At 71.5% G+C, this 114,455-nt stretch carries 105 protein-coding genes and 1 riboswitch (2 of these 106 running past the window's edge); of the genes, 38 read left to right on the plus strand and 67 right to left on the minus strand.

Going from position 1 to position 114,455, the window contains the following annotated elements:
• Together ACZ5VD_RS24400 and ACZ5VD_RS24405 are read left to right on the plus strand one after the other, a co-directional pair.
• Nucleotides 1-879 carry the 3' portion of an acyl-CoA dehydrogenase family protein gene (locus ACZ5VD_RS24400; protein WP_468549481.1) on the plus strand. Its footprint begins 261 nt before the window's first position, so only the last 879 of its 1,140 coding nucleotides appear in the window; its start codon lies beyond the left edge, outside the window; its stop codon occupies nt 877-879.
• Nucleotides 879-1,904: an acyl-CoA dehydrogenase family protein gene (locus tag ACZ5VD_RS24405; protein ID WP_468683269.1), complete on the plus strand. Its 1,026-nt coding sequence runs from the start codon at nt 879-881 to the stop codon at nt 1,902-1,904. The genes ACZ5VD_RS24400 and ACZ5VD_RS24405 overlap by 1 nt, the downstream gene beginning before the upstream one ends.
• Here the strand turns inward: ACZ5VD_RS24405 and qcrB are convergent.
• The 6 genes from qcrB to ACZ5VD_RS24435 all read right to left on the minus strand — a co-directional run bounded on the left by qcrB (nt 1,879) and on the right by ACZ5VD_RS24435 (nt 12,190).
• The gene (gene qcrB, locus ACZ5VD_RS24410; protein ID WP_468683270.1) at nt 1,879-3,537 is read right to left on the minus strand and encodes a cytochrome bc1 complex cytochrome b subunit; all 1,659 of its coding nucleotides are present in this window, start codon (nt 3,535-3,537) and stop codon (nt 1,879-1,881) included. The two genes, ACZ5VD_RS24405 and qcrB, sit on opposite strands and share 26 nt — an antisense overlap.
• A 49-nt stretch (nt 3,538-3,586) precedes the next feature.
• Nucleotides 3,587-4,165 carry a HutD/Ves family protein gene (locus ACZ5VD_RS24415; RefSeq protein ID WP_468683272.1) on the minus strand — a complete coding sequence of 193 codons (579 nt, stop codon included), beginning with the start codon at nt 4,163-4,165 and terminating at the stop codon, nt 3,587-3,589.
• Complete coding sequence (locus ACZ5VD_RS24420) at nt 4,162-4,881, minus strand: vWA domain-containing protein (protein WP_468683273.1); 720 nt, start codon at nt 4,879-4,881, stop codon at nt 4,162-4,164. Before ACZ5VD_RS24420 ends, ACZ5VD_RS24415 begins: the two co-directional genes overlap by 4 nt.
• Before the next feature lie 154 nt (nt 4,882-5,035).
• Nucleotides 5,036-6,496, minus strand: a complete 1,461-nt coding sequence (locus tag ACZ5VD_RS24425) for a glutamate synthase subunit beta (RefSeq protein ID WP_468549476.1) — start codon at nt 6,494-6,496, stop codon at nt 5,036-5,038.
• Entirely contained in the window at nt 6,489-11,087 is a 4,599-nt protein-coding gene (gltB, locus tag ACZ5VD_RS24430) for a glutamate synthase large subunit (protein ID WP_468549475.1), read from the minus strand. Before gltB ends, ACZ5VD_RS24425 begins: the two co-directional genes overlap by 8 nt.
• 371 nt (nt 11,088-11,458) lie before the next feature.
• A complete protein-coding gene (locus ACZ5VD_RS24435; protein ID WP_468549474.1) occupies nt 11,459-12,190 on the minus strand; it encodes a VIT1/CCC1 transporter family protein in 732 nt (243 codons plus the stop codon).
• A gap of 259 nt (nt 12,191-12,449) precedes the next feature.
• On the opposite strand from ACZ5VD_RS24435, the gene ACZ5VD_RS24440 reads away from it, so the two are divergent.
• From ACZ5VD_RS24440 to ACZ5VD_RS24470, 7 genes are read left to right on the plus strand one after another with little or no spacing between them, the layout of a single operon-like run.
• Entirely contained in the window at nt 12,450-13,517 is a 1,068-nt protein-coding gene (locus ACZ5VD_RS24440; protein WP_468683275.1) for an ADP-ribosylglycohydrolase family protein, read from the plus strand.
• Nucleotides 13,514-14,905, plus strand: coding sequence for an ADP-ribosylglycohydrolase family protein (locus ACZ5VD_RS24445; protein ID WP_468683278.1), 1,392 nt, complete (start codon nt 13,514-13,516; stop codon nt 14,903-14,905). Before ACZ5VD_RS24440 ends, ACZ5VD_RS24445 begins: the two co-directional genes overlap by 4 nt.
• Before the next feature lie 8 nt (nt 14,906-14,913).
• On the plus strand, nt 14,914-16,089 hold the full coding sequence (locus tag ACZ5VD_RS24450; protein WP_468683279.1) for an ADP-ribosylglycohydrolase family protein: 1,176 nt from the start codon (nt 14,914-14,916) through the stop codon (nt 16,087-16,089).
• Entirely contained in the window at nt 16,077-17,543 is a 1,467-nt protein-coding gene (locus tag ACZ5VD_RS24455; protein ID WP_468683281.1) for an ADP-ribosylglycohydrolase family protein, read from the plus strand. The genes ACZ5VD_RS24450 and ACZ5VD_RS24455 overlap by 13 nt, the downstream gene beginning before the upstream one ends.
• Nucleotides 17,540-18,433 (plus strand): ribokinase, encoded by an 894-nt coding sequence (rbsK, locus tag ACZ5VD_RS24460; protein WP_468549469.1) that lies wholly within the window; start codon nt 17,540-17,542, stop codon nt 18,431-18,433. The genes ACZ5VD_RS24455 and rbsK overlap by 4 nt, the downstream gene beginning before the upstream one ends.
• Nucleotides 18,430-19,647 (plus strand): CaiB/BaiF CoA transferase family protein, encoded by a 1,218-nt coding sequence (locus ACZ5VD_RS24465; RefSeq protein ID WP_468683282.1) that lies wholly within the window; start codon nt 18,430-18,432, stop codon nt 19,645-19,647. Before rbsK ends, ACZ5VD_RS24465 begins: the two co-directional genes overlap by 4 nt.
• Entirely contained in the window at nt 19,644-20,483 is an 840-nt protein-coding gene (locus tag ACZ5VD_RS24470) for an HpcH/HpaI aldolase/citrate lyase family protein (RefSeq protein ID WP_468683284.1), read from the plus strand. The genes ACZ5VD_RS24465 and ACZ5VD_RS24470 overlap by 4 nt, the downstream gene beginning before the upstream one ends.
• 60 nt (nt 20,484-20,543) lie before the next feature.
• Here ACZ5VD_RS24470 and lgt read toward each other — a convergent pair whose 3' ends face one another.
• From lgt to hisI, 11 genes are all read right to left on the minus strand, one after another.
• Nucleotides 20,544-21,536 carry a prolipoprotein diacylglyceryl transferase gene (gene lgt / locus ACZ5VD_RS24475; protein WP_468683285.1) on the minus strand — a complete coding sequence of 331 codons (993 nt, stop codon included), beginning with the start codon at nt 21,534-21,536 and terminating at the stop codon, nt 20,544-20,546.
• A gap of 96 nt (nt 21,537-21,632) precedes the next feature.
• Nucleotides 21,633-22,409 (minus strand): DsbA family protein, encoded by a 777-nt coding sequence (locus ACZ5VD_RS24480; RefSeq protein WP_468549465.1) that lies wholly within the window; start codon nt 22,407-22,409, stop codon nt 21,633-21,635.
• A gap of 98 nt (nt 22,410-22,507) precedes the next feature.
• The gene (gene trpA, locus ACZ5VD_RS24485; RefSeq protein WP_468549464.1) at nt 22,508-23,326 is read right to left on the minus strand and encodes a tryptophan synthase subunit alpha; all 819 of its coding nucleotides are present in this window, start codon (nt 23,324-23,326) and stop codon (nt 22,508-22,510) included.
• A complete protein-coding gene (gene trpB, locus ACZ5VD_RS24490) occupies nt 23,323-24,606 on the minus strand; it encodes a tryptophan synthase subunit beta (RefSeq protein ID WP_468683287.1) in 1,284 nt (427 codons plus the stop codon). Before trpB ends, trpA begins: the two co-directional genes overlap by 4 nt.
• Before the next feature lie 107 nt (nt 24,607-24,713).
• Complete coding sequence (gene trpM / locus ACZ5VD_RS24495; protein ID WP_468549462.1) at nt 24,714-24,890, minus strand: tryptophan biosynthesis modulator TrpM; 177 nt, start codon at nt 24,888-24,890, stop codon at nt 24,714-24,716.
• A gap of 22 nt (nt 24,891-24,912) precedes the next feature.
• On the minus strand, nt 24,913-25,722 hold the full coding sequence (trpC, locus tag ACZ5VD_RS24500) for an indole-3-glycerol phosphate synthase TrpC (protein WP_468549461.1): 810 nt from the start codon (nt 25,720-25,722) through the stop codon (nt 24,913-24,915).
• A 165-nt stretch (nt 25,723-25,887) separates the two neighbouring features.
• A complete protein-coding gene (locus ACZ5VD_RS24505) occupies nt 25,888-26,337 on the minus strand; it encodes a DUF2752 domain-containing protein (RefSeq protein WP_468549460.1) in 450 nt (149 codons plus the stop codon).
• Nucleotides 26,338-26,429: 92 nt separating this feature from the next.
• Nucleotides 26,430-26,684, minus strand: coding sequence for an HGxxPAAW family protein (locus ACZ5VD_RS24510; protein ID WP_468683288.1), 255 nt, complete (start codon nt 26,682-26,684; stop codon nt 26,430-26,432).
• A gap of 133 nt (nt 26,685-26,817) precedes the next feature.
• A complete protein-coding gene (locus ACZ5VD_RS24515) occupies nt 26,818-27,459 on the minus strand; it encodes a TIGR02234 family membrane protein (RefSeq protein ID WP_468549458.1) in 642 nt (213 codons plus the stop codon).
• Between the two features lie 52 nt (nt 27,460-27,511).
• Entirely contained in the window at nt 27,512-28,999 is a 1,488-nt protein-coding gene (locus ACZ5VD_RS24520; RefSeq protein ID WP_468549457.1) for an anthranilate synthase component I, read from the minus strand.
• An 11-nt stretch (nt 29,000-29,010) separates the two neighbouring features.
• Nucleotides 29,011-29,415, minus strand: a complete 405-nt coding sequence (hisI, locus tag ACZ5VD_RS24525) for a phosphoribosyl-AMP cyclohydrolase (RefSeq protein WP_468549456.1) — start codon at nt 29,413-29,415, stop codon at nt 29,011-29,013.
• Between the two features lie 83 nt (nt 29,416-29,498).
• Here hisI and ACZ5VD_RS24530 point away from each other — a divergent pair, with 83 nt between their 5' ends.
• Nucleotides 29,499-30,134 carry a TIGR03085 family metal-binding protein gene (locus tag ACZ5VD_RS24530; protein WP_468549455.1) on the plus strand — a complete coding sequence of 212 codons (636 nt, stop codon included), beginning with the start codon at nt 29,499-29,501 and terminating at the stop codon, nt 30,132-30,134.
• Between the two features lie 109 nt (nt 30,135-30,243).
• Here ACZ5VD_RS24530 and ACZ5VD_RS24535 read toward each other — a convergent pair whose 3' ends face one another.
• The 10 genes from ACZ5VD_RS24535 to hisD all read right to left on the minus strand — a co-directional run bounded on the left by ACZ5VD_RS24535 (nt 30,244) and on the right by hisD (nt 37,954).
• Nucleotides 30,244-31,506: an MFS transporter gene (locus ACZ5VD_RS24535; protein ID WP_468549454.1), complete on the minus strand. Its 1,263-nt coding sequence runs from the start codon at nt 31,504-31,506 to the stop codon at nt 30,244-30,246.
• A gap of 13 nt (nt 31,507-31,519) precedes the next feature.
• Nucleotides 31,520-32,104 carry an ArsR/SmtB family transcription factor gene (locus ACZ5VD_RS24540; RefSeq protein WP_468683290.1) on the minus strand — a complete coding sequence of 195 codons (585 nt, stop codon included), beginning with the start codon at nt 32,102-32,104 and terminating at the stop codon, nt 31,520-31,522.
• Between the two features lie 103 nt (nt 32,105-32,207).
• On the minus strand, nt 32,208-32,963 hold the full coding sequence (gene hisF / locus ACZ5VD_RS24545) for an imidazole glycerol phosphate synthase subunit HisF (RefSeq protein ID WP_468683291.1): 756 nt from the start codon (nt 32,961-32,963) through the stop codon (nt 32,208-32,210).
• A complete protein-coding gene (locus ACZ5VD_RS24550; RefSeq protein ID WP_468683293.1) occupies nt 32,960-33,373 on the minus strand; it encodes a RidA family protein in 414 nt (137 codons plus the stop codon). Before ACZ5VD_RS24550 ends, hisF begins: the two co-directional genes overlap by 4 nt.
• A complete protein-coding gene (priA, locus tag ACZ5VD_RS24555; protein WP_468683294.1) occupies nt 33,370-34,125 on the minus strand; it encodes a bifunctional 1-(5-phosphoribosyl)-5-((5-phosphoribosylamino)methylideneamino)imidazole-4-carboxamide isomerase/phosphoribosylanthranilate isomerase PriA in 756 nt (251 codons plus the stop codon). The genes ACZ5VD_RS24550 and priA overlap by 4 nt, the downstream gene beginning before the upstream one ends.
• Complete coding sequence (hisH, locus tag ACZ5VD_RS24560) at nt 34,125-34,775, minus strand: imidazole glycerol phosphate synthase subunit HisH (protein WP_468683295.1); 651 nt, start codon at nt 34,773-34,775, stop codon at nt 34,125-34,127. The genes priA and hisH overlap by 1 nt, the downstream gene beginning before the upstream one ends.
• Nucleotides 34,766-34,930: a hypothetical protein gene (locus tag ACZ5VD_RS24565; protein WP_468549449.1), complete on the minus strand. Its 165-nt coding sequence runs from the start codon at nt 34,928-34,930 to the stop codon at nt 34,766-34,768. Before ACZ5VD_RS24565 ends, hisH begins: the two co-directional genes overlap by 10 nt.
• The gene (gene hisB / locus ACZ5VD_RS24570; protein WP_468549448.1) at nt 34,927-35,529 is read right to left on the minus strand and encodes an imidazoleglycerol-phosphate dehydratase HisB; all 603 of its coding nucleotides are present in this window, start codon (nt 35,527-35,529) and stop codon (nt 34,927-34,929) included. Before hisB ends, ACZ5VD_RS24565 begins: the two co-directional genes overlap by 4 nt.
• On the minus strand, nt 35,526-36,635 hold the full coding sequence (locus ACZ5VD_RS24575; RefSeq protein WP_468549447.1) for a histidinol-phosphate transaminase: 1,110 nt from the start codon (nt 36,633-36,635) through the stop codon (nt 35,526-35,528). Before ACZ5VD_RS24575 ends, hisB begins: the two co-directional genes overlap by 4 nt.
• Nucleotides 36,632-37,954 carry a histidinol dehydrogenase gene (gene hisD / locus ACZ5VD_RS24580; RefSeq protein WP_468549446.1) on the minus strand — a complete coding sequence of 441 codons (1,323 nt, stop codon included), beginning with the start codon at nt 37,952-37,954 and terminating at the stop codon, nt 36,632-36,634. The genes ACZ5VD_RS24575 and hisD overlap by 4 nt, the downstream gene beginning before the upstream one ends.
• A gap of 191 nt (nt 37,955-38,145) precedes the next feature.
• Here hisD and ACZ5VD_RS24585 point away from each other — a divergent pair, with 191 nt between their 5' ends.
• From ACZ5VD_RS24585 to ybaK, 4 genes are all read left to right on the plus strand, one after another.
• Nucleotides 38,146-39,723: an oxidoreductase gene (locus ACZ5VD_RS24585; RefSeq protein ID WP_468549445.1), complete on the plus strand. Its 1,578-nt coding sequence runs from the start codon at nt 38,146-38,148 to the stop codon at nt 39,721-39,723.
• A 133-nt stretch (nt 39,724-39,856) separates the two neighbouring features.
• Nucleotides 39,857-40,879 carry a hypothetical protein gene (locus ACZ5VD_RS24590; RefSeq protein WP_468683297.1) on the plus strand — a complete coding sequence of 341 codons (1,023 nt, stop codon included), beginning with the start codon at nt 39,857-39,859 and terminating at the stop codon, nt 40,877-40,879.
• Between the two features lie 11 nt (nt 40,880-40,890).
• Nucleotides 40,891-41,631 carry an LON peptidase substrate-binding domain-containing protein gene (locus ACZ5VD_RS24595; RefSeq protein ID WP_468549443.1) on the plus strand — a complete coding sequence of 247 codons (741 nt, stop codon included), beginning with the start codon at nt 40,891-40,893 and terminating at the stop codon, nt 41,629-41,631.
• Between the two features lie 37 nt (nt 41,632-41,668).
• Nucleotides 41,669-42,175: a Cys-tRNA(Pro) deacylase gene (ybaK, locus tag ACZ5VD_RS24600; protein WP_468549442.1), complete on the plus strand. Its 507-nt coding sequence runs from the start codon at nt 41,669-41,671 to the stop codon at nt 42,173-42,175.
• A gap of 150 nt (nt 42,176-42,325) precedes the next feature.
• Here the strand turns inward: ybaK and ACZ5VD_RS24605 are convergent, their stop codons facing one another.
• The 4 genes from ACZ5VD_RS24605 to ACZ5VD_RS24620 all read right to left on the minus strand — a co-directional run bounded on the left by ACZ5VD_RS24605 (nt 42,326) and on the right by ACZ5VD_RS24620 (nt 46,313).
• Complete coding sequence (locus ACZ5VD_RS24605; RefSeq protein ID WP_468683298.1) at nt 42,326-43,027, minus strand: AAA family ATPase; 702 nt, start codon at nt 43,025-43,027, stop codon at nt 42,326-42,328.
• Nucleotides 43,028-43,061: 34 nt separating this feature from the next.
• Entirely contained in the window at nt 43,062-43,883 is an 822-nt protein-coding gene (locus ACZ5VD_RS24610; RefSeq protein WP_468549440.1) for an ABC transporter permease, read from the minus strand.
• A gap of 115 nt (nt 43,884-43,998) precedes the next feature.
• Nucleotides 43,999-45,018 carry an ABC transporter ATP-binding protein gene (locus ACZ5VD_RS24615; RefSeq protein WP_468549439.1) on the minus strand — a complete coding sequence of 340 codons (1,020 nt, stop codon included), beginning with the start codon at nt 45,016-45,018 and terminating at the stop codon, nt 43,999-44,001.
• A 77-nt stretch (nt 45,019-45,095) separates the two neighbouring features.
• On the minus strand, nt 45,096-46,313 hold the full coding sequence (locus ACZ5VD_RS24620; protein ID WP_468549438.1) for an NYN domain-containing protein: 1,218 nt from the start codon (nt 46,311-46,313) through the stop codon (nt 45,096-45,098).
• Between the two features lie 224 nt (nt 46,314-46,537).
• Between ACZ5VD_RS24620 and ACZ5VD_RS24625 the strand changes: the two genes are divergently transcribed.
• Nucleotides 46,538-46,702, plus strand: a complete 165-nt coding sequence (locus ACZ5VD_RS24625; protein WP_468549437.1) for a hypothetical protein — start codon at nt 46,538-46,540, stop codon at nt 46,700-46,702.
• 81 nt (nt 46,703-46,783) lie between these two features.
• Here the strand turns inward: ACZ5VD_RS24625 and dnaE are convergent, their stop codons facing one another.
• Nucleotides 46,784-50,323: a DNA polymerase III subunit alpha gene (gene dnaE / locus ACZ5VD_RS24630; protein WP_468549436.1), complete on the minus strand. Its 3,540-nt coding sequence runs from the start codon at nt 50,321-50,323 to the stop codon at nt 46,784-46,786.
• Between the two features lie 256 nt (nt 50,324-50,579).
• Between dnaE and ACZ5VD_RS24635 the strand changes: the two genes are divergently transcribed.
• From ACZ5VD_RS24635 to ACZ5VD_RS24650, 4 genes are all read left to right on the plus strand, one after another.
• Nucleotides 50,580-51,938 (plus strand): DUF2252 domain-containing protein, encoded by a 1,359-nt coding sequence (locus ACZ5VD_RS24635; RefSeq protein WP_468549435.1) that lies wholly within the window; start codon nt 50,580-50,582, stop codon nt 51,936-51,938.
• 68 nt (nt 51,939-52,006) lie between these two features.
• Nucleotides 52,007-52,699 (plus strand): hypothetical protein, encoded by a 693-nt coding sequence (locus tag ACZ5VD_RS24640; RefSeq protein WP_468549434.1) that lies wholly within the window; start codon nt 52,007-52,009, stop codon nt 52,697-52,699.
• 67 nt (nt 52,700-52,766) lie between these two features.
• Nucleotides 52,767-53,579, plus strand: a complete 813-nt coding sequence (locus ACZ5VD_RS24645) for a thioredoxin domain-containing protein (protein WP_468549433.1) — start codon at nt 52,767-52,769, stop codon at nt 53,577-53,579.
• A 113-nt stretch (nt 53,580-53,692) separates the two neighbouring features.
• Nucleotides 53,693-55,354 (plus strand): alkaline phosphatase D family protein, encoded by a 1,662-nt coding sequence (locus ACZ5VD_RS24650; protein ID WP_468683299.1) that lies wholly within the window; start codon nt 53,693-53,695, stop codon nt 55,352-55,354.
• A 22-nt stretch (nt 55,355-55,376) separates the two neighbouring features.
• Here the strand turns inward: ACZ5VD_RS24650 and ACZ5VD_RS24655 are convergent, their stop codons facing one another.
• Nucleotides 55,377-55,946, minus strand: coding sequence for a dienelactone hydrolase family protein (locus ACZ5VD_RS24655; RefSeq protein WP_468549431.1), 570 nt, complete (start codon nt 55,944-55,946; stop codon nt 55,377-55,379).
• 132 nt (nt 55,947-56,078) lie between these two features.
• On the opposite strand from ACZ5VD_RS24655, the gene ACZ5VD_RS24660 reads away from it, so the two are divergent.
• Nucleotides 56,079-57,215 (plus strand): mechanosensitive ion channel family protein, encoded by a 1,137-nt coding sequence (locus ACZ5VD_RS24660; protein WP_468683301.1) that lies wholly within the window; start codon nt 56,079-56,081, stop codon nt 57,213-57,215.
• Between the two features lie 15 nt (nt 57,216-57,230).
• Here ACZ5VD_RS24660 and ACZ5VD_RS24665 read toward each other — a convergent pair whose 3' ends face one another.
• From ACZ5VD_RS24665 to ACZ5VD_RS24690, 6 genes are all read right to left on the minus strand, one after another.
• Nucleotides 57,231-57,971, minus strand: coding sequence for an SDR family NAD(P)-dependent oxidoreductase (locus ACZ5VD_RS24665; RefSeq protein ID WP_468683302.1), 741 nt, complete (start codon nt 57,969-57,971; stop codon nt 57,231-57,233).
• A 207-nt stretch (nt 57,972-58,178) separates the two neighbouring features.
• A complete protein-coding gene (locus ACZ5VD_RS24670; RefSeq protein WP_468549428.1) occupies nt 58,179-59,765 on the minus strand; it encodes a Na+/H+ antiporter in 1,587 nt (528 codons plus the stop codon).
• A gap of 101 nt (nt 59,766-59,866) precedes the next feature.
• Nucleotides 59,867-60,334, minus strand: coding sequence for a GNAT family N-acetyltransferase (locus ACZ5VD_RS24675; protein ID WP_468549427.1), 468 nt, complete (start codon nt 60,332-60,334; stop codon nt 59,867-59,869).
• Entirely contained in the window at nt 60,331-61,275 is a 945-nt protein-coding gene (locus ACZ5VD_RS24680; RefSeq protein ID WP_468549426.1) for an RluA family pseudouridine synthase, read from the minus strand. The genes ACZ5VD_RS24675 and ACZ5VD_RS24680 overlap by 4 nt, the downstream gene beginning before the upstream one ends.
• Nucleotides 61,276-61,349: 74 nt before the next feature.
• Nucleotides 61,350-61,952 (minus strand): signal peptidase II, encoded by a 603-nt coding sequence (gene lspA / locus ACZ5VD_RS24685; RefSeq protein ID WP_468549425.1) that lies wholly within the window; start codon nt 61,950-61,952, stop codon nt 61,350-61,352.
• A 67-nt stretch (nt 61,953-62,019) separates the two neighbouring features.
• Nucleotides 62,020-62,889, minus strand: a complete 870-nt coding sequence (locus tag ACZ5VD_RS24690) for a TraR/DksA family transcriptional regulator (protein ID WP_468683303.1) — start codon at nt 62,887-62,889, stop codon at nt 62,020-62,022.
• Nucleotides 62,890-63,492: 603 nt separating this feature from the next.
• Between ACZ5VD_RS24690 and ileS the strand changes: the two genes are divergently transcribed.
• Nucleotides 63,493-66,636, plus strand: a complete 3,144-nt coding sequence (gene ileS / locus ACZ5VD_RS24695; protein WP_468683304.1) for an isoleucine--tRNA ligase — start codon at nt 63,493-63,495, stop codon at nt 66,634-66,636.
• A gap of 221 nt (nt 66,637-66,857) precedes the next feature.
• Here the strand turns inward: ileS and ACZ5VD_RS24700 are convergent, their stop codons facing one another.
• From ACZ5VD_RS24700 to rsmH, 16 genes are all read right to left on the minus strand, one after another.
• Complete coding sequence (locus ACZ5VD_RS24700) at nt 66,858-68,072, minus strand: DivIVA domain-containing protein (protein WP_468549422.1); 1,215 nt, start codon at nt 68,070-68,072, stop codon at nt 66,858-66,860.
• 46 nt (nt 68,073-68,118) lie between these two features.
• Nucleotides 68,119-68,403 (minus strand): YggT family protein, encoded by a 285-nt coding sequence (locus ACZ5VD_RS24705; RefSeq protein ID WP_033318070.1) that lies wholly within the window; start codon nt 68,401-68,403, stop codon nt 68,119-68,121.
• A gap of 71 nt (nt 68,404-68,474) precedes the next feature.
• Nucleotides 68,475-69,134 (minus strand): cell division protein SepF, encoded by a 660-nt coding sequence (locus tag ACZ5VD_RS24710; protein ID WP_468549421.1) that lies wholly within the window; start codon nt 69,132-69,134, stop codon nt 68,475-68,477.
• 130 nt (nt 69,135-69,264) lie between these two features.
• The gene (locus tag ACZ5VD_RS24715; RefSeq protein ID WP_468549420.1) at nt 69,265-69,984 is read right to left on the minus strand and encodes a YggS family pyridoxal phosphate-dependent enzyme; all 720 of its coding nucleotides are present in this window, start codon (nt 69,982-69,984) and stop codon (nt 69,265-69,267) included.
• A 6-nt stretch (nt 69,985-69,990) separates the two neighbouring features.
• Nucleotides 69,991-70,722: a peptidoglycan editing factor PgeF gene (gene pgeF, locus ACZ5VD_RS24720; protein ID WP_468683306.1), complete on the minus strand. Its 732-nt coding sequence runs from the start codon at nt 70,720-70,722 to the stop codon at nt 69,991-69,993.
• On the minus strand, nt 70,719-71,921 hold the full coding sequence (ftsZ, locus tag ACZ5VD_RS24725) for a cell division protein FtsZ (protein WP_468549418.1): 1,203 nt from the start codon (nt 71,919-71,921) through the stop codon (nt 70,719-70,721). The genes pgeF and ftsZ overlap by 4 nt, the downstream gene beginning before the upstream one ends.
• Nucleotides 71,922-72,201: 280 nt before the next feature.
• A complete protein-coding gene (locus ACZ5VD_RS24730) occupies nt 72,202-72,996 on the minus strand; it encodes a cell division protein FtsQ/DivIB (protein WP_468683307.1) in 795 nt (264 codons plus the stop codon).
• 25 nt (nt 72,997-73,021) lie between these two features.
• Nucleotides 73,022-74,122: an undecaprenyldiphospho-muramoylpentapeptide beta-N-acetylglucosaminyltransferase gene (gene murG / locus ACZ5VD_RS24735; RefSeq protein ID WP_468549416.1), complete on the minus strand. Its 1,101-nt coding sequence runs from the start codon at nt 74,120-74,122 to the stop codon at nt 73,022-73,024.
• 6 nt (nt 74,123-74,128) lie between these two features.
• Nucleotides 74,129-75,484 carry a putative lipid II flippase FtsW gene (gene ftsW / locus ACZ5VD_RS24740; protein ID WP_468549415.1) on the minus strand — a complete coding sequence of 452 codons (1,356 nt, stop codon included), beginning with the start codon at nt 75,482-75,484 and terminating at the stop codon, nt 74,129-74,131.
• A 90-nt stretch (nt 75,485-75,574) separates the two neighbouring features.
• Complete coding sequence (murD, locus tag ACZ5VD_RS24745) at nt 75,575-77,008, minus strand: UDP-N-acetylmuramoyl-L-alanine--D-glutamate ligase (protein WP_468683309.1); 1,434 nt, start codon at nt 77,006-77,008, stop codon at nt 75,575-75,577.
• A complete protein-coding gene (mraY, locus tag ACZ5VD_RS24750; RefSeq protein WP_053749615.1) occupies nt 76,990-78,060 on the minus strand; it encodes a phospho-N-acetylmuramoyl-pentapeptide-transferase in 1,071 nt (356 codons plus the stop codon). Before mraY ends, murD begins: the two co-directional genes overlap by 19 nt.
• On the minus strand, nt 78,060-79,466 hold the full coding sequence (locus tag ACZ5VD_RS24755) for a UDP-N-acetylmuramoyl-tripeptide--D-alanyl-D-alanine ligase (protein WP_468549413.1): 1,407 nt from the start codon (nt 79,464-79,466) through the stop codon (nt 78,060-78,062). The genes mraY and ACZ5VD_RS24755 overlap by 1 nt, the downstream gene beginning before the upstream one ends.
• Before the next feature lie 4 nt (nt 79,467-79,470).
• Nucleotides 79,471-81,000 (minus strand): UDP-N-acetylmuramoyl-L-alanyl-D-glutamate--2,6-diaminopimelate ligase, encoded by a 1,530-nt coding sequence (locus tag ACZ5VD_RS24760; RefSeq protein WP_468549412.1) that lies wholly within the window; start codon nt 80,998-81,000, stop codon nt 79,471-79,473.
• A gap of 184 nt (nt 81,001-81,184) precedes the next feature.
• On the minus strand, nt 81,185-83,152 hold the full coding sequence (locus ACZ5VD_RS24765) for a peptidoglycan D,D-transpeptidase FtsI family protein (RefSeq protein WP_468549411.1): 1,968 nt from the start codon (nt 83,150-83,152) through the stop codon (nt 81,185-81,187).
• Between the two features lie 5 nt (nt 83,153-83,157).
• Nucleotides 83,158-83,754: a cell division protein FtsL gene (gene ftsL, locus ACZ5VD_RS24770; RefSeq protein ID WP_468549410.1), complete on the minus strand. Its 597-nt coding sequence runs from the start codon at nt 83,752-83,754 to the stop codon at nt 83,158-83,160.
• 55 nt (nt 83,755-83,809) lie between these two features.
• The gene (gene rsmH / locus ACZ5VD_RS24775; RefSeq protein WP_468549409.1) at nt 83,810-84,769 is read right to left on the minus strand and encodes a 16S rRNA (cytosine(1402)-N(4))-methyltransferase RsmH; all 960 of its coding nucleotides are present in this window, start codon (nt 84,767-84,769) and stop codon (nt 83,810-83,812) included.
• 420 nt (nt 84,770-85,189) lie between these two features.
• Between rsmH and ACZ5VD_RS24780 the strand changes: the two genes are divergently transcribed.
• The 4 genes from ACZ5VD_RS24780 to ACZ5VD_RS24795 all read left to right on the plus strand — a co-directional run bounded on the left by ACZ5VD_RS24780 (nt 85,190) and on the right by ACZ5VD_RS24795 (nt 90,778).
• Nucleotides 85,190-85,738, plus strand: a complete 549-nt coding sequence (locus ACZ5VD_RS24780) for a beta-class carbonic anhydrase (RefSeq protein WP_468549408.1) — start codon at nt 85,190-85,192, stop codon at nt 85,736-85,738.
• Nucleotides 85,739-85,986: 248 nt separating this feature from the next.
• A complete protein-coding gene (locus ACZ5VD_RS24785; protein WP_468549407.1) occupies nt 85,987-87,024 on the plus strand; it encodes an AAA family ATPase in 1,038 nt (345 codons plus the stop codon).
• Complete coding sequence (locus ACZ5VD_RS24790) at nt 87,024-88,388, plus strand: DUF58 domain-containing protein (protein ID WP_468549406.1); 1,365 nt, start codon at nt 87,024-87,026, stop codon at nt 88,386-88,388. The genes ACZ5VD_RS24785 and ACZ5VD_RS24790 overlap by 1 nt, the downstream gene beginning before the upstream one ends.
• A complete protein-coding gene (locus tag ACZ5VD_RS24795) occupies nt 88,385-90,778 on the plus strand; it encodes a transglutaminase TgpA family protein (protein ID WP_468683311.1) in 2,394 nt (797 codons plus the stop codon). The genes ACZ5VD_RS24790 and ACZ5VD_RS24795 overlap by 4 nt, the downstream gene beginning before the upstream one ends.
• A 271-nt stretch (nt 90,779-91,049) precedes the next feature.
• Here the strand turns inward: ACZ5VD_RS24795 and ACZ5VD_RS24800 are convergent, their stop codons facing one another.
• The 3 genes from ACZ5VD_RS24800 to ACZ5VD_RS24810 all read right to left on the minus strand — a co-directional run bounded on the left by ACZ5VD_RS24800 (nt 91,050) and on the right by ACZ5VD_RS24810 (nt 93,353).
• Complete coding sequence (locus ACZ5VD_RS24800) at nt 91,050-91,454, minus strand: DUF3040 domain-containing protein (RefSeq protein ID WP_468549404.1); 405 nt, start codon at nt 91,452-91,454, stop codon at nt 91,050-91,052.
• 277 nt (nt 91,455-91,731) lie between these two features.
• Entirely contained in the window at nt 91,732-92,502 is a 771-nt protein-coding gene (locus ACZ5VD_RS24805) for a methyltransferase (protein WP_468683313.1), read from the minus strand.
• A gap of 194 nt (nt 92,503-92,696) precedes the next feature.
• A complete protein-coding gene (locus ACZ5VD_RS24810; RefSeq protein ID WP_468549402.1) occupies nt 92,697-93,353 on the minus strand; it encodes an SAV_6107 family HEPN domain-containing protein in 657 nt (218 codons plus the stop codon).
• A 198-nt stretch (nt 93,354-93,551) separates the two neighbouring features.
• Between ACZ5VD_RS24810 and ACZ5VD_RS24815 the strand changes: the two genes are divergently transcribed.
• The 5 genes from ACZ5VD_RS24815 (at nt 93,552) to ACZ5VD_RS24835 (ending at nt 99,789) form a co-directional block, all read left to right on the plus strand.
• Nucleotides 93,552-94,334, plus strand: a complete 783-nt coding sequence (locus ACZ5VD_RS24815; RefSeq protein WP_468683314.1) for an ATP-binding cassette domain-containing protein — start codon at nt 93,552-93,554, stop codon at nt 94,332-94,334.
• The gene (locus ACZ5VD_RS24820) at nt 94,306-96,390 is read left to right on the plus strand and encodes a YhgE/Pip family protein (protein WP_468683315.1); all 2,085 of its coding nucleotides are present in this window, start codon (nt 94,306-94,308) and stop codon (nt 96,388-96,390) included. Before ACZ5VD_RS24815 ends, ACZ5VD_RS24820 begins: the two co-directional genes overlap by 29 nt.
• An 82-nt stretch (nt 96,391-96,472) precedes the next feature.
• Complete coding sequence (locus ACZ5VD_RS24825) at nt 96,473-97,102, plus strand: TetR/AcrR family transcriptional regulator (protein WP_468549399.1); 630 nt, start codon at nt 96,473-96,475, stop codon at nt 97,100-97,102.
• 455 nt (nt 97,103-97,557) lie between these two features.
• Nucleotides 97,558-98,172 carry a DUF4126 domain-containing protein gene (locus tag ACZ5VD_RS24830; protein ID WP_468549398.1) on the plus strand — a complete coding sequence of 205 codons (615 nt, stop codon included), beginning with the start codon at nt 97,558-97,560 and terminating at the stop codon, nt 98,170-98,172.
• Between the two features lie 105 nt (nt 98,173-98,277).
• Nucleotides 98,278-99,789: a phytoene desaturase family protein gene (locus ACZ5VD_RS24835; protein WP_468683316.1), complete on the plus strand. Its 1,512-nt coding sequence runs from the start codon at nt 98,278-98,280 to the stop codon at nt 99,787-99,789.
• 64 nt (nt 99,790-99,853) lie between these two features.
• On the opposite strand, the gene ACZ5VD_RS24840 is transcribed toward ACZ5VD_RS24835, so the two are convergent.
• From ACZ5VD_RS24840 to ACZ5VD_RS24865, 6 genes are all read right to left on the minus strand, one after another.
• On the minus strand, nt 99,854-100,858 hold the full coding sequence (locus tag ACZ5VD_RS24840) for an SCO2102 family sporulation regulator (protein WP_468549396.1): 1,005 nt from the start codon (nt 100,856-100,858) through the stop codon (nt 99,854-99,856).
• A 56-nt stretch (nt 100,859-100,914) separates the two neighbouring features.
• Nucleotides 100,915-101,838, minus strand: coding sequence for a methylenetetrahydrofolate reductase [NAD(P)H] (gene metF, locus ACZ5VD_RS24845; protein ID WP_468683317.1), 924 nt, complete (start codon nt 101,836-101,838; stop codon nt 100,915-100,917).
• A gap of 120 nt (nt 101,839-101,958) precedes the next feature.
• Entirely contained in the window at nt 101,959-102,636 is a 678-nt protein-coding gene (thiE, locus tag ACZ5VD_RS24850; protein WP_468683319.1) for a thiamine phosphate synthase, read from the minus strand.
• 174 nt (nt 102,637-102,810) lie between these two features.
• The gene (locus ACZ5VD_RS24855; RefSeq protein ID WP_468549393.1) at nt 102,811-103,182 is read right to left on the minus strand and encodes an Rv2175c family DNA-binding protein; all 372 of its coding nucleotides are present in this window, start codon (nt 103,180-103,182) and stop codon (nt 102,811-102,813) included.
• A 93-nt stretch (nt 103,183-103,275) separates the two neighbouring features.
• Nucleotides 103,276-104,529 carry an NAD(P)/FAD-dependent oxidoreductase gene (locus tag ACZ5VD_RS24860; RefSeq protein WP_468549392.1) on the minus strand — a complete coding sequence of 418 codons (1,254 nt, stop codon included), beginning with the start codon at nt 104,527-104,529 and terminating at the stop codon, nt 103,276-103,278.
• A gap of 32 nt (nt 104,530-104,561) precedes the next feature.
• A complete protein-coding gene (locus tag ACZ5VD_RS24865; protein WP_468549391.1) occupies nt 104,562-104,912 on the minus strand; it encodes an avidin-fold protein in 351 nt (116 codons plus the stop codon).
• A 92-nt stretch (nt 104,913-105,004) separates the two neighbouring features.
• Nucleotides 105,005-105,116, plus strand: a riboswitch (TPP riboswitch).
• Between ACZ5VD_RS24865 and thiO the strand changes: the two genes are divergently transcribed.
• The 5 genes from thiO (at nt 105,114) to ACZ5VD_RS24890 (ending at nt 110,276) form a co-directional block, all read left to right on the plus strand.
• Nucleotides 105,114-106,277, plus strand: coding sequence for a glycine oxidase ThiO (gene thiO, locus ACZ5VD_RS24870; protein WP_468549390.1), 1,164 nt, complete (start codon nt 105,114-105,116; stop codon nt 106,275-106,277). (Overlaps the previous riboswitch by 3 nt.)
• Entirely contained in the window at nt 106,274-106,474 is a 201-nt protein-coding gene (gene thiS, locus ACZ5VD_RS24875) for a sulfur carrier protein ThiS (RefSeq protein WP_468549389.1), read from the plus strand. The genes thiO and thiS overlap by 4 nt, the downstream gene beginning before the upstream one ends.
• Before the next feature lie 3 nt (nt 106,475-106,477).
• Nucleotides 106,478-107,272 carry a thiazole synthase gene (locus ACZ5VD_RS24880; RefSeq protein ID WP_468549388.1) on the plus strand — a complete coding sequence of 265 codons (795 nt, stop codon included), beginning with the start codon at nt 106,478-106,480 and terminating at the stop codon, nt 107,270-107,272.
• A gap of 150 nt (nt 107,273-107,422) precedes the next feature.
• A complete protein-coding gene (gene pknB / locus ACZ5VD_RS24885) occupies nt 107,423-109,354 on the plus strand; it encodes a Stk1 family PASTA domain-containing Ser/Thr kinase (RefSeq protein ID WP_468683320.1) in 1,932 nt (643 codons plus the stop codon).
• A gap of 43 nt (nt 109,355-109,397) precedes the next feature.
• Entirely contained in the window at nt 109,398-110,276 is an 879-nt protein-coding gene (locus ACZ5VD_RS24890; RefSeq protein ID WP_468549386.1) for a deoxyribonuclease IV, read from the plus strand.
• A gap of 16 nt (nt 110,277-110,292) precedes the next feature.
• Here ACZ5VD_RS24890 and ACZ5VD_RS24895 read toward each other — a convergent pair whose 3' ends face one another.
• Entirely contained in the window at nt 110,293-110,925 is a 633-nt protein-coding gene (locus ACZ5VD_RS24895) for a sulfite oxidase-like oxidoreductase (protein ID WP_468549385.1), read from the minus strand.
• 175 nt (nt 110,926-111,100) lie between these two features.
• Here ACZ5VD_RS24895 and bfr point away from each other — a divergent pair, with 175 nt between their 5' ends.
• Nucleotides 111,101-111,580, plus strand: coding sequence for a bacterioferritin (gene bfr / locus ACZ5VD_RS24900; RefSeq protein WP_468549384.1), 480 nt, complete (start codon nt 111,101-111,103; stop codon nt 111,578-111,580).
• A gap of 42 nt (nt 111,581-111,622) precedes the next feature.
• Here the strand turns inward: bfr and ACZ5VD_RS24905 are convergent, their stop codons facing one another.
• Together ACZ5VD_RS24905 and ACZ5VD_RS24910 are read right to left on the minus strand one after the other, a co-directional pair.
• The gene (locus tag ACZ5VD_RS24905) at nt 111,623-111,856 is read right to left on the minus strand and encodes a (2Fe-2S)-binding protein (RefSeq protein WP_468549383.1); all 234 of its coding nucleotides are present in this window, start codon (nt 111,854-111,856) and stop codon (nt 111,623-111,625) included.
• 151 nt (nt 111,857-112,007) lie between these two features.
• Nucleotides 112,008-113,360, minus strand: coding sequence for a class II 3-deoxy-7-phosphoheptulonate synthase (locus ACZ5VD_RS24910; protein ID WP_468549382.1), 1,353 nt, complete (start codon nt 113,358-113,360; stop codon nt 112,008-112,010).
• A 95-nt stretch (nt 113,361-113,455) separates the two neighbouring features.
• Between ACZ5VD_RS24910 and ACZ5VD_RS24915 the strand changes: the two genes are divergently transcribed.
• Both ACZ5VD_RS24915 and ACZ5VD_RS24920 read left to right on the plus strand, forming a co-directional pair.
• On the plus strand, nt 113,456-113,512 hold the full coding sequence (locus ACZ5VD_RS24915; protein ID WP_071528813.1) for a trp operon leader peptide: 57 nt from the start codon (nt 113,456-113,458) through the stop codon (nt 113,510-113,512).
• Nucleotides 113,513-113,622: 110 nt separating this feature from the next.
• On the plus strand, nt 113,623-114,455 hold the 5' portion of the coding sequence (locus ACZ5VD_RS24920) for an anthranilate synthase family protein (RefSeq protein WP_468549381.1). It continues 1,057 nt past the right edge of the window; 833 of the gene's 1,890 nt are visible here — the first part of the coding sequence; its start codon is at nt 113,623-113,625; the stop codon falls past the right edge of the window.

Here is a 114,455-nt window from a genome sequence, read left to right on the forward strand (position 1 = left end):
GTCGGCCAGAACGGCGTCAGCCTCCTCGCCCCGACCCTCTTCGACCACGGCACCGCGGAGCAGCGCGCGCGGGTGCTGCCGTCGATGGCGACCGGGGAGGTGGTCTGGGCGCAGGCCTGGTCGGAGCCGGAGGCGGGTTCGGACCTGGCGTCGCTGCGCTCCAGGGCGGTGCGCACGGCCGGCGGCTGGCTGCTGAGCGGCCAGAAGACGTGGTCGTCGCGGGCGGCCTTCGCGGACCGCGCGTTCGGCCTGTTCCGCAGCGAGCCGGACGCCCCGAGGCCGCACCAGGGCCTGACCTACCTGATGTTCGACCTGCGCGCCCCGGGTGTCACGGTCCGCCCGATCGGCCGTCTCGACGGCAGGCCGGCCTTCGCGGAACTCTTCCTGGACGAGGTGTTCGTCCCCGACGAGGACGTGATCGGCGAGCCCGGACAGGGCTGGCGGGTCGCCATGTCGACGGCGGGCAACGAACGCGGTCTGACCCTCCGCTCCCCCGGCCGCTTCCTCGCGAGCGCCGCCCGCCTGTCGGCACTCTGGCAGGCACAGGGGAGCCCGCGGGACGCGAGCGACCGGGTGGCCGACGCCCTCATCGGAGCCCGCGCCTACCAGCTCTTCACCTACGCCGCCGCCTCCCGCTTCCTCGACGGCGCCTCGATCGGCCCCGAGTCCAGCCTGAACAAGGTCTTCTGGTCCGAGTACGACATCGCGCTGCACGAGAGCGCCCTCGATCTCCTCGGCCCCGACGGCGAGTTGGCGGACACCGAGTGGTCCGAGGGGTATGTCTTCTCCCTCGCCGGCCCGATCTACGCCGGCACGAACGAGATCCAGCGCGACATCATCGCCGAACGCCTGCTGGGCCTGCCGAAGGGACGCCGCTGATGCGTTTCCTCCTGGACGCCGAACAGCGCGCGTTCGCCGACACGCTGGACGCCCTGCTGACGGCCGCGGACACGCCGTCGGTGGTCCGCGACTGGAGTCGGGGCGAGCACACCGGCGGCCGGGCACTGTGGCGCCGCCTGGCGGACGCGGGCGTGTTCGCGCTGGCGATCCCGGAGGCGTACGAGGGGCTGGGCCTGAGGCCCGTCGACCTCGCCGTCGCCTTCGTCGAGTTGGGGCGCCATGCGGTGCCGGGGCCGCTGGTGGAGACGGTGACGGCGGCGGCGCTGCTCACCGACGCCGACCCGGCGGGGCGCCTGCCCACCGATCCCGGTCCGGCCAAACGGTTCCTCCCCGCACTGGCCTCGGGCGAGTCGATGGCGACGGTCGCCCCGCCCAGCCACGACAGCGCCCACAACTCCCACGACTCCGACAGCTCGTACGCGCTGGACGGCGACACCGCGACCATCCGGCTCGCCCTGACCCCGGACGGCCTGCGGCTGTCCCCGGGCCACGGCCCGGTCCACGCCTCCCTGGACCCCGCCCGCCGCCTCACGCGTCTTGACCCCGGCGGCGAACTCCTCACCGACGCCCCGCCGCTCGCCCGGGCCCTGACCCTCGCCCGCCTCACCACCGCCGCCCAGGCCCTCGGGGTCGGCATCGCCCTCCTCGACAGAACCGTCGCCTACGTCGGGCAGCGCACCCAGTTCGGTGTGCCGGTCGGTTCGTTCCAGGCCGTCAAGCACCAACTGGCCGACGCGAAGATCGCGTTGGAGTTCGCCCGCCCCCTGGTCCTCGGCGCCGCCCTGACGATGACCGGGCCGGACGTCGCCGCGGCGAAGGTCACGGCGTGCGAGGCGGCGTACGCCACCGCCCGTACGGCCCTCCAGCTGCACGGCGCGATCGGCTACACGGCGGAGTACGACCTGTCCCTCTGGCTCACCAAGGCCCGCGCCCTGCGCACCGCGTGGGGCACTCCCGGGGAGTGCCGGGCCGTCGTCCTCAGTGGTGGTGATCGCCGCTCGTGAGCTGCCGGTACTCCTCGGCCGTCGGCTTCGCGATCCGGGTCTCGGGCCCGAACATCGCCCTGGCCAGCCGCGCCCGCACCCGCTGGGAGACCTTGATCTGCCGCCGCACCCCATGGGCGTCGACCAGCGGCCCGATCTCGTACGGCGGCTCCTGCTCGTGCTGGGTGAGCGCGAACAGCTGCTCCTGGGAGAGGGGTTCGTGGACCTCGACGTACTCGCCGTGCGGGAGGCGTTTGATGGTGCCGGTCTCCCTGCCGTGCAGGACCATGTCCCGGTCGCGGCGCTGGAGCCCGAGACAGATCCGCTTGGTCACGACGAACGCGAGCACCGGCACCACGAACACCGAGATCCGCACGAACCAGGTGATCACGTTGATGGACAGATGCAGATGCGTGGCCACGATGTCGTTGCCGCCGCCGATCAGCAGCACGCCGTACAGGCTCAGCCAGGCGACCCCGAGGCCGGTCCGCACGGGGACGTTGCGCGGCCGGTCCAGGACGTGGTGCTCGCGTTTGTCGCCGGTGATCCACGCCTCGACGAACGGGTACACCCCGAGGGCCAGCAGGATCAGCGGGAAGAGGGTGAAGGGGATGAACACGCCCAACTGCAGGGTGTGGCCCCAGAAGTTGATCTCCCATCCCGGCATCACCCGGATCAGGCCCTCCGAGAATCCCAGATACCAGTCGGGTTGGGCGCCCGTGGTCACCAGGTCCGCGCGGTACGGCCCGAAGGCCCACACCGGGTTGATGCTGGCGATGCCGCCCAGGACGGTCAGGACGCCGAAGACGAGGAAGAAGAAGCCGCCCGCCTTGGCCATGTAGACCGGCAGGAACGGCATCCCGACGACCGACTTGTTGTCCCGTCCGGCGCCCGGGTACTGGGTGTGCTTGTGGTAGAAGACCAGGATCAGATGGGCGACCACCAGGCCCAGCATGATCCCGGGGAGCAGGAGCACATGGACCGGGAAGAGCCTCGGGATGATGTCGTGCCCGGGGAACTCGCCGCCGAAGAGGAAGAAGGACAGATACGTCCCCACGACCGGGACGGACAGGATCGCGCCCTGGGAGAACCGCAGTCCGGTGCCGGAGAGCAGGTCGTCGGGGAGCGAGTAGCCGGTCAGGCCGGTGATGATGCCGAGGAACAACAGGGTCCAGCCGAACGCCCAGTTCAGCTCGCGCGGCTTGCGGAAGGCGCCGGTGAAGAACACCCGCATCATGTGGATGAGCATGCCGGCGACGAAGACGAGCGCCGCCCAGTGGTGGATCTGCCGGATCAGCAGCCCGCCGCGCACATCGAAGCTGATGTCGAGTGTCGACTCGTAGGCCCTGGTCATGATGACCCCGTTGAGGGGTTCGTACGAGCCGTGGTAGACGACCTCGACGGCGCTCGGCTCGAAGAACAGGGTCAGATAGACGCCGGTGAGGATCAGGATGACGAAGCTGTACAGGCAGATCTCGCCCAGCATGAACGACCAGTGGTCGGGAAACACCTTGCGCATGTTGGCCTTGGCCAACGCGTAGAGCCCAAGGCGCCCGTCGGCCCAGTCGGCGACCTTCTCCCCCTTGCCGACAGGCGCCCCACGAGCCGAACCCGGCCGCTGCGCCTCACCGTTCACCGATCGCGCGCCGTCCATACGTCGCCGCCTCCCCGTCGGATCACCTCAGGGTGGCACGAGGGCCCGGCTAATCCAACGGTGCCAACAGCCCCGCGTCCGGGGCGAGTCCGATCACCGCCGAGTGTCCGCGCGCGTGCAGCACGGCCCTCTCCTCGGCGAGCAGCACGGCGTCGTGCCGTCCGAGGGTCAGCCCGGCCACCTCCGCGCTGCCGTCGAGCACGACGACCAGCGCGTCCGTGAACAGCGGCAGCCGCCCGCGCACCACGGCGACCGTCGGCGGCTGCCGCCGGCCACCGACTCCGTCCCTGCGCCACATGACGTTGAGGTTCACGACCGGGCCGTCCAGCAGCCGGCCGTCGGTCGGCAGGTCACCCCTGAAGTCCTGCGGTACGTGACGGGTGTCGACGCGTCGCCGCTCGTCGCCCACGGTGAGGTCCATGCCGGCGCCTTCGACGAGGGTCAGTGTCCGCTCGACGCCGGGGAAGGCCGAGAACGGTCCGTCCGCACCGACGTCGGCCAGGCTCACCCGCCACAGGAAGTCGTCCGTGCCGGCGCCCTCGGGCGACACGGCGATCTCGCGGGTGATCCCGCCACCGTTCTTCCAGGGCAACGGAGTTCGCCCCGAGGCGGGCAGGAACCGGATCATCGGACGATGCCCTCCGCCCGCGCCGCCACCAGCCACTTCGGGAACTCGCCCACCAGACGGTCGTACAACTCCGTGTCCGACATTCGCCGGGGATCCGAACCGGCGTGGAAGAACCCGGCGTTGTCGACGACCCGTTTGTCGGGTACCGCCAACTCGTCGAGCTTGCGCAGGAAGTCGAACTGGCGGCTGCGGGGATCACCGAAGCCGATGAACTGCCAGAAGAGGGGCAGCTTGGCGGCCTTGCAGACGTAACGCTCCGCCGCCGCCCGGCTGCTCGGGCCGCCGTCGGTCTGGAAGACCACGAAGGCCGGGTCCGGCGACCCGCTGTCGAGGTGGTGGTCGATGACGGCGTCCATCGCCAGGTGGTAGTTCGTTCTGCCCATGTGCCCGAGAGCGGCCACACAGCGCTCGATCCGGCCCTCGTGGTCGGCGAGGACGATGTCGGCGACCGCGTCGACCTCCGTGGAGAAGAACACCACGGGCACGGTCCCGTCGTCGTCGAGATGCGCGGAGAGACCGAGCACGCGGTCCGCGAGCGCCTGGACGCTGCCGTCCTTGAAGTACGGCCTCATGGACCCCGAGTGGTCGACGACCAGGTAGACCGCGGCCCGTTGACCGGCCAGGCCGTGCTTCTCCAGCGACTGCCCGGCGCTCTTGTACAGGTTGACCAGCGCGGGCGCGGTCTCCTGCACCTTGGTGAGACTGATCGCGGTCATGCGGCCCACCCTGCCACAGACATGCGGCGGCGCCTGCCCGGTCGTCCGGTCGGGGACTGTTGGGCAGACGCCGTCTCGGGGGGTCTGGGGAGGGTTTCCCCTCCCCAGATGACCCGCCCGTACGCCTTTGTACGGGACGCTTTTTGAGGTGCCGTCAGACCATCAGGGAGCGGTCCGTCGGACGGATCGGGGCGTGCAGCTCGCTGCCGCCCGTCAGGAAACGGTCGACGCCGCGAGCGGCGGAACGCCCCTCCGCGATCGCCCACACGATGAGGGACTGGCCGCGGCCGGCGTCACCGGCGACGTAGACGCCCGGCACGTTGGTCTGGAAGTCGGCGTCGCGGGCGATGTTGCCGCGCTCGTCGAGGTCCAGGCCGAACTGGTCGACCACGCCGTTCTCGCGGTCGGTGCCGGTGAAGCCCATGGCGAGGGTGACCAGCTGGGCGGGGATCTTGCGCTCCGTGCCCGGCTTCGGGGTCAGCCTGCCCTCGATGAACTCGACCTCGCTGAGGTGCAGCCACTGGACGTTGCCGTCCTCGTCGCCCTCGAAGTGGGTGGTGGAGACGGAGTAGACCCGCTCGCCGCCCTCCTCGTGCGCGGAGGTCACCTTGTAGAGCATCGGGAAGGTCGGCCACGGCTGGCCCGGGTTCCGCTCCTCGCCCGGCCGCGGCATGATCTCCAGCTGCGTCACGGAGGCCGCGCCCTGACGGTGGGCGGTGCCCACGCAGTCCGCGCCGGTGTCGCCGCCGCCGATGACCACGACGTGCTTGCCCTCGGCGGTGATGGGGGGCGCCACGAAGTCGCCCTCCTGCACCTTGTTGGCCAGGGGCAGGTACTCCATGGCCTGGTGGATGCCCTTCAACTCCCGCCCGGGGACGGGGAGATCGCGCGCGGTCGTGGCACCGGCGGCGATGACGATCGCGTCGTACCGCTTCTTCAGGTCGGTCGCCTTGAGGTCGCGGCCGATCTCGATGCCGGTCCGGAAGCGGGTGCCCTCCGCGCGCATCTGCTCGATACGGCGGTTGATGTGCCGCTTCTCCATCTTGAACTCGGGGATGCCGTACCGGAGGAGGCCTCCGATGCGGTCCGCGCGCTCATAGACGGCGACGGTGTGACCGGCCCGGGTGAGCTGCTGCGCGGCGGCGAGTCCGGCGGGGCCGGATCCGATGACCGCGACGGTCTTGCCGGACAGCCGCTCCGGGATCTGCGGGGCGACGTCACCGGTCTCCCACGCCTTGTCGATGATCGAGACCTCGACGTTCTTGATGGTGACCGCGGGCTGGTTGATGCCCAGCACACACGCCGACTCGCACGGAGCGGGGCACAGCCGGCCCGTGAACTCCGGGAAGTTGTTCGTGGCGTGCAGCCGCTCGGAGGCGGCCCCCCAGTTCTCCCGGTAGGCGTAGTCGTTCCACTCGGGGATCAGGTTCCCCAGCGGACAGCCGTTGTGGCAGAACGGGATGCCGCAGTCCATGCAGCGCGACGCCTGCTCGCTGATGATCGGCAGCAGCGAACCGGGGACGTAGACCTCGTTCCAGTCCTTCAGACGGACGTCGACGGGGCGGGACTTGGCGACCTCGCGCCCGTGGTTCAGAAAGCCCTTCGGGTCAGCCATTGATCGCCGCCTCCATCATCTTCTCGGTGATCTCGGTCTCGGAGAGACCCGCTCGCTCGGCGGCGTCCTTGGCGGCGAGCACTGCCTTGTACGTGCTGGGGATGATCTTGCTGAAGCGTTCCACGGACACGGACCACTCGGCGAGCAGCTTCTCGGCGACCGTCGAGCCGGTCTCCTCGGCGTGACGGCGCACCACGTCGTGCAGCCACTGCTTGTCGGTGTCGTCCAGTTCCTCGACGGCGTCCACGTTGCCGACGTTGACGTTGTCGCGGTTCAGGTCGATGACGTACGCGATGCCGCCGGACATGCCGGCCGCGAAGTTGCGGCCCGTCTCGCCGAGGACCACCGCGTGACCGCCGGTCATGTACTCGCAGCCGTGGTCGCCCACGCCCTCGGAGACCACCAGCGCACCGGAGTTGCGGACGCAGAACCGCTCGCCCGTCCGACCGCGCAGGAACAGCTCGCCGCCGGTCGCGCCGTACGCGATGGTGTTGCCCGCGATCGTGGAGAACTCGGCGAGGTGGTCGGCGCCCCGGTCGGGACGGACGATGACCCGGCCGCCGGAGAGGCCCTTGCCGACGTAGTCGTTGGCGTCGCCCTCCAGGCGCAGCGTGACACCGCGCGGCAGGAAGGCGCCGAAGGACTGGCCGGCGCTGCCGGTGAAGGTGATGTCGACGGTGTCCTCGGGCAGGCCCGCGCCGCCGAACTTCTTCGTCACCTCGTGGCCGAGCATGGTGCCGACCGTGCGGTTGATGTTGCGGACCTTGACCTGGGCGCGCACCGGCTGGGCGTCGGTCGCGGAGTCCGCGGCCAGGGCGTCGGCGGCGAGCTTGATCAGCTCGTTGTCGAGCGCCTTCTCCAGGCCGTGGTCCTGCTCGATGACCTGGTGCAGTGCGGCACCCTCGGGCAGCTCGGGCACGTAGAAGAGCGGCTCCAGGTTGAGGCCCTGCGCCTTCCAGTGGTCGACCGCGCGGGTCACGTCGAGGGTCTCGGCGTGGCCGACGGCCTCCTCGATGGAGCGGAAGCCCAGTTCGGCGAGGATCTCGCGGACCTCCTCGGCGATGAACCGGAAGAAGTTCACGATGTACTCGGCCTTGCCCGTGAACCGGTCGCGCAGGACCGGGTTCTGGGTGGCGATGCCGACCGGGCAGGTGTCCAGGTGGCAGACGCGCATCATGACGCAGCCGGAGACGACGAGCGGCGCGGTCGCGAAACCGAACTCCTCGGCGCCGAGCAGCGCGGCGATGACGACGTCACGGCCGGTCTTCAGCTGGCCGTCGGTCTGGACGACGATGCGGTCGCGCAGGCCGTTGAGCAGCAGGGTCTGCTGGGTCTCGGCGAGGCCGAGCTCCCAGGGGCCGCCCGCGTGCTTGAGGGAGGTGAGCGGGGAGGCACCCGTACCGCCGTCGTGGCCGGAGATGAGGACGACGTCCGCGTGGGCCTTGGACACACCCGCGGCCACCGTGCCGACCCCGACCTCCGAGACCAGCTTCACGTGGATCCGCGCCTGCGGGTTCGCGTTCTTCAGGTCGTGGATCAGCTGGGCCAGGTCCTCGATGGAGTAGATGTCGTGGTGCGGCGGCGGGGAGATCAGACCGACACCCGGGGTGGAGTGACGGGTCTTGGCGACCCACGGGTACACCTTGTGGCCGGGCAGCTGGCCGCCCTCGCCGGGCTTGGCGCCCTGGGCCATCTTGATCTGGATGTCGTCCGCGTTGACCAGGTACTCGGAGGTCACACCGAAGCGGCCGGAGGCGACCTGCTTGATGCTGGAGCGGCGCGCCGGGTCGTACAGCCGGTCCGCGTCCTCGCCGCCCTCACCGGTGTTGGACTTGCCGCCCAGCTGGTTCATGGCGATGGCGAGCGTCTCGTGCGCCTCGCGGGAGATCGAGCCGTACGACATGGCGCCGGTCGAGAACCGCTTGACGATCTCGGAGACCGGCTCGACCTCGTCGACGGGGATCGGACCGCGGTCGCTCTTGAAGCCGAACAGGCCGCGCAGCGTCATCAGCCGCTCGGACTGCTCGTTGACGCGCTCGGTGTACATCTTGAAGATGTCGAACCGGCCGCTGCGCGTGGAGTGCTGGAGGCGGAAGACCGTCTCCGGGTCGAACAGGTGCGGCTCGCCCTCGCGACGCCACTGGTACTCGCCGCCTATCTCCAGCGCACGGTGGGCGGGCGCGATGCCGCTGGCCGGGTACGCCTTCGCGTGGCGGGCGGCGACCTCCTTGGCGACGACGTCGATGCCGACACCGCCGATCTTGGTGGCCGTACCGCTGAAGTACTTCTTGACGAACCGCTCGTCCAGGCCGACCGCTTCGAAGACCTGTGCGCCGCGGTAGGAGGCGACCGTCGAGATGCCCATCTTGGACATCACCTTCAGGACACCCTTGCCGAGGGCGTAGATCAGGTTGCGGATGGCCTGCTCGGCCTCGATGTCCGAGAGGAAGGTGCCGGCGCGGACCAGGTCCTCGACGGACTCCATCGCCAGGTACGGGTTGACGGCCGCGGCGCCGAAGCCGATCAGCAGGGCGACGTGGTGGACCTCGCGGACGTCACCTGCCTCGACCAGCAGGCCCACCTGGGTGCGCTGCTTGGTGCGGATGAGGTGGTGGTGGACGGCCGCGGTGAGCAGCAGCGACGGGATCGGCGCGTGCTCGGCGTCCGAGTGGCGGTCCGACAGGACGATCAGCCGGGCACCGTTCTCGATGGCCGCGTCGGCCTCGGTGCAGATCTCCTCGATGCGCGCGGCGAGGGAGTCACCGCCGCCGTGCACCCGGTACAGACCGGAGAGGGTCGCGGCCTTGAAGCCCGGCATGTCGCCGTCGGCGTTGATGTGGATGAGCTTGGCCAGCTCGTCGTTGTCGATGACCGGGAAGGGCAGGGTCACCGTCCGGCACGACGCGGCGGTCGGCTCCAGGATGTTGCCCTGCGCGCCGAGCGACGAGCGCAGGGAGGTGACCAGTTCCTCGCGGATCGCGTCCAGCGGCGGGTTGGTGACCTGGGCGAACAGCTGGGTGAAGTAGTCGAAGAGCAGTCGCGGGCGGGCGGACAGCGCGGCGATCGGCGAGTCCGTGCCCATCGAACCCAGCGGCTCGGCACCGGCCTTGGCCATCGGCGCCAGGATGACGCGCAGCTCCTCCTCGGTGTAGCCGAAGGTCTGCTGGCGGCGGGTGACCGAGGCGTGCGTGTGCACGATGTGCTCGCGCTCGGGCAGGTCGGACAGCTCGATCTCGCCGGCTTCCAGCCACTCCGCGTACGGCTTCTCGGCGGCGAGCTGGGCCTTGATCTCGTCGTCCTCGACGATGCGGTGCTCGACGGTGTCGACGAGGAACATCCGGCCGGGCTGCAGACGGCCCTTGCGGACCACCTTGGCGGGGTCGATGTCGAGGACGCCGACCTCGGAGCCGAGGACGACCAGGCCCTCGTCGGTGACCCAGTAGCGGCCGGGGCGGAGGCCGTTGCGGTCGAGGACCGCGCCGACCTGCTTGCCGTCGGTGAAGGTGACACAGGCCGGGCCGTCCCAGGGCTCCATCATCGTGGAGTGGAACTCGTAGAAGGCGCGGCGGGCCGGCTCCATGGAGTCGTGGTTCTCCCACGCCTCCGGGATCATCATCAGCACGGAGTGCGGCAGCGAACGGCCGCCCAGGTGCAGGAGTTCGAGCACCTCGTCGAAGGACGCCGAGTCGGAGGCGTCGGGCGTACAGATCGGGAAGACCCGGTCGAGGCTCTTCCTGTCCGCTCCGAACAGATCGGAGACCAGCTGGGATTCGCGGGCGACCATCCAGTTGCGGTTGCCCTTGACGGTGTTGATCTCACCGTTGTGGGCGACGAAGCGGTAGGGGTGCGCGAGCGGCCAGCTCGGGAAGGTGTTCGTCGAGAACCGGGAGTGCACGAGCGCGATCGCGGAGGCGAAGCGGCGGTCGGACAGGTCCGGGAAGAAGGGCTCCAGCTGGCCGGTGGTCAGCATGCCCTTGTAGACGATCGTCCGCGCGGAGAGCGACGGGAAGTACACGTCGGCCTCGCGCTCGGCGCGCTTGCGCAGCACGAACGCCTTGCGGTCCAGGGCGATGTCGGTCGAGGAACCGTCCGTGACGAAGATCTGCCGGAAGGCGGGCATCGTCGAACGGGCGGTGGCGCCCAGGAGTCCGGGAGCGACCGGCACCTCGCGCCAGCCGAGGACCGTCAGGCCCTCCTCCGCGGCGATCGTCTCGATCCGTGAGACGGCGTCGTCGAGGCCGTCCTCCGGCAGGAAGCCGGTACCGACCGCGTACGCACCGGCCGCGGGCAGCTCGAAGCCGGCCACCTCACGGAAGAACGCGTCCGGAACCTGGGACAGGATGCCCGCGCCGTCGCCCGAGTCGGGCTCGGAGCCGGTGGCTCCGCGGTGCTCCAGGTTGCGCAGAACCGTGAGCGCCTGCTCGACCAGCGCATGGCTCGCCTCGCCGGTGAGGGTGGCCACGAAGCCGACGCCACAGGCGTCGTGCTCGTTGCGGGGGTCGTACATACCCTGCGCAGCAGGGCGAGCATCCATGAACGACCACTTCTGGCCATTCGTGGAGTGCTGGGACGGCTGGCGCGGCGTACGCATCGGCTCTCCCGTCGTCGTCATATGGCATATGCAGATTGCCGAGGGACGACGCTGGCCCTCTGCGTGAGTGCAAAATTTCGTGCAGGTTACATGATGGGGCGGTTCTCGGGAACCGGATACCGCGTTCCAACATGCGGACACCACGGGGTCGCTACGGGGGTATCGCGCACGTGGCTTGAAGTATGTGGGACCGAACGGGACAGATCGGTGTCCGTCGGTCCGAGGGGGCGGAGAGGGCGTCGCCGCCCACCCCGCGAGTGCGCCGCAGGCGTCTTTGCCCACAGCGCTTACGGCTCATGCCCGGTGGTTAACCATTCGAAACCAGCGAGTAACGGCTACTTATGCGGCCCATCGCATAACCAGCGGCCGACCTATCCTACGGCCGTTCCGAACAGGCTGCCCAGGGCGTACGTCACACCGGCCGCGGCACCTCCCAGCACGAGCTGCCGCAGCCCTCCGAACCACCAGGTGCGTGCCGTCACCCCGGCCACCACGGCACCACAGGCGAAGAGCCCGAAGAGCGCGAGCAGCACGGCGGGCCACAGCTCGGTGGCACCGAACAGATAGGGCAGTACGGGAAGGAGGGCACCCAGCGCGAACGACCCGAAGGACGACACGGCGGCCACCGGCGGCGAGGGCAGGTCGCCGGGGTCGATGCCGAGCTCCTCGCGGGCGTGTATCTCCAGCGCCTGCTCGGGGTCGCGAGACAACTGCCGGGCCACCTCACGGGCCAGCCCGGGCTCGACGCCCCGCCCCTCGTACAGCGCCGCGAGTTCGGCCTCCTCGTCCTTCGGGTGCTTCCGCAGCTCCCGGCGCTCCACCTCCAGTTCGGCCTCGACGAGTTCGCGCTGCGAGGCGACGGAGGTGTACTCGCCGGCCGCCATGGAGAAGGCACCGGCGGTGAGCCCGGCCAGCCCGGTGATGACGATGGTCTGCTGACCCACCGACCCGCCCGCGACACCGGTCATCAGGGCGAGGTTGGAGACCAGGCCGTCCATCGCGCCGAAGACGGCGGGACGCAGCCAGCCGCCGTTCACATCCCGGTGCGTGTGGTTGTCACGGTGCGCCTCGTGCAGCGGCGCCTCGGTCTCGATGATGGCCACAAGGTCCCCCAGAAGAGCTTGATTAGACTGAATCCACTTCTCGACAACATCGAGACTACGTCGCCACATTCCCGCCCGCCAGCAAGGAAAGGCTGCGCTAACCTGGGCTTTTGCGGCCGGACGCTCATTCGATATAGAGGCTGCACAGATGTCGACCGGGTGATGCTGAGGCCCCCGAGGCTCTGCCGAACCGCTCCGGTGGGACACATCCGCAAAGGGCTCCGCCCCCTGCGCGCAGCCCCCTCAGGAGAGGCCGCGTATGGCATCGATCGCCTGCATCCCCTCGGTCCCGGCCCCCGGGAACGCCGCCGAACTCCGTGAGCGGGCCCGCGGCGCCCTGCTCGGCCTGGCCGTGGGAGACGCCCTCGGGGCCCCGGCGGAGAACATGAAACCCTCCGAGATCCGCGCCCGCTGGGGCCGTATCACCGGGTACGTCGCCGACCACCCCGCCGGCACGGACGACACCGAGTACGCGATCTTCTCCGGCCTCCTCCTGGCCCGCCACGGCTCCGCCCTCACCCCGGCCCACGTCGAGGCGGCCTGGCACCACTGGATCGCGGACCTCGACGAAGGCCCCTTCCGCGGCGCCGGCTTCAGCGAACGCGGCACCCTGGAGAACCTGCGGCGCGGCCTCGCGGCCCCCATCTCCGCCCAGCACCGGCACGCCTGGAGCGACGGCCTGGCCATGCGCGCCGCCCCCTTCGGCGTCTTCGCCTCCGGCCGCCCCGCCGAGGCCGCCCGCCTGGTGGCGATCGACGGCTCGGTGAGCCACGACGGCGAGGGCATCTACGGCGGCCAGGCGGTCGCGGCGGGCGTCGCGGCGGCGATGGCCGGGGCCCCCACCCCCGCCGTGGTCGCCTCCGCCCTGGCGGTCGTCCCCGACGACTCCTGGACGGCCCGCTCGCTCCGCCGTGCCGTGGCGGTCGCCCACCGCGGCGAACGCGCGGTCCGCTCGGCGGTCGTCATCGGCGGCTACCCCTGGACCGACCTCGCCCCCGAGGCCGTCGCCCTCGCCTTCGGCGCCTACGCGGCGGCCGACGGCGACTTCGTCCAAGCGGTCCTGACCGCCGTCAACATGGGCCGCGACGCCGACACCACGGCGGCGGTGGCGGGCGCCCTGGCCGGCGCGACCCGCGGCGCCTCCGCGATCCCGTCCGACTGGGCGGCGGCGCTCGGCCCGGCCCGCGGCACCTGTCTCCCCTCCATGGCGGGCCACCACGTACTGGACGTGGCCGAGTTGCTGACGCCGGGCGAGGACGGCCGATGGGGCGCGGGCGGATTCGTGCCGAACGAGATCCCGATGACCGAGACAGAGGTGGCGTCATGACCCCCCAGGCCCCCTACGACGGCACTCCCCACACCACACCCGCGCCAGAACGGACGACGCCGGGGCACCTCACCCACGCGCCGACGCCGACGTACATCGCGCCCACGCCCACGCCGGAGTACACCCCGCCCGCGCCCACGCCCCGGCACATCGCGCCCAGGGCCGCCGACGGCGAGACCGCCCCACAAGGGCCACCGGCACCGGACCACGACAGCGGCACGGTCGGTGGGGGTGGGAGCACAGAGCCCGAAGGCGAAGCCTCCCGCACCCGAACCGCCCGCAGAACCGAAGGCCTCCTCCTGGGCCTGGCCGCGGGCGACGCGGCCGGCTGGCCCGCCGCCCGCCACAGAGCCGCGCGCATGCCCGACTGGACCCGCCGCCTCACCCGGGAACTCGACACCTTCGCCGAACAGAACGCGACCACGACCCTCCCCGTCCCCATCGCGCTGAACCAACCCCCCGACCCGCTCCGCCTCGGCCCCTCCGACGACGCGGAATGGGCGGCCTTCGCCGCGGAAGCCGTACTCCGCGCCGGCGACGACACCGTCCTCGGAGACCTCAGCCGAGAGCGCCGCACCCGCGCCGCGATCGACCTCGCCTGGAACGCGCTGGCCTGCGAGGTCGCCGCGGCGGCGGACCGCGCCCCCGAGATCGAGTCCGCCGTCCTGCCCCTGCGCGCCCGCATCTCCGTCCGCGCCGGCCTCGGCAACCTGGCCGCCGGCCTACGACCGCCCGCCACCGGCCACGACAACCCGCACTACTTCGACGACGCCGCCTGCGTCCGGGCCTGCGTCCTCGCCGTGGCCCACCCCGGCGACCCCCGACGCGCCGCCGATCTCGCCGAGTTCGACGCCCGCTACACCCAGGACGGCGACGGCGTGCACGGCGCCAGGGCGATGGCGGCGGCCCTCTCCCTGGCCCTGGCCGGAGCGGACGTGGGGACCTGCGTCACCGCCGCCCTGGCCGAACTCCCCGAGTCCACCGAGATCGGCCGCAACGCCCGCCACGCCCTGCGGCTGGCCCGGGACGCCGAGAGCGCCTTCGCCCTGATCCCCCTGCTGGAACACCAGATCGTCGACCACGTCTACAGCTACGGCATCGCCGCCGCCGAGACGGTCCCGGTCGCCCTGGCCCTGGCCACCGCCGCCGAGGGCCGGATCGCGCAGGCGGTACCGGCGGCGGCCTGTCTCTCCCGGGTCGCCGACTCCGCCCCGGCCCTCGCGGGCGCCCTCACCGGAGCCCTGGGCGGCGGCGCGTCGATCCCGGCCTCCTGGCGGGACACCTGCCGCACCCTCTCCGGCTGCGCGCTCCCGCGGCTCACCGGCACGGACCTGGTGGAACTCGCCGACCTCCTGGAAGCCACACAACCGGCCCCACCAGAGGGATGATTCGGCTCATGACACCCAAAGGAGAAGAAAGCACCACAAGAGGTCTCGACGAACGCATCGCCGGCGCCCTGGTCGGCGCGGCCGTCGGCGACGCCCTCGGCGGCCCGGTCGAGGGCTACTCCCCCACCCAGATCCTGGAGCGCCACGCCGGCCGCGTCCACGGTGTCGTGGGCCCCTGGAACGGCGACGCCTGGCGCTCGGCCCGCCCCATCGCGCCCTACCACAAGGGCGACGGCCACGTCACCGACGACACCCTGATGACCCACGCACTGGTACGGGTCTACGCCCGGGTCCGCGACCATCTGGACGCCTACGCGGTCGCCGACCACCTGGTCCCGGACCTGATGACGACCCCGCGCTGGATCCCGGAGCTGGAGACCGAGGCACTCCCCCTCCACCGGATCTTCCTCGCGGAGAAGTGGCTGGTCGCCCGCCTCCACTACGGCCATGTCGACCCCCGCGAGGCCGGCGTCGGCAACATCGTCAACTGCGGCGCGGCGATGTACATGGCCCCGGTCGGCCTGGTCAACGCGGCCAACCCGGCGGGCGCGTACGCCGAGGCGCTGGACCTCGCGGGCGCCCACCAGTCGTCGTACGGCCGCGAGGCGGCGGCCGTCTTCGCGGCGGGGGTCGCGGCGGCGAGCACCCCCGGGGCGACCCCGGGCTCGGTCGTCTCGGCCTGCCTCGCCCTGGCGAAGGACGGCACCCGGGCGGCGATCGAGCAGGTCTGCGCGACGGCCTCCCGGTACACGGACTTCGAGTCGGCGCTGACCCCGCTGCGCGAGGCGGTGGCGCCCTACGACACGGTGGGCCCCGACTACCGGCAGCCCTCGCTCGGTGCCCGTCGCCCGTCCCGCCTGCACACGATCGAGGAACTCCCGGTGGCGCTGGGCATGTTGCTCGTGGCCGACGGCGACTACCGGCACGCGGTGCTCGGCGCGGTGAACTACGGCCGCGACTGCGACTCCATCGCCACGATGGCGGGCGCCCTCGCCGGCGCCCTGGGCTCAACGGTCCCCGAGAGCTGGGCGAAGCAGGTCTCCGAGGCCAGCCGCCTGGACCTGTGGGAACCGGCGAGGACCCTGACGGCCGTGACCCGGGAGATCTTCGAACAGGACGTCCACCGCCGCCGCGCCCACGAGCGGGCGTTCGCCGACCTCGGAGACCCCGGATGCTCCGACTGACCTGGGTCCAGCCGGAGGACCTGCTCGGCCACGAACTCCACCAGGCCGGACAGGACGGCCGGGAGCCCCAGGCGATCGAGGCGCGATGGCGAGCGGCGGGCGGCACCGAAGCCCCCCTGAGAGCAGGCGCATCGGCAGAGCCGGCATCGAGACACCTCCGGCAACTCGCCGAGGACCTACTGGACGAACTGGCAGACCTGACCAGCGAGTTGGCGGACCGGGAACCGACCGACCTCACCAGCATCAGGGCAGCCTGCCCCAACTGGCCGTCCGCGCCGGCCACGGGCAGTCGACGCCACCGGTCTGCGGGCGGTCGTGCCGCTGGGGCGGCTCCCGACCCGAAGAGGCGCGGCACCCCGCAAGCGCGGGCGAGCGAACCCGCCCCCGCAGCACCCCTCACCCAGCCCCGCCTGGAAGCGGCCTGGCTGGGCAGAGCAGTCGGCTGCCTCCTCGGCAAGCCGGTCGAGAAGCTCCCCCTCTCCGCGATCCGCCAACTCGCCGCCGCCACCGGCAACTGGCCCCTCAGCACCTACTTCACCGCCCGCGGTGTCCCCCAGCACCTCCTCACCGCCCACCCCTGGAACCGCCGCTCCGCCCCCACCTCCCTCGCCGAGAACATCGACGGCATGCCGGAGGACGACGACCTCAACTACCCCCTCCTCAACCTCCTCCTGCTCCAACGCCACGGCAGCGCCTTCACCACCACCGACGTGGCGAGACTCTGGCTCGACGAACTCCCGGCCGGCCGCACGTTCACCGCCGAACGCATCGCGTACCGCAACCTCCTCTCCGGCCTGGAGCCCCCGCACACGGCCCGCCACCGCAACCCCTTCCGCGAATGGATCGGCGCCCTGATCCGCGCCGACGTCCACGGCTGGACCCACCCCGGCGACCCGGGCGCCGCGGCCGAACAGGCCCACCGCGACGCGACCCTCACCCACACCGCCAACGGCGTCTACGCGGCGATGTTCACGGCGGCCACCATCGCCGAGGCGGCCACCGGCACCACGGACATCCACACCGCGCTCCGCATCGGCCTCACGGTGATCCCCCCGGCCTCCCGTCTGTCCCGGGCCGTCCGCCACGCCATCGAACTCGCCGGGACCCACGCCGACTTCGACACGGTCGTGGACGAACTGCACGCGCGGTACGCCGCCACCCACCACTGGGTCCACGCCCTCCCCAACACGGCCCTGATCGCCGCCGCCCTCACCCACGCGGACGGCGACTTCACCGGCTCCGTCTGCCGGGCCGTGTCGGGAGGTTGGGACACCGACTCCAACGGCGCCACCACCGGCGGCATCGCCGGCCTCCTCGCCGGTGCCCCCGATGCCCTCCCCGACCGCTGGACGGCCCCCCTCAAGAACCGCCTGTCCACCTCCGTCGGCGACTTCGACGGCGTCGGCTTCGACACCCTGGCCCACCTCACCCTCCTGGAGGCTGCTCGCCCATGACCCACATCGCCGTGCTCGGCAGCACGAACATGGATCTCGTCGCCTACGTCGAGAAGGCCCCGCGGCGCGGAGAGACCGTGACGGGACGGGAGTTCCGTACGGTCCCCGGCGGCAAGGGCGCCAACCAGGCGATCGCCGCGGCCCGCGCGGGCGCCACCGTCTCGATGGTCGGCGCGGTCGGCAACGACTCCTTCGGCGCCCAGCTGCGCTCCACCCTCGAACACTCCGGTGTCACGACCGACCACCTGCGCACGGTCGAGGGCCCGTCCGGCACCGCGCACATCGTCGTGGACGACGAGGGCGGCAACGCGATCGTCGTGATCCCCGGTGCCAACGGCACCGTCGACCACCTCGCCCCCGGCGACGAGCGCCTCATCGCCTCCGCCGACGCCCTGCTCCTCCAGTTGGAGATCCCGCTGCCCGCGGTCCTCGCGGGCGCGCGGGCGGCCCGCGGCCACGGCATCCGTACGGTCCTCACCCCCGCGCCCGCCCGGCCGCTGCCACCCGAACTCCTCGACGCCGTCGACCTGTTGGTGCCCAACGAACACGAGGCCGCCGCCCTCACCGGCCGCACCGACCCGCGCAGCGCGGCCCTCGCCCTGCTGGAGCAGGTCCCGGAGGTGGTCGTCACCCTGGGCGCGGCCGGCAGCCTGCACGCGGCCCGCGGAGCCGAGCCGTTCACCGTCCCCGCACCTCAGGTCACCGCCGTGGACTCGACCGGCGCGGGCGACACCTTCGTCGGCAACCTGGCCGTGGCCCTCGGTGAGGGCCGCCCGATGCGCGAGGCCCTGCGCCGGGCGGCCGCGGCCGCGGCACTCTCCGTCCAACGAGCGGGCGCCTCGGCCTCGATGCCGTACCGCTCCGAAATCGAAGCGCGGTACACGTCATGACAGCACAGCACCGCACGACGACCGCCACCACCGCGCCCCTGACCGGCCTGCGCGTCCTCGACCTCGCCACCCTCTTCGCGGGCCCCCTCGCCGCCACCATGCTCGGCGACTTCGGCGCCGAGGTCATCAAGGTCGAGCACCCCACGAAACCGGACCCCTCCCGCGGCCACGGCCCGTCGAAGGACGGTGTGGGCCTGTGGTGGAAGCTGCTCGGCCGCAACAAGCGCACGATCACGCTGAACCTCTCCGCGCCCGGCGGCCGGGCCACCCTCCTCCGGCTCGTCGCGACCGCGGACGTCGTCATCGAGAACTTCCGCCCCGGCACCCTGGAGAAGTGGGACCTCGGCTGGGGCGAACTGTCGGCCGCCAACCCCCGCCTGGTCCTGGCCCGCGTCACGGGCTTCGGCCAGTTCGGCCCCTCCGCCCACCGCCCCGGCTTCGGCACCCTCGCCGAGGCGATGAGCGGCTTCGCCGCGATCACCGGCGAACCGGACGCTCCCCCGACCCTCCCGCCCTTCGGCCTGGCCGACTCGATCGCGGGCCTCGCCACGGCGTACGCCGTCATGACCGCCCTCGCCGCCCGCGACCGCACCGGCGAGGGCCAGGTCGTCGACCTGGCCCTCATCGAACCGATCCTGATGGCTCTCGGCCCGCAGCCGACCTGGTACGACCAGTTGGGATACGTCCAGGAGCGCACCGGCAACCGGTCCGCCAACAACGCTCCGCGCAACACCTACCGCACGGCCGACGGCACCTGGGTCGCCGTCTCCACCTCGGCCCAGTCGATCGCCGAGCGCGTCCTGCGGCTGGTCGGCCGCCCGGAGCTGACCGAGGAGCCGTGGTTCGCCACCGGCGCCGGGCGGGCCGCCCACACCGACGTGCTCGACGCGGCGGTCGGCTCCTGGATCGCCGAGCGCACCCGCACCGAGGTCCTCGCCGCCTTCGAGAAGGCGGAGGCGGCCATCGCGCCGATCCAGGACGTCCGGGACGTGCTGGCCGACCCGCAGTACCAGGCCCTCGACACCATCACCACGGTCGACGACCCGGACCTCGGCCCCCTGCGCATGCAGAACGTCCTCTTCCGTCTCTCCGCCACCCCCGGCGCGATCCGCTGGACGGGCCGCCCGCACGGGGCGGACACGGCGGACGTCCTGACCGAACTGGGCCTCACCGACGCCGAGTTGACCGCCCTGCGCGAGGCGGGTGCGGTGTGACAGCGCCCGCCGCACCTCCTCTGACCTGGCTGTACGCCCCCGGCGACCGCCCGCATGTCGTCACCAAGGCTCTCGCCTCGGGCGCCGACGTCGTCGTGATCGACCTGGAGGACGCGGTCGCCCCCGACCGCAAGGAGTACGCCCGCGACGCCACCGCCGAACGCCTCCGCGAGCCGCAGCCGGTACCGGTCCACGTCCGCGTGAACGCCCTCGACGGCCCTCTCCGCGCGGCGGATCTGGCGGCGGTGGCCCACCTCCCGGGCCTCTGCGGCCTCCGCCTGCCGAAGGTGACGTCCCCCGGACAGATCATCCGCGTCGCCGAGGAGACCGCCCACGCCGAAGGAGGTACGCCCCCGCTCCACGCCCTCCTGGAGACGGCCCTCGGCATCGAACTCGCCCACGCCATCGCCGCCGCGCACCCGGCCCTGCGCGGCCTCGCCCTCGGCGAGGCGGACCTCAGCGCCGACCTGGGCGTACGCGAGGACTCCGGCCTCGACTGGTCCCGCTCCCGCGTGATCGTCGCCGCCCGCGCGGCGGGCCTCGCCGCACCGCCCCAGTCCGTCCACCCCGACATCCGCGACCTCGACGCCCTGGCCGCCTCCTGCGCCCACGGCCGCCGGCTCGGCTTCCTCGGCCGCGCCGCCATCCACCCCCGCCAGCTGCCGGTGATCGAACGCGCCTACCTCCCCACGGAACAGGAGATCGAGGAGGCCGAGACGATCGTCAAGGCGGCGCCCACGGACCGGGGCGCCCAGGCACTGCCGGACGGCAGGTTCATCGACGCGGCGGTGGTGGCGGCGGCCCACCGCACGCTGTCCCTGGCCCGCCGGACATGACGGAGGGCGCCCGGAGATCTCCGGGCGCCCTCATCGACTCACAGAAGTGACAACCGGCCGTCAGACCTTCTTGCCCGACCCGGCCTCGTCCTTGACGTCTGCCTCGTCCACCGCGTCCTCGGGGTCCTCGGTGTCCGACTCGGCCTTCCCCTCGGCTTCCGCGTCGGCCTTCTTCTCCGCGTCGGAGGCATCGGCGTCGGATCCATCGGGGTCGGCGGTCTCGCCGTCGGCGGCCTCCGCGCCCGGCTCGACCACCGTCTCCCGGCCCGGCCGCTTCTTCGCCGACAGCACCAGGTAGACCACCGCGAGCACGAACACGACCATCGCGGTCCAGTTGTTCAGACGCAGGCCCAGGATGTGGTGGGCGTCGTCGACGCGCATGTACTCGATCCAGAACCGGCCCGCGCAGTACGCCGCGACGTACAGCGCGAACGCCCGCCCGTGGCCCAGCTTGAAGCGGCGGTCGGCCCAGATCACGAGGACGGCGACACCGACGCACCACAACGACTCGTACAGGAACGTCGGGTGGTAGTAGCCGGGTACCCGGCCGTCCGCGGAGGACGTGATGTGCAGGGCCCAGGGGAGGTCGGTCTCCTTGCCGTACAGCTCCTGGTTGAACCAGTTGCCCCAGCGGCCGATCGCCTGGGCGAGGGCGATGCCGGGGGCGAGGGCGTCGGCCCAGGCGGGCAGCGGGATGCCCCGGCTCCGGCAGCCGATCCAGGCGCCCACCGCTCCGAGGGCGATCGCGCCCCAGATACCGAGGCCGCCCTCCCAGATCTTGAAGGCGTCGACCCAGTCACGGCCCTCGCTGAAGTACAGCTCGTAGTCCGTGATCACGTGGTAGAGCCGGCCGCCGACGAGACCGAACGGCACGGCCCAGACCGCGATGTCGGCCACCGTGCCGGCCCGCCCGCCGCGGGCGATCCAGCGCTTGTTTCCGAGCCAGACGGCTACGAAGACGCCGATGATGATGCAGAACGCGTAGCCGCGCAGCGGGACGGGACCGAGGTACAGCACCCCGCGCGACGGGCTGGGAATGTAGGCAAGTTCCATGGCAGGGTCGACGCTACATGGCCGGACCGGGCCCACGGAGGGCAGCCCGGCTACGGGTCCATAACGGGCGGGTGTGAAAGCCGTTCACCCATCTGCTCACGCCTTGTCGGCCTCCTGCACCAGCTGCTTCAGCTTCGCCGGGGTCATCGTCTGGTCCTGGTAGATGTTCTTGCCGTTGAGGATCACGGTCGGGGTGCCGGTGAAGCCGCCGTTGCGGAAGGCCGCCGAGGACTTCTCGACCCAGCTGTTGTGGGTGCCCTTCTCGACGCACGAACGGAACGCGGCCGTGTCGAGGCCGTCGGCCTTGGCCGCCAGCTCGATGAGCTTGCCGTTCTCGGCGAAGGTGTCGTCGGTCTCCGCGGGCTGGTTGTCGTACAGCACGTCGTGGTACGCCGTGAACTTTCCGGCGTCCTGGGCGCAGGCCGCGGCGTTGGCCGCGGTGCGGGAGCCGGTGCCTCCCATGTTGCCGTCGATGATGGTGGCCAGGTGGTACTCCACCTTCAGCTGACCGGACTTGGTCAGCTCATGGATCACCGGCCGGTACGCCGTCTCGAAGGCCTTGCAGGCCGGACAGCGGAAGTCCTCCCAGACGGTGAGCGTCGACCTGGCGCTCTCCTTTCCGGCCGGGATCGCGAGACTGTCCTTGCCCTGCGCGCCCGAGGGCGCCACGACCGGACCCGCGGAGTCACTGCCGTCGTCCTTGCCCACGTTCGCCGCGACCACGCCGATCACCGCCGCGAGGCCCAGGACGCCGACCACGCTCACGCCCACGATCAACACCCGGCGCCGCTTCTCCGCGGACTTCTGCTTCTCGCGCTCTTCCGCCAGCCGCTCCCGGGCGGTGCGCTTTCCCTCTCGGTTCTTCTCGCTCACATCCCGCAGAACGAACCGGGGAGGCGCACCGCGCCTCCCCGGTCCCAGGTCCACCCGTTCGAGTGACCCGTACGAAATCCCCGTCCTCGCCCGCCTTGTTACGCCTTGGCGCGCACGCCCTCGGCGAGCTCACCGGCGAGCGCCCGGACCGCCTCGACGCCGGCCGCGTCGTCCGGCGCGTCCAGCATCAGCTTGACGAAGGCCGAGCCGACGATCACGCCGTCGGCGAAGCGGGCCACCTCGGCGGCCTGCCGGGCGTCGGAGACGCCGAGCCCGACGCAGACCGGCAGGCCGGTGCCGGTGGCCCGGGTCCGCTCCACCAGGTCCTGGGCCTGCGCGCCGACCGAGGCCCGGGTGCCGGTGACGCCCATGAGCGAGGCGGCGTAGACGAAGCCGCTGCCCGCCGCGGTGATCCTGGCGAGCCGCTCGTCCTTGCTGCTGGGCGCCACCACGAAGACCGTGGCGAGACCGTGCTTCTCGGCGTGCTCCCTCCACAGCTGCGACTCCTGCACGGGCAGGTCGGGCAGGATGCACCCGGCGCCGCCCGCCTCGGCGAGCTCGGCGGTGAAGCGCTCGACGCCGTAGCGGTCGATCGGGTTCCAGTACGTCATCACGAGCACCGGCTTCCCGGTCGCCTCGTGGGCCTCCTTGACCGTCCGCATGACGTCCGCGATCTTGACGCCGCCGCGCAGGGCGATGTCGTCGGCGGTCTGGATGACCGGGCCGTCGAGGACCGGGTCGCTGTGCGGCAGACCGACCTCGACGATGTCCGCGCCACCGTCGAAGACGGCCTTGATCGCCGCGATGCCGCCGTCCACCGTCGGGAACCCGGCCGGGAGGTAGGCGATGAGCGCGGAACGGCCCTCGGCCCGGGCGCCGGCGAGGGTGTCGCTCAACAGCTGGATGTTGCCGCTCACTTGGCGTCCCCCTCGATCTCGGCGGTGTCGGCGGCGTTGGCCGCGACCTCGGCGTCGGTGTCGTACAGGCCGAAGTAGCGGGCGGCCGTGTCCATGTCCTTGTCGCCGCGCCCGGACAGGTTGACGACGATCAGCCCGTCCTTGCCCAGCTCCCTGCCGACCTCCAGGGCGCCGGCCAGTGCGTGGGCGCTCTCGATGGCCGGGATGATGCCCTCGCTGCGGGACAGCAGACGCAGCGCCTGCATGGCCGCGTCGTCGGTGACCGCGCGGTACTCGCCCCGGCCGCTGTCCTTGAGGTAGGCGTGCTCGGGGCCGATGCCGGGGTAGTCGAGTCCGGCGGAGATCGAGTAGGGCTCGGTGATCTGGCCCTCCTCGTCCTGGAGGACGTACGACCGGGAGCCGTGCAGGATGCCGGGCTCGCCGGCCGTCAGGGTCGCCGCGTGCTCGCCGCTCTCGATGCCGTGCCCGGCGGGCTCGCAGCCGATGAGGCGTACGTCCGCGTCGGGGATGAAGGCGTGGAAGAGGCCGATGGCGTTGGAGCCGCCGCCGACACAGGCGACGGCCGCGTCGGGCAGGCGTCCGGCGCGCTCCAGGATCTGGCGGCGGGCCTCGACGCCGATCACGCGGTGGAAGTCGCGCACCATGGCCGGGAAGGGGTGCGGTCCGGCCACGGTCCCGAACAGGTAGTGCGTGCGGTCGACGTTGGCGACCCAGTCGCGGAACGCCTCGTTGATCGCGTCCTTCAGGGTGCGGCTGCCGGACTTCACGGCGATGACCTCGGCGCCGAGCATGCGCATCCGGGCCACGTTCAGCGCCTGGCGCTGGGTGTCGATCTCGCCCATGTAGATGGTGCATTCCAGGCCGAACAGCGCACAGGCGGTGGCGGTCGCGACGCCGTGCTGACCGGCGCCGGTCTCGGCGATGACCCGCGTCTTGCCCATCCGCCTGGTCAGCAGGGCCTGGCCGAGCACGTTGTTGATCTTGTGCGAGCCGGTGTGGTTGAGGTCCTCGCGCTTGAGGAACACCCGGGCGCCACCGGCGTGTTCGGCGAACCGCGGCACCTCGGTGAGGGAGCTGGGGCGGCCGGTGTAGTGGACGAGGAGGTCGTCGAGCTCGCGCGCGAACTCGGGGTCGTGCTTCGCCTTGTCGTACTCGACGGCGACCTCGTCCACGGCGGCGACGAGGGCCTCCGGGATGAACTTGCCGCCGAACGCGCCGAAGTAGCCTTCGGCGCTGGGGATGTGACCCTCGGGGTCGGGGATGAAGAACTCGCTGGGCATGCGGAAACCTCACGGTGAGTTTGTGGAAAGACACTAATCGCCGTGGGGGCGGGGATGGTCTGGTGACCGCGGGCCTGATGTGGCCGATCGCGCAGTTCCCCGCGCCCCTAGAAGAAGGGGCGTTGCCATCGCTGGCCGTTTACCTGCCCGGGTTCGTCACCGATGACGTACCGCACCCGTCGCCCGTGCACGCGTCGTGCGGGCGCGCGGCAGCCCCGGGGCCGGCAGCCGCGCGCGAGGCGGGCGTACCGGTCCGGGGGCGTCAGGGTGAGCGGAAGCGTCATCGGGGCCTACTCTACCGAGCCGTCAGCCCCGGCCGTGGCGCAGTGCGGGGTGTTCGCCGGCGGCCACCAGGTCGGCGACCGCGGTCTTGGGGTCCTTGCCGGTGACCAGGGACTCGCCCACCAGGACCGCGTCGGCGCCGGCGTTGGCGTACGCGATGAGGTCGTGCGGTCCGCGGACGCCCGACTCGGCGATCCTGACCAGGCCCGCGGGGATCTCCGGGGCCAGCCGCTCGAACGTCCCGCGGTCGACCTCAAGGGTCTTGAGGTTACGCGCGTTGACGCCGATGATCCTCGCGCCGGCGTCCACCGCGCGCTCCACCTCGTCCTCGTCGTGCACCTCGACGATCGGGGTGAGCCCGATCGACCCGGCGCGCTCGATGAGGGACTCCAGGGCCGGCTGGTCCAGCGCGGCGACGATGAGCAGCGCGAGGTCGGCGCCGTAGGCCCGGGCCTCCCACAGCTGGTACGAGGTGACGATGAAGTCCTTGCGCAGTACGGGGATGTCCACCCGCGCGCGGACCGCTTCCAGGTCGGCCAGCGAGCCGCCGAAGCGGCGCTCCTCGGTCAGCACGGAGATGACGGCCGCGCCGCCCGCCTCGTAGTCCGCGGCCAGGCCGGCCGGGTCGGCGATCGCGGCCAGCGCGCCCTTGGACGGGCTGGAGCGCTTGACCTCGCAGATGACCTTGACGCCGTCGCCCCGCAGCGCGGCGACCCCGTCCTTGGCCGCGGGGGCCTTCGCCGCGCGTTCCTTGAGCTCGTCGAGGCTGACGCGCGCCTGCCGCTCCGCGAGGTCGGCACGGACTCCGTCGATGATCTCGTCGAGCACACTCACGCGAGCGGCCCCCTTCCAGACGGTTGACTGTTCAAGCGGTTCGGCTGCCGCCACCGGTCCGCCTCAGGGACGAAAACCGATGGTCACCTTGATGGTATCCGGAGGACGGCGTAGGGCTCACATCCGGTTGACGCCGGTCCCACTACCTGGACCTTCATGAATTGATCAAGGGTGTAGCCAGCCACCGAACGGCAGGTTCCGGACAACCGTGAAGACCAGCACCAACGCGCCCAGACTCCACAGCTGGACCGGTCCGAGGGTGATCCGCGCCGGCCGGCCGCGCACCGCGCGGACCACCCAGACGGTCCACACGACCGCGAAGCCGAAATAGCCCACGACGGCGAGCGCGTTGTCGCCCAGCGCGGTGACGAGGTCCCCGTGGACGAAGGCGTGCGCGCTGCGCAGCCCGCCGCAGCCGGGACAGTAGACGCCGGTGAGCCGCAGGAGCGGGCAGACGGGGTAGTGACCGGGCTGGTTGGGGTCCACGGTCCCCACGTACGCGAAGGCCCCGGCGACCGCCGCGAGCACCCCGGCGGGCACGGCCAGCCGCCCCAGCGCGGTCCCACCGCCCGCGGGCGGTGTCCTCGAAGCGGTCCCCTGGCTGTCGGCGTTCACGCTCGCATTGTGCCCTGTATCGGCCCCCGGACACGCGGGAGGGGCGGCCCCGGCTTTCGCGTCGGGCCGCCCCTCCACGAGGTCGCGTGCGGTCAGTTCTCGACGCTCGCGGGCTCGCGCTTGCCGTCCGCGACCTGGTGCGCCGAGTGGGTGCTCTTCGCCATGCCCAGGCCCATCCCCTTCATGATCCAGCCGACCACACCACCGAGGACCACGATCGCCATGCCGGCCCAGAAGCCCACCGGGTCGGCGAGCACCATGAAGGCGCCCGCGACGGTGAACCCGATGATGGCGATGATGACGCCGGTCCAGGCGGCCGGGGTGTGACCGTGGCTGCTGCCCGCCATGACTTGCTCCTCGTTGCTGTGTTGCGGTGTTCGTGTCTGAGCCGGACGCTCATGGTCCATTGTTCCGCACGCGCGCGTGCCCGGTGCCCGGGGGTCCGCCCTCGCGCGTCGGTGTCGGCGCGGCGTCGAACACCTATGCGCCGGTGGGGTCCTCGCCGCGGTCGAGGGCCTTCCAGACGTCCTCGGGGCGGTCGGGGTCGACGGGGGGTGCCTTGCGGCGCGGGCGGGGGGTGCCGGAGCGCTCGTAGCGGCCGGACATCGCGGGCCACTGGCGGCCGTAGCGCAGGGCGAGCAGGCCGGCCAGGAGGAGCAGCGCCCCGCCGGCGACCGCGACGTAGGGCCAGGCGGTGTGTGTGAGCGCGTCGACGGTGGCGGAGGTGTCGCCGGAGGCCTTCGCGGCCTGCTCGTCGAGCGCGGAGCTGTCGCCCGCGCCGAGGAGCGCCGCGGCGATGGTGCCGGCGCCGGAGAGCGCGAGCACGGCGGCGACCAGGAAGCGGCCGGCCCGGCGGACGGCGAAGACGGCGACGAGCGCGGCGAGGCCCACTATGGCCAGGGACGCGGGCACGCCCGTGACGTCGCTGCCGCTGGCGGTGAGCGGGAAGCTGCCGCCGGCCACCGTCGCGGTGCCGTGCGACCACTCCTGCCGGGTGGCGAGCAACGCCACGGCCGCGCCGAGCGCACCGCTGAGCAGGGCGACGGCAAGACTCCGGCGGCCGGCGCGGGCGGGTCCTGCGGCTTCGGAACGGGGGTCAGGTACGGGAGTCACGTACTCCACTATCGCCTGAACCCCGGGCGAACCGGCACCCGGGGCTCACGTGATGCCCGTCCTACTTTCCGAGCCGGTTGGCGGTGTGGACCGCGCGCAGGACCGCGGCCGCCTTGTTGCGGCACTCCTCGTCCTCGGAGACCGGGTCGGAGTCGGCGACGATTCCGGCGCCCGCCTGGACGTAGGCCGTGCCGTCCCGCAGCAGGGCCGTACGGATCGCGATGGCGGTGTCGGAGTCGCCCGCGAAGTCGAGATAGCCGACGCAGCCGCCGTACAACCCCCGCCGGGACGGCTCCAGTTCGTCGATGATCTGCATCGCTCGGGGCTTGGGGGCGCCGGAGAGGGTGCCCGCCGGGAAACACGCCGTCAGGACGTCGAAGGCGGTGCGTCCCGCGGCGACCTTGCCGGTGACGGTCGAGACGATGTGCATGACGTGCGAGTACCGCTCGACGGACATGAAGTCGACGACCTCGACCGAGCCCGGCTCGCAGACCCGGCCCAGGTCGTTGCGGCCCAGGTCGACCAGCATGAGGTGCTCGGCGCGTTCCTTGGGGTCGGCGAGCAGTTCGTCGGCGAGCGCCTGGTCCTCCTGCGGGGTGGCCCCGCGGTGCCGGGTGCCGGCGATGGGGTGGACCATGGCCCGTCCGTCCTCGACCTTGACCAGCGCCTCGGGGGACGAGCCGACGACGTCGAAGCCGTCGAAGCGGAACAGGTACATGTACGGGGAGGGGTTGGTGGCCCGCAGCACTCGGTACACGTCCAACGCGCTTGCCGTGCACGGCGTTTCGAAGCGCTGGGAGGGGACGACCTGGAAGGCCTCGCCCGCGCGGATGCGCTCTTTGATGTCCTCGACGGCGGCCCGGAAGTCGGGGCCGCCCCACAGGGCCGTGTACTCGGGGAGCTCCGAGGGGGGCAGGGCGGCCGGGGGCTGGGCGACCGGGCGGGACAGGTCCGCCTCCATCGCGTCCAGGCGGGCCACCGCGTCTGCGTGGGCCTCGTCGACGCCCGTGTCGAGGTCGTTGTGGTTGATCGCGTTGGCGATCAGCAGGACCGTGCCCTCCCAGTGGTCCATCACCGCGAGGTCGCTGGTGAGGAGCATGGTCAGCTCGGGCAGCCCGAGGTCGTCCCGCTCCCCCGGACCGATCTTCTCCAGGCGGCGCACGATGTCGTAGCCGAGGTAGCCGACCATGCCGCCGGTGAAGGGCGGCAGGCCCTCCTGGTGGGGGGTGTGCAGGGCCTCGATGGTGGCGCGCAGGGCGGCGAGCGGGTCGCCGTCGGCCGGGACGCCCACGGGCGGGGTGCCCAGCCAGTGGGCCTGCCCGTCGCGGGCGGTGAGGGTGGCGGCGCTGCGGACGCCGATGAACGAGTAACGAGACCATTGGAACGCGGTGCGGCCGTTCTCCGCGGACTCCAGCAGGAAGGTGCCGGGGCGCTCCGCGGCGAGCTTGCGGTAGAGCGCGACCGGGGTGTCGCCGTCGACGAGGAGCTTGCGGGTGACGGGGATGACCCGGCGGTCGGTGGCCAGCTTGCGGAACGTCTCTAGGTCCATGGCGGCTGACCTTACTGATCCGTGGCCGGTGCGCCGGAACCGGCGCCCACGACGGCCTTGAGGACGTCTTCGTCGAAGCAGGTGCGCGCGCCGGTGTGGCAGGCGGCTCCGACCTGGTCGACCTTGACCAGCAGGGTGTCGGCGTCGCAGTCCAGGGCGACGGACTTCACCCACTGGAAGTGGCCCGAGGTGTCGCCCTTGACCCAGTACTCGCGGCGGCTGCGGGACCAGTAGGTGCAGCGGCCGGTGGTGAGGGTGCGGTGCAGCGCCTCGTCGTCCATCCAGCCGAGCATCAGCACCTCTCCGGTGTCGTGCTGCTGGGCGATGGCGGGCAGGAGTCCGTCCGCGCTGCGCTTGAGGCGCGCGGCGATCCCGGGGTCGAGCCGACTGGGCTGGCGGGGTGTGCTGCTGGTCATGGTGCCATTGTGCCGCCCGCCACTGACAGTCACCGGGGGGTGTCCACTGTGCGGACCGCCTGGGCCGCCGTAGGCTGGCTGTCATGTCGACTTTCGCCAAGCGTGAACGACTTCTCCTGGCCGACCTGTTGGAGGCCGCGGGCCCCGAGGCCCCGACCCTGTGCGAGGGCTGGCTGACCCGTGACCTGGCCGCGCACGTGGTGGTGCGCGAGCGCCGCCCGGACGCGGCCGGCGGTCTGCTGATCAAACAGCTCGCCCCGCGTCTGGACAAGGCGATGGCCGAGTTCGCGGCCAAGCCCTACGAGGAACTCATCCAGCTGATCCGGACCGGCCCGCCCCGGTTCTCCCCCTTCTCCCTCAAGCAGATCGACGAGGCGTCGAACACCGTCGAGTTCTACGTCCACACCGAGGACGTCCGCCGCGCCCAGCCCGAGTGGTCGCCCCGCGAGCTCGACCCGGTCTTCCAGGACGCCCTGTGGTCCCGCCTGGAACGCACCGCCCGCCTGATGGGACGCGGTGTCCCGACCGGCCTGGTGCTCCGTCGCCCGGACGGCCAGACGGCGGTCGCCCACCGCGGCACCCCGGTCGTGACGGTGACCGGCGAACCCTCGGAGCTGCTCCTGTTCACCTACGGCCGCCAGAACGACGCCAAGGTCGATCTGGACGGCGACAAGGAGGCGATCGCCCGACTGCACGGCTCGCAGCAACTGGGTCTCTGACGGAGCCCTCCCCGGTCGAGGAGGCCAAGACCGGGCGGCCATGACCGCATGACCGGGTGGGTACGTCGACGCCCGTGCGCAAGGCGCACGCCTTGTGCACGGGCGTCGCTCAGCGGGGCAGTTCCGCCCGCCGCAGGTCCCGGACGCCCAGGGCGACGACCCCGCCGAGCCCGCAGACCACGGCGCTGACCACGAAGACCGGGCCGGTCCCCCAGGCGCCGATGGCCGCGGCGGACAGCGGCATGCTCAGCGGGGCGAAGCCGAGGCTCACCAGGCCGGCGACGGCCGTGACGCGGCCGAGGTAGGCGGGGTCGGCCCGGGTCTGCAGCAGGGCGCCGCACATGGCCCCGCTGAGCCCGGCGAGCAGCCCGATGAGCAGGGCCACCCCGACGGCCGCGAGGACGCCCGGGACGAAGGCGAGGGCGCCGATCGCGACGGAGCCCGCGAGGATGGCGTATCCGGCCACGTACCCGGCGTACGGCAGGCGTCCGCGCACGGTCAGCAGCAGTGAGGCGGCGCCCGCGCCGGTGCCGAACCCGGCGAGGACCCAGCCCATGCCGGAGGCGCCCCAGCCGCGCTCGTCGGCGAGCAGGGTCAGGCCGACGTTGAGCGGGCCGACGAAGCCGAGGTCGCCGAGGGCGATGGCCAGCATCAGCGGGGCGAGCACGCGGTGACGGCGGATGTAGGCGAGTCCGTCCAGCAGGTCGCGCCAGGCGGTACCGTCCTGCGACGACATGGCGGGTGAGCTGTCGTCGGCGGGCAGGTCCCGTATCCGCACGGAGACCAGCAGCGGCACCGACACCGCTATCAGCAGGCTGGCGAGGCCGAACGCGGCCGCCGCCCCGCCGACCGCCACCGCGAGACCGCCGAGCGGGGCGCCGACGACACTCGCGAAGCGGATGCCCAGGCCCCGCATGCCCTGCACGCGCGCGAGCTGGTCGCGGCTCGTCACGCGCGCGGGGAGGGCGCCCACGGCCGGCATGAACACGGCGTCGACGGTGCCGAAGACCAGGGCGAGCAGGGCCAGCGGCCACAGGCCGGGGCTGGTGAGGAACAGCAGTGCCGACACCGCGAGGACGGCCGCGCAGCGCACCGCGTCGCTGCCGATGACGACTCTGCGCGGTCCGAACCGGTCGGCGACCACTCCCCCGCCCAGCATCAGCAGCGCCCTCGGCACGGCGCTGACCGCCATGACCACTCCGGCCTGCGAGGGCGTCCCTGCCTGTACGGCCGCCCAGGACAGCGCGATGTAGTACACGCTGTCGCCGACCATGGAGGAGGTGTAGGCGGCGAGCCAGCGCAGGACGTTGCCGTCGCGGTGGGCCGGCCTGTGGGTCAGGTCCGGGGACGCGGTCATGCCGGTCGTGGTCATGGGGTGCGTCCTCTCAGGGGCGGAACGGGAAGGCGTAGGTGTACAGGGCGACGTTCTCGCGCCCTTCGGTGTCACCGGCGCCCTCGGCGGCGCGCCCCTTCGTGTCGTACCGGTCGACGACGGCGAGCAGTTCCTTGTTCAGTTCGGCCAGTTCGGCCGCCGTCAGCCGCAGTGTGGACTCCGAGTCGGAGGCCGCGGCGGTCCACTCGGGCCCCCAGGCGTGGCGCTCGTCGAGGTAGCGCCGGTAGAGGTCGCCGCGCTGGTCCACGAGGAGTCGCGCGAAGGCCGTGTGCGCGGACGCCGTCTCCGGTGCGCTGCGGAAGTCCTCGTCGTGGAAGCTCACCCTCTTGGACACCGGCTTCCACCAACGCTCCCGTCCGTCCGCCCGCCGCGGCTCGGCCTCTTCGATCAGCCCGTGCTCCGCGAGCTTGCGCAGGTGGTAACTGACCAGTGAGGCGGCCTCGTCGACCTGCTCGCCCAACTGCGAGGCGGTCGCCGCGCCGACCACGTGCAGGGCTCGGTACAGCTGCATCCGCAGCGGATTCGAGAGTGCCTTGAGCGTGCCCAGATCTGTGACGCGGCGGTTCTCGGATGTCATGCCGCCAGCGTAGATACGAAATAAATATTGCGCAACTAATCTTTCACAGTTGGGCCGAGCTGAGCCCCGGCCACCAGGTGACCGGGGCTCATGAGGAGGAACGTCAGCGCACGGGATGCCCCGCACCCCGCAGCGCGTCCTTCACCTGCCCGATCCGCAGGTCCCCGAAGTGGAAGACGGAGGCCGCGAGGACCGCGTCCGCGCCCGCCTCGACCGCCGGGGGGAAGTCGGCGAGCTTGCCCGCGCCGCCGGAGGCGATCACCGGGACCGTCACGTGCGCCCGGACGGCGGCGATCATCTCCAGGTCGTAGCCGTCCTTCGTGCCGTCCGCGTCCATCGAGTTGAGCAGGATCTCGCCCGCGCCCAGCTCGGCGGCCCGGTGGGCCCACTCGACGGCGTCGAGGCCGGTGCCCTTGCGGCCGCCGTGGGTGGTGACCTCGAAGGAGCCGGAGTCCGTGCGGCGCGCGTCCACCGACAGGACGAGCACCTGGCGGCCGAAGCGCTCGGCGATCTCGCGGATGAGGTCGGGGCGGGCGATGGCGGCCGTGTTGACGCCCACCTTGTCGGCACCCGCCCGCAGCAGCTTGTCCACGTCCTCGGCCGTGCGGACGCCGCCGCCGACCGTGAGCGGGATGAAGACCTGCTCGGCGGTGCGGCGCACCACGTCGTACGTGGTCTCGCGGTTGCCCGACGAGGCGGTGATGTCCAGGAACGTCAGCTCGTCGGCGCCCTCGGCGTCGTACACCTTGGCCATCTCGACGGGGTCGCCCGCGTCGCGGAGGTTCTGGAAGTTGACGCCCTTGACGACCCGGCCGTTGTCCACGTCCAGGCAGGGGATCACTCGTACGGCAAGGGTCATGCCGGGGACTCCCCGTCTCCTCCGCCGGAGCGGAACGCCTCCACCTCGACCTCGACGACCAGACTGGGGTCCACGAAGCCGGAGACGATGATCATGGATGCGGCGGGCCGGACGGAGTCGAACAGCTCCTTGTGTGCGCGGCCGACATCGTCCACGTCCCGGGCATGGGTGAGGTACATACGCGTCCGCACGACGTCCTCGCGGCCCAGTCCCAGCTGTCCGAGTGCCTCGAACGCGACGCTGAAGGCGTTGACCGTCTGCTCGTAGGGACCGCCGCCGGCGATCTCGCCGTCCACGATCGACGTGCAGCCCGACACCAGCACCAGGCCGTTGGGCAGCTCCACCGCTCGGGAGTACCCGAACGTCTCCTCCCAGGGCGCGCCGGTCGCGACGCGTCGCAGCTCGGTCACGGCTGCACCGCCTCCAATGCCTCTTCGAGGGTGAACGCCTTCGCGTACAGGGCCTTCCCGACGATGGCGCCCTCGACACCGAGGGGTACCAGCTCGGCGATGGCCCGCAGGTCCTCCAGCGACGACACACCACCGGAGGCCACGACCGGCCGGTCGGTCGCCGCGCACACCGTGCGCAGCAGCTCCAGGTTGGGGCCCTGCAGCGTGCCGTCCTTGGCGATGTCCGTCACCACGTACCGGGCGCAGCCCTCCTTGTCGAGGCGCTCCAGCGTCTCGAAGAGGTCGCCGCCCTCACTGGTCCAGCCCCGCCCACGCAGGGTCGTACCCCGTACGTCGAGCCCGACCGCGATCTTGTCGCCGTGCTCGGCGATGACCTCGGCGACCCACCGGGGGGTCTCCAGGGCCGCCGTGCCGAGGTTCACCCGGGTGCAGCCGGTGGCCAGGGCGGCGGCGAGCGTGGCGTCGTCGCGGATGCCTCCCGACAGCTCCACCTTGATGTCCATCGCGCCGGCGATCTCGCCGATCACGGCCCGGTTGTCGCCGGTGCCGAACGCCGCGTCCAGGTCGACCAGGTGCAGCCACTCGGCGCCCGAGCGCTGCCAGGCGAGGGCGGCCTCCAGAGGGGAGCCGTAGGAGGTCTCCGAGCCGGACTCGCCGTGCACGAGGCGGACCGCCTGGCCGTCACGGACGTCCACCGCGGGGAGGAGTTCGAGCCGCCCCGAGGGGTGGTTCGACGACATCTTCGAGGACATCAGAGGGTTCCGATCCAGTTGTTCAGCAGCTGGGCTCCGGCGTCGCCGGACTTCTCGGGGTGGAACTGGGTGGCCCACAGGGCGCCGTTCTCCACGGCTGCCACGAAGGGCTTGCCGTGCGTCGACCAGGTGACCAGTGGGGCGCGCATCGCCGGGTTGGTGGTCTCCAGGCTCCAGTCGTGGACCGCGTAGGAGTGCACGAAGTAGAAGCGCGCGTCCGTGTCCAGCCCGGCGAACAGCCGGGAGCCGGCCGGCGTGTCCACGGTGTTCCAGCCCATGTGGGGCACGATCTCGGCCTGGAGCGGCTCGACCGAGCCGGGCCACTCGTCGAGGCCCTCGGTCTCCACGCCGTGCTCGATGCCGCGTGCGAAGAGGATCTGCATGCCGACGCAGATGCCCATCACGGGGCGCCCGCCGGACAGGCGGCGGTCGACGATCCAGTCGCCGCGCGCCTCCTTGAGGCCCGCCATGCAGGCGGCGAAGGCGCCGACGCCCGGCACCAGCAGCCCGTCCGCGTTCATCGCCCTGTCGTAGTCACGCGTGATCTCGACCTCGGCCCCCGCGCGCGCGAGGGCGCGTTCGGCGGAGCGGACGTTGCCGAAGCCGTAGTCGAAGACAACGACCTTCTTCGAAGCGCCGCTCAATTCCACACCTCCAGCCTCATGACGCCCGCGACGAGACACATCGCGGCGCCGATGGAGAGCAGCACGATCAGGCTCCTCGGCATGTCCTGCTTGACGAAGGAGTAGATGCCGCCGGCCAGGAAGAGGCCGACGACGATCAGGATGGTGGACAGGCCGGTCACAGCGCGCCCTTCGTGGAGGGAAGGATGCCGGCCGCGCGCGGGTCGCGCTCGGAGGCGTACCTGAGGGCCCGGGCCAGCGCCTTGAACTGGCACTCCACGATGTGGTGCGCGTTGCGCCCGTAGGGCACGTGCACGTGCAGCGCGATCTGGGCCTGGGCGACGAAGGACTCCAGGATGTGCCGGGTCATCGTGGTGTCGTACTCGCCGATCATCGGCGCCATCTTCTCGGGCTCGGTGTGCACGAGGTAGGGGCGGCCGGAGAGGTCGACGGTGACCTGGGCGAGGGACTCGTCCAGCGGGACCGTGCAGTTGCCGAAGCGGTAGATGCCCACCTTGTCGCCGAGCGCCTGCTTGAAGGCGGCGCCGAGGGCGAGGGCGGAGTCCTCGATGGTGTGGTGCGAGTCGATGTGCAGGTCGCCCTCGGTCTTCACGGTCAGGTCGAACAGACCGTGCCGGCCGAGCTGGTCGAGCATGTGGTCGTAGAAACCCACCCCGGTGGAGATCTCCGTCTTCCCGGTGCCGTCGAGATCGATCTCGACGAGGACCGAGGTCTCCTTCGTCACCCGTTCGACTCTTCCCACACGCCCATCGCGAGTCATGCGCTCTGCTCCTTCTTCAGTTCACGGACCGCGTCGAGGAACGCGTCGTTCTCGGCGGGGGTTCCCGCGGTGACCCGCAGCCATCCCGGCACGCCGTTGTCCCGCACCAGGACACCCCGGTCGAGGATCTGCTGCCACACGGCGTGCGCGTCGGCGAACCGTCCGAACTGGACGAAGTTGGCGTCCGACGCGGTCACCTCGTAGCCGGCCGCCCGTAGTTCGGCGACCAGCCGGTCCCGCTCGGCCTTCAGCTGTTCGACGTACCCGAGCAGGGTGTCGGTGTGCTCCAGGGCCGCCAGCGCGGTGGCCTGGGTGACGGCCGACAGGTGGTACGGCAGGCGTACGAGCTGCACGGCGTCCACGACCGCCGGGTGCGCGGCGAGATAACCGAGGCGCAGGCCGGCCGCGCCGAACGCCTTCGACATCGTCCGGGAGACGACGAGGTGCGGCCTGCCCTCGATGAGCGGCAGCAGCGAGTCGCCGTGGCTGAACTCGATGTACGCCTCGTCGACCACCACGATCGACGGCCTGGCGGCCTGCGCGGCCTCGTACAGCGCGAGGACCGTCTCCGCCGGGACGGCGGTGCCGGTGGGGTTGTTGGGGGTGGTGATGAAGACGACGTCCGGCCGGTGCTCGGCGATGGCCTTCTCGGCGGCGGCGAGGTCGATCGTGAAGTCGTCGTTCCGCGGGCCGGAGATCCAGCCGGTGCCGGTGCCGCGCGCGATCAGCGCGTGCATCGAGTACGACGGCTCGAAGCCGATCGCGGTACGGCCCGGTCCGCCGAACGTCTGCAGCAGCTGCTGGAGGACCTCGTTGGAGCCGTTGGCCGCCCACACGTGGGCCGGGCCGACCGGGTGACCGGAGGTGTCGGTCAGGTACGCGGCGAGCCGCGTGCGCAGCTCCACGGCGTCCCGGTCCGGGTAGCGGTTGAGGTGCCGGGCCGCCTCGGTGACGCGCTCGGCGATCCGCTCGACCAGCGGCTCGGGCAGCGGGTAGGGGTTCTCGTTGGTGTTCAGCCGTACGGGGACGTCCAACTGGGGCGCGCCGTAGGGGGACTTGCCGCGCAGCTCGTCCCGTACGGGGAGGTCGTCGATTCCGAAGCTCACTTGTTCTCAGGCACCTTCCACCCGAACCTTGCCTTGATCGCCGCCCCGTGGGCCGGCAGGTCCTCCGCCTCCGCCAGCGTCACCACGTGGTGCGCCACGTCGGCCAGCGCGTCCCGCGTGTAGTCGACGATGTGGATGCCGCGCAGGAAGGACTGGACGGACAGGCCCGAGGAGTGGCAGGCGCAGCCGCCGGTGGGCAGGACGTGGTTGGACCCGGCGGCGTAGTCGCCGAGCGAGACCGGCGCCCAGGGGCCGACGAAGATCGCGCCGGCGTTGCGCACCCGGTCCGCGACGTCACGCGCGTCAGCGGTCTGGACCTCCAGGTGCTCCGCGCCGTACGCGTCGACGACCCTGAGGCCCTCGTCGATGCCGTCGACGAGGACGATCGCGGACTGCCGGCCGGCGAGGGCCGGGCGGATCCGGTCCTCGATGTGCTTGCTGGCCGCGACCTGCGGCTCCAGTTCCTTGTCCACCGCGTCCGCGAGTGCCACGGAGTCGGTGACCAGGACGGCGGCGGCCAGCGGGTCGTGCTCGGCCTGGCTGATCAGGTCGGAGGCGACGTGTGCCGGGTCGGCGCTGTCGTCGGCGAGGATCGCGATCTCGGTGGGACCGGCCTCGGTGTCGATGCCGATCCGGCCCGCGAAGTAGCGCTTGGCGGCGGCGACCCAGATGTTGCCGGGGCCCATGACCATGTTGGTGGGGGCGCAGGACTCGGTGCCGTACGCGAACATCGCGACGGCGGTGGCGCCACCGGCCGCGTACACCTCGTCGACGCCGAGCAGCGCGCAGGCGGCGAGGATCGTCGGGTGCGGCAGACCGTCGAACTCGGCCTGCGCCGGCGAGGCGAGGGCGATCGACCCGACGCCGGCCTCCTGCGCCGGGACCACGTTCATGACGACGGTCGACGGATACACCGACCGGCCGCCGGGCGCGTACAGCCCGACGCGGTCGACCGGCACCCACTTCTCGGTCACCGAGCCGCCGGGCGCGACCTGGGTCGTGTGGGTCGTGCGGCGCTGCTCGCGGTGGACGAGACGGGCGCGGCGGATGGACTCCTCCAGGGCCGCGCGCACGGCCGGGTCCAGCCCCTCCAGCGCGCTGGTGAGCGCCTCGGCGGGTACCCGCACCCGGTCGAGCCGCACGCCGTCGAACTTCTCGGCGAAGTCGATCAGCGCCGCGTCGCCCCGATGATGCACGGCCTCGCAGATCGGACGCACCTTCTCCAGGGCGGCCGAGACGTCGAAGTCGGCTCGGGGCAGCAGGTCGCGCAGGGCGGGGCCCTCGGGGAGGGCGTCGCCGCGCAGATCGATTCGGGCCATCGAGAAATGTTGCAGCACGGGGCCAATTCTCTCAGACGCCCGTCGGCCGTCGTCCGCGCGTTCCATTGGCTGATACGCAACCCGGAAGATCCCCTTCACGTCTGGCGTTCAGTGGGTTACTCAGCGGGCATGAACAGTTGTACGAATCCCAGAAATCCCGATCCCGCGAGCACCGAGGAGCTGGAAGCGCAGTGACCGAAGGGGCCGGCATCCGGGACGGAGACCTGCCGGACGATCTGACCGCCACCGAGGCCGGCATGTGGCAGGCCTTCCGCAACGGCAGCGTGTACGACCTGAGCAGCGGGGACACGGTCGTCGACGATCCGCACGGCGGACACCCCTGGGGCCCGGAGCGGACCGTGCGGGCCCGCATCGTGTGCTGGCTGCTCCTGGACGGCCCGCCCGCGCTCGCCGGCCGGGTGGCGTCGCTGAAGCTCGTCGGGGTGCAGATCAGCGACGGTCTGGATCTCGCGGGCGGCACCGTGGAGCCGTACGTCGAGATGCGCGGCTGCCGCTTCGAGCGGGAGGTCCGGGTGCCGGAGGCGCACTTCACCACCGTCCGGCTGGTGGACTGCTCGGTGCCGCGCCTGGAGGCCGCCCGGGTGCGCACGGAGGGCGATCTGCATCTGCCGCGCTGCCGCTTCCAGAACGGCGTCCGGCTCACCGACGCCCACATCGGCACGGACCTGCTGATGAACCAGGCGATCGTCTACCGCGACCGCAGTGGCCGCTCCATCGCCGCGGACGGCATGACCGTGGGCCAGGACCTGCAGGCCGAGATGCTGGAGTCGCACGGCGAGCTGAGCCTGCGCAGCGCCAAGATCGGCGTCTCGCTGAGCCTGCGCGGCGCCCGGCTGGTCAACCCCTACTCACGGCTCGCGCTGAACGCCCCGCAGCTGACCGTGGAGCGCTCGCTGTACCTGACCCCGGCGGGCGTCGGCAGCGTCCTGCTGAGCGGCACCACGCCCGCGCGCGGGACCCGCATCCAGCGCTTCGAGTGCCGGGGCGGGCTGCGCCTGGACGACGGGCGGTTCGGGGACGCGGTCGACCTGGAGCGGGCCCGGTTCGTGTTCACCGACGAGCAGGAGCTGTCGCTGCGCCGCGTCCAGACGTCCGAGCTGCGCTTCCTGGGGGAGCGCCCCGCGCGGGGCGCGGTGGTGCTGTCGGGGGCGCGGGTCGTCAACCTGATGGACCGCGCGGACGCCTGGCCGGGCCCGGGACGGCTGCACATGGGCGGCTTCAGTTACGAGAACCTGGTGCCGCGCGGCCCGTTCCCGCTGAACGAGCGGCTGGAGTGGGTGGCGGCGGCGACCGCCGAGTACGCCCCGGAGCCGTACGAGCGGCTGGCCACCGTGCTGCGGACCGGCGGGGAGGACGAGGACGCGCGCGAGGTGCTGCTCGCCAAGCAGCGCCGGCGCCGCGAGAGCCTGCCGGTCGCGGCCAAGCTGTGGGGGTATGTGCAGGACTGGACGGTCGCCTACGGGTACCGGCCGGGCCGGGCCGCCGTATGGATGGCGGTGCTGTGGGCGGCGAGTTCGGTGGCCTTCGCGCACGCCAGTCATCCTCCGCTCAAGAGCGGCGAGCACCCGCCGTGGAACCCCGCCCTGTTCGCCCTCGATCTGCTGCTGCCGGTCATCGACCTCGGCCAGGTCGGGTTCTGGCAGCTGAGCGGCGGCTGGCAGTGGCTGGCGGCCGCGATCATCCTGCTGGGCTGGATCCTGGCGACGACGGTGGCGGCCGGAGCGACACGGTTGCTGCGGCGCGGCTAGACCCCGAACCGGGGAGAGATGGTGAATGGTTGTTGAACACCACTCACCTTTTTACTCGCCCTTGACCTGCTCACGTACAACTTTCCGCGATTTGGCCGTGCACCCTGGCGCAGTCGCGAACGGCGGACCTTCAATGGTCGACACCATGGCTCTGCTGCCCCCGTTCAACCGCGCGCCCCGGGCCCCCCGGAACGACGCCCACCTCGCGCGCGGACTGCCCGCCGACGACGAGGTGCTGCTCGACGCGCCCGACGACCGGCTCGGCCCGGCTCTGGTCGCCGCCGCCCGGGGCGACCACGAGCCCGCCGCCGCGCTGCTGGCCGCGACCCGCGCGGACCGGGACTGGGAGAACCGCGACCGGTACGTGCGCCGGCTGGCGGCCTTCGCCCGCTCCCGCGACGAGTGGTACGAGGGCTGGCGTACGGCCGCTCCGCACGCCCCGGACGCGCTGCTGGTCGGCGCCCAGCTCGCGGTGGACCGCGCCTGGCCGTCCCCGGCGCGGGCCGAGCTGCTGCGCGAGGTGAGCCCGCTCGTCACGGCCGCCGCACACGTCGACGACCGCGACCCGGTGCCGTGGCGGATCGCCCTGGACCACGCGCGGGGCTCGAACGCCGGCCCCAAGTACGTCGAGGAGCTGTGGGCGGCGGCGGTCCGCCGTGCCCCGCACCACTACGGCTGCCACGCGGCGGCCCTGCGCTACCTCGCCTCCTCCTGGCACGGCTCCCACCACGCCTGCTTCGACTTCGCCGACCGGGCCGCGCAGGACGCTCCGGCCGACTCCCTGGTCCAGGCCCTGCCCGCGCGGGCCGCGTTCGCCTACCTCACCGACGGCTGCGGCCCCGAGGTGCCGGGCGAGCGGCTGGACGCGGCGGCCGACCGGGCGATCGCCCTCTCCGCCCGGTTCCCGGCGGCCGACCCCTGGCCCGCCGAGATGCGCAACAAGCTGATGGACGTCCTGGTACGGCTGGAGCGCTGGGCGGACGCCGAGGATCAGCTGCGTCTGATCGGCCCGTACGCGACCTCGTTCCCCTGGGACCGGTTCTCGGACGATCCGCTCGGCCGGTTCCTGGAGATCCGCGACGAGGTCCGCCGGAAGTCGGCCTCCGGCCATCCACGGAGTGGGCACGGCGGACGCGCACACTCCGGCGACCATTAGGCTTTCACGTCGTGACCACCGTGCGGCTCCCGCTCTTCCCGCTGAACTCCGTGCTGTTCCCGGGGCTCGTACTTCCGCTGAACATCTTCGAGGAGCGTTATCGCGCCATGATGCGCGAGTTGCTGAAGACCCCGGAGGAGGAGCCGCGCCGGTTCGCCGTCGTGGCGATCCGCGACGGCCACGAGGTGGCGTCGACCGCGCCCGGTATGCCGGACCGGACGGCCCTGCCCGACCAGGGTCCCGCGGCCGGTTTCGGCGACGATCCGGTCAAGGCGTTCCACGGCGTCGGCTGCGTCTCCGACGCCGCGACGATCCGGGAGCGGGCCGACGGCACCTTCGAGGTCCTGGCGACGGGCACGACCCGGGTGCGGCTGCTGTCCGTCGACGCCTCGGGGCCGTACCTGACGGCGGAGCTGGAGGAGCTGACGGAGGATCCGGGCGAGGAGGCCGGGGCGCTGGCGGAGGGGGTGCTGCGGGCGTTCCGCCAGTACCAGAAGCGGCTCGCCGGGGCGCGTGAGCGCTCGCTGTCCACGGGTGCGGACCTGCCGGACGAACCGTCCGTGGTCTCGTACCTGGTGGCCGCCGCGATGATGCTGGACATCCCCTCCAAGCAGCGCCTTCTCCAGGCCCCGGACACCGCCTCCCGGCTGCGCGAGGAGCTGAAACTCCTTCGCTCGGAGACGGCCATCATCCGTAATCTGCCGTCGTTGCCCGCGGCCGAACTGACCCGCGGGCCGACGAGTCTCAATTGACGTACGAGCTCCGGGGAACAGGCGGGATCAGGCCGCGATGGCGAAGAAACAGCAGAAGCAGCAGAAGCAGCCGGGTGGCACGCCCGCGACGGTGGCGCTGACGGCCGCGGGGGTGCCGTACACGGTCCACTCCTACGACCACGACCCCGCCCACCCCTCCTACGGCGAGGAGGCCGCCGAGGCGATGGGGGTCTCGCCGGAGCGGGTCTTCAAGACGCTGGTGGCGGACGTCGACGGCACCCTGACCGTCGCGGTCGTCCCGGTCGCCGGTCAGCTGGATCTCAAGGCCCTCGCGGCGGCGGTGGGCGGCAAGCGGGCCGCGATGGCCGACCCGGCACTCGCCGAACGCACCACGGGATACGTCCGCGGCGGCATCTCCCCGCTGGGCCAGCGCAGGAAGCTGCCGACGGTCCTGGACGACTCGGCCTCCGCCCACCCCACGATCTGCGTCTCGGCGGGCCGCCGGGGCCTGGAGGTCGAGGTCTCCCCCGACGACCTGGCCCGGCTCACCCACGCGGTGGTGGCACCCGTAGGGCGTGCGTGACCCCTCGACGCGGACCCGTTCCTCGGTTAAGTACGAGGGACATGTCGAAGAGAACCCGCAAGCGCAGGTGGCGTATCAAGAAAGGCCGCTCGAACCACGGCCGGCGGCCCGCCTAGGACCTGATCCAGGCAGAGATGCCCGGAGCGGTCGCTACGCCGGCGGGGTCCCGTACCCGTCCTTCGGGAGCGGACCCTGCTGGTGGGCGTACGGATCGGGGTCGCGGGGCCCGAACAGCCCGGTCAGCGACAGATGGACGACCAGCGCGGCCAGCGACCAGGCCAGCAGTGCGCCCTTCGCGCCCAGTTCCAGCGGCGCCGAGAACGTGACGCCCTTGCCGGCATCCTTGGCGTGCGCGAGGACGTCGTGGTCCGGGCCGAGCCACACACCGAGCCGCCAGGCCAGCAGCGACCCGAGCAGTCCGCCGACGGTCAGTGCCACCACGAGGGGCACCCCGCCGCGCCGGCGGAGCAGGAACACGGCGAACGCGCTCACCGCGCCGAAGGCCAACGCCAGCAGAGTGAACGTTCCGTCGACGCCGACGGCCTGTTCGCCCTCGGTGTCCTTGAGGTAGACGACCCAGCCGCCCTGCTCGTCCAGACCGCCGACCAGCGGCACGTGCGGTGCCAGCCACCACCACAGCAGCCCGAGCAGCACTCCGCCGAGCGCCACCGTCAGGGTGACGACGGCGGCCTCCCGCAGCTCGGTCCTCACCCCGGGACCGTCCTGCCAGTACGAGCCGTGCGCGTACGCGCCGTCCGGCGCGGGAGCCCCGTACCCGGGAGGCGCGGACTGCCACGCGCTCTGCGAGGACGGTTCGTGCGGCGGCGGAGGAGGAGTCAACGGTGCGGTCACCCTGACATCGTGCCAGGCCCGGCTGTGCGGCGCGTCACCGGACGGCCGCCCGGCGGTAGGCCCAGGTGGCGACGGCCAGCGAGACCACGCCGACCACCGCGCACACGGCGAGGTCACCGAGCACGAACGCCCAGTCGGGGTGCGGTCCGAAGGTCCGCGCGAAGGCCTCGACGCCGTACGTCGACGGCAGTAGATCCCGTGTGAACCGTACGGCTTCCGGCATCCGGTCGGCCGGCAGGACCCCGAGCAGCAGGGCCGCGGACATGCCCAACTGGCCGAGCAGCGTGGCCATCTCGGGACGCGGGGCGAGCAGCCCGAGCGCGGCCCCGAGGCCGGCGAGCGCGGCACCGGCGAGCGGGATGACGGCGAGCAGCACCCACAGGTTGGCGAGCGGCAGTCCGAACAGCACGCACCCGAACACCGCGGTCACCACGGTTCCCGGCACGGTGAAGGACGCGTACGCGCCCGCCGCGCCGAGGACCACGGCCGCCGGCGGCACGGGCAGCGTCGCGTAGTGGTCGAGGCCGCCGCTGGCCCGCAGCTGGCCGAAGTACTGGGCGAGCAGGTTGAGCGCGACGAAGGCGACCACGAGCACCGAGGACCCGGCGACCACGGCCTGCGCCTCGCCGCCGCCGTCCACGACCCCGCGCATCAGGATCATGATCCCGATGGACTGGAAGGTCGCCACGAACAGCAGCGGGATCCGCGCCACCCGGGCCCGGGACAGCTGGGCCCGGTACACGGCCACCAGCGCGGGCCACAGCCGGGCCCGCGGTCCGAGCTCGGCCGCTTCGCGGACCGGCTCCTCCACGGCCAGGGCACTGCCCGGCAGAACCTCGGCGGGTACGACACTCACGTCGCGCGGCTCCCCTCTCTCGGTTTCACTCCGGCAGTCGTCCTGTTCGGTACGGATACGGCGGCCACCGTACTCAAGCCGACGGCCCGGGCTCTCAAGCCCTCGTCCGGCCGGCTCATCCCTTCACCAGCCCCTGCCGTGCGGCGCCGCCCAGCGCCAGGTAGACGTCCTCCAGGCTGGGTGTGGCCAGGGTGAAGTCGTCGAGCGCGGCGAACGCGGCCCCGCCGGTGACGGTGGCGACCACCGTACGCGCCTCCTCCGGGGCGAGCCGCAGCGTCCAGCGGCGCCCCGACGCCACGGCCCGGTCCTGCAGCGCGGCGACCTCGGGGACGTGCAGCGGGGCGGACTCGCGCCACATCAGGTCGACCCGCACCTCGCCGGCGACCTGCTCCTTGAGGCCGGTCGGGGTGTCGCAGGCGATCACCCGTCCCCGGTCGAGGACGGCGACCCGGTCGAGGACGGTCTCGGCCTCGATGACGTTGTGGGTGACGAGCAGCACGGTCGTGCCGTGCTCGGCCCGGCGCCGGTCGACGGCGGCCCACACCGCGCGCCGCGCGACGGGGTCCATGCCGCTGGTCGGCTCGTCGAGGACGAGCAGCGGGCGCGCCCCGACCAGCGCGGCGGCGAAGCAGGCGAGCCGCCGCTGCCCGCCGGACAGCTTCTTCAGCGGGCGCCCGGCGAGCGCCGTCAGCCCCAGTTCTTCGAGTACGGCGTCCCGCTCGGCCCGCGCCGAAGCCGCCTCCAGGCCGCGCAGCCGGCCGGTGGTCTCGGCGGCGAGCGAGACGGTCAGGTCGTCGAGGGCGGTGGACTCCTGGCCCAGGTAGGCGAGGATCCGCGAGGCCCGTTCGGGGTGGCGCACGATGTCGTGGCCGAGGATCTCGACGCTGCCGTGGTCGGGCCGCATCAGCCCGGTCAGCTGCCGTACGAGGGTGGTCTTGCCGGCGCCGTTCGGCCCGAGCAGTCCGAAGATCTCGCCGCGGCGGATGTCCAGCCGTACGTCGTCGGTGGCCCGCACCTCGGGTGTCGCCGGAACGCCGCGCCTGCCCCGTACCGCCGGATAGGTCTTGGTCAGTCCGCGCACCGCGCACACGACATCGTCGCCGTGCCGAAGTGCCTGTGCCGCGCGCGTACTCACAAGGGACGAGAGTACGGGGTCGGGAACCCCGCTCCGCTCCCGGGTCGGCCCATCACGTCACATCCGGGGGTGAGGATCTACTCGCCCGCGGGCGCGCGCTCCGCGGCCGTCCGGATGTCGATCTCCCGCCAGAACCCGGCCCGGATCGCGTACCGGTCGTGCTCGTCGATCTGGTCGTCCTTGTGGGCGAGCAGCCCGAACCGGGCGGCGTAGCGCAGCAGCTCGCCGTCGATGCGGTGCGGGATCCGCGGGTACATTCCGGACAGTTTCTGCAGGTGGTTCTGGTCCCCGAGGCGCTCCATCCACCGTCGCGCGAACACCTGTCCGACCTCGAACGGGTCACCGCCGACGGTCGTGATGTCCTCCTCCCGGTCGGCCCACCGCTGCTCCGCCGTGGTCACCTGCGCCAGTGTCGGCATCGAGGCCACCTCGGGAGGCTCCGCCGAGCCGCCGGGCCGGTCCACCCAGCCCTTGTCGGAGGACCAGCGCAGGGTCGCGGTCTGCGGGGGCTGGGCGGGCTGGACGCCGGGGGCGCGCAGTGCGGCCAGGTCCTTCGGGGTGGGCACGCCCTTGGCCGCGGGCACCCGCTCCTGCGTGCCGTTCTCGGTAGTGTCCGCCGTGGCGTGCTCCGCCTCCTCGGCGGACCGCTCGGCCGCCGCGGCGTGCGCGGACTCGGGCAGCGGCGCGGAGAGGATCGCGGCGATCTCGGGCCGCGGCGCGGGCGGCGGCGCGCAGATCCCGCCGAACTCCTTGGCGCGTACGGCCTTGGTGATCCAGATGCGGTCGAGCACGCGCCGCTCGTCGGCCTCGGCGACCAGGTCCTCGGACTGGTTGTAGTCCCCGTCGGCGGCCTGCACGGCCCACAGGTGGACGGCGACGCCGTGCTCCTTGGCGGCCATCATGCCCGGCAGCAGATCGCCGTCGCCGGTGACCAGGACGACGTCCGAGCAGGCGCGGTTGCGGGCCAGCTCGGTCAGCTCGGCGTGCATCGCGGCGTCCACGCCCTTCTGGGCCCAGCGTCCGTCGCTGCGGGTCAGGGCGCCGAGCCGGACGGTGACCCGGGGCATCACGCGCAGCCTGCGGTGTTCGGGCTGCGGGACGCGGTCGGGGGCGCCGTCGAACCAGTAGATGCGCAGCAGGGGCCGTTCCGTGTCGGACTCGGCGCGTTCGCGCAGGCCGTGGATGAGGGCGGTGTGGTCGACGGTGATGCGGGAGCGCGAGGGTTCACCGGCAAGGAGACTGGCGGCGGCCCCCAGCAGATACCCGGCGTCCACCAGGACGATGCAGCGGTCCACGCGATCCACCCTCTTTCCGGGAGGTTTGCTTCGGGCTTGCTTCGAGTCTGCCCGACCGTGCGGGGGTTAACGGCCCGAACTCGATCTTCGGCGTGGCGTTTCGGGGCATCGCTCCCCGACAACCCCTGTCACGGACGGTAATTATCCGACATGCGCTGTTTGCCAGCCTATGTGAATCTGGTCCCGGCCCTGAGTCCCAGATCCCCCTCAGGAGGCAGATCACCATGGCCAAGAACAAGAACCGTGAACGCAAGCAGCCGCAGTCCGAGCGTGGTCAGCAGGCGGCCGAGCAGTCGTCGATGGAGTCGCAGGCCGAGCAGCGCGCCACCCAGGTCACACCCGGCGACATGGCCCGCAAGGGGCGCCAGAAGCGCTTCGGCCACAACTGACATCGTCACCAAGGGCTGTTGAAGCCCGGGCACACATCGAGGGGCGCACCCGCAACCGGGTGCGCCCCTCGCGTCCGTCGTTCAGCCGGCCAGGCAGGACGGGCCCAGCAGCACCTTCAGGTCGCCGAAGAGCGCGGGGTCGGGCTTGACGCGGTGCCGGTCCAGGCGCAGGACGGTCGTCTTGCTCGGTCCCTGGAGTTTGATCCGGACCTCGCTCTCGCCCTTGTGGTGGCTGAGGATCTCGCCGAGCCGGCTCACCATCGGCGGGGTGACCCGGGTGGCCGGGATGGTGAGGATCACGGGCGCGTTGGTGCCCGCGTTCGACAGGTCGGGCACCTGGAGTTCCATCGCGACCAGGCGGGGCACGTCCTCCCGCTTGTCCAGGCGACCCTTGACGAAGACCACGGCGTCCTCGACGAGTTGGGTCGAGACGAGCTGGTAGGTCGCCGGGAAGAACATGCACTCGATGGAGCCGGCCAGGTCCTCGACGGTGGCGATGGCCCAGGCGTTGCCCTGCTTGGTCATCTTGCGCTGGAGGCCGGAGATGATGCCGCCGATGGTGACCACCGCGCCGTCGGAGTGCTCACCTCCGGTGAGCTGGGCGATGCCCGCGTCGGCCTTGTCGGAGAGCACGTGCTCCAGGCCGAAGAGCGGGTGGTCGGAGACGTACAGACCGAGCATCTCCCGCTCCTGGGCGAGCAGATACGTCTTCTCCCACTCGTCGGTCGTGAACTCGACGTCGAGCCCGAAGCCGGGCTCGCTCGTCTCCTCCTCGCCCATGCCGCCGAAGAGGTCGAACTGGCCCTCGGCCTCCTTGCGCTTGACCGCCACCACGTTGTCGATCATCGGCTCGAAGTGCGCGGTGAGGCCCTTGCGGGTGTGGCCCAGGGTGTCGAAGGCGCCCGCCTTGATCAGCGACTCCGTGGTCCGCTTGTTGCAGGCGACCGCCTCGACCTTGTCGAGGTAGTCAGGGAAGGAGCCGTACTTGCCCTTGGCCTTGCGGCTCCTGATGATCGACTCCACCACGTTCGTGCCGACGTTGCGCACGGCTTCGAGGCCGAAGAGGATCACGTCGTCGCCCTGGGCGGCGAAGTTGTGCACCGACTCGTTGACGTTCGGCGGGAGCACCTTGATCTTCATGCGCCGGCACTCGTTGAGGTAGATCGCGGACTTGTCCTTGTCGTCCTTGACCGAGGTGAGCAGCGCGGCCATGTACTCGGCGGGGTGGTTCGCCTTGAGGTACCCGGTCCAGTACGAGACCAGGCCGTACGCGGCGGAGTGCGCCTTGTTGAAGGCGTAGCCGGCGAAGGGGACCAGGACGTCCCACAGGCCCTGGATCGCCTCGTCGCTGTAGCCGTTCTTGCGGGCGCCCGCCTGGAAGAGGACGAAGTTCTTCGCCAGTTCGTCGGGCTTCTTCTTGCCCATCACGCGGCGGAGGATGTCGGCCTCGCCGAGCGAGTACCCGGCGATGATCTGGGCGGCCTTCTGGACCTGCTCCTGGTAGACGATCAGGCCGTAGGTGACCGCCAGCACCTCCTGGAGCGGCTCCTCCAGCTCCTTGTGGATCGGCGTGATCTCCTGGCGGCCGTTCTTGCGCTCCGCGTAGTTGATGTGCGAGTTCATGCCCATCGGGCCCGGCCGGTACAGGGCCGAGACGGCGGAGATGTCCTCGAAGTTGTCGGGCTGCATCTGGCGGAGCAGCGAACGCATGGGGCCGCCGTCGAACTGGAAGACGCCGAGGGTGTCACCGCGGCAGAGCAGTTCGAAGGTCTTGGGGTCGTCCAGCGGGAGGGCGAGCATCTCCAGGTCGATGCCCTTGTTGGCCTTCACCATCTTGATGGCGTCGTCCATGATCGTCAGGTTGCGCAGGCCGAGGAAGTCCATCTTCAGCAGGCCGAGCGACTCGCACTGCGGGTAGTCCCACTGCGTGATGGTCACGCCGTCGGTGTGCCGCACCCAGATCGGGGCGTGGTCGACGATGGGCTCGCTGGACATGATGACGCCGGCGGCGTGCACACCCATCTGCCGGACCAGGCCCTCGACGCCCTTGGCGGTGTCGATGACCTTCTTCACGTCCGGCTCGTTCTCGTACATCGCGCGGATCTCGCCCGCCTCGCTGTAGCGCGGGTGCGAGGAGTCGGTGATGCCGCTGAGGTCGATGCCCTTGCCCAGGACGTCGGCGGGCATCGCCTTGGTGAGGCGGTCGCCCATGGCGTACGGGTAGCCCAGCACGCGCGCGGAGTCCTTGATGGCGTTCTTCGCCTTGATCTTGCCGTAGGTGCCGATCATGGCGACCTTGTCGGCGCCGTACTTCTCCGTCACGTACCTGATCACCTCGACGCGCCTGCGCTCGTCGAAGTCGATGTCGACGTCGGGCATGGAGACGCGCTCGGGGTTGAGGAACCGCTCGAAGATCAGGCCGTGCGGGATCGGGTCGAGGTCGGTGATGCCCATGGCGTAGGCGACGATCGAGCCGGCCGCGGAACCACGGCCGGGGCCGACCGCGATGCCCTGGTTCTTGGCCCACATGATGAAGTCGGCGACGACGAGGAAGTACCCCGGGAACCCCATCTGGATGATGACGTCCATCTCGTACTCGGCCTGCTTCTGGCGGTCCTCGGGGACGCCGCCGGGGAAGCGGCGCTCCATGCCCAGGCGCACCTCCTCCTGGAACCAGGTGACCTCGGTGAAGCCGTCCGGGATGTCGAACTTCGGCATGAGGTTCTTCGCCTCGAACATGCCCGCGGTGTCGATCTGTTCGGCGACCAGGAGGGTGTTGGCGCAGCCCTCCTGCCAGGCGTCCGAGGAGTCGACGGCGTACATCTCGTCGGTCGACTTGAGGTAGTAGCCGGTGCCGTCGAAGCGGAAGCGGTCCGGGTCGGAGAGGTTCTTGCCGGTCTGGATGCACAGCAGCGCGTCGTGGGCGACCGACTCGTGCGCGTACGTGTAGTGCGAGTCGTTGGTCACCAGGGGCGGGATGCCGAGCTTCTTGCCGACCCGGAGCAGGTCCTCGCGGACCCGGTGCTCGATGTCGATGCCGTGGTCCATCAGCTCCAGGAAGTAGCGGTCCTTGCCGAAGATGTCCTGGTACTCGGAGGCCGCCTTCACCGCCTCGTCGAACTGGCCCAGCCGCAGCCGGGTCTGCAGCTCACCCGACGGACATCCCGTGGAGGCGATCAGCCCCTCGGACCACTGGGAGATGGTCTCCTTGTCCATGCGGGGCCACTTCTGCAGCCAGCCCTCCGCGTACGCGTCCGAGGAGAGCTTGAACAGGTTGTGCAGCCCGGTCCGGTTCGCCGCCCAGATCGTCTTGTGGGTGTAACCACCGGAGCCGGAGACGTCGTCGCGCTTCTGGTGCGGCTGGCCCCACTGGATCTTGCGCTTGTTGCGCCGGGACTCGGGCGCGACGTACGCCTCGATGCCGATGATCGGGGTGACCCCGGCCTTCTTCGCGGTGTGGAAGAAGTCGTACGCCCCGTGCAGGTTGCCGTGGTCGGACATGGCGATGTGGCTCATGCCCATCTCGTTGCACGCGTCGAACATGTCCTTGAGCCGCGCGGCACCGTCCAGCAGCGAGTACTGGGTGTGGACGTGCAGGTGCGTGAACGGCGGCTTTGACACGGCTGGGCCTCCAACAAATAAGCGCTGTGGCGCGAAGCGCCTCGATGAGGGGTGGTGGTCGGGAGACGGGTGGGCACTCGGCGACAGGCTGCGGGCAGTCCGGGGGGACAGCGTCGAAGTCTAAGCCTCGGCACTGACAGTCGTCGGGCACTCCCCGGTACGTTCGGGCGTTGCAAGAAGACGGACGGCCGTCCGGGGGAAGGCGGCACCTCCGTCCCACACGTCACGCACCACCCGTACCTGGAGGCACCCAGCGATGTCGGTTCCGCAGCTCAACGACGAGCACCGCGGCGAGGAGATCCTCGCCGTCTTCGACACCGCCTTCGGCCAGCTCCTGGCCGCCGATCCGGCCGCGTTCCGCGTGAAGTTCCGGAAGATGGCGGCCTCCGCCTTCGCGTTCTACCGGGGCACGGCGTGCCTCTTCTACCACGACCTGGACACCGGGACCGGCGAGAACACGGCGGCGGACGGCGGGAAGACACTGACCGGCCCCTACCTGGACGAGCGCACCTCGCGCGTGTGGATCCACGGCGACCTGCACGCGGAGAACTTCGGCACGTACATGGACTCCCAGGGCCGGCTGATCTTCAACGTCAACGACTTCGACGAGGCGTACGTCGGCCCCTTCACCTGGGACCTCAAGCGCTTCTCCGCCTCGATCGCCCTCATCGGGTACGCGAAGGCCCTCGGCGACGAGCAGATCACCGAACTGGTGCAGGTCTACGCGGGCGCGTACCGCGAGCGGATCCACGCGCTGGCGACCGGCGCCAAGAGCGACGAGGTGCCGCCCTTCACCCTGGACACCGCCCAGGGCCCGCTGCTGGACGCGCTGCGTGACGCCCGCTCGCTGACCCGCTTCGGACTGCTCGACTCGATGACGGAGATCCGTGACTTCGAGCGCCGCTTCGCGCCGGGCGGCGGCTCCATCGAGCTGGACGCGGCCACCCGCTACAAGGTCCTCGCCGCCTTCGACGGCTATCTGGAGACACTGCCGGAGACCTCGCTGGCCCGCCCGGACTCGTACCGGGTGAAGGACGTCGTCGGCCGCCGCGGCATCGGTATCGGCTCGGCCGGGCTGCCGTCGTACAACATCCTCCTGGAGGGCCACAGCGACGCCCTGGAGAACGATGTCGTGATCTACATCAAGCAGGCCCAGACCCCGGCGGTCTCCCGGCACATCACGGATCCGTCGATCCGCGACTACTTCCAGCACGAGGGCCACCGCACGGTGATCTCGCAGCGCGCCCTCCAGGCGCACGCCGACCCGTGGCTCGGCTGGACCGAGCTGGGCGGCGCCGGCCAGCTGGTCGCCGAGGTCTCGCCGTACGCCGTGGACCTCGACTGGGGCGACATCGACGACCCGGAGGAGATCGCCGCGGTCGTCGCGGACCTGGGCCGGTCCACCGCCACCATGCACGCGGCGGCGGACGACCAGTCCGGCGAGTCCCTGGTCCCCTTCTCCACGGAGCGGGCCATCGACGCGGCGATCGCCGCCGACGAGGACGGTTTCGCTGACCTTCTGGTGGACTTCGCGCACGGTTACGGCGCACGCGCGCGTGCCGACCACCAGACCTTCGTGGACCTGTTCCGCAACGGCCGGATTCCGGGTCTGTGACGGAACGGCCGCGCACGGGGACCCTTTAGGGGTCCCTTACAGGCCCGCGTGACAGACTCTCCTCCGCTATGGACATATCCGGGACCCAGCTCAGAGCCGTACGCGCGGCGCTGTTCACGGCACTCGTCGTGACGCTCAGCACCGCGTCGCACGTCCTGCTGTCCCGGGCCCCCCTGCCGCTGAACACGGTGGCGGTGGTCGCCGCCGCCGTGTTCGCCCTCGCCTACGCGCTGGCCGGCCGCGAGCGCGGCTTCGGCCGGATCGCGGCCCTGCTGATCCCGCTGGAACTGGCCGCCGACACCGTGTTCACCACCGGCCAGCACGTCTGTTACGGCGCCGCGGGCGGCCCGGTAGCCGGCCCGCTGCGCTCCGTCGGCCTCGACGTGCTGTGCGGTGACGGCACCAGTGTCGGCGCCCCGCTGGCCCGGGTGACCGGCGCGGACCCCGAGCGGCTCGGCGGCCTGCTCGCCCACGCCGACCCGGCGACCGCCTGGCTGCTGCTGGGCGCGCACCTCGGCGTCGGCCTTCTCGCGGCCGCCTGGCTGCGCCGCGGTGAGCGGGCACTGGCCCAGCTGCTGCGGGCGGCGACCGCGACCACCTTCCGGCCGCTGCTGCTGGCGGTCGCGGCGGTGACGGTACGGCCGTCGCCGTCCGTGGGCCGCCCGCAGCGCCCGGGCCGCCGCACGGCCACCGCACGCGAGCGGATCCTCGTGCACTCCCTGGGACGGCGTGGACCGCCGTGCTCGGTCGCCTCCGCCTGAGCACCACCAGTCCCCCATACGTACGCCCCGCACACGACGTGTGCGCGTCCCTCTACGGAGATCACCCATGAGCAAGCGGAACAGCCAGGCCGCCAAGACGGCAGCCCGTGAGCGGCTGCGCGTGGAGCGCGAGCGCCAGGCCAAGCGCAACAAGATCAAGCGGCAGGCCATCGTCGCCGGCTCCATAGTCGCCGTGCTGGCGATAGCCGGCGGTATCGGCTACGCGGTCGTCCAGGGCAACAAGCCCGGCTACTGGGAGGCCGCGAAGGACGACAAGCTCGTCAAGCCGGCCAACACCACGGGCACCGACGGCACCACCGTCGTCATCGGCAAGAGCACCGCCAAGAAGACCCTGGTCATGTACGAGGACCCGCGCTGCCCGATCTGCGCCCAGTTCGAGCAGACCGTCGGCGCGACCGCCGACAAGGGCGTCGAGGACGGCAAGTACAAGGTCCAGTACGTCGGCGCCACCTTCCTGGACGGCGGCCTGGGCGGCGAGGGCTCCAAGAACGCGCTCAGCGCGCTGGGCGCCGCGCTCAACGTCAGTCCCGAGGCCTTCCTGGAGTACAAGACCGCGCTGTACTCGGCGAAGTGGCACCCGGAGGAGTCCGACGACAAGTTCAAGGACGACTCCTACCTGATCAAGGTGGCCGACACGGTCTCCGCGCTGAAGGGCAACACCGAGTTCCAGAACGCCGTGAAGAACGGCACCTACGACAAGTGGGCGCTGGAGATGTCGGCGAAGTTCGACGACAGCGGTGTGCAGGGCACCCCGACCCTGAAGATGGACGGCAAGACGCTGACCGGCTCCGACGGCAAGAACGCGCCGATGACGGTCGCCGACTTCAACACGGCGATCGAGGCGGCCCTGAAGGCCTGAGCCCGAACCGACGGGCCTGAACCGACGGCCTGAACCGACGTTCGGTGAAAGAGCGGGCGAACTTTCCGGGTTCGCCCGCTCTTTCACCGTACTCGCCAGTAATCTGATCGTCCGTGACCAGTCGATTCAGATCATCCGAGCGTCTCAACTCCCTGTCGCCGCGCCGCCGTACGGTCGTCAAGGCCGCGGCCGCCACCGCCGTCCTGGCCGGTCCGCTGGCCGCCGCGCTGCCCGCCCGGGCCGCGGAGGACTCCCCCGCCTTCCTGCACGGCATCGCCTCCGGCGACCCGCTCCCCGACGGCGTCCTGCTGTGGACCCGGGTGACGCCCACCGCCGAGGCGACGCCCGGCTCCGGGCTCGGCCCGGACACCCCGGTCGACTGGGTCGTCGCCCGGGACAAGGCACTGACGAACATCGTCGCCAAGGGCACCGTCACCGCGGGCGCCGCCTCCGACCACACCGTCAAGGCGGACGTCCGCGGCCTGGCGCCCGCCACCGACTACTGGTTCGGCTTCTCCGCCGGTGGCACCGACTCCCCCGTGGCCCGGACCCGCACCGCCCCCGCCACCGACGCGGCCGTCGCGGGCCTGCGCTTCGGCGTGGTCTCCTGCGCCAACTGGGAGGCCGGCTACTTCTCCTCGTACCGCCATCTCGCGGCCCGCGGCGACCTGGACGCCTGGCTGCACCTGGGCGACTACATCTACGAGTACGGCACCGGCGAGTACGGCACCCGTGACACCGTCGTACGGCAGCACGCGCCCACGCACGAGATCCTCACGCTGGCCGACTACCGCATCCGGCACGGGCGGTACAAGACCGACGCCGACCTCCAGGCCCTGCACGCGGCGGCCCCGGTCGTGGCGATCTGGGACGACCACGAGTTCGCCAACGACGCCTGGTCGGGCGGCGCCGAGAACCACACGGAGGGCGCCGAGGGCGCCTGGTCCGCGCGGCAGGCCGCGGCCAAGCAGGCCTACTTCGAGTGGATGCCGGTGCGCACGGCCGTCGCGGGCACCACCTACCGGCGGCTGCGCTTCGGCAAGCTGGTCGACCTCTCGCTCCTGGACCTGCGGTCCTTCCGCTCGCAGCAGGTCTCCGTCGGCAACGGCTCGGTCGACGACCCGGACCGGACGCTCACCGGGCGCGCCCAGCTCGACTGGCTGAAGGCCGGGCTGACGGCGTCCGACACCGCCTGGCGGCTGATCGGCAACTCGGTGATGATCTCGCCGTTCGCGATCGGCTCGCTCTCCGCGGAGCTGCTGCGGCCGCTCGCCGAGCTGCTCGGCCTGCCCAAGGAGGGCCTCGCCCTCAACACCGACCAGTGGGACGGCTACACCGACGACCGCCGTGAGCTGCTGGCCCATCTGCGTGCGCACGCGATCCGCAACACCGTCTTCCTCACCGGCGACATCCACATGGCGTGGGCCAACGACGTGCCCGTGAACGCGGGTACCTACCCGCTGTCCGCCTCCGCCGCCACCGAGTTCGTCGTCACCTCGGTCACCTCCGACAACCTCGACGACCTCGTGAAGGTCCCCGAGGGCACGGTCTCCGCGGTGGCCGCGCCGATCATCCAGGTCGCCAACCGGCACGTCCACTGGGTCGACACGGACCGCCACGGCTACGGCGTCCTGGACGTCACCGCCGACCGCGCGCAGATGGACTACTACGTGGTGTCCGACCGCACGAGGCCGGACGCGACCTCCTCGTGGGCCCGTTCCTACCGCACCCGCACCGGCACACAGAAGGTCGAGCGGTCGTACGACCCGGTCTAGGGGCCACGCCCGGGAACCGCGCCTACAGGGACTCGAGGAAGCCGAGCGCCACCCGCCAGGTGGCCTCGGCGGCCTCCTCGTCGTAGTCCGGCAGGCCGGGGTCGGTGTACAGGTGGCCGGCCCCGGCGTATCTGTACACCTCGACGTCCGCGCCCGTCCGGCCCATCTGGAGATACCAGGCGCTCAGCCAGTCGTCGGTCTCGAACAGGTCCGGCTCGGCGACGTGCAGCTGCACCGGCAGGTCGTCCACGGTCGCGTTCGGCGCGATGTCCGACGTGCCGTGCAGGAGCAGCAGGCCGCGCGCCTTGTCGTCGCCGAGCGCGAGGGTCTGCGCGATGGACGCGCCGAGCGAGAACCCGGCGTAGACCAGCCCGCGCTCGGAGTAGGGCGCGGCGGCCAGGACGGCCCGCCTGAGCAGTTCGTCCTTGCCGATCCCGTCCTTGTAGGCCATGCCCTCCTCGACCGTCTCGAACGTACGGCCCTCGAAGAGGTCGGGCGTCCACACCTCGTGCCCGGCGGCACGCAGCCGGTCCGCCGCCGCGCGCACCGCGGGCCGGGGACCGAAGGTCGAGTGAAAGAGCACGATGTTCATGAGGACATGGTGCCAGCCGGGTACGACAACGCAGTTCAGGGGCGGTGCACCCGGCCCGGGCAAGCGCCCGTACCCACCTTGAGCGCGAAGTCACATGTTCATGTGTGCCCGGGGCCGGTTACGTTCGAGGACATGGAGAACCTGCTCCGCCCCCTGATCGTCGTCGGCGGCTCGGTCGTGCTCACGCTGCTCATCGGCTGGGCCACCGACCTGCTGCTGCGCAAGGCCGACGCGCGGCATCACGAGACCCCCCTGTGGGGTCTGCTGCGCCGCGGCCGCATCCCCTACCAACTCGTGATCTGCGCGGCCCTGCTGAGAGGCTCCTACGACCAGGCGAAGCTGCTGGAGAGGCACAGTTCCGGCATCGGCCGGACGCTCACGCTGGTGCTGATCGGAGCCGCCGCGTGGCTGGTGATCCGGATCGCCTCCGCGATAGTGGAGACGTCGTACTCCCGGTACGCGCGCGTGCACCGTGATCCGGCCCGGGTCCGGCGGGTGCGGACCCAGGTGACGCTGATCATGCGGGTGGTCGCCGCGGTCGTCGGTGTGGTGGCGGTGTCGGCGATGCTGCTGACCTTCCCGGCGATGCGCGCGGCCGGCGCCTCGCTGCTGGCCTCGGCCGGAATCCTCGGCATCGTCGCCGGTGTCGCCGCCCAGTCCACGCTGAGCAACATGTTCGCGGGGCTGCAGATCGCGTTCGGCGACATGGTGCGCATCGGCGACACGGTCGTGGTCGACGGCGAGTGGGGCACCGTCGAGGAGATCACGCTGACGTTCCTGACCGTCCGGACCTGGGACGAGCGCCGGATCACCATGCCCGTCTCGTACTTCACCTCCAAGCCCTTCGAGAACTGGTCGCGCGGCACGCCCCAGATGACCGGCATCGTCTACTGGCACGTCGACCACAGCGCCCCGACGGACGCGATGCGCGACAAGCTCCGGGACCTGCTGCGGGAGTGCCCGGCCTGGGACGGCCGCGCCTACGGGCTGGACGTCACCGACTCCACCCCGAACACCATCCAGGTGCGGGCCCTGGTGACCGCCAAGGACGCCGACGACATCTGGACGGTCCGTGTGAAGGTCCGCGAGGGCATGATCCGCTGGCTGGCCACGGAACACCCCTACGCCCTCCCCCGGGTCAACACGGCGGACGCGTCCCTGCCCCCCAACCGCACCAACGGCACCAACGGCCATCTCACCCGGGACGACGTCTCCCGCGACGGCGTGGCCGCGAGCCGCAGCCACGAGCCCCCGCGGGCGGGCGGCTGACACCGACGGTCGCCCTCAGTGGCCGCGCTCCGCGCCCCCGTTGACCTGGATCACCTGGGAGGTGACGTGGCCGGCCGCCGGGGAGGCGAGCCAGTGCAGGGTCGCGGCGACGTCGCCGGGGATCCCCGGACGCCCGGTCGAGGTCTCGCCGACGAGCCGCTCGCGCCGCGCCTCCTCGATGGGGCCGCCGAAGAACCCGGTGTCCTCGACGTAGCCGGGCGCGACGACGTTGACGGTGATCCCGCGCGGCCCGAGCTGCCGGGCCAGGTCGTGGGCGTACGGATGCAACGCGGCCTTGGCCGCCGCGTAGGCCCCACTGCCCGAACCGCGGTACGCGGCGATGGAGCCCAGGAACAGCACCCTCCCGCCCGGCTCGGCGAGCCGGTCCTTGAGAGCCTCCGTGAGGAGCGCCGCGGTGAGGGTGTTGCTCCGGAAGTTCACGGTCCAGTCATGGGCGACCCGGTCGAGCGGGTCCGCACTGCCGACCGCACCTTCGAGCTGTCCGTTGCCGCCGGCGCTGTGGATCAGTACGTCGACGGTCCCGAACTCCTCGGCCACGAACCGGGCGACGCCGCGCACACTCTCCGGCTCGGCCAGGTCGGCGACGTGGGTCAGCGCCCCCGGTACCCCGGCCTTCGCCAACACCTCGCCCCGCCGCCCGAGCAACAGCACCCGGTCCCCGCCCTCCGCGAAGGCCCGAGCCGCGGCGAGCCCGATCCCCGTACCGCCACCACTGATCACAACGTTGCGTGCCATGGCAGCCACCCTACAAACGGGTCCCGGAACACTAAGCGGCGTTCACGGCCCCGCCATACAGAGATCACGCACCAGGGAAAGCCTCCAACGGCGTGGCACCCCCACAGGAGAGCCCGCCCTTTCCACCGGCCGAGACGGGAGGTGCGCGGGTGGGAAACTCCTCACGGAACCCCCCACAGGCCCGCGCCCAACCCACCTCACCTCACCTCACCGCAAGCTCCGCACATCGAGATGGCGCAGCACCCGGTCCACGATCTCCGGATCCGCCCCCGGCTCACTCCGCGCGGACATCACCTCGTGCCGAGCCGCGCTCAGCATCTCCCCCTGGATCCGCCGCAGCCGCTTCAGCCGCCGGGCCCGCTTCTCGTGCGCCTCCCGCCGCTCGTCCTCCCCCAGGTCCGGACTGATCCGGAGCCCGATGTCGTAGGCCCGCCGCAGCATCTGCTCGGACAGTTCCTCCGGCAGCTCCTCCGCGGCCTCGATCTCCCGCAGCCGCGCCTTCGCCGCCTTCGCCGCCCGCACGGCCAACGCCTTCTCGAACTCCTTCTCCCGGTCGGTGTCCGCCTGCACCCCGAGCCGCTTGACCAGCCACGGCAGGGTCAGTCCCTGCAACACCAGCGTCGCCATGATCACCCCGAACGCGATGAACACGATCTCGTCCCGGTCGGGAAAGGCCGAACCGTCGTCGGTCTTCAGGGGGATGGCCAGCGCCAGCGCCACGGACGCCACCCCCCGCATCCCCGACCACCACATGACGACGGTCTCCCGCACACTCATCGGGATGTCCTCGTCGTGGTCCCGTCTCGCGTGCAGCCGCTTGGTGAGCCAGGTCGCCGGCAACAGCCACAGCAGCCGTACGGCCACGACGACACCGACGATCGCCGCCGCCCAGCCGAGCATCTCGCCCCACCGTCCGGACGCCGTCCGGATCGCGTTGTGCAGTTCGAGGCCGATCAGTCCGAAGGCCACCCCGGTGACCAGCGTGTCGACGATGTCCCAGAAGGTGTGCCCGGCGAGCCGGGTCAGCACGTCGTCGGGGTCGCTGGCGTACTCGGCGAGGAACAGCGCGGTGGTGAGCACGGCGAGCACCCCGGACCCGTGGAACTCCTCGGCCAGGACGTACGAGGCGTACGGCACCAGCAGCGTCATCCCGATCTGCAGGGTGGCGTCCCCGAGCAGGTCCATCAGCTTGTTGGCGCCCCACCCCAGCACCACGCCCACGGCCACCGCCACCACGGCGGACAGCACCAGGTCGAGCCCCGCCCGCCACGGCGAGAAGGTGCCGCTCACGGCCGCGGCGATGGCCACGTGGTAGAGCACGATGGCCGTCACGTCGTTGAAGAGCCCCTCGCCCTCCAGGATGGACACCAGTCGGCGCGGCAGCCCGAGTTGGCCCGCGACGGCGGTCGCGGCGACCGGGTCGGGCGGCGCGACCAGTGCGCCGAGCGCCACGGCGGCGGCGATCGGCAGCCCCGGCACGATGGTGTGGGCGACGGCGGCCACACACAGTGTGGTGACGAACACCAGGGCCACGGCCAGCAGGAAGATCGGCCGGATGTTGGCGGTGAACTGGCGCCAGGAGGTGCGCCGTACGGCCGCGTACAGCAGCGGCGGCAACAGCAGGGGCAGGATGAGGTCCGGCGGGATGGTGACGTTCGGCACGAAGTCGAGCAGCGCGAGGACTATCCCCAGCAGGGTCATCAGTACCGGCGCCGGCAGCCCGAGCCGGTCTCCGACCGGGACGCTCACCACGGCCCCGAGCAGCAGCACGAACAGTAGGGCCAACTGATCCACGGTCGGTGCTCCGGGTGGTCTCGACGATCACACAACAGGCCTCAAGCCTGCCACGCCGCCATGGACAGCGACCCGTTCGCCGCCCCGGCCGGGGCAGACGGCTACAGCACGCGCCGCATCGACCGGTGCGGCATCCCGGCGTCCGAGAACTCCGCTCCGTACGCCACGTACCCGAGGCGCTCGTAGAACCCCAGCGCCTGCGTCTGCGCGTGCAGGTCCACCGCGGCGAGCCCCCGCGCGCGGGCCGCGTCCTCCACGGCCCGGACGAGCGCGGCGCCGATGCCCAGCCCCCGCGCGTCCCTGGTCACGGCGAGCCGGCCCAGCGAACCCACCGCCGGGTCGCCGTCGGTCCTGGCCGCGGCCGCCTCGCCGGACAGCAGCCGCCCGGTCCCGAGCGGTGTGCCGTCCTCCCGGACCGCCAGCACGTGCACGGCGCCGGCGTCGTGTTCGTCGTACTCGATCTCCGCGGGGACGCCCTGTTCGGCGACGAAGACCTCCTTGCGGACCGCGAAGCACGCCTCACGGTCGGCGGGGTCCTCGGCGACCCGCACGACGTAGGCCGAGGTCATGCGTAGGTCTCCTCGCGAACCTGGTCCAGCGCCTGCTGGAGGTCGTCCGGGTAGCCGCACTCGAACTCGACCCACCGGCCGTCCCCGGGGTGCTCGAAACCCAGCCGGACGGCGTGCAGCCACTGGCGGGTCAGGCCGAGCCGCTTGGAGAGCGTGGGGTCGGCGCCGTACGTCAGGTCGCCGACGCACGGGTGCCGGTGGGCGGCCATGTGGACGCGGATCTGGTGGGTGCGGCCGGTCTCCAGCTTCACGTCGAGCAGGGAGGCCGCGCGGAACGCCTCGATGAGGTCGTAGTGCGTGACGGACGGCTTGCCCTCGGCGGTGACCGCCCACTTGTAGTCGTGGTTCGGGTGCCGGCCGATGGGCGCGTCGATGGTGCCGCTGGTCGGGTCCGGGTGGCCCTGGACGAGCGTGTGGTAGCGCTTGTCGACCGTGCGCTCCTTGAACTGGCGCTTGAGCGAGGTGTACGCGTACTCCGACTTCGCCACCACCATCAGGCCGGAGGTGCCCACGTCGAGGCGGTGCACGATGCCCTGGCGCTCGGCGGCGCCCGAGGTGGAGATGCGGTACCCGGCGGCGGCGAGCCCGCCGATGACCGTCGGTCCGGTCCAGCCGGGCGAGGGGTGGGCGGCGACGCCGACCGGCTTGACGATCACGACCACGTCATCGTCGTCGTGGACGATCTCCATGCCCTCGACCGGCTCGGCGACGATCTGCACGGGCGCGGGCGCCTGCGGCATCTCGACCTCCATCCAGGCACCGCCGTGCACCCGCTCCGACTTCCCGACCACCGACCCGTCGACCGTGACCTTCCCCGCGGCGGCGAGCTCGGCCGCCTTCGTACGGGAGAAGCCGAACATGCGGGAGATGGCGGCGTCGACACGCTCGCCCTCCAGGCCGTCGGGCACGGGCAGGTTACGGATCTCGGGAACGGTGCTCACCCGTCGAGTATGCCGGACGGGTCCGACACTCTCGTACGAGAGTCCGGGGGCCCGGCCCTCGTGGACGTTGCTGCTCAGTCCTTGTGGACGGTGCCGTCCGGGTCGAGCCCCTTGAAGGAGAGCAGCACGATCAGGATGCCGCCGCACACGATCGCCGAGTCGGCCAGGTTGAAGACCGCGAAGTGCTTCGGCGCGATGAAGTCGACGACCGCGCCCTCGAAGACTCCCGGCGACCGGAAGATCCGGTCGGTGAGGTTGCCGAGCGCACCACCGAGCAGCAGGCCCAGCGCGATCGCCCAGGGCAGGCTGTAGAGCTTGCGGGCGAGGCGGGCGATGACCACGATCACGGCCGCCGCGATCACCGTGAAGATCACGGTGAAGGCCTCGCCGAAGCCGAAGGCCGCGCCCGCGTTGCGGATGGCCTCGAACTTCAGCCAGTCCCCGATGATCTCGATCGGCGCGTGGTGCTCCAGCTTGGCGACCACGATCATCTTGCTGATCAGGTCGAGGGCGTACGCGAAGATCGCGACGGAGAACAGCACCGCGATCCGCCGCCTGCCCCGGGGCCGCTCCGTCTCGGCGGCGCCCGCGGGCGCCGCCGCGTCGGATCGCTCCGGCCCGCCTCCCGCCGCCTCTGGGGTATCCGGCGTACCGATGATGCGCTCCGCCTCTGCCACGTGAGTCCCTCAACCTAGGTACCTGACTGAGGACGAGGGTACGACACGCCCCCCGGCACCCAGGCGATCAGTACCGGCGTTCCTGCTTCTGCTTGCACTCCACGCACAGGGTGGCCCGCGGGAAGGCCTGCATACGGGCCTTGCCGATGGGGTTGCCGCAGTTCTCGCACAGGCCGTAGGTGCCCGCGTCCAGCCGCCCGAGCGCGCGCTCGGTCTGGACGAGCATCTCGCGCGCGTTGGCCGCCAGGGCCATCTCGCTCTCACGCGTGATGTTCTTGGTCCCGGTGTCTGCCTGGTCGTCGCCCGCGCCGTCCCCGGAGTCCCGCATCAGGCCCGCGAGGGACTGCTCGGAGGAGGTGATCTCGTCGCGCAGCCGGGTCGACTCGGAGGTCAGCTCGGCCCGCGCTTCCTCGACCTCCTCCGGCGTCCAGGGGTCCTCGCCGGGGCGCACCGCGAGCTCGCCGGGCTCCGTTCCGGCGAACCGCGCCTTGGGGACCGCGGTCTTCGCCGCCGTGGCCGTGCCAGGGGTCTTCTTCGCAACCACCGTCGTGGCTCCCGTCTGCTCCGCGGCCTGCGCCGCGCCCGCCTTCTTGACCGTGCTCTTCTTGGCCGTGCTCTTCTTGGCCGCGGTCGTCCCGGTCGCGGTCGTCCTGGCCGCGCTCTTCACCGGGGCGTTCTTCGTGGCGGAGCTCTTCCGGGCGACGGCCTTCTTCGCCGCGCTCTTCTTGGCCGCCTTCTTGGCGACCGCCTCCCCGGCCGCCACCTTCTTCCCGGCGGTCTTCTTCGCCGCCGCCCCCAGCGCCTTCACGGCCTTGGCCTCCTGCTCGGCCGTGCCCCCCTGCGTGCTCTTCTTCCCGCCGACGTCCTTGGCCGCACCGCCGGAGGCACCCGTGGACCCGGACGCCGACTGCTGTACGGCGGTCTTCTTCGCCACCATGGCCGCGGCCCCTTCACATATTGTGATCTTGCACGCGAATCGTGCTGGGACGATAAATCGACTTGAGTCCCACGGCAACGGGGCACACCGCCCGATTCGCCCACCTCGCGGACGCCGCTCGGCAAACCTGCATGCGTTGTGCCCAGCTCCCCGCCGGGTAATCCGCCGAGCCGGGCGTCCCGGGATGCGAACACACGCACCTCGCCATTCGGGTCATCCCGGCCCTCGCCGAGCCTCCGCCGGCGGCCCCCGGAAAACCGGTCGGCCGTTGTCCTCGCGGCGCCGTACACTGGCCGCAGCGAAAAGCTTGGATGGGGACGAGTAGCGACGTACGCAGCCCAGAGCGACCCGGGGACGGTGGAAGCCCGGGGGCGAGCGCGACGTGAAGATCACCCCGGAGCCGCCGGAAGAACGCCGCAGCCCACCAGCCGCGGCCGGTAGACCCGGCATCGCGACCCCAATGAGGGGGCTCACCGGCGCGTTCGGCGCACCGGAGGGCCAAGGAGGGTGGTACCGCGGGAGCGCGCCGAAGGCGGCGCAGGAATGACACAGCTCTCGTCCCTCCGGACGGAAGGCAGCAAGTCCGCCGGAGGAAGCCCGCTGATGACAACGCCGACGTATCGCCAGGTCCCCGCCCAGGTCGACCTGCCCGCGCTGGAGCACACCGTGCTCGACTTCTGGCGCGAGCAGAAGATCTTCGCCAAGACCCTGGAGCAGTCCGAGGGCCGCCCCGAGTGGGTGTTCTACGAGGGCCCGCCCACCGCCAACGGCATGCCCGGCGCCCACCACATCGAGGCGCGCGTCTTCAAGGACGTCTTCCCCCGCTTCCGCACCATGCGCGGCTACCACGTGGCCCGCAAGGCCGGCTGGGACTGCCACGGCCTGCCCGTGGAGCTGGCGGTGGAGAAGGAACTCGGCTTCAACGGCAAGCAGGACATCGAGGCGTACGGCATCGCCGAGTTCAACGCCAGGTGCCGCGACTCCGTGACCCGCCACACCGACGCCTTCACCGACCTGACGACCCGCATGGGCTACTGGGTCGACCTCGACGACGCGTACCGCACGATGGACCCGGACTACATCGAGTCGGTCTGGTGGTCCCTCAAGGAGATCTTCGACAAGGGCCTGCTGGTCCAGGACCACCGCGTCGCCCCCTGGTGCCCCCGCTGCGGCACCGGCCTGTCCGACCACGAGCTGGCGCAGGGCTACGAGACGGTCGTGGACCCGTCCGTGTACGTCCGTTTCCCGCTCACCTCCGGCCCGCTCGCCGGTGAGGCCGCCCTCCTGGTGTGGACGACGACCCCCTGGACCCTGGTCTCCAACACCGCGGTCGCCGCGCACCCCGAGGTCACCTACGTGGTCGCGACGAACCCGGAGGGCACGGAGAAGCTCGTCGTCGCCGCACCGCTCGTGGAGAAGGCGCTCGGCGAGGGCTGGGAGACCACCGGACAGACCTTCACCGGCGCCGAGATGGAGCGCTGGACGTACCGGCGCCCCTTCGAGCTCGTCCCGTTCCCGGAGCCCGCCCACTACGTGGTGAACGCCGAGTACGTGACGACCGAGGACGGTACGGGCCTGGTCCACCAGTCCCCCGCCTTCGGTGAGGAGGACCTCAAGGTCTGCCGCGCCTACGGCCTTCCGGTCGTGAACCCCGTCCGCCCGGACGGCACCTTCGAGGAGGACGTCCCCCTCGTGGGCGGCGTCTTCTTCAAGAAGGCGGACGAAAAGCTCACCGAGGATCTCCAGCAGCGTGGCCTCCTCTTCAAGCACATCCCGTACGAGCACAGCTACCCGCACTGCTGGCGCTGCCACACCGCGCTCCTCTACTACGCGCAGCCTTCCTGGTACATCCGCACCACGGCCGTCAAGGACCGCCTCCTCCAGGAGAACGAGAACACCAACTGGTTCCCGGACTCGGTCAAGCACGGCCGGTACGGCGACTGGCTGAACAACAACATCGACTGGGCGCTGTCCCGCAACCGCTACTGGGGCACCCCGCTGCCGATCTGGCGCTGCGAGGACGACCACCTCACCGTCGTCGGCTCCCGCGCGGAACTCTCCGAGCTGACCGGCACGGACCAGTCCGGGCTCGACCCGCACCGCCCGTTCATCGACGCCGTCACGTTCGCCTGCCCGCAGTGCGAACAGCGGGCCACCCGCGTGCCGGAGGTCATCGACGCCTGGTACGACTCGGGTTCGATGCCGTTCGCGCAGTGGGGCTACCCGCACCGGAACAAGGAACTCTTCGAGTCCCGCTACCCGGCGCAGTTCATCAGCGAGGCCATCGACCAGACCCGCGGCTGGTTCTACACGCTGATGGCCGTCGGCACCCTGGTCTTCGACAAGTCGTCGTACGAGAACGTCGTGTGCCTGGGCCACATCCTGGCCGAGGACGGCCGCAAGATGTCCAAGCACCTGGGCAACACCCTGGACCCGATCCCGCTGATGGACCAGCACGGCGCCGACGCGGTCCGCTGGTTCATGGCGGCCGGCGGCTCCCCGTGGGCAGCCCGCCGGGTCGGTCACGGCACCATCCAGGAGGTCGTCCGCAAGACGCTCCTCACGTACTGGAACACGGTCGCCTTCCAGGCGCTGTACGCCCGCACGTCCGACTGGGCGCCCAGCGAGGCCGACCCGACCCCGGCGGACCGCCCGGTCCTCGACCGCTGGCTGCTGTCCGAACTCCACGCCCTCACCGACCAGGTGACGCAGTCGCTGGAGGCGTACGACACCCAGCGGGCCGGCAAGCTCCTCTCGGCGTTCGTCGACGACCTGTCCAACTGGTACGTACGCCGCTCCCGTCGCCGCTTCTGGCAGGGCGACAAGGCGGCGCTGCGCACCCTGCACGAGGTCGTCGAGACCGTCACCAAGCTGATGGCCCCGCTGACCCCGTTCATCACCGAGCGGGTCTGGCAGGACCTGGTCGTGCCGGTCACGCCCGGCGCCCCGGAGTCGGTGCACCTGGCGTCCTGGCCGGAGGCGGACCTGTCCGCCATCGACCCGGAGCTGTCGAAGCAGATGGTCCTGGTCCGCCGGCTGGTGGAGCTGGGCCGTGCCACGCGCGCGGAGTCGGGCGTCAAGACCCGCCAGCCCCTGCGGCGCGCGCTGGTGGCGGTGGCGGGCTTCGAGTCCCTCACCCCCGAGCTGCACGCGCAGATCACCGAGGAGCTGAACGTCGAGTCCCTGGCGTCCCTGTCCGAGGTGGGCGGCTCGCTGGTCGACACGACGGCCAAGGCCAACTTCCGCGCCCTCGGCAAGCGCTTCGGCAAGCGCGTCCAGGACGTGGCGAAGGCCGTCGCCCACGCGGACGCCGCCGCCCTGTCCCTGGCGCTGCGCGAGGGCACGGCGTCGGTGGAGGTCGACGGCGAGACGATCACCCTCGCTCCGGACGAGGTGATCATCACGGAAACCCCGCGCGAGGGCTGGTCGGTGGCGTCCGACTCGGGCGCCACGGTGGCCCTGGACCTGGAGATCACGGAGGCACTGCGTCAGGCGGGCCTGGCCCGTGACGCGATCCGTCTGATCCAGGAGACCCGCAAGAACAGCGGCCTCGACGTGGCCGACCGCATCGCCCTGCGCTGGACCTCCACGGACCCGGCGGTCATCGCGGCACTGGGCGAACACGCGGGCCTCATCGCCGACGAGGTTCTCGCCACCGACTTCGCCCAGGGCGAGGCGGACGACACCTACGGCGCCCCGTTCACGGACGAGGGCCTGTCCCTGACGTTCCGCCTGCGCAAGGTGTAGGCACCGGTCGCGAAGGCCCGGTCCTCACGAGGGGCCGGGCCTTCCGTGTGCCCCGACCCGGCCGCGAGGCCGGTTCCCCCTGAGGCCGGCGGGCACGTCCAGGACGTGGAGCGCCCGTACCCGTCGACCACCCCGACCCGCGCAAAAGGGCGGGACCCCGGATCGAAATCCGGGGTCCCGCCCTTTGAACGCTGCCGACGCCTAAGGCGTACTACTGGCCGTCAGTTGTCGTCCTCGTCGATCAGGAAGCCGCGCATCGGCGAGGGAGCCTGGCCCATCGGCGACGGGCCCTGCGGCCGTACCGGCGCCATCGGCTGGGTCATCGCCGGGGACATCTGCTGCTGGCCGCCGTAGGACGGCGGGGCCGGAGCCGGGCCACCGCCCATACCCTGGTTGCCGCCGTAGGACGGGGCGCTCGCGCCGGCCGGTGCCATGGAGGGCGCCGGGGACGGCGGCAGCGACGCGGCCGCGGGGGCACGCGGCGGGGCCAGCGAGTCGTCCGCCTGGGTCTCCAACTGACGCAGCTGCGACTCCAGGTAGGACTTCAGGCGCGTGCGGTACTCGCGCTCGAAGCCGCGCAGGTCCTCGACCTTGCGCTCCAGCGTGGCGCGGGCGGACTCCAGGGAGCCCATCGCGACGCGGTGCTTCTCCTGCGCGTCCCGCTCCAGGGCGTCGGCCTTGGCACGGGCGTCACGCTCAAGACCCTCGGCACGCGAACGCGCCTCGCCGACGATCTTGTTGGCCTCGGAACGGGCCTCGGCGATCGCCTGGTCGGCGGTCTGCTGGGCCAGCGAGAGGACACGGGCGGCGCTGTCGCCACCGGGGCCCTGACCGGGGCCGCCCATCGGACCGCCCATGGGGCCACCCATCGGGCCGCCCATCTGCTGCTGCATGGGCTGCTGACCGCCCATGGGGCCCTGGCCCATCGGACCCTGACCCATCGGGCCCTGACCCTGGGGGCCACCCTGGCCGCTGGGACCGGCAGGCAGCTGCGGCGCACCGCTCGGCAGCTGGGGCGGGCCGCCCATGGGGCCGCCCATCTGCTGCTGCGGGGGGCCAGATATTCCGGCCGGCACCGGGCCACCGGGCCCACGCATGCCCTGCTGCGGCATCCCTTGCTGCGGCATCCCCTGCTGGGGCATGCCCTGCTGCGGCATCCCTTGCTGCGGCATGCCCTGCTGGGACATCCCTTGCTGGGGCATGCCCTGCTGCTGGTCCTGCTGCTCCGGGGGCTTGCGCATGTTCTGCTGGTTCTGGGCAGCAGCGCGCGTGGCTGCGGCCAACTTGGCGCGCAGGTCCTCGTTCTCGCGGAGCAGGCGGGTCAGTTCGGCTTCGACCTCATCGAGGAAGGCATCGACCTCGTCCTCGTCATAGCCTTCTCGGAGGCGGACGGTCGTGAACTGCTTGTTCCGCACGTCCTCGGGGGTCAACGGCATCTCTTCACCTCAACGTAGTCGTCGGCATTCGGCAAGACCGTATCGTTCACAGCCGGCTCACGACGGAGATCAGGATGTAGACGATGATCATCAGTACGAAGAAGGACAGGTCGAGCGCCACGCCCCCGAGACGCAGCGGCGGAATGAACCGCCGCAGAAGCTTGAGCGGTGGATCAGTGACAGTGTAGGTGGCCTCCAGAACGACCACCATCGCCTTGCCGGGTTGCCACGAGCGGGCGAACTGGAAGACGTAGTCCATGACCAACCGGAAGATCAGCACGATGAGAAAGCACATCAGCGCGATGTAGACGACATCCAGAACCACGCTCATTACCTGTGCTTCCCTCTCCCCTGTTCCATGCTGCCGGGTACTACTTGTACTGCCGTTTCCGGTCGTGTGTCTCAGCTCTGGTTGAAGAACCCGCCCTCTGCGATACGGGCCTTGTCCTCCGCCGTGACATCGACGTTAGCAGGCGACAACAGGAACACCTTCTGCGTCACCCGCTCGATGCTGCCGTGAAGACCAAACACCAAACCGGCCGCAAAGTCGACAAGTCGCTTCGCGTCCGTGTCATCCATCTCGGTCAGATTCATGATCACCGGGGTGCCCTCACGGAAGTGTTCCCCGATGGTACGGGCCTCGTTGTAGGTCCGGGGGTGAAGTGTGGTGATCCGGTAAGGCTCTCGTTCCGACACGACCTTGGGCATGATCACCGGTGCGTTCTTCTCCAGGCTGGCGCGTTCTTGTGTGATGGATGCCACGGGCGCGATGCGCGCCGGACGCCCGGATTCCGCGCCTAGCGAAGAAGATCGGGGCAACGGGTCGCGCGACACCGGGGCTTGCACCACTCGTACCGATTCGTCCCTTTCGGGCTGATGCGCCTGGTGGGACTGGTGAGAACCATGGGGCTGGTGCGACAGCTCATGCCGTCGGCGGTCCCGCTCGGGTTCCGGGTCCAGTTCGGGTTCGAAGTCGTCGTCGGGGTCGAAACCGCGGCCGTCGTACCCATCGTCCTCCACGAGGCCGAGGTAGACCGCCATCTTGCGCATCGCGCCGGCCATTCTCTGAGTCCTCCGCTCTGTGGTGGATCGGCTGACGACTGCCAAGTGCCCGCGATCCACGAGGTCGTTATGCCCGCTCTTCCTGCGGTAATGACCATATTTTCTGCTGTGGTCCGACTTCCTGGCGACGTTACCCGAGCCTGGGGCGTACTCCGAGTACCGCGGTGCCGACGCGTACATGTGTCGCTCCGGCCGCCACAGCCTGCTCAAGGTCCGCACTCATCCCTGCCGAGACCATGTTCGCAGCCGGATGAGCTCGGCGCAGGTCGGTCGACAAATCCATCAACCGCCCGAACGCCGCCCGTTGGCGCCCCGCGTACTCACCGGTGAGCGGAGCGACGGTCATCAGTCCGTCGAGCCGCAGCCCCGGAGCGTCGGCTACGAGGTCGGCCAACTCTTCGATTCCGCCAGGTCCTACGCCACCCCGCTCCCCTCGCCCGCTCGCTCCCGCGTCGAGTGCCACCTGGATCAGACAGCCCACCTCGCGCTCGACCCGCACGGCCTCCTTCGACAGGGCCGTCACCAGCTTCGAACGATCGACGGACTGCACAATATCCGCGTAACCGACCACAGAGCGCACTTTATTGGTCTGCAACTGACCGACGAAGTGCCAGTCGAGGGGCAGATCAGCACATTCCGCCGCTTTGGGGGCCGCGTCCTGGTCGCGGTTCTCGGCGACATGGCGGACCCCGAGTTCCGAAAGCATCCGTACATCGCTCGCCGGATAGGTCTTGGTGACCACGATCAGCGTGACGTCCGCACGCTTGCGCCCCGCGGCCTCACAGGCGGCGGCGATGCGCTCCTCCACTGTCGCCAGGTTTCCGGCGAGTTCGTCCTTACGGTCCGTCATGCCCCATCAGTCCAGCCAGACATATCCCGCGAGTCGCCCCGTGGTGCGATCGCGGCGGTATGAGAAGTGGTCGTCCGACTCCCGGGTGCAGACCGGCGACTGCTCGCGGTCGTTCACCCCGAGCCGGTCGAGTTGTGCGTGCACCGCGGCGGTCACGTCGACCGCGGGCGTGCCCCAGCTGGTCTCGGCGTGGGCCGCCGGTTCGACGGCGGCGACCTCGGCGCGCATCTCCTCGGGCACCTCGTAGCACCGGCCGCAGACCGCGGGCCCGGTGCGGGCGATGATCCGGGCGGGTTCGGCGCCGAGTTCCACCATGGCCCGGACGGCGGCGGGGACGACCCCGGCGATCATGCCGGGCCGGCCCGCGTGTGCCGCGGCGGCGACCCCGGCGACCGGGTCGGCGAGCAGGACCGGAGTGCAGTCGGCGGTGAGGACCGCGAGGGCGAGACCGCGCCGGGCGGTGACGACCGCGTCGACCGAGGGAACCCGCGCGGCGGAATCCCAGGGTCCGTCCACCGTCGCCACGTCGGCTCCGTGGACCTGGTTCATCCAGACCACCCGGGCCGGGTCGAGCGCCAGGGACTTGGCGGCGAGTTCACGGTTGGTGCGTACGGCGCCGGAGTCGTCGCCGACCGCCCCGCCGAGGTTGAGCTCCTCATACGGAACGGCGCTCACCCCGCCCCACCGGCCGGTGAAGGCGAAGTGCGCGCCGCTCACGCTGTCGCGCTGTCCTATCACTTCAGGAAGTCCGGCACGTCCAGCTCCTCGGCCGCGCTGTCCGAGTAGGTCCGCGACGGCGGGACCGGCGGGGCGACCGGAAGGTCGGCCACCGGCTCGGACTCCGGCTCCTCCTTCGGCGTGACGCTGCCGAGCGAGCCGAAGGAGGGACGGCTCTCGGTCTGCCGTACCGGAGTGGATTCCTGGCGGCCCGAGCCCGTCGAGGACGAGGACGACGTCGAACCGAGGGCGGTGTCCCGGCGGGTCGGCGGCTGGCCGCCGTCGAAGCCGGCCGCGATCACGGTGACCCGGACCTCGTCACCGAGGGCGTCGTCGATGACCGCGCCGAAGATGATGTTGGCCTCGGGGTGCGCGGCCTCGCTCACCAGCTGGGCGGCCTCGTTGATCTCGAACAGACCGAGGTCGGAGCCGCCGGAGATGGAGAGCAGCACACCCCGGGCGCCGTCGATGGACGCCTCCAGGAGCGGCGAGGAGATCGCCATCTCGGCCGCGGCCACCGCGCGGTCGTCGCCGCGGGCCGAGCCGATGCCCATGAGGGCCGAACCGGCCTCGGACATGACCGACTTGACGTCGGCGAAGTCGAGGTTGATCAGGCCGGGCGTGGTGATGAGGTCGGTGATGCCCTGAACACCGGAGAGCAGGACCTGGTCCGCCGACTTGAAGGCGTCGAGGACCGAGACCTGGCGGTCCGAGATGGACAGCAGCCGGTCGTTCGGGATGACGATGAGGGTGTCGACCTCTTCGCGGAGTTCGGCGATGCCGTCCTCGGCCTGGTTGGCTCGGCGCCGCCCCTCGAAGGTGAACGGGCGGGTGACCACGCCGATGGTGAGGGCGCCGAGGTTGCGCGCGATGTTGGCCACGACGGGTGCGCCGCCGGTGCCGGTGCCGCCCCCCTCGCCGGCCGTCACGAAGACCATGTCGGCCCCCTTGAGGACCTCCTCGATCTCCTCGCGGTGGTCCTCTGCCGCCTTGCGGCCGACGGCCGGGTTGGCTCCGGCGCCGAGTCCGCGGGTGAGTTCGCGGCCGACGTCGAGCTTGACGTCGGCGTCGCTCATCAACAGCGCCTGCGCGTCGGTGTTGATGGCGATGAACTCGACGCCCTTGAGACCGACCTCGATCATCCGGTTGATGGCATTGACACCACCGCCGCCGACACCGATGACTTTGATGACTGCGAGGTAGTTCTGCGGTGCTGCCACGTCGAAGGCCTCTCGCCTCGAGTTACGTGTCGCCGCCTCGCGGCGTTGCCGCGGTCCGACGACTGATGCCGATGTGGGACGGTCCGTATCGCCGACCCGAACCCTAACGTTGAAGTTTAGGGTTACCAGTGTGTCTGTTCCCTGGAGTCTTCTGAACAGGACACTAAGTCGACAAGTGGCGCACGTTCAACGAACACGCCGAACCTCCCGTTTTTCTTTTCACCCTATGTGATCAGGCGTAGCGCTGCCCAACCAGGGTGCTGGCCTGCGCGGATGTGCGTCAACTCCCTGATGACGCGGGCGCGGTGGGAACACTGACGTCGAAGTACCGCGCATCGGGAGAGGCTTTCATGAGAGCCGTGAGCGTACGGGCTTTCGCGGCGGCCTTCTCGCTGCTCCCCCAGGCGACGGTCCGGCCGTCGTCCAACTCCAGCGAGATGTCGTCGTAGGAACGCACCTTGACGGCCCGGGTGCGGTGCGCGACGGCGGCCGGAACGGCTCGGGCGACGCGGACCGCTTCCCGCACCAGTCGCTCCTCACCGAAACGCCGCAGGCTCGCTGCGCGGGAACCCGGCTGAGACAGTGTCAATTCCAGTGCGGGCACGCCTTTCGGAGCTTCGGAAACCGTGGCGAAACGGACACCACCGTCGTCCACTTCCACAAAGTTTCGGCCCTTTTGAACAAGCAGAACCGGAGTACGCTCGGTCACTTTCAGCCCGATTCCGTGAGGCCAGGAACGCACTACGTCAACCACGTCAATTCGGGGCAATTTCCGGCGCAGTCGTGCTTCCATCGCATCGGTCTCGACGGAAATCAACGGCGCCCCGACCGGAACGTCGGCCGCCTCGCGGACCTGTGCCGGCGTCAGCACCCGGGTCCCGGAGACCGATACGCGCTCCACCCGCAGCCATTTGGAGCCGTACAGCGCCCAGACGGAGCCGGCGCCGACGAGCACCAGAGCGACGGCGAGGATGATGATCGTACGAAGTCCGGGCGGTGTGAACCTTCGGGCGGGTGGCGGGCCGGACGACTCCTGTTGGCGTTCACCGCGTTCGGCGGTCGTCGATCCGGCCACGCTCCCTGCCTTCCCTCATACGGGTCTAACGGCGTGCCGCACGGTTGGCGGCGATCGCCTCGTACACCATGCCGACGAGCAGGTCGTCGGCGTCACGGCGGCCGAACTCACCGGCCGCGCGGGACATCTGGTAGAGCCGGTGCGGATCGGCGAGCACGGGCAGGACGTTCTGCTGCACCCACTCGGGCGTCAGGTCCGCGTCGTCGACCAGGAGTCCGCCGCCGGCCTTGACCACCGGCTGGGCGTTCAGCCGCTGTTCGCCGTTGCCGATGGGCAGCGGGACATAGGCGGCCGGGAGTCCGACGGCGGAGAGTTCGGCGACGGTCATCGCGCCCGCGCGGCAGAGCATCAGGTCGGCCGCGGCGTACGCGAGGTCCATCCGGTCCACGTACGGTACCGGGATGTACGGGGGCATCCCCGGCATCTGCTGTACCTGCGGCAGTTCGTTCTTCGGGCCGACCGCGTGCAGGATCTGGATCCCGGCCTGCTGGAGGTAGGGGGCGACCCGCTCGATCACCTCGTTGAGGTGGCGGGCGCCCTGCGAGCCGCCGGAGACCAGCAGCGTCGGCAGGTTCGGGTCGAGCCCGAAGGCGGCGCGGGCCTCGGGGCGTACCGCCGCCCGGTCCAGGGTGGCGATGGCGCGGCGCAGCGGGATGCCGATGTAGCGGGCGTCGCGCAGCTTGCTGTCCGGGGTGGAGACGGCGACCTGGGCCGCGTACCGCGAGCCGATCTTGTTGGCCAGGCCCGGGCGGGCGTTGGCCTCGTGGACGACGATCGGCACGCCCAGGCGCTTGGCGGCGAGGTAGCCGGGCAGGGCCACGTAGCCGCCGAAGCCCACGACGGCGTCCGCCTTGGTGCGCTCCAGGATCTGCTCGGCGGCCTTGATCGTGCCGCGCAGCCGGCCCGGGACGGTGATCAGCTCGGGGGTCGGCTTGCGTGGCAGCGGTACCGCGGGGATCAGCGCGAGGTCATACCCCCGCTCCGGTACCAGTCGGGTCTCCAGGCCGCGCTCCGTGCCCAGGGCCGTGATTCCCACGGTCGGGTCCTGCCTGCGCAGGGCGTCCGCGAGGGCGAGCGCGGGCTCGATGTGGCCGGCGGTCCCCCCACCGGCGAGTACGACATGCACCGAAATTCACCGCTCTCCGGACGAACGCGCCGCCGAGGCACGCCGTCGCATCGTGTTCCATCTCCGGGGCTCCCGCACAGAGCCCCCCGCGCGCTTTCTGCCGAAGCGGGGTTGCCGCAGAGAAAGCGCCATCCGCGCAGCGGGATCCTCACGCGCGAAGGCGATCAGGAGCCCGATGGCGAACATGGTCGGCAACAGGGCGGAACCCCCGTAGGAGAACAGCGGGAGGGGGACACCGGCGATCGGCAGCAGACCGAGCACCGCACCCATGTTGATCACTGCCTGAGCGGTGATCCAGGTGGTCACACCTCCCGCGGCATACCTCACGAAGGGGTCCTCCGTGCGTCCGGCCACGCGGATACCCGCATAGCCTAGAGCCGCGAAGAGGGCGAGCACCGACAGCGTCCCCGCCAGGCCCAGTTCCTCACCGGTGACGGCGAAGATGAAGTCCGTGTGGGCTTCCGGGAGTTGGCCCCATTTTTCCACACTCGCGCCGAGCCCGGAACCGAAGAGCCCGCCGGATGCGAGGGCGTAGATGCCGTGGACGGCCTGCCAGCAGTCGGCGCCCGAGGACTTCGGCTCGGTGGCGCCGATGCACTGGAGCCGGGCCATCCGGTTGGGGCTGGTCTTGATGAGGATCACACCGAGGGTGGCGGCGATCGACAGCACGCCGACGAACAGCCGGGTCGGTGCGCCCGCCAGCCACAGCAGGCCGAACAGGATCGCTGTGAGAATGATCGCGGTGCCCATGTCGCCGCCGAGCATGATCAGCCCGAGCAGCATGAAGGCGACCGGCACGAGCGGCACCAGCATGTGCTTCCACTGGGACAGCAGTTTCCGGTCCTGTTTGCGGGCCAGCAGGTCGGCGCCCCACAGCACCAGGGCGAGCTTGCCGAACTCGCTGGGCTGGATCTGGAAGGAGCCGCCGAGCGAGATCCAGTTCTGGTTGCCGTTGACCGACATCCCTATCCCCGGCACCTGGACCAGGGCCATCATGAAGACCGCGCCCGCCAGGATCGGGTAGGCGAGCGCCCGGTGCAGTTTCACCGGGATCCGGGAGGCGACCACCAGCAGCACCCCGCCGATGACGGCCGCCAGGAGCTGCTTGCGGAAGAAGTAGGAGCCCGGCAGGGACATCTGCAGTGCCGTGATCTGGGAGGCCGAGTAGACCATCACCAGACCGAGCACGGTGATCAGCAGGCTGCCGCCGAGGATCAGGTAGTACGCGGTCAGCGGCCGGTCCCAGGCGCGGCGGGCGCGCAGGTACAGGCGGAGCAGCGGGTTCTCGCGCGGTGCCCGGGCAGCGGCGGGCCGGGCGACCCGTCGCTGGACGGGCGGCCGGCCGGTACGGCTACCGGACATCGGCGTCTCCGCCGTACGTCGGCCACGTGTTCATAACTCGGTTCGCGAGTCCCACGCGTCCCTCCCAAGGTCGCCCGGCAGGCGGCCGGGTCAGGCGCCGAGTCCGCGAACCGCCTCCGCGAACGCGTCACCGCGCTGGTTGTAGTTGGTGAACATGTCCATGGAGGCACAGGCCGGGGCCAGCAGGACCGTGTCGCCCGGGGCCGCGAGCCGCTGCGCCTCCCGCACCGCGTGGAGCATCGCCCCAGTGTCGGTCCGGTCGAGGTCGACCACGGGTACTTCCGGGGCGTGTCGCGTGAGGGCTTCGCGGATCAGCGCGCGGTCCGCGCCGATCAGGACGACTCCGCGCAGCCGCTTGGCCGCGCCGGTGACCAACTCGTCGAAGGTCGCGCCCTTGGCGAGGCCCCCCGCGATCCACACGATCGGCTCGTACGCCGCCAACGAGGCCTGTGCCGCGTGGGTGTTGGTGGCCTTGGAGTCGTCGACGTACGCGACGCCGTCCACGTCGGCCACGTGCGCGATGCGGTGGGCGTCCGGCGTGTAGGCCCGCAGCCCGTCCCGTACGGCCGCCGGGGGCACCCCGTAGGCGCGGGCGAGGGCCGCCGCCGCAAGGGCGTTGGCGATGTTGTGCGGGGCGGGCGGGGTGACGTCGGAGACCTCGGCGAGCTCCTGGGCGTTCTGCTGCCGGTCCGCCACGAAGGCGCGGTCGACCAGGATGCCGTCCACCACGCCGAGTTGGGAGGGCGCCGGCGGGCCGAGGGTGAAGCCGATGGCCCGGCAGCCCTCCTCGACGTCCGCCTCGCGCACCAGGTCCTCGGTGGCCGGGTCGGCGAGGTTGTAGACGCAGGCGACGCGATTGCCCTCGTAGACGCGGCCCTTGTCGGCGGCGTACGCCTCCATGGAGCCGTGCCAGTCGAGGTGGTCGGGTGCCAGGTTCAGCACGACGGCCGAGTGGGCGCGCAACGAGGGCGCCCAGTGGAGCTGGTAGCTGGACAGTTCCACCGCGAGGATGTCGTAGTGCTCCTCGCCGAGGACCGCGTCGAGGAGCGAGACGCCGATGTTGCCGACGGCGGCGGTGCGCAGGCCCGCCGCCTTGAGGATCGACGCCAGCATCTGGGTGGTGGTCGTCTTGCCGTTGGTGCCGGTGACGGCGAGCCAGGGCGCGGCGTCCGGGCCGCGCAGCCGCCAGGCCAGTTCGACGTCGCCCCAGACCGGCACACCGGCGGCGCGCGCCGCCGCGAACAGGGGCTTGCCGGGCTGCCAGCCGGGAGCCGTGACGACGAGTTCGGTGCCGGTGGGCAGGGTGGCGCCGTCGCCCAGGCGCACGGTGACGCCCAGGGCCTCCAGTTCGGCCGCCTGGGCGCGGGCCCGCTCGTCGTCGCCGTCGTTGACGACGGTGACGCGGGCGCCGCGCTCGTGCAGTGCCCGGGCCGCCGGGATACCGGAGACGCCGAGGCCGGCGACGGTGACGTGCTTGCCCTCCCAGGAGGGCCCCTGCCCGTCGGTCACTTGTCCGCCGCCCATCCCGCGTAGAAGAGACCCAGGCCGACGATCACACAGATGCCCTGGATGATCCAGAAGCGGACCACGACAAGGACTTCGGACCACCCCTTGAGTTCGAAGTGGTGCTGGAGTGGCGCCATGCGGAAGACGCGCTTCCCGGTGAGCCGGAAGGAGCCGACCTGGATGACGACCGACATGGTGATCAGGACGAACAGGCCGCCGAGGAGGGCGATCAGCAGCTCGGTGCGGGAGCAGATCGCGAGGCCGGCGAGGACACCGCCGAGCGCGAGCGAACCGGTGTCACCCATGAAGATCTTGGCGGGCGAGGTGTTCCACCACAGGAAGCCCAGACAGGCACCCATGAGCGCCGAGGCGATGACCGCGAGGTCGAGTGGGTCGCGTACCTCGTAGCAGGCGCCCGGGTTGGTCAGGCTCTCGCCGTTGGCGCAGGACTCCTGGAACTGCCAGACACCGATGAAGGTGTAGGCGCCGAAGACGAGGACGGAGGCACCGGTGGCGAGGCCGTCCAGACCGTCCGTCAGGTTCACGCCGTTCGACATCGCGAGAATCATGAACAGCGCCCAGACCACGAACAGCACGGGGCCGATCGTCCAGCCGAAGTCCGTGATGAACGACAGCTTGGTGGAGGCCGGGGTGTTGCCGCGGGCGTCCGAGAACTGCAGGGAGAGCACCGCGAAGCTGATGCCGACGATCAGCTGGCCGGCCATCTTCGCCTTGGCCCGCAGGCCCAGCGAACGCCTCTTGACGATCTTGATGTAGTCGTCGAGGAACCCTACCAGGCCCATGCCGACCATCAGTCCGAGCACCAGCAGACCCGAGTAGGTCGGGGTGTACCCGGTGATGACCTTGGACAGGAAGTACGCGGCGACCGTCGCGAAGATGAAGGCGATACCGCCCATGGTCGGCGTACCGCGCTTGCTGCCGTGCGTGCGCGGGCCGTCGTCGCGGATGTACTGGCCGTAGCCCTTGCGGGCGAGCAGCTTGATCAGCAGCGGAGTGCCGACCAGGGTCAGGAACAGACCAATGACTCCTGCGAACAGGATCTGCTTCATCATCGGGCGGCAACCTCACCCTCGGCACCGGTCTCGATGAGCGCCTGCGCCACGCTCTCGAGCCCGACCGACCGGGACGCCTTCACGAGGACGACGTCTCCCGGGCGCAACTCGCTGCGCAACAGGTCGACAGCCGCCTGTGCGTCGGACACGTGCACCGACTCCTCACCCCACGAACCCTCGTTATATGCGCCCAGTCGCAGCCAGGACGCTTCCCTGCCCCCGACCGCGACGAGCTTGCCGACATTGAGCCGGACGGCGAGCCGTCCGACCGCGTCGTGCTCGGCGAGAGCCTCGTCCCCGAGCTCGGCCATCTTGCCGAGCACCGCCCACGTACGACGTCCGTTTCCCATGGCTGCGAGCGCGCGCAAGGCGGCTCGCATGGACTCGGGGTTCGCGTTGTAGGCGTCGTTGACGACCGTCACGCCGTCCGGGCGCTCGGTGACCTCCATACGCCAGCGGGAGAGGGAGCCCGCCTCGGAGAGCGCGGTGGCGATCTCTTCCGCGGACATGCCCAGTTCGTGGGCGACGGCAGCCGCTGCGAGCGCGTTCGACACGTGGTGCTCACCGTACAGGCGCATGGTCACTTCGCTTGCACCGGAGGGTGTGTGGAGCCTGAAGGCGGGCTGTCCGCTGTCCGTGAGTCGCACGTTCTCGGCACGTACGTCCGCTTCGCCTGACTCCCCGAAAAGGATCACCTTCGCCTTCGTACGGGAGGCCATGGCCCGTACGAGCGGATCGTCGGCGTTGAGGATGGCGGTGCCGTCCTCGGGAAGGCCCTCCACGAGTTCGCCCTTGGCCTGCGCGATCTGCTCGCGACCGCCGAACTCCCCGATGTGGGCGGTGCCGACGTTCAGCACGAGGCCGATCTTCGGGGGCGTCAGGTCGGCGAGGTAGCGGATGTGGCCGACCCCGCGGGCCCCCATCTCCAGGACGAGGAACCTCGTCTCCTCGGTGGCGCTCAGCGCGGTCAGCGGCAGGCCGATCTCGTTGTTGAGCGAGCCGGGCGTCCACACCGTGGGCGCCTTGCGCTGGAGCACCTGGGCGATGAGGTCCTTGGTGCTGGTCTTGCCGGCCGAGCCGGTGAGCGCGACGAGGGTGGCGCCGAGCCGTCGGACGACATGGCGCGCGAGGGCGCCCAGTGCCCGCTGGACGTCCTCGACGACGATCGCGGGGACACCGACGGGTCGGGACGCCAGGACGGCGACCGCGCCCGCCTCGACGACCGCGGCGGCGAAGTCGTGGCCGTCCACGCGCTCGCCGACGAAGGCGACGAAGAGGGTGCCGGGCCCCGCCTCGCGGGAGTCCCGGACGACCGGTCCGGTGACCTGGACGGACGGATCCGGTATGTCGTGCGTCTGCCCGCCGACGACTGAGGCGATCTCGGCGAGGGAGAGGGCGATCACAAGTTCATCCCTGGGTCTTCTGGATAGCTTCGCGAAGCACCTGGCGGTCGTCGAAGGGACGGACCACCCCGGCGATGTCCTGGCCCTGTTCGTGGCCCTTGCCCGCGACCAGCACGGTGTCCCCGGGCTCTGCGCGGGACACCGCGGCGACGATCGCGGCGGCCCGGTCCTCGAAGACCTGGACCTCGCCGCGCTCGTGTGCCGGTACGGAGGCCGCGCCCTGGAGCATGGCGGCGAGGATCGCGAGGGGGTCCTCGGAGCGGGGGTTGTCGGAGGTCAGTACGGCGGTGTCGGCGAGCCGGGCCACGGCGGCGCCCATCGGCAGCCGCTTGTTCCTGTCCCGGTCGCCGCCGCAGCCCAGCACGACGTGCAGCCGGCCCTCGGTGACCTTGCGCAGGGCGCGCAGGACCGATTCGACGGCGTCCGTCTTGTGGGCGTAGTCGACGACCGCGAGGTAGGACTGTCCGGCGTCCACCCGCTCCAGGCGCCCCGGCACGCCCGGCACGGCGGCGATGCCGTCGGCGGCGGTCTGCGGGTCGAGGCCGGCGGCGGCGAGGGCGACGATCGCGGCGAGGGTGTTCGCCACGTTGAAGGTCCCGGCCAGCGGCGACCTGGCCGTGATCCGCTCTCCCTCGGGGCCGAGCACGGTGAACGTCGAGTCCATGGGCCCGACCTGGACGTCCGCGGCCCGCCAGTCGGCGTCGGGGTGGCCCTCGGCGGAGAAGGTGACGACCGGGACGGTGGCCTCCTTGGCCAGCCTGCGCCCGTACTCGTCGTCGAGGTTGACGACCCCGAGCCTGCTGCGTTTCGGCGTGAACAGCTGCGCCTTGGCCCGGAAGTAGTCCTCCATGTCGGAGTGGAACTCCATGTGTTCCGGGCTGAGGTTGGTGAAGACGCCGATGTCGAAGACACAGGCGTCGACCCGGCCGAGGACCAGGGCGTGGCTGGAGACCTCCATGGCGACCGCCTCGACCCCGCGCTCGCGCATGACGGCGAACAGGGCCTGGAGATCGGTGGCTTCGGGGGTGGTGCGCTCCGACTTGATGCGCTCGTCGCCGATGCGCGTCTCGACGGTGCCGATGAGACCGGTGTTGCGGGTGGTCTTCAGTCCGCCTTCGACGAGGTAGGCGGTGGTGGTCTTGCCCGAGGTGCCGGTGATGCCGATCTGGAGCAGGTCGGGGCCGGGATGGCCGTAGATCGAGGCCGCCAGTTCGCCCATCCCCGCGCGCGGGTCGTCGACCACCAGGACCGGCAGGCCGGTGGCGGCGGCGCGCTCGGCGCCCGTCGGGTCGGTCAGCACGGCGACCGCGCCGAGGCTCGCGGCCTGGGTGACGAAGTCGGCGCCGTGCAGACGGGCGCCCGGGAGGGCGGCGTACAGGTCGCCGGGGCGGACGGCGCGCGAGTCGTGGGTGATGCCCGTGACTCCCGCGGTGTCCGCCGGGGTCCCCGGCTGCGCGGCACCCAGTTGATCGGCGAGTTCCGCGAGAGGTGTGGCGGAGATCTGGACCGGCCTGGGCGGTCCCGGATATGTCACGGGTGCGCCCTTCTGGGTGGTTTGGGACTGATCAGGGTGTGGCACGGCGGTGAGCGTACCGGGCGCACCCGCCTCGGAGCTAAATAGGGGCCGGGGTGCGCCCTGGTTGCCGGAATCGGGGGTGATCGTTGTCACGAGCTGGTTCCTGGGGGGTCCGTGCTGAACAGAGGCTGAACAGAGCTGGTCAGGGTGTGAAGGTGACCGGAAGGTGCGCGGGCTTGGCGCCGGTGGGCGGTACCTGGAGGGTCTTGAGGGCGAACTCCATCACCTTCTTGTAGACGGGTCCGCAGATCTGGCCGCCGAAGTAGCTGCCCTTGGTGGCGTTCTGGATCGCGCAGTAGACGGTGACGCGGGGCTTGTCGGCGGGGGCGAATCCGGCGAACGACGAGGTGTAGCCCTTGTACTTGCCGGTGGCCGGATCCACACGGTTGGCCGTACCCGTCTTGCCCGCGACCCGGTAGCCGGGGATGCGCGCCTTGGTGCCGGTGCCCTCCACGTCGTCCACGACGGACTCCAGCATCTGGGCGAGGGTCTTGGCCGTCTTCGCGCTGACGACCCTGGTCTCCTTGGGCTGTGCGGCCGGCGTGAAGCGTCCGTCGGGGCCCTTGGTGCCGCGCACCAGCGAGGGTTCGACGCGTACGCCGCCGTTGGCGATCGTCGAGTAGACGGACGCCGCCTGCATCGCGTTGAGGGACACGCCCTGGCCGAAAGGAATCGTGAACTGCTGCGAGGTCGACCACTTGTCGGGCGCGGCCAGGATGCCCGGTGTCTCGCCGGGGAAGCCGAGTCCGGTGTAGCTGCCGAGGCCGAACTTGCGCAGGTACTTGTAGAGGACCTGGTTGGCCTCGGACTGCGTCCTGCCGAGCTGGCCGGTGGCCAGGATGGTGCCGATGTTGCTGGACTTGGCGAGCACGCCGTTGAGCGTGAGGTACCAGGTCGGGTGGTCGATGTCGTCCTTGAAGAGCCGGTCGCCGCGGTGCAGCCGGTTGGGCACGACCACATGGGTGTCGGGCGTGGCGGCCTTCTCCTCCAGTACGGCGGCCATCGACATGACCTTCGCGGTGGAGCCGGGCTCGTACGCGTCCTGGAGGGCCGCGTTGCCCATGTTCACGGAGCTGGCCGTGGACAGGTCGTTCGGGTCGAAGCCGGGCGAGTTGGCCATGGCGAGGATCTCGCCGGTCCGGGTGTCCTGCACCATCACGTAGCCGCGGTCCGCCTTGGACTCCGCGACCTGCTCGGTGATCGCGTTCTGCGCGGCCCACTGGATGTCGCGGTCGATGGTGAGTTCGACGTCGCTGCCGGGGACGGCGGGCGTCTCGGTGGAGCCCACGGTCGGGACCTGGCGGCCTCCGGACTGGGCGTAGCGGATCTTGCCGTCCTTGCCGGCCAGCAGCTTGTTCAGCTGCTGCTCGACGCCGCCGCCGCCCTTACCCTCGGCGTTGACCCAGCCCAGTATCCCGGCGGCGAGGTCGCCGTTCGGGTACACGCGCTTGCTGGTGGGCACGGAGAGGACGCCCGCGAGGACGTTGACCGTGCCCGGGTCGGTCTCGGCCTTGGTGGCCAGGGCCGTCTTCAGGTCCTTGATCTGCTTCCAGACCTGCGGGGTCTGCCGGTTGGCGAGCACGGCGTAGCGGCTGTTCCTGTTGGCGGGCCTGAGCTTCTTGACGATCGCGTCCTGGTCCTGGCCGAGGATCGGGGCGAGCAGCGCGGCGGCCTGCTCGGGGCCGTCGTCGATCTTCAACTGCTTGCGGTTGAACAGCGTGGGGTCCGCGGTGATGTTGTACGCGTCCTCGCTGGTCGCCAGGGCGATGCCGTCGCGGTCGGTGATCCCGCCGCGCTCGGCGGCCAGGGTGTAGCCGACGTACCGGTTCTGCTCGGCCTTGGCGGCGTAGGTGCTCGCGTCGACGGCCTGCACCTGGAGCAGGCGTACGACGAAGGCGATCAGGACGAGGGTCAGCGCGAGGCCGACCATGCGCAGCCGGGGGCGTGGGCTGCCCAGCCGGATGACCTTGGGGGCCGCGGGGCGGGGCACCGCCGGGCGGCGGGCGGGGCGGGCGCCGGGGCCCGGTCGCCGTCGGCCGTCCGGGCGGGCGGCGCGTTCGGGGCGTGCGGGTCCTGGCACGCGGCGGCGCGGCGGTTCCCTGTCGGACACTTCCGTCACCTGCCGGGAGTCGGGGTCGTGGGGAGCGTGGACGTCGTGGAGGTGGTGGGGCTCTGGGCGGGCGGGACGGGCTCCCCGAGCGGCTGCACGGGTTCGGGTGCGGCGGGAGTCGGTGTGGGCGTCGGCGCCTCGGCGGACGGCGTCGGGCTCGGGTCCGTGGCGGTGCCGATGGCCTCGGGGGCCAGGACGAGCGGCGTGCGCGCGGAGGCCTGTTCGGCGCCGGAGGCGGGGCTCGGTACGCCCTTGACGGTGCCGTCCGGGTCCAGGAAGGCCGGGTCGCCGCCGGGCACCATGCCGAGCTCGCGGGCGCGGCGCTGGAGGGCCTCGGGGGCGGAGTAGGCGTCGATGTCCCGCTGCAGCGCCTGTTGCTCGTCGGTGAGGCTCTTGGTGTCCTTCTGGAGGTCGTCGAGCTTGAACGACCCTTCGCTGAGCGCCGAGTTCAGCACCAGCAGCCCGATGAGACCGCCGCCCAGGAGCAGGACGACGAGCAGGACGAAGGGGGTGCGGGCCGCCGCCTGCCCGGAGCCCGCCGATCCTGGGAAGAGCCGCGCGAGACGGGCCGCCCTCCCCCTCAGCCGGGGTTTCCCGCTCACTCGGCCTCCCCCCGACTCTGGTCCGTCCACGCGTATGCCCGCCCCTGCGCCTGACTCACTCGACGTCCTCCCTGATGCGCTCGGCCCCGCGCAGTCGCGCCGGGGCCGCCCGCCGGTTCTCGGTGACCTCTTCCTCGGTGGGAAGTTCGGCACCACGGGTGAGCAGCTTGAGCCGGGGCTGGTAGCGCTCGGGCACGACGGGCAGCCCGGGCGGGGCGGTGGTGGCGGCGCCGGCCGCGAAGACCTGCTTGACCAGCCGGTCCTCCAGCGAGTGGTACGACAGGACGGCGATGCGCCCGCCGACGTCGAGCGACTTCACCGCGGCCGGGATCGCCCGCTCCAGGACGGAGAGTTCGCCGTTGACCTCGATACGCAGGGCCTGGAAGGTGCGCTTGGCCGGGTTGCCGCCGGTGCGCTTGGCGGCCTGGGGCAGCGAGTCGCGGATCAGCTCGACGAGCCGCGCGCTGTGGGAGAACGGTTCCCTCTCCCGCTCGCGCACGACCGCGGACACGATCCGCTTGGCCTGCTTCTCCTCGCCGTACGCCCGCAGGATCCGGACCAGTTCGCCGGGCGGGTAGGTGTTGAGGACCTCGGCGGCGCTCATGCCGGTCGTCTGGTCCATGCGCATGTCGAGCGGGGCGTCCTGCGCGTAGGCGAAGCCGCGGTCGGCCTCGTCGAGCTGCATGGAGGAGACGCCGAGGTCGAAGAGGACGCCCTGGACGCGCGGGGTGCCGAGCCGGTCCAGGACCTCGGGCAGTTCGTCGTACACGGCGTGCACGAGGGTGGCGCGCTCCCCGTACGGTGCGAGCCGCTCGCCGGACAGGCGCAGGGCTTCCTTGTCGCGGTCCAGGGCGACCAGCCGGGCCTCGGGGAACCGCTCCAGCAGGGCCTCGCTGTGGCCGCCGAGCCCGAGGGTGCAGTCGACGACCACCGCTCCCGGCCGCTCCTGAAGGGCGGGGGCCAGCATGTCCAGGCACCGCTGGAGCATGACCGGGACGTGTCGACTCTGGCTCAACTGGCCCTCTCAGGTCCGGCACGGGCGCCGTACGCACCGCCGGGTTCCCGCCCGCTCGTGAAGGGATGCCTGCCGGCGCCGAAGGCGTCAGCCGACCGGGAGCGGGAGGAGGCCGAGCCGTACGTACGCGCCGCGCACGTGGGGAGAGCTCCGGAAAATCGCCGGGGTCTCCGGGGAAATCAGTCCGCAGGGAGACCTCGCCTCCCGCTTCGCGTCACTTTAGTCCACGGTGTCGCGCGGTCAATCAACCGGCCTGCGCGTCGCGGACCCGGGTAAGGATCAAGCGGCGAATCCGGAGAAATCACCCTCTCGGCTCCCCTGGCGCCACCCGTGTGGGTTAGCTCACAACAAGACTCATTGATGTTCTTTGTCCTCTCTCACAGCGGGCCCGGATCGGACGTGACCAGTACCGTCATGGGTATGACGACTTCCGCATCGGTTCCCGCAGGTCCCGAAGCCGCCATAGCCACCGGCGGCACCGTCACCGACCGCCTCGTCGAGGCGAACGAGCGGTACGCCGCCGCCTTCACCGACCCGGGGATGGACGCCCGTCCCGTGCTGCACGTCGCCGTGGTGGCCTGTATGGACGCCCGCCTCGACCTGCACGACGCGCTCGGTCTGGAGCTCGGCGACTGCCACACCATCCGCAACGCGGGCGGTGTCGTGACCGACGACGTGATCCGCTCGCTCACCATCAGCCAGCGCAAGCTCGGCACCCGCAGCGTGGTCCTCATCCACCACACCGGCTGCGGCCTGGAGGCGATCACCGAGGACTTCCGCACCGACCTGGAGATGGAGGTCGGCCAGCGCCCCGCCTGGGCCGTGGAGGCCTTCCGGGACGTCGACCAGGACGTGCGGCAGTCGATGCAGCGGGTGCGCACCTCGCCGTTCCTGCTGCACACCGACGACGTGCGCGGCTTCGTCTTCGACGTGAAGAGCGGCCTGCTGCGCGAGATCGACCCCGCATGAACCTCACGTAGCCGCCCGCCGTACCTGTCGTTTGGCTGTTGATTTCGGCCGTCGGGACCCCCAAAACAGCGTAAGACCCGACATAGTGCAGGCAGTTGTCCACAGTCGAGTGACACGAATCGGTAACGGCAGCAAGAATGCGGTTGTGGCGTCACGCGGAACTTTTCACGCGTGGTGTCCGTGTTTCGGGGTGGGCCGGTCACGCATCGAGCGAGTCGGCCTGGAAAGAACGGGCCGAGGAGGGCCGGGTGACGACCTATGACGATCGAGCGAGCCTCACTGATCTGACCGCCACTGTGGAGCGTGTCCGCAGTTCCGTGGAGGGTGTGATCGAGGGCAAGCCCGAGGTCGTACGGCTTTCGCTGACCGTACTGCTCGCCGAGGGACATCTTCTGATCGAGGACGTCCCCGGTGTCGGCAAGACCATGCTGGCCAAGGCACTGGCGCGTTCCATCGACTGTTCGGTGCGACGCATCCAGTTCACGCCCGACCTGCTGCCCTCGGACATCACGGGTGTGTCCATCTGGGACCAGCAGCGCCGGGACTTCGAGTTCAAGCCGGGTGCGATCTTCGCGCAGATCGTGATCGGCGACGAGATCAACCGGGCTTCGCCGAAGACCCAGTCCGCGCTCCTGGAGTCCATGGAGGAGCGGCAGGTCACCATCGACGGGCAGACCTACGAGCTGCCCAGCCCCTTCATGGTGGTGGCGACCCAGAACCCGGTCGAGATGGAGGGCACCTACCCGCTGCCGGAGGCCCAGCGCGACCGCTTCATGGCCCGGGTCTCCATCGGCTACCCGAGCGCGGAGGCCGAGCTGCAGATGCTCGACATCCACGGCGGGGCGAGCCCTCTGGACGACCTCCAGCCGGTGGCGCACGCGCACGACATCGTGAAGCTGATCGACGCGGTCCGCGGTGTCCATGTCGCCGACACGGTCCGGCGGTACGCGGTGGACCTGGTCGCCGCCACCCGCACCCACCCCGACCTCAGACTCGGAGCCTCCCCGCGCGCGACGCTGCACCTGCTCAGGGCGGCGAAGGCGTCCGCCGCGCTCAGCGGCCGGGAGTACGCGCTGCCGGACGACGTGCAGGCGCTCGCCGTCGCGGTCCTGGCCCACCGGCTGCTGCCGACCGCCCAGGCCCAGCTGAACCGCCGTACGTCGGAGCAGGTCGTGCAGGAGATCCTGCAGCACACCCCGGTGCCCGCGGCCGCGCCCCAGCCGGGCGGCATGGGCCTCGGCCGCTCCACACCGGCGTACGGCCAGCAGCCGCCGCGGAGGCTGTGATGTCCGCCGTGGCGCCCGGACACGCGGAGCCCGACCGGGGCGACAAGGGCGGTGTGCGCACGGCCCTGGCCGGCCTGACCACCCGTGGCCGCTCCTTCTTCGCGGCCGGGATCGCCGCGGCCATCTGCGCGTACGTCCTCGGGCAGAGCGATCTGCTGCGCGTCGGACTGCTGCTCGCCGTACTGCCCCTGACCTGCGCCGCCGTGCTCTACCGCACGCGCTACCGGGTGGCCGGCAGCCGCCGCCTCTCCCCCGCGCGGGTGCCCGCGGGCAGCGAGGCCCGCGTCCACCTGCGGATGGACAACGTCTCGCGGCTGCCCACCGGCCTGCTGATGCTCCAGGACCGGGTGCCGTACGTCCTCGGCCCCCGCCCCCGCTTCGTGCTGGACCGGGTGGAGCCGGGCGGTCGCCGCGAGGTGTCCTACCGCGTCCGCTCCGACCTGCGCGGCCGCTATCCCCTCGGCCCGCTGCAGCTGCGCCTGACCGACCCGTTCGGCATGTGCGAGCTGACCCGCTCCTTCTCGACGTACGACACCCTGACGGTGATCCCGCGCGTGGAGCCGCTGCCACCGGTGCGGCTGACCGGCGAGGCGAAGGGGTACGGCGACGGACGCCACCGCTCGCTCGCCCTGGCCGGCGAGGACGACGTCATCCCGCGCGGCTACCGCTACGGCGACGACCTGCGCCGCGTCCACTGGCGCTCCACCGCCCGCTACGGCGAGCTGATGGTGCGCCGCGAGGAACAGCCCCAGCGCGCCCGCTGCACGGTGCTCCTGGACACCCGGGGCCTCGCCTTCCTGGGCGCGGGCCCCGAATCGGCTTTCGAATGGGCGGTGTCGGGCGCCGCGTCCGCCCTGGTGCACATGCTCGAACGAGGCTTTTCCGTACGACTGTTGACGGACACGGGGAACTCCGTGCCCGGCGAGGGCGCCGACGGCTTCGCGGGCGCGAGCCAGGAGACGGCGGACGCGGCCGGGCTGATGATGGACACCCTCGCGGTGATCGACCACTCGGACGGCACCGGTCTATCGAGGGCCTACGACGTACTGCGCGGCGGGAACGAGGGACTGCTGGTGGCGTTCTTCGGCGATCTGGACGAGGAACAGGCCACGGTGGCCGCCAAGATGCGGCAGCGCAGCGGCGGAGCGGTCGCCTTCCTGCTGGACAGTGCGACCTGGGTGCGGGAACCGAGCGATGTGGCCGGCCCGTCGGACCGGAGCGGGGAGCGGCTGCGGATGCTGCGTGAGGCGGGCTGGACGGCCCTGAGCGTGCCGCGCGGCGCCGCGCTGGACGAGCTGTGGCGTCAGGCGGACCGGGACCGTACGGGTGTCGGCGCGGCCGGTGTCGGGGAGGGGTCGGCATGAGCGGGCGGGCACGACTGGCGCTGTTCGCCTGGGGGGCCACGCTGATGGCGGCGTGCGCCCTGCTGCCCCTGGTCGAACCGGTCACCTGGATCGTGCAGGCGGCGTTCCTGCTCGGGGTGCAGACGGGTGTGGGCGCGGCGACCCGCCGGGTACCGCTGGCCCGGCCGCTGACGGTGGCGGCGCAGGCCCTGGTCACGCTGATGATGCTGACGCTGGTCTTCGCCCGCGAGCAGGGCTTCCTCGGAGTGTTCCCCGGTCCGGACGCCTTCGTGCGCTTCTCCGACCTGTTGCGGCAGGGCACGGACGACATCGCCCGGTACGCGATCCCGGCCCCGCTGGAGTCCGACGGCATCCGGCTGATGATCCTCGGCGGTGTGCTGGTGATCGGGCTGGCGGTGGACACCCTCGCGGTGACCTTCCGCAGCGCGGCCCCGGCCGGGCTGCCGCTGCTCGCGCTGTACTCCGTCGCCGCCGGGCTGTCCGACGGCGGCGCCGACTGGCTGTGGTTCCTGGTCGCGGCGGCCGGCTATCTGCTGCTGCTCCTGGCCGAGGGACGCGAACGGCTCTCGCAGTGGGGGCGGGTCTTCGGCGGGGCTCCGCGTACGCCGGGCGGCGAGTCCGGCGGGCCGGTGGCCCCGGTCCGCACCGGCCGCCGTATCGGCATGGTCGCGATGGGCGTGGCCCTGGTGGTCCCGCTCGCGCTGCCCGCGATGAACGGCGGTCTGCTGGACGCCGCCGGCGCGGGCGTGGGCTCCGGCAACGGGGGCGGCGGCACGATCTCCGCGGTGAACCCGCTGGTGACCCTGCGGGACAACCTGAACGTGGACGAGGACAGCCAGGTCCTGTCCCTGAAAACCGACGACAACACGGACGTCTCCAGCCTCTACCTGCGGATCGTGTCCCTGGACGACTTCGACGGCACCACCTGGAAGCCGTCCAAGCGATCCATCACGGCCGTGCCGGACGGCTCGTTCCCGACCCCGGCCGGCCTGGGCCCGGACGTCAAGCGCACGGAGATCGAGACCATCGTCTCGGCGTCCCGCGACTACGCGCAGAACTGGCTGCCGATGCCGTACCCGCCCAGCGGTGTGCGGGTCAACGGCAACTGGCGCTACGAGCCCGAGGGCATGACGCTGGTCGGCGACCACGGCCAGACCACGCGCGGGGCGACGTACGAGGTGAAGAGCCTGGAGGTACAGCCGACGGCGGAGCAGCTCGCCTCGGCGCCGGCGCCCTCCCCGGCCCTGAAGCGCGAGTTCACCAAGCTGCCGGACTCCCTGCCGGCGGTGGTGGCCAGGACCGCCCGCGAGGTCACCTCGGACGCCAAGAACCCCTATGAGCAGGCGGTCGCGCTCCAGGACTACTTCGCCGTGACCGGCGGCTTCGAGTACGACACCCAGGTGCAGGTCGGCAGCGGCTCGCAGGCCATCGCCCGCTTCCTCCGGGACAAGCAGGGCTTCTGCGTCCACTTCTCCTTCGCGATGGCGGCGATGGCCCGGTCCCTGGGCATCCCGGCGCGGGTCGCGGTGGGCTTCGCGCCGGGGTCCCCGCAGGCGGACGGTTCGGTGTCGGTGGGGCTGAAGGACGCCCACGCCTGGCCCGAGCTGTACTTCGAGGGCGTGGGCTGGACCCGCTTCGAGCCGACTCCGAACCGCGGTTCGGTGCCGTCGTACACGCTGCCGGACTCCTCCGGCAGCACGCTCCCGGACGTGGCGCTGCCGTCCCGGGCCGCGTCCACGGCCCCCTCTGCGGCACCGTCGGCGAGCGAGAGCTGCACGGCCGAGCAGAAGAAGCTGGAGGCCTGCGAGAGCGACGCCCCGCAGGCCGCGGCCGGGGGTGGCGGTGACGGCCCGAAGTGGTGGGTGGCGCTGCTGTGGGCCCTCAGCGGACTCGCCGTGCTGGCACTTCCGTCGGCGCCGATGCTGTGGCGGCTGCGCATGCGGGCCGTACGGCTGGGCGGGCACGGCCGTTCCGAGGCGGACGCGCTGCCGCACACCCTGGCGGCCTGGCAGGAGCTCACCGACACGGCGTGGGATCACGGGATCCCGCCGGACGAGTCGCAGACCCCGCGCAAGGCGGCTGCCCGGATCGTCCGGCTCGGGCATCTCGATCCCCCGGCCGCGGCGGCGGTGCACCGGGTGGCGGACGCCGTGGAACAGGTCCTGTACGCGCCGCGGCCCCGCCCGACGGCCGGGCTCGCGGAGGACGTCCACCAGGTGATCGGCGGACTGCGCGGCACGGTCGGCCGGGGCACGAAACTGCGGGCGGTTCTCGCCCCGCGTTCCACCGCACGAGTGGTGTGGGCCCTGTCGGAGTGGTGGACGGGCGTCAAGGCCCGCGCGGCGGCGGCCCGGCCGACCCTGCGCAGGCCGTCGGGTCAGCAGGGCTGAGGCCGGCCGGGCGGCCTCCCGGCCGGCCGGAGCGGACGCACGGTTGCATGGACTGCGGGGCCTCAGATCGAGTGTGACTCGATCTGAGGCCCCGCAGTCCATGGCCCGGCCCTGTGCCCTGCTCTCGGCAGTCGGGGCAGTCGGGGCAGTCGGCGTCCGGGGCAGGGCCGTCCAGCGCTGTTGGCCGTCGCCCGAACGAGGGCGTGCGTGAGGGGGTGACCACCCGTCCGGTGGTCACCCCCTCACGCGGAAGCGAGAGCTGTGCGTCGCGCTATTGGCCCTGTTGGTCGTCGCGGCGCTTCTGCCAGCGCTGCTCGATCCGGTCCATCATGGAGCGCCGCTGCCGTCCCTGGCCGCGGCCCTGAGGGCCGGTGGCCGGGCCTCCCGCGGGTTGTTCGCCCGGCTTGGGGGCCTTGCGCCAGCCGGTCACCGCGAGCACCGCACAGCCCAGCATGACGAGGAAGCCCACCACGCTCAGCCAGACCTGCTTGGCGACCATTCCTGCCATGAGGAGCGCGATACCCACGAGGAAGCCCGCGACCGCTTGGTAGACCCGTCGCCGGGTGTACGTGCGCAGCCCGCTTCCCTCAAGCGCTGTCGCGAACTTGGGATCTTCGGCGTACAGCGCTCGCTCCATCTGCTCGAGCATGCGCTGCTCGTGCTCCGAGAGCGGCACGGAGTCCTCCTCATCGTGCAGTCGCCGGGGCGACCCGGGGGGTCCCTTCAGGATAGGCAGGGAATCGCCCCCGTGAAACCCGCCCCTCTACGCCAATTGGCCAACCGGAATCCGCCATGAGCGTCCCGGCCCACTGAAGATTCCATTCCCCAGGAGCCGACCCGTCATGCCGGGTGGTCTCCCTCGATCATACGGCGCACAGCGCGCGAGCGGGGGGCCTGTGGCGTACTCCATGTGCACCCAAGTCCCTGATCAGCAGCACGGCGGGAGAGGCGGCTCAGCCCTCGGTGGTCACCGCGGTCTCACCGAGCACATGAAGCTGCGTGGCCACGGAGTGGAAGGCGGGGAGCTCGGCCACCGCCGCCTCCAGCTTCAGCAGCGCCTCCACGGCACCGGGTTCGGTGTCGACCAGTACCCCGGGGACGAGGTCGGCGAAGACCCGCACACCGTGCACGGCGCCGACCGTGAGGCCCGCGCCCTCGACCAGTGCGGTGAGCTGGTCGGCGGTGAAGCGGTGCGGCACGGGGTCGCCGTCGCCCCAGCGGCCGTTCGGGTCGTCGAGGGCCTGCTTGGCCTCCGTGAAGTGGCCGGCCAGGGCCCGGGCGAGCACGGCGCCGCCGAGACCGGAGGCGAGCAGGCTGAGCACGCCCTCGGAGCGGAGCGCGGCCACCGCGTTGCGGACGCCGTCGGCCGGGTCGTCCACGTACTCCAGGACGCCGTGGCAGAGCACCACGTCGTAGCCACCGCGCTCGACCACGTCGAAGAGGCCGTGGGCGTCGCCCTGGACGCCCTGCACGCGGTCGGCGACACCGGCTTCGGCGGCACGGCGCTCCAGCGCGAACAGCGCGTTCGGGCTGGGGTCGACGACGGTGACCCGGTGGCCGAGGCGGGCGAGGGGCACGGCGAAGTTGCCGCTGCCGCCGCCCGTGTCGAGGATGTCCAGCACCTGGCGTCCCGTGGCCTTGACCCGGCGGTCGAGGGCGTCCTGGAGGACCTCCCAGACCACGGCGGTACGGAGAGAGGCGCGGGGGCGCATCGGGTCCGACACGGCAGTTGACTCCTCGGCGCGGCACCGCCTCGGGCAGGGGCGGCGCGAACGGGGTGCTTCCCCGCCCCGGGATGCGGGTGGGGGAAGGCTTCAGGCGCTCCCCACCCTATTGCGTTCCGCGCTCCGGCCGGTCACCGCGGTGTGGCGCCACCGCGGTCGCCCGCACCGCGGGTACGTCGGCTGTCGGCCCGTGGTCAGCCCGCGTCCGGGAAGCCCCGGTCGCGGGGGTCGGTGTAGTCGCGGTGGTCGGTGAGGTCTCGGTGGTGGGTGAGGTCTCGGGGTTCGGTGACGTCGTCGTGGTCGGTGCCGGCCCGGCCCTCCGGCCCGTCGGCCCGGTCCGGGTCCTGGCGTGGCTGGGGCAGCACCGGCTGGAGTACGAGCATGCGCTCGACGAGGCGCAGGAACATCGCCACGTCACGGATCAGGTCGTCGGCGTCCCGGCGGGTGGCCGCACCCTGGATGCCAGCCTCCGCCCGGGCGCGACGCCGGGCCCCGGAGGCGAAGAGCACGCTCCACTCGGCGAGTTCGGGCGCTATCTCGGGGAGCACTTCCCAGGCGCTCCGGATGCGGGCCCGGCGTCGGGTCGTGGGCTCCGGGCGCCCCCGCGCGGCGAGCACGGCGGCGGCGGTGCGCAGGGCGGCCAGGTGGGCCGTCGCATAGCGCTCGTTGGACGTCTCCAGGGTCGCGGCCTCGTCGAGACCGGCGCGGGCCTGGGCGAGCAGATCGAGGGCGGCGGGTGGGGCGGTCGTACGGCGGAGCACGGGGTGCACATCGCTCGCCGGGCCGTTCAGTGAGGGGGCAGGGCCGGTGGCGCGGCGCCGACGGGCGGCGGCTGCGTGGTTGGTGGCCATGACGAACCTCCTGTCGTCGTGTGACGGCGCGCCCGATACGGGGTGCCGTATGTGCCCATCGTGCGGTATGCCACTGACAATCCGTTCTGACCTGGGCTTTTGCTTCAAACGAAGGTTCGGGTTAGTTTTTGCACTGACCAGTCAGTTTAAAAGCGCGACCGGTTCGGGAACCGGTCGGTTCGAAGACATGGGGGGACTGTGGGCGGCATCCGCGTCACAGCCGAGGACTTCGGCCTCAGGGGCCCTCGCGGTTGGGCCTTCCGGGGGGTCGGCATCGACGCGGAGCCCGGATCGCTGATCGCGGTCGAGGGCTCGTCGGGGTCGGGCCGTACGAGTCTGCTGCTCGCGCTCACCGGGCGGATGAAGGCCACCGAGGGCACGGCGACCGTGGGGGCGGCGCGGCTGCCGAAGCAGTCGGGGGCCGTCCGCCGGGTCAGCGGGCTCGCGCACGTCAGCGGTGTCACCGACCTGGAACCGGCCCTGACCGTCGGCGAGCACCTGCACGAACGGGCCCTGCTGCAGCGGCGCTACGGCGGATCCCTGCGAGGACTGCTGCGCCCGCGCGCGGAGCGGGTCGGCGCGACGAAGGCACTCCTCGACGCCGCGCTCGCCTCGGCGGGCCTCGACCTCACGACCCTGCCCAAGGGCTCCCGGACCGCCGTACGCGATCTGGAGCGGGTCGAGGCGCTGCGGCTGTCGGTGGCGCTGGCGCTCGTCGGGCGGCCGGGGCTGCTCGGGGTCGACGACGTCGACCTGAAGCTGTCCGAGGCCGAACGCACCGAGGTGTGGGCTCTGTTGACGTCGATCGCCGAGTCCGGGACCACCGTCCTGGCGGCGTGCGCCCAGGCCCCCGCGGGCGCCGTCACGATCTCCACCCGCACACCCGGCCCGGTGCACGACACAGACGCCGCAGATGCCACTGATGACACCGACGACACGGAGGAGGAGGCCGATGCGCTCGCCGCGACTGGCCGCGCTTGAGCTGCGCCGCTTCGGGAGGGGGAGGCTGCCGCGCGCCGCCCTGGTCGCGCTGCTGGTGCTGCCCCTGTTGTACGGCGCCCTGTACCTGTGGTCGTTCTGGGACCCGTACGGCCGCCTGGACCGCATCCCCGTGGCACTCGTCAACGACGACAAGGGGGCGAGCGCCGACGGGAAGCGCCTCGCCGCCGGGGACGACATCACCGAGGGGCTGCGCGAGAGCGAGGTCTTCGACTGGCACCGGGTGAGCGCCGACGAGGCACGCGCGGGCGTGGAGGACGGCACGTACTACCTGTCGCTGACCATGCCGGCCGACTTCAGCCGGCGCATCGCCTCCAGCTCGGGGGACTCCCCCGAGACGGGCGCGCTCCAGGTCCGCACGAACGACGCGAACAACTACATCGTCGGCCAGATCTCGCGGACGGTGTTCAGCGAGGTGCGCACGGCCGCCTCCACCAAGGCGTCCCGGTCGTTCCTCGACCGGATCTTCGTCTCGTTCTCGGACATCCACGGCGAGACGGTGAAGGCCGCCGAGGGGGCCGACGACCTCGAAGGGGGCATCGGCAAGGCGGAGAAGGGGTCCCAGGACCTCGCCGACGGTCTGAAGGACGCCAAGAAGGGCAGCGGCAAGCTGTCCACGGGGCTGACGCGGCTCGGCAGCGGCGCGGACGACCTGGAGGACGGTTCGCGGCAGGTCGCGACGGGCACGCAGGCCCTCGCCGACCGGGTCAACGGGGTCGCGGACAAGGTGGGGCCCTTCCTCGACGACAACGAGAAGACCATCGGCGACACGGCCCGGCTGGTCGCCGACTCGGCGGCGGCGATCCGCCACAACCTCGACACGCTGGTGAAGACCGCCCCGGCCGCCGCCAAGGGGGCCCACGCTGCCTCCGACAGTCTGGACGCCGTCCACAAGGCGCGCTGCGAGGACCCCGTACTGCCCGACGCGGCCTGCGCCGACCTGGAGAAGGCCGCCCAGGCCGCCTCGGACGTGGCCAAGGTCGCCGACGACCTCGACACCCTGGTCGCCGACCACGACGGCGACCTGAAGAAGCTCGACGGCCACCTCGGCACGCTCCAGAAGCAGGCCCGGGCGCTCGCCGACCGGTCTCCGCACCTCGCCGAGGACCTCGACGACGCCGTAGCGAAGATCAACAAGCTGAACGAGGGCGCCGCGAAGGTCGCCGCGGGCGCCAAGGCGCTGCACACGGGGATCGGTACGGCCGAGACCGGCGCCACCGATCTCGACGAGGGGGTCGGTGACCTCAAGGCGGGCGCCGAGGACCTGAACGGCGGGATGTACCGGCTCGTCGGCGGCTCGGGGCAGCTCTCCGACGGGCTGCACGACGGCGCCGGGCAGATCCCCGACTACGACAAGAAGGACCGCGACCAGCGGACCGGGGTCATGGCGGATCCGGTCCAGCTCGTCTCCAGGGACCTGCACAAGGCGCCCAACTACGGCACCGGATTCGCCCCGTACTTCATCCCGCTGTCCCTGTGGGTGGGCGCGATGGTGGCCTACATGCTGATCGCGCCGATGAACCGGCGTGCCCTCGCCGCGGGCGCCTCGGCCTGGCGGATCGCGCTGGCGGGCTGGCTGCCGGTGGTGGCGATCGGGGTGCTCCAGACCCTGGCCCTGATGTCGGTGCTGCACTGGGCGGTGGGCCTGGAGATGGTCCGGGCGGCCGGAACGGTCGGTTTCCTGTTCCTGGTGACGGCGTGCTTCGCGGCGATCGTGCAGTGGCTGAACGCACGCTTCGGGCCGGCCGGCCGGATCCTCGTCCTCGCCCTGCTGATGCTCCAGCTGACCTCCGCGGGCGGCACCTATCCCGTGCAGACCAGTCCCGCTTTCTTCAACGCGCTGCACCCCTTCCTGCCGATGAGTTACGTCGTGGAGGCCCTCAGGAGGCTCATCACCGGCGGCGGCCTCGGCCCGGTCTGGCAGGCGTGCGCCGTACTGGCGGCGTTCACCGCGGGCGCCCTGGCGCTGACCGCGCTCTCCGCCCGCCGCCGACAGGTCTGGACGTTGGACCGGCTGCACCCGGAGCTGACGCTGTGAGCCCCGTGACGATTCCCCGGGCGACGGTGACGGTGCCGCCTCGGGGCGCCCTGGAGGGACCGCTCCTGTGACAATCAGGACCATGGAAAGCAGCAGCGCCACGCCGGGTGTCAGTACGCGCCGCGAGGCCACCCGGCAGAAGCTCTACGAGGCGGCCGTCACGCTCATCGCCGAGCAGGGTTTCTCCGCCACCACGGTGGACGAGATCGCCGAGCGTGCGGGGGTCGCGAAGGGCACGGTCTACTACAACTTCGCGAGCAAGTCGGTCCTCTTCGAGGAGTTGCTGCGGCACGGGGTGCAACTCCTGTCCGCTTCCCTCAGGGACGCCGCCGAGCTGACGGCCCGCCAGGGCGGCAGCAAGGTCGACGCCCTGGACGCGATGATCCGCGCGGGGCTCGTCTTCATCCAGACCTACCCGTCCTTCACCCAGCTGTACGTGGCGGAGCTGTGGCGTACCAACCGGGCCTGGCAGTCCACGCTCATGGTGGTCCGGCAGGAGGCCGTCGCGGTGGTCGAGGGGGTTCTGCGCGAGGGCGTGGAGAGCGGCGAGTTCAGCGACGAGATCGACATCCAGCTGACCGCGGCCGCGCTGGTCGGCATGGTGCTGGTGGCCGCCCTGGACTGGCAGGCCTTCCAGGCGGAACGCTCCCTGGACGATGTGCACGCGGCGCTGTCCCGGCTTCTTCAGGGGCGGGTCAGCGGACGCGGCTGACGACGGCACAGGGCCGACGACGGCCGACCGCGGCTGAGCATCCGGTCACGGCCGCCGCGGCCGGCGGACACAGGAAGGCGCCGGTCCGACGTGGCCGCGTCCCCCGCGGACCACCTCGAACCGGCGCCTTCTTCCTGCTCCCCCGTTTCCCCCGTACTCCCCCGTTTCCCCCGTACTCCCCCCGTTGGGCCCCCGTACGGTCGTTCCCCCGGGTTCCCCCGTGTCTCGCTCCCGCCGACATCGGCCGGCGGAAGGAGCGGATCGGGGGCGGCTCCGTTCCGGCGCCCCGTGTCGCCGGTGCCGGAGCCTTGCCCCTTCTCCGTGCCTCCACTCTCTCGTTCCCGCAGGTCGGACCCCATCCGTGCGCGTACTTATCTCATGGACTAGGTACGGATACTCAGCCCTGCGCACTCACCCCCAGGACGCCCTGTCGCCAACTGGTTACGATCGCCTCCGTGTCCGTACTCCCCTTGGTGTTCACCAGCGGCTGGGCCAGCGGTGTCAACGCGTACGCGGTGGTGCTGCTGCTCGGCGTGTTCGGCGCGACCGGGCTGAGCGACGACGTCCCCGAGACGCTGCAGCGTCCGGAGGTCCTCGTCGTGGCCGGCGTCCTGTTCCTGTGCGAGGCGGTCGCCGACAAGATCCCGTACGTCGACTCGGTCTGGGACGCGGCTCACACCGTGATCCGGCCGGTCTCCGGTGCCTGGGTCGGGGCGCTGCTGGCCGGGCAGAGCGGCTCGCTCTCCGATGTGGCGGCGGGACTGATCGGCGGTTCGACGGCCCTGGCCAGCCACACGGTCAAGGCCGGGACGCGGATGGCGGTCAACGCCTCGCCGGAGCCCTTCAGCAACGTGGTCCTGAGCCTGGCCGAGGATCTCGGGGTCGGCGGGATCGTCACCTTCGCGATGTTCCACCCGGAGGCGGCGGCGGTCATCGCGGCCGTGCTCCTGGTCGCGGGGCTGATCGTGCTCTACTTCCTGGTCTCCCGCATCCGGAGGTTCCTGCGCCGCAGGGCCCAACGGCGGGAGGAGAGACGGCTGGCCACGCGCACGGGCCGACCACCGGACTGACGGCGGACCACCCCCGACCGACAGCGACCGGCACCGGCCGCCGTCGACCGCCGGTGATCGACGGCCGTGGCCGCGCTGTCAGTGGCGGCCGATAAAGTCGCAGGCATGGCACGGATTGCGGTGATCGGCGCCGGGATGGGCGCGATGGCGTCCGCTGCCCGGCTGGCCGTCGCGGGCCACCGGGTGGCGGTGTACGAGCGTACGGAGACGTACGGCGGAGCGGTGCGCCGCTTCGAGCGGGACGGCTTCTCCTTCGACACGGGCCCCGGGCTGCTGACCCTCCCCGCGGTCTACCGCGACCTCTTCGTCAAGACCGGCAAGGAGCCGCTGGAGTCCCGCGTCGAGCTGGTCCAGGTCGACCCGTCCTCGCACCACCTCTTCGCGGACGGCACCCGGGTGTCGTTGCCGAACGCCTCGCGCGCGGGCGCCGTCGCCGCTCTGGACGAGGCGCTCGGGTCGGGGGCCGGACAGCGCTGGGGCGACTTCCTGGTGCGGGCGCGGGAGGCCTGGGACCGCACCCGCAGGCCGCTCCTGGAGGAGCCCCTGTGGGCGAACTGGTCGGTGCTGGCCGAGCGCGAGCCGTATCCGGCGGTCCCCCACAAGCGGCTGCTGCGCACCCGCCGGGCCGGCACCCTCGCCGAGATCGGCGCCTGGGAGCTGCGCGACCCCCGGCTCGCCGCCCTCCTGGACAACTACGCGCTGGCCTACGGCCTGGACCCGGGCGACGCCCCGGCGAGCGCGGCCGTGCTGCCGTACATGGAGCACGCCTTCGGGACCTGGTATGTCCGCGGTGGGGTGCGGGAGTTGGCGCGCGCGGTGTACGAGCGGTGCGTGGCCAGGAAGGTCGGGTTCGTCTTCGGCGCCGAGGTCACCGGGGTGCTGGAGAAGGACGGCCGGGCAGCGGGCCTGGAGCTCGCCGACGGACAACTGGTGGAGGCCGACACGGTCGTCGGCGGCGGGCCCTGGCGGCTGGGCGACCTGGTGCGGGGCCGGGCGCTGTACGACGCGGAGGCGGTGGAGCCCCGCCCCGAGGGCCTGGCCCCCGGCCGGGTCGTCGTCTGCCTGGCCCTGCGCGGCGCCCGGCCGGCGGACACCGCGCACCGCACCGTCGTGCACGGTCAGGACCCGCGAAGCGAGCTGGAGCTCTTCTCGCTCGGTGTGCCGCCGGAGCACCCCACGGTCCGCATCGACCGGCCGGACGACCCGGCGCTGCGCCCCGACGACGGACACGAGTCCGTGGTGCTCACCTCGACGGTCCCGTCACAGACGCACCACGACTGGACCGTTGCCGGTGCCGCGGACGCCTTCGCCGACCGGATGGTCGCCGCCGCCGAGCGGGCGATCCCGGGGCTGCGCGAGCGGATGCTGTGGCGCGAGGTGCGGACGCCGGTGCACACGCGTGAGGAGACGGGCGCCGAGGACGGCGGAGTGCCCGCACCGTCTCTGGCCTCGGCCGTGGGAACCCTGCTGCATCCGTCCAACCACACGGCGATACCGGGTCTGTTCAGCGCCGGCGGCTGGTCGCACCCGGGCGGCGGTCTTCCGCACGCGGGGATGTCGGGTGCGCTGGTGGCCGGACTGGTCGTGGAGGGGCCGGAGTTCCGGGGCTCTCAGTGAACGTCCGGATGACGGGACCGGGGGCGGGCACGGGGACCCTTCGGGTCCCTGGTCCGGCGGCGGTTCAGAACCGGTACTGCTCGTCGTAGCCGTTGCCCTGTTGCGCCTGGCCGTTGCCGTTGTCGTTGCCCTGGTAGGGGTACTGCTGCTCCGGCGGGAGTTCGCCCCCGTAGGGGTCGTCGGTGCTGCGCTGCTGCGGCACCCACACCCCGCCGGCCGGCGTCTCCCCGGCGTATGTGGCGTTGCCGTACTGGTCCTGCCCGTAGCCCTGGTCGTACTGCTGCTGGCCGCCGTAGGAGGCGTCGTAGGAGCCGCCGCCGTACGTCTGCGTGCCGATGTACGGGTCGGAGTAGGCCGCGTACTGCTGCTGTCCGGCCATGTCGTAGCCGTACTGCTGCTGGTCGTAGCCGGAGTAGCCGTCGTACCCGTAGGTCTGGTCGGTGGCCTGGGCGGCTGCCGCGTACTGGTCCTGACCCTGGCTCTGGTCGTGGCCCTGGCTCTGGTCCTGCTCCGCGGTGCCATAGGAGCCGGCACCCGCGTATCCGGGTCCGCCGTATACGCCGTACGAACCGGTGTCGTCGGGCAGCGGCTGCGGCTCGTACACGGAGGTGGTCTCGGCGGCCGTGGGGTCGAGGGGGCGCGCGGGGGTGAACACGTCGTCGCGGTCGTAGTCGTCGTTGCCGTAGGAGCCGGTGTCCCGGCTGTACCGGGCGTCGTCGCCGAAGCCGGCCTCGGCCGCTTCGAGGTCGGAGACCTCCAGGGTCGGGTCCTGCTGCTCGGCCTTGCCGCGGCGGCGCTTGGTGCCCTCGGTGCCCGGGCGGCTGACCGCCCAGCCGGACGCGAAGCCGCGACGGAAGGAGAGCGTGACGTAGGTCTGGCCGACCGCGAAGGCGGCGGCACCCAGAGCGATGACGATCACGTTGGGAATCAGGACGCCGAGTACGACGAAAGCGAAGCCGCCGAAGGCGAGCAACCGCCAGCGCAGGCGCGCCTTGTACTGCAGCAGCACCTCGCCGAGCAGCCACAGCGCGACGACGCCGAACGCGATGTAGAGGACCGTCCAGCCCATGTACGCCCCTCTCCCAATAACCGCTACGCAGTGTGTCGTATACCGGTGCGGCCGGTCTAGGCCTCCGGCGGGTGGTGCAGGCCCAGGTTCTCGTAGATCTCCAGTGTGGCCGTGGAGTTGTTGAGCGTGATGAAGTGCAGTCCGGGCACTCCCTCGGCCAGCAGCCGGGCGCAGAACTCCGTGGCGTATTCGATGCCAATGGAGCGTACAGCCGCCGGATCGTCTTTTGCTGTGAGGATTCGCTCTTTCAAGACGGGCGGGAAGGCCGCGTTGGTGAGGGACGGCACCCGGTCCAGGCTCTTCACACTCGCGATCGGCATGACCTCGGGAATGACCGGGGTGTCGCAGCCGGCGGCGGCGACCTTGTCGCGCAGCCGCAGATAGTCCTCCGGGTGGAAGAACATCTGGGTGATCGCGTAGTCCGCGCCCGCACGGCACTTGTCGACGAAGTGGTGGACGTCGGAGTCCCAGTCGGCGGAGCGCGGATGCATGGCGGGGAAAGCCGCGACGCCGACGCAGAAGTCACCGGACGCCTTGATGAGTTCGACCAGTTCGGCGGCGTAGGTGAGGCCCCGGGGGTGCGGCACCCAGTCGCCCATGGGGTCGCCGGGCGGGTCGCCGCGCAGCGCCAGCATGTTGCGGATCCCGGCGTCGGCGTACTGCCCGATGATGTTGCGCAGGTCGGCCACCGAGTGGTCGACCGCGGTGAGGTGGGCGATCGGGGTGAGCGTGGTGTCGGAGGCGATCGCCTCGGTCGCCTTGACGGTGCCGGCGCGGGTGGAACCGCCCGCGCCGTAGGTCACGGAGACGAAGTCCGGCGCGACGGCCTCGACCCGGCGCAGCGCGTTCCACAGGTTCCGCTCGCCCTTCGCGGTCTTCGGGGCGTAGAACTCGAACGAGTACGTCGTCTTGCCGGTCGCGAGCATGTCGCGCACGGTGCGGGCGTGGTCCGACCTGGTGGATGCGGTGCCGAGGGCCATACCCGCAGGTTAGTCAGGGGACGGCGGTCCCCCAACCGGATCCCGGAAATTTGCCCGTTTTGTCGACTTGTTGTCCACCCCTCGGACATCTGTGGCCGTGCCGAACCGCTGTGACGGACCTCATACCTGCCGCAGCCGCTTGGCGAACTCGGCCGCCGCGGCGCCCGGGTCGTCCGCCTCCGTGACGGCGCGCACCACCACGACCCGGCGGGCGCCGGCCTCCAGCACCTCGTCGAGGTTGCCGAGGTCGATGCCGCCGATGGCGAACCAGGGGCGGGTGGTGCCGAGGGAGGCGGTGAACCGGACGAGGTCGAGTCCGGGGGCGTGGCGGCCGGGCTTGGTGGGGGTGGGCCAGCACGGGCCGGTGCAGAAGTAGTCCACGCCCTCCTGGGTGGCGGCCTCGGCGGCCTCGGACTCGGAGTGCGTGGAGCGGCCTATGAGGATGTCCTCGCCGAGGATCGCGCGGGCGGCGGGGACCGGGAGGTCGCCCTGGCCCAGGTGCAGGACGGCGGGCCCCCAGGGGTGGGCGGCCCGGATCGCGTGCGCCACGTCGGCGCGGTCGTTCACCGCGAGCACCTTGCCGTACATGTGGCACGTGTCGGCGAACAGTTCCAGCAGGCCCAGTTCCTCGTCCGCCTCCAGGGTCTTGTCGCGCAGCTGGATGATGTCGACGCCGTTGTCCAGGACCGCGTGCAGGAACTCCCTGAGGTCGCCCTGCCGCTTGCGGGCGTCCGTGCAGAGGTAGAGCCGGGCGTCGGGGAGCTGGTCGCGGGCGTCGGAGTCGGGCGTCGTGGTCATGGGTGTGTCCCCCGATGTCGATGGCGTGCGGGCCGTGGGCCGGTGCGGTCGGCGGCGGCAGGCCGCAGTGAACCACAGGGGTGGCTCCGCGCCTCCCGGTGGGCCACGGCCCGCACGCCGGACGATGTTCGGATCAGCCTGCCCGGATCCGCCTGCTCGGGTCGGACCGCGAGGTCAGACGGCGAGCGCCTGGGCCCGGCGCTTCACCTCCGTGCCGCGGTTCTCGGCGAGGGCCTGCGCGGGGGTGCCGGGCAGGCTCGGGTCGGGGGTGAAGAGCCACTCCAGCATCTCTTCGTCGGAGAAGCCGTCGTCCCTGAGGAGCGTCAGGGTGCCGGTGAGGCCCTTGACGACCTTCTGCTCGACCCCGTCGATGAAGGCGGCGGGGACGTGCAGCGCGCGGTTCTCACCACGGCGTACGGCGATGATCTGGCCGTCCTTGACCAGCTGCCGTACACGCGTCACCTCGACGTCGAGCAGCTCTGCGATGTCGGGGAGGGTGAGCCAGGCGGGGACGAGAGCCTCGGTCTTTGCGTCAATCTCGGTCACGGGACAAGCGTGCCATCCCGCACCGACAGTCGGAAGCCGGGCCCGCCCGACCTGCGGTTTCCCCTGACGCCGTGACCGTCCTCGGGAGTCCCGCTATGCCGTGGCGGCCTTCAGGGGCCGCGCCGGGTCGGCCAGCAACGCGGCGTCCATGCGTGCCCCCGCCTCGATCAGCCGCCGCCCCTGCGCCAGGTCCCGGGGGCGCCCCACCGCCAGCAGGGCGACCAGAGAGCCCTCCCGCAGCCAGCAGACCGTCCAGGCCGGGCCCGACGGGTCGCCGCGCCACAGGGTGGTGTCGGCGGACGCGTGGTGGCCGGCGTACTGGACGAAGCGTCCGAACTGCTCGGACCAGAAGTACGGGACCGGGTCGTAGAGGGCCGGGGGCTCGCCGGTGGCCTCGCCGAGGATGTTCGCGGCGACCGTGCGCGGGCCCTGGAGGGCGTTGTCCCAGTGGTGGACCAACAGGCGCTCGCCATACCTTCCCGAAGGGAAGGAGGCGCAGTCGCCGACCGCGTGGACGTCCGGTACAGAGGTGTGCAGGCGGGCGTCGGCGACCACCTCGCCGTGGGCGCCGAGCTCGATGCCGGAGCCGGCCAGCCAGGCCGTGGCGGGGCGGGCGCCGATGCCGACGACCACGGCGTCCGCGGGCAGCCGGGAGCCGTCGTCCAGCAGCACCGCGCCGGGCTCGACGCGCCGCACGCGCGCGTGGGTGCGCAGCGAGGCACCGGCGTCGCCGTACCAACCGGCCATCGGCGCGGCCACCTCGGGGGGCAGCGCCCCCGCGAGCGGCCGGTCGGCGGCCTCCACGACCGTCACCGCGCAGCCCGCCTCGCGGGCCGCCGTGGCGAACTCGGCGCCGATCCAGCCCGCGCCGACGACCACGATGTCGTGCTGCCGGGCGAGCACCGGGCGCAGTCGCTCGGCGTCGTCCAGAGTGCGCAGCAGATGCACGCCGGGCACGCCCTCGGCGCCCGGCAGCCGGATCGGTTCGGCGCCGGTGGCGAGGACCAGGACGTCGTAGGGCACCGGTCCCTCGGCGGTGTCCAGTTCGTGGTCGCCGGGGCGGACGCCCAGGACCTCGCGCCCGAGCCGCAGTTCGATGCCGAGTGCCTCGAAGTCCACGTCGAAGGCGGAGCCCTCGGCCTTGCCGAGCAGGACCGCCTTGGACAGCGGGGGCCGGTCGTACGGCTGGTGGGGCTCCGCGCCGATCAGTGTCACGGTGCCGTCGAAGCCCTGTTCCCGCAGGGCGACCGCGGTCTGTACCCCGGCCATGCCCGCGCCGACGACGACCACGCTCCGCGACTGCCGGGTGCCCTCGGAGGGGCCCGAATCCTGCGTCTGCTCGCTCACCTGATCACCATAGACAACTGACGAACAGTCAGTCAGGGGGTGTGCTCGGTGAGCTGCTCCACGACGCTGGTCCCGTTGCCCGGCTGCGACTCCCACTCCCAGGTCTCCTCCAGCCGCACCCGCCCGTCGGGCAGTTCGAGGACCGTCGACAGACAGTGGCCCGAGGACGTCGTCCCGTCCCGCTTGAGCTGTACGTACCGGAAGTCCAGGCGGTCGCCCTCGCGCGTCCCCACCAGGTGCCCGCGTACGACGTCCCCGCCCGCGTACTCGGCCCAGATCTCGCCGTCCCTCTCGTGGTACGCGAACCGGGTGCGGGTGCCCACCTGCCCCGGAGCCTGGTCGGCCACGGGGGCGAGGAAGAGGCCGTCGAGCGAGCGTGTCATGACGAAAGGCTCCCTTACAGAGGCGCCGGACCAACGACTAGGGTGGCCATGGTGCTGCATTCCCCGGGGGGCGACTCCTGGACCCCAGCACCGAAAACACTCGCGGGAGTCCGGACGCACCGGGCTGAGAGGGAGGCTGGCGGCCTCCGACCGTACGAACCTGATCCGGGTCATGCCGGCGAAGGGAGGGGCTGGACACCCATGTCGCCTACGCGTACGTCAGACGTCCTTGTCGTCGGGGGCGGAATCATCGGCCTGGTCACGGCCTGGCGGGCCGCGCAGCGCGGGTTCACCGTGGCCCTCGTGGACCCCGAGCCGGGCGGCGGGGCCGCCCAGGTGGCGGCCGGGATGCTGGCCGCCGTCACGGAACTGCACTACGGCGAGCAGACCCTGCTCGGCCTGAACCTGGAGTCGGCCCGCCGCTATCCGGACTTCGCGGCCGAACTCACCGACCTCACCGGGCGCGACCTCGGCTACCGCCGGTGCGGCACGCTCGCCGTCGCGCTGGACGCCGACGACCGCGCCCATCTGCGCGAACTGCACGCGCTGCAACAGCGGTCGGGCCTGGAGTCCGAGTGGCTGTCCGGGCGGGAGTGCCGGCGTCTGGAGCCGCTGCTCGCGCCCGGCGTGCGCGGCGGGCTGCGGGTCGACGGGGACCACCAGATCGACCCGAGGCGGCTCGCGGCGGCCCTGCTGGCCGCGTGCGAGCGGGCCGGGGTCGTCCTCCACCGCACCTGGGCGGAGCGGCTGTCGACGGTAGGGGAGCGGGCGGCCGGTGTCGTCACGCGCGAGGGCACGGTCCTGGGCGCCGGGCAGGTGGTGCTGGCCGCGGGCAGTCTCAGCGGACGTCTGAAGGGGGTCCCGGAGGGCGTGCTGCCGCCCGTACGGCCCGTGAAGGGGCAGGTGCTGCGGCTGACCGTGCCCGAGCCGTACGCGCCGTTCCTGAGCCGGACGGTGCGGGCCGTGGTGCGCGGCAGCCAGGTCTACCTGGTGCCCCGGGAGAACGGTGAGCTGGTCGTCGGCGCGACCAGTGAGGAACTGGGCTGGGACACGACGGTGACCGCGGGCGGCGTGTACGAGCTGCTGCGCGACGCGCACGAGTTGGTGCCCGGGATCACCGAGCTGCCGCTGACGGAGACGCGGGCCGGGCTGCGGCCGGGCTCCCCCGACAACGCGCCGCTGCTCGGCCCGACCGGCCTCGACGGGCTGCTGCTGGCCACCGGGCACTACCGCAACGGCGTGCTGCTCACACCGGTCACCGGCGACGCCCTGGCACACGCCCTGGTCACCGGTGAACTCCCGGACGAGGCCCGTCCCTTCACACCCGAGCGCTTCGGCGCCGTCCGCACGGAGCAGCCCGCATGAACATCTCGGTCAACGGCGAGCGGCACGAGATCGCCGCCGGCACCGCCCTCGACGCCCTCGTCCGCTCGCTCACCGCGGCGCCCTCCGGAGTGGCCGCCGCGCTCAACGAAACCGTCGTCCCGCGCGCGCGGTGGTCCGCCACGTCCCTGTCCGAGGGAGACCGTGTCGAGGTCCTCACCGCCGTCCAAGGAGGCTGACCCATGGCCGACGATCCCTTCGTCATCGGCGCTGCGTCCTTCACGTCCCGTCTCATCATGGGCACCGGCGGGGCGCCCAGCCCAGAGGTGCTGGAGCGGGCCCTGGTCGCCTCCGGCACCGAGCTGACGACGGTCGCGATGCGCCGGGTCAGCCCGGACGCGCACGGTTCGGTGCTGTCGGTGCTGGAGAAGCTCGGCATCCGCGTGCTCCCGAACACGGCGGGCTGTTTCACGGCCGGCGAGGCGGTCCTCACCGCCCGTCTCGCGCGCGAGGCGCTCGGCACCGACCTGGTCAAACTGGAGGTCATCGCCGACGAGCGGACCCTGCTGCCGGATCCGATCGAGCTGCTGGACGCGGCGGAGACGCTGGTGGACGACGGGTTCACGGTGCTGCCGTACACGAACGACGATCCGGTCCTCGCGCGGAAGCTGGAGGACGTCGGGTGCGCCGCGATCATGCCGCTCGGGTCGCCGATCGGATCGGGGCTCGGTATTCGCAATCCGCACAACTTCCAGCTGATCGTCGAGCACGCGCGCGTGCCGGTGATCCTGGACGCGGGGGCCGGTACGGCGTCGGACGCGGCGCTGGCGATGGAGCTGGGGTGCGCGGGTGTGATGCTCGCCTCGGCGGTGACCCGGGCGCAGGAGCCGCAGCTGATGGCCGAGGCCATGCGGCACGCGGTGGAGGCGGGCCGGCTGGCCCGCCGGGCGGGGCGGATCCCTCGGCGCCACTTCGCGGAGGCGTCCTCGCCCTCGGCCGGGCTGGCCCGCCTGGATCCCGAACGGCCCGCGTTCTGAGCGACCGGTGACCTGAACCGCCCGCCTCCTGAACGCACGTTCGACTAGAGCGGGCGGTCGGTGCGACCTCCGTCACAGGTGAGCTTCAGTCCCGCCCCGATCCCGGACGAACCGGCGGACGTGTCAGTCGTGGCTCGTACACTCGCCTGCGTGGATACGACCCTTCAGGACCCGCTGGTCGGGTACGTGCTCGACGGACGCTACCGCGTGGACGCGCGGATCGCGGTCGGCGGCATGGCCACGGTCTACCGGGCCGTGGACATCCGCCTCGACCGCGTGCTCGCGCTCAAGGTGATGCACCCCTCGCTCGCGGCCGACGGGACCTTCGTCGAGCGGTTCATCCGGGAGGCGAAGTCGGTCGCCCGGCTCGCGCACCCGAACGTGGTGCAGGTCTTCGACCAGGGCACCGACGGGTCGTACGTCTATCTCGCCATGGAGTACGTCGCCGGGTGCACCCTGCGCGACGTGCTGCGCGAGCGCGGGGCCCTGCAGCCGCGCGCCGCCCTGGACATCCTGGAGCCCGTGCTCGCCGCGCTCGGCTCCGCGCACCGCGCGGGGTTCGTGCACCGGGACATGAAGCCGGAGAACGTGCTGATAGGGGACGACGGCCGGGTCAAGGTCGCCGACTTCGGGCTGGTCCGGTCCGTGGACACCGTCACCAGCACCACCGGGGCCGTCCTCGGCACGGTCTCGTATCTCGCGCCCGAGCAGATCGAACAGCCGGGTGCCGCCGACCCCCGCGTCGACGTGTACGCGTGCGGTGTCGTCCTCTACGAGATGCTCACCGGCGAGCGGCCGCACGACGGGGACTCCCCCGCCGTGATCCTCTACAAGCACCTGCACGAGGACGTCCCGCCGCCCTCGGCCATCGTGCCGGGGCTGGCGTTCGGGATCGACGAGCTGGTCGCCTCGGCGACCGCCCGGTCCGCCGCGATCCGCCCGTACGACGCGGTCGCGCTGCTCGCCCAGGCGCGCGAGGCGCGCGCCGCGCTCAGCGAGGACCAGTTGGACGCGATGCCGCCCCAGGCGCTCTCCTCGGGGCACGACATGGCCGACGACCTGACGAGCGTCATCCCGCGCAGCCTGACCGTGCCGCGCCCGCTGCCGGTGAACGAGGACGAGCCGGAGGCCGGCGTCCACCGCACGAGCCGGCTGCGGAGCCCGGCCCCCCTGCCGCCGCGCCGCCGCGTGAGATCACAGCGCCGGCTCGTCACGATCGTGGCGGCCGTGCTGCTGGTGCTCGGCCTCGGCGCGGGCGTCTGGTACATCAACTCCGGCCAGTTCACCCAGGTCCCGCCCCTGCTGGCGAAGACCGAGGCGCAGGCCAGGGACCGGCTGGAGGAGGCCGGTCTGGAGGTCGGCAAGGTCGAGCACGCCTACAGCGACACCGTGAAGCGCGGCACCGTCATCGGCACCGACCCGAAGCCGGGCTCCAAGATCCGGGACAACGACCCGGTGACCCTCACCCTCTCCGACGGCCCGCAGACCGTGCGGGTGCCCGACGTGGAGGGCTACCGGCTGGACAAGGCGAAGGCCCGGCTGAAGGACAGCGGACTGGAACCGGGCATGATCACCCGGGAGTTCAGCGACGAGGTGACCAAGGGCTCCGTGATCGCCACGGAGCCGGGCACGGGCACCAAGCGGCGCGCGGGCTCGGCGGTCGCGCTCACCGTCAGCAAGGGCAGCCCGATCGACGTCCCGGACGTCACCGGTGAGTCCCTCCAGGACGCGCGGGCGGACCTGGAGGAGGCGGGCCTGAAGGTGAAGGTCTCCGCCGAGGAGGTCACCTCCTCCGAGTACGACAAGGGTCAGGTCGCGCGTCAGACGCCGCAGGACGGCAGCACCGCGGCCGAGGGCGACACCGTGACGCTGACGCTGTCCAAGGGCCCCGAGATGATCGAGGTACCTGACGTGGTCGGGGACAGCGTCGACGAGGCCAAGGAGCAGCTGGAGGGCGCCGGTTTCGCGGTCGACGAGGACCGCGGACTGCTCGGGCTCTTCGGCGACACCGTCAAGAGCCAGTCCGTGGAGGGCGGGCAGAGCGCCCCCAAGGGATCGACGGTCACCATCACGATCCGCTGACCGGGCGGACGGGAGGGGCCGGGCCGCATGACACCCTGGACGGGTGAAGAGTCAACGACCCGGCCCCTCCCGCAACCCCGTGGGCGGCCACGTCCCCGTGGCCGGCGGCCTCCACTCCGTGGGTCTGTCCTACGCCCATGACCTGAACGCCGAGGCCGTGCAGGTCTTCGTCGCCAACCCGCGCGGCTGGGCCACGCCCGTCGGGAACCCGCGGCAGGACGAGGAGTTCCGCACGGTGTGCGCGGCCGAGTCGATCCCTGCGTACGTCCATGCCCCCTATCTGATCAACTTCGGTTCGCACACCGAGGCGACCGTGGAGAAGTCCGTCGAGTCGCTGCGGCACTCGCTCAGGCGCGGCCGGGAGATCGGGGCCCTGGGCGTGGTCGTGCACACCGGCAGCGCGACCGGTGGCCGGGACCGGTCCGTGGCGCTGCGCCAGGTACGGGAACACCTGCTGCCGCTGCTCGACGAACTCACCCACGACGAGGACCCGTTCCTGCTCCTGGAGTCGACCGCCGGACAGGGCTCCTCGCTGTGTTCGCGGACCTGGGACTTCGGGCCGTACTTCGAGGCGCTGGACGCCCATCCGAAGCTGGGTGTGTGCCTGGACACCTGCCACATCTTCGCGGCCGGGCACGACCTGACCGGGCCGGCCGGTATGCACCAGACGCTGGACCTGCTGGTGGACACGGTCGGCGAGGGCCGGCTGAGGCTGATCCACGCCAACGACTCCAAGGACGTGGTCGGCGCCCACAAGGACCGGCACGAGAACATCGGCGCCGGTCACATTGGCGAGGACCCGTTCCGCGCGCTGATGACCCATCCCGCGACCGAGGGCGTACCGCTGATCATCGAGACGCCCGGCGGCAAGGAGGGGCACGCGGCGGACGTGGAGCGGCTGAAGAAGCTGCGGGACGGCTGAGGACGCCGTACGCCGGTCAGAGCTCGGGACCGTCCCCGGGCTCCTCCTGGTAGGAGTAGCGCTGTTCCCGCCAGGGGTCGCCGACGTTGTGGTAGCCGCGTTCCTCCCAGAAGCCGCGGCGGTCGGCGGTCATGTACTCCACACCGCGGACCCACTTGGGGCCCTTCCACGCGTACAGGTGGGGGACGACCAGGCGGAGCGGGAAGCCGTGTTCCGCCGTGAGGAGTTCGCCGCCCTTGTGGGTGGCGAAGATCGTGCGCTCGGACGCGAAGTCGGACAGGCGCAGGTTGGAGCTGAACCCGTACTCCGCCCACACCATCACATGGGTGACGGCCGGGGCGGGCGGGGCGATCTCCAGGAGGGTCCGGGCGGGAATGCCGCCCCACTCGGCGCCCGGCATGCTGAACTTCGTCACGCAGTGCAGATCGCCCACGACGGACGAGTACGGCAGGGCCGTGAACTCCTCGTGATTCCAGCAGTGCTTCTCGCCGTCCGCGGTGGCGCCGAAGACCCGGAACTCCCAGCGTTCGGGCCGGAACTTGGGGACCGGGCCGTAGTGGGTGACCGGCCAGCCCCGTTGCAGTCGCTGCCCCGGCGGAAGCTCGGAGGGCGCCGCTTCTCCCGACTCACGTTCCACCGGCTGACCCATACGTCCATCCTGACAGACCCGGGGCAGTGCACATGACCAACCTCCACCCAAACCGGGCAAATAGAACTAAGCATGCCCTTACTTACTAAGTGAAGACTTACTGGACGATCTTCGTGACCGATGCAAGGATGCGGCGCAACCCGCCAGTTCCCCCCGGTCGGAAGGAGCCTCTGCGATGCAGGGCGACCCCGAGGTCATCGAATTCCTCAACGAGCAGCTCACCGGTGAGCTGACCGCGATCAACCAGTACTTCCTGCACGCGAAGATGCAGGAGAACTTCGGCTGGACGAAGCTCGCGAAGTACACCCGGCACGAGTCGTTCGACGAGATGAAGCACGCCGAGGTGCTCACCGACCGGATCCTGTTCCTGGACGGCCTGCCGAACTACCAGCGCCTCTTCCACGTCCGCGTGGGGCAGACGGTCAAGGAGATGTTCGAGGCCGACCGGCAGGTGGAGGTCGAGGCGATCGACCGCCTCAAGCGCGGCATCGAGGTCATGCGCACCAAGGGCGACATCACGTCCGCGAACATCTTCGAGTCGATCCTTGAGGACGAGGAGCACCACATCGACTACCTCGACACCCAGCTGGAACTGCTGGAGAAGCTCGGCGAGGCGCTCTATCTCGCCCAGCTGATCGAGCAGCCGGAGAGCTAGGACCGGGGAGCCGGGCGAGCCGCTACGGGCTCCAGGCCCGCTCTAGGCCGCGTCTTCCAGTTCGGCGAACACCGGCCGGCTCTCGTCGGCCGACTCACGGTGCGGGTACGCGCCCCGGCCCAGCAGCGCCTGGATCCGACGGACGCACGAACCGCAGTCCGTGCCCGCCTTGCAGGCGGAGGCTATCTGGCGGGGCGTACAGGCGCCGTCCGCCGCGTGCTTCTTCACCTGCGCCTCGGTCACTCCGAAGCAGTTGCAGACGTACACGCGGTCCACCTCCCGCCGGGATCGCTCGCTTGATGCCGTCCCGTTTAATCGGTGAGGCTAACCTAACCTTACCCGGCTCGCCGGAGTCGTAAAAGTGCTGTGGGGCGCGGATCGTATGTGATCCGCGCCCCAGTGCATGCTCCTGTAACAGGTGACCCCGCTACTGGTCCCTGTACATCTCGGAGACCAGGAACGCCAGGTCAAGGGACTGGCTGCGGTTCAGCCGCGGGTCGCAGGCCGTCTCGTAGCGCTGGTGCAGGTCGTCGACGAAGATCTCGTCGCCGCCGCCCACGCACTCGGTGACGTCGTCACCGGTGAGTTCGACGTGGATGCCGCCCGGGTGGGTGCCCAGGCCCTTGTGGACCTCGAAGAAGCCCTTGACCTCGTCGAGCACGTCGTCGAAGCGCCGGGTCTTGTGACCGGAGGCCGCCTCGTAGGTGTTGCCGTGCATCGGGTCGGTGATCCAGGCGACGGTCGCGCCCGAGGCGGTGACCTTCTCGACCAGCTCGGGCAGCTTGTCCCGGACCTTGTCGGCGCCCATGCGGACGATGAAGGTCAGCCGGCCCGGCTCACGGTCCGGGTCGAGACGCTCGATGTACTGCAGCGCCTCCTCGGCCGTGGTCGTCGGGCCGAGCTTGATGCCGATCGGGTTGCGGATCTTCGAGGCGAACTCGATGTGCGCGTGGTCCAGCTGCCGGGTGCGCTCACCGATCCACACCATGTGCGCCGAGACGTCGTACAGCTGCCCGGTGCGCGAGTCGACGCGGGTGAGCGCGGACTCGTAGTCGAGCAGCAGCGCCTCGTGGGAGGCGTAGAACTCGACGGTCTTGAACTCCTCCGGGTCGGCCCCGCAGGCGTGCATGAAGTTCAGCGCCTGGTCGATCTCGCGGGCGAGCTGCTCGTAGCGCTGGCCCGACGGGGACGACTTCACGAAGTCCTGGTTCCAGGCGTGCACCTGGCGCAGGTCGGCGTAGCCGCCGGTGGTGAAGGCGCGCACCAGGTTGAGCGTCGAGGCGGAGGCGTTGTACATCCGCTTCAGGCGCTCGGGGTCCGGGATCCGGGACTTCTCGTCGAAGTCGAAGCCGTTGACCGAGTCGCCCCGGTAGGTCGGCAGCGTCACGCCGTTGCGGGTCTCGGTGCCCTTGGAGCGCGGCTTGGAGTACTGGCCGGCGATACGGCCGACCTTCACGACCGGCACCGAGGCGGCGTACGTCAGCACGGCGCCCATCTGGAGCAGTGTCTTGAGCTTGTTGCGGATGTGGTCGGCGGACACCGCGTCGAAGGCCTCGGCGCAGTCGCCGCCCTGGAGGAGGAACGCCTCTCCCTTGGCGACGGCCGCCAACCGGGCGCGCAGCTGGTCACACTCGCCCGCGAAGACGAGCGGCGGATACGACTCGAGGTCCGCGATCACTGCGCGCAGAGCCTCGGTGTCGGGGTACTCGGGCTGCTGCGCCGCGGGCAGGTCTCGCCAGGTGTTGCCAGCGCTGGCGCTGGTCTTAGCGTTCACGGTCACGCCTCAACATTACGGGGTCGTGTCGAGTCGTTTTCGCACGGCTCGACAGGTGAGACGCCCACGTGCTCAGGTGCGCGTGGGGTAGGGTGCGTCGCATGTTCGCGCACTCGACCCAGAACTGGTGGTGGACCGCTCATCCGGCGGCCCACTGAACTGCGCGTACGCAAGACTTCGCGAAGGCCGCCCGAGGGGCGGCCTTCGGTGTTTCCGGGGTCGTTCCTCACCGACATCGACATCGATCGACATCGTTGGAAGAGGAACCATGGACCTGACACAGCTCGTGGACGACCCCCGCCCCTTCGCCCTGCTGCGCCGCCGCACCCCCGGCCACGACGAGCACACGGTCGAGCTGCTGATCGGCCCCGTCACCACCTGCGACCGGCTCGCCGACCTCCCCGACCAGGGCCTCGCGCTCATCCCCTTCCGGCAGATCCGCGAACGCGGCTTCGACGTCCGCGACGACGGCACCCCGCTCGCGGTGCTCACGCCGGAGGAGAGCCACTCACTGGCCCTGGAGGAGGCCCTCGCGCAGCTCCCCGCGCATGACGTGCGGGTCGAGAACGGCGGCTTCGACGTCGGCGACGAGGCGTACGCGGAGATCGTCGGGCGGGTGCTGCGGGAGGAGATCGGGGCGGGCGAGGGCGCGAACTTCGTGATCCGGCGGACGTACGGGGGCGGGATCCCGGGGTTCTCGCGCGCGGACGCGCTGGCCCTGTTCCGACGGCTCCTCGAAGGCGAGCGGGGCGCCTACTGGACGTTCGTCGTGCACACCGGGGAGCGGACCCTGGTCGGGGCGAGTCCCGAGGTGCATGTGCGGATGTCCGGCGGGACCGTCGTCATGAACCCGATCAGCGGAACGTACCGCTATCCCGCCGAGGGGCCGACCCCCGAGCATCTGCTCGGCTTCCTCGCCGACGGCAAGGAGATCGAGGAGCTGTCGATGGTCGTCGACGAGGAGCTCAAGATGATGTGCACGGTCGGCGACATGGGCGGCGTCGTGATCGGGCCCCGGCTCAAGGAGATGGCCCATCTCGCGCACACCGAGTACGAGCTGCGCGGGCGCTCCTCGCTGGATGTGCGGGAGGTGCTGAAGGA

Source organism: Streptomyces sp. NPDC032822, assembly GCF_055578825.1.

Bases quoted from the DNA above. Each gene is read 5' to 3' on its own strand.
- ACZ5VD_RS24405 (WP_468683269.1), top strand. From the start codon at position 879: ATGCGTTTCCTCCTGGACGCCGAACAGCGCGCGTTCGCCGACACGCTG.
- qcrB (WP_468683270.1), bottom strand. From the start codon at position 3,537: ATGGACGGCGCGCGATCGGTGAACGGTGAGGCGCAGCGGCCGGGTTCG.
- ACZ5VD_RS24415 (WP_468683272.1), bottom strand. From the start codon at position 4,165: ATGATCCGGTTCCTGCCCGCCTCGGGGCGAACTCCGTTGCCCTGGAAG.
- ACZ5VD_RS24420 (WP_468683273.1), bottom strand. From the start codon at position 4,881: ATGACCGCGATCAGTCTCACCAAGGTGCAGGAGACCGCGCCCGCGCTG.
- ACZ5VD_RS24425 (WP_468549476.1), bottom strand. From the start codon at position 6,496: ATGGCTGACCCGAAGGGCTTTCTGAACCACGGGCGCGAGGTCGCCAAG.
- gltB (WP_468549475.1), bottom strand. From the start codon at position 11,087: ATGCGTACGCCGCGCCAGCCGTCCCAGCACTCCACGAATGGCCAGAAG.
- ACZ5VD_RS24440 (WP_468683275.1), top strand. From the start codon at position 12,450: ATGGCATCGATCGCCTGCATCCCCTCGGTCCCGGCCCCCGGGAACGCC.
- ACZ5VD_RS24445 (WP_468683278.1), top strand. From the start codon at position 13,514: ATGACCCCCCAGGCCCCCTACGACGGCACTCCCCACACCACACCCGCG.
- ACZ5VD_RS24450 (WP_468683279.1), top strand. From the start codon at position 14,914: ATGACACCCAAAGGAGAAGAAAGCACCACAAGAGGTCTCGACGAACGC.
- ACZ5VD_RS24455 (WP_468683281.1), top strand. From the start codon at position 16,077: ATGCTCCGACTGACCTGGGTCCAGCCGGAGGACCTGCTCGGCCACGAA.
- rbsK (WP_468549469.1), top strand. From the start codon at position 17,540: ATGACCCACATCGCCGTGCTCGGCAGCACGAACATGGATCTCGTCGCC.
- ACZ5VD_RS24465 (WP_468683282.1), top strand. From the start codon at position 18,430: ATGACAGCACAGCACCGCACGACGACCGCCACCACCGCGCCCCTGACC.
- lgt (WP_468683285.1), bottom strand. From the start codon at position 21,536: ATGGAACTTGCCTACATTCCCAGCCCGTCGCGCGGGGTGCTGTACCTC.
- trpB (WP_468683287.1), bottom strand. From the start codon at position 24,606: ATGCCCAGCGAGTTCTTCATCCCCGACCCCGAGGGTCACATCCCCAGC.
- trpM (WP_468549462.1), bottom strand. From the start codon at position 24,890: ATGACGCTTCCGCTCACCCTGACGCCCCCGGACCGGTACGCCCGCCTC.
- ACZ5VD_RS24510 (WP_468683288.1), bottom strand. From the start codon at position 26,684: ATGGCGGGCAGCAGCCACGGTCACACCCCGGCCGCCTGGACCGGCGTC.
- ACZ5VD_RS24520 (WP_468549457.1), bottom strand. From the start codon at position 28,999: ATGGACCTAGAGACGTTCCGCAAGCTGGCCACCGACCGCCGGGTCATC.
- hisI (WP_468549456.1), bottom strand. From the start codon at position 29,415: ATGACCAGCAGCACACCCCGCCAGCCCAGTCGGCTCGACCCCGGGATC.
- ACZ5VD_RS24530 (WP_468549455.1), top strand. From the start codon at position 29,499: ATGTCGACTTTCGCCAAGCGTGAACGACTTCTCCTGGCCGACCTGTTG.
- ACZ5VD_RS24535 (WP_468549454.1), bottom strand. From the start codon at position 31,506: ATGACCACGACCGGCATGACCGCGTCCCCGGACCTGACCCACAGGCCG.
- ACZ5VD_RS24540 (WP_468683290.1), bottom strand. From the start codon at position 32,104: ATGACATCCGAGAACCGCCGCGTCACAGATCTGGGCACGCTCAAGGCA.
- hisF (WP_468683291.1), bottom strand. From the start codon at position 32,963: ATGACCCTTGCCGTACGAGTGATCCCCTGCCTGGACGTGGACAACGGC.
- priA (WP_468683294.1), bottom strand. From the start codon at position 34,125: ATGTCCTCGAAGATGTCGTCGAACCACCCCTCGGGGCGGCTCGAACTC.
- hisB (WP_468549448.1), bottom strand. From the start codon at position 35,529: ATGACTCGCGATGGGCGTGTGGGAAGAGTCGAACGGGTGACGAAGGAG.
- hisD (WP_468549446.1), bottom strand. From the start codon at position 37,954: ATGGCCCGAATCGATCTGCGCGGCGACGCCCTCCCCGAGGGCCCCGCC.
- ACZ5VD_RS24590 (WP_468683297.1), top strand. From the start codon at position 39,857: ATGGTCGACACCATGGCTCTGCTGCCCCCGTTCAACCGCGCGCCCCGG.
- ybaK (WP_468549442.1), top strand. From the start codon at position 41,669: ATGGCGAAGAAACAGCAGAAGCAGCAGAAGCAGCCGGGTGGCACGCCC.
- ACZ5VD_RS24625 (WP_468549437.1), top strand. From the start codon at position 46,538: ATGGCCAAGAACAAGAACCGTGAACGCAAGCAGCCGCAGTCCGAGCGT.
- ACZ5VD_RS24635 (WP_468549435.1), top strand. From the start codon at position 50,580: ATGTCGGTTCCGCAGCTCAACGACGAGCACCGCGGCGAGGAGATCCTC.
- ACZ5VD_RS24640 (WP_468549434.1), top strand. From the start codon at position 52,007: ATGGACATATCCGGGACCCAGCTCAGAGCCGTACGCGCGGCGCTGTTC.
- ACZ5VD_RS24645 (WP_468549433.1), top strand. From the start codon at position 52,767: ATGAGCAAGCGGAACAGCCAGGCCGCCAAGACGGCAGCCCGTGAGCGG.
- ACZ5VD_RS24655 (WP_468549431.1), bottom strand. From the start codon at position 55,946: ATGAACATCGTGCTCTTTCACTCGACCTTCGGTCCCCGGCCCGCGGTG.
- ACZ5VD_RS24660 (WP_468683301.1), top strand. From the start codon at position 56,079: ATGGAGAACCTGCTCCGCCCCCTGATCGTCGTCGGCGGCTCGGTCGTG.
- ACZ5VD_RS24665 (WP_468683302.1), bottom strand. From the start codon at position 57,971: ATGGCACGCAACGTTGTGATCAGTGGTGGCGGTACGGGGATCGGGCTC.
- ACZ5VD_RS24675 (WP_468549427.1), bottom strand. From the start codon at position 60,334: ATGACCTCGGCCTACGTCGTGCGGGTCGCCGAGGACCCCGCCGACCGT.
- ACZ5VD_RS24690 (WP_468683303.1), bottom strand. From the start codon at position 62,889: ATGGTGGCGAAGAAGACCGCCGTACAGCAGTCGGCGTCCGGGTCCACG.
- ileS (WP_468683304.1), top strand. From the start codon at position 63,493: ATGACAACGCCGACGTATCGCCAGGTCCCCGCCCAGGTCGACCTGCCC.
- ACZ5VD_RS24700 (WP_468549422.1), bottom strand. From the start codon at position 68,072: ATGCCGTTGACCCCCGAGGACGTGCGGAACAAGCAGTTCACGACCGTC.
- ACZ5VD_RS24705 (WP_033318070.1), bottom strand. From the start codon at position 68,403: ATGAGCGTGGTTCTGGATGTCGTCTACATCGCGCTGATGTGCTTTCTC.
- ACZ5VD_RS24710 (WP_468549421.1), bottom strand. From the start codon at position 69,134: ATGGCCGGCGCGATGCGCAAGATGGCGGTCTACCTCGGCCTCGTGGAG.
- ACZ5VD_RS24715 (WP_468549420.1), bottom strand. From the start codon at position 69,984: ATGACGGACCGTAAGGACGAACTCGCCGGAAACCTGGCGACAGTGGAG.
- ftsW (WP_468549415.1), bottom strand. From the start codon at position 75,484: ATGTCCGGTAGCCGTACCGGCCGGCCGCCCGTCCAGCGACGGGTCGCC.
- murD (WP_468683309.1), bottom strand. From the start codon at position 77,008: ATGGGCGGCGGACAAGTGACCGACGGGCAGGGGCCCTCCTGGGAGGGC.
- mraY (WP_053749615.1), bottom strand. From the start codon at position 78,060: ATGAAGCAGATCCTGTTCGCAGGAGTCATTGGTCTGTTCCTGACCCTG.
- ACZ5VD_RS24780 (WP_468549408.1), top strand. From the start codon at position 85,190: ATGACGACTTCCGCATCGGTTCCCGCAGGTCCCGAAGCCGCCATAGCC.
- ACZ5VD_RS24790 (WP_468549406.1), top strand. From the start codon at position 87,024: ATGTCCGCCGTGGCGCCCGGACACGCGGAGCCCGACCGGGGCGACAAG.
- ACZ5VD_RS24795 (WP_468683311.1), top strand. From the start codon at position 88,385: ATGAGCGGGCGGGCACGACTGGCGCTGTTCGCCTGGGGGGCCACGCTG.
- ACZ5VD_RS24810 (WP_468549402.1), bottom strand. From the start codon at position 93,353: ATGGCCACCAACCACGCAGCCGCCGCCCGTCGGCGCCGCGCCACCGGC.
- ACZ5VD_RS24820 (WP_468683315.1), top strand. From the start codon at position 94,306: ATGCGCTCGCCGCGACTGGCCGCGCTTGAGCTGCGCCGCTTCGGGAGG.
- ACZ5VD_RS24825 (WP_468549399.1), top strand. From the start codon at position 96,473: ATGGAAAGCAGCAGCGCCACGCCGGGTGTCAGTACGCGCCGCGAGGCC.
- ACZ5VD_RS24835 (WP_468683316.1), top strand. From the start codon at position 98,278: ATGGCACGGATTGCGGTGATCGGCGCCGGGATGGGCGCGATGGCGTCC.
- ACZ5VD_RS24840 (WP_468549396.1), bottom strand. From the start codon at position 100,858: ATGGGCTGGACGGTCCTCTACATCGCGTTCGGCGTCGTCGCGCTGTGG.
- metF (WP_468683317.1), bottom strand. From the start codon at position 101,838: ATGGCCCTCGGCACCGCATCCACCAGGTCGGACCACGCCCGCACCGTG.
- thiE (WP_468683319.1), bottom strand. From the start codon at position 102,636: ATGACCACGACGCCCGACTCCGACGCCCGCGACCAGCTCCCCGACGCC.
- ACZ5VD_RS24865 (WP_468549391.1), bottom strand. From the start codon at position 104,912: ATGACACGCTCGCTCGACGGCCTCTTCCTCGCCCCCGTGGCCGACCAG.
- thiO (WP_468549390.1), top strand. From the start codon at position 105,114: ATGTCGCCTACGCGTACGTCAGACGTCCTTGTCGTCGGGGGCGGAATC.
- thiS (WP_468549389.1), top strand. From the start codon at position 106,274: ATGAACATCTCGGTCAACGGCGAGCGGCACGAGATCGCCGCCGGCACC.
- ACZ5VD_RS24880 (WP_468549388.1), top strand. From the start codon at position 106,478: ATGGCCGACGATCCCTTCGTCATCGGCGCTGCGTCCTTCACGTCCCGT.
- ACZ5VD_RS24895 (WP_468549385.1), bottom strand. From the start codon at position 110,925: ATGGGTCAGCCGGTGGAACGTGAGTCGGGAGAAGCGGCGCCCTCCGAG.
- bfr (WP_468549384.1), top strand. From the start codon at position 111,101: ATGCAGGGCGACCCCGAGGTCATCGAATTCCTCAACGAGCAGCTCACC.